Annotated in this window: 100 protein-coding genes, 10 tRNA genes and 1 other RNA gene; 51 read left to right on the top strand and 60 right to left on the bottom strand. The window is 41.4% G+C overall.

From position 1 onward, the window contains the following. Nucleotides 1-74 precede the first annotated feature (74 nt). Genes HC725_RS04340 through HC725_RS04325 form a run of 4 tightly spaced genes read left to right on the top strand, consistent with a single transcriptional unit; the run spans nt 75 to nt 1,182 of the window. Nucleotides 75-317 carry a hypothetical protein gene (locus tag HC725_RS04340; RefSeq protein ID WP_190330534.1) on the top strand — a complete coding sequence of 81 codons (243 nt, stop codon included), beginning with the start codon at nt 75-77 and terminating at the stop codon, nt 315-317. Then, nucleotides 314-766, top strand: coding sequence for a regulatory protein GemA (locus HC725_RS04335; protein ID WP_190330533.1), 453 nt, complete (start codon nt 314-316; stop codon nt 764-766). The genes HC725_RS04340 and HC725_RS04335 overlap by 4 nt, the downstream gene beginning before the upstream one ends. Beyond that, nucleotides 756-1,031 (top strand): hypothetical protein, encoded by a 276-nt coding sequence (locus HC725_RS04330; protein ID WP_190330532.1) that lies wholly within the window; start codon nt 756-758, stop codon nt 1,029-1,031. Before HC725_RS04335 ends, HC725_RS04330 begins: the two co-directional genes overlap by 11 nt. Beyond that, nucleotides 994-1,182 (top strand): hypothetical protein, encoded by a 189-nt coding sequence (locus HC725_RS04325; protein ID WP_190330531.1) that lies wholly within the window; start codon nt 994-996, stop codon nt 1,180-1,182. Before HC725_RS04330 ends, HC725_RS04325 begins: the two co-directional genes overlap by 38 nt. Here the strand turns inward: HC725_RS04325 and lysC are convergent. The 10 genes from lysC to HC725_RS04275 are packed head-to-tail and all read right to left on the bottom strand — an operon-like array spanning nt 1,179 to nt 6,703. Further along, a complete protein-coding gene (lysC, locus tag HC725_RS04320; protein WP_190330530.1) occupies nt 1,179-1,499 on the bottom strand; it encodes an Rz1-like lysis system protein LysC in 321 nt (106 codons plus the stop codon). The genes HC725_RS04325 and lysC overlap by 4 nt on opposite strands. Then, the gene (locus HC725_RS04315; RefSeq protein WP_190330529.1) at nt 1,441-1,803 is read right to left on the bottom strand and encodes a hypothetical protein; all 363 of its coding nucleotides are present in this window, start codon (nt 1,801-1,803) and stop codon (nt 1,441-1,443) included. Before HC725_RS04315 ends, lysC begins: the two co-directional genes overlap by 59 nt. A gap of 1 nt (nt 1,804) precedes the next feature. Further along, entirely contained in the window at nt 1,805-2,344 is a 540-nt protein-coding gene (locus HC725_RS04310) for a lysozyme (RefSeq protein ID WP_190330528.1), read from the bottom strand. Beyond that, nucleotides 2,341-2,604: a hypothetical protein gene (locus HC725_RS04305; protein WP_190330527.1), complete on the bottom strand. Its 264-nt coding sequence runs from the start codon at nt 2,602-2,604 to the stop codon at nt 2,341-2,343. Before HC725_RS04305 ends, HC725_RS04310 begins: the two co-directional genes overlap by 4 nt. Nucleotides 2,605-2,639: 35 nt before the next feature. Next, nucleotides 2,640-3,803, bottom strand: coding sequence for a baseplate J/gp47 family protein (locus HC725_RS04300; RefSeq protein WP_190330526.1), 1,164 nt, complete (start codon nt 3,801-3,803; stop codon nt 2,640-2,642). Between the two features lie 24 nt (nt 3,804-3,827). Next, on the bottom strand, nt 3,828-4,856 hold the full coding sequence (locus tag HC725_RS04295; protein WP_190330525.1) for a phage late control D family protein: 1,029 nt from the start codon (nt 4,854-4,856) through the stop codon (nt 3,828-3,830). Continuing rightward, entirely contained in the window at nt 4,847-5,077 is a 231-nt protein-coding gene (locus HC725_RS04290; protein WP_190330524.1) for a tail protein X, read from the bottom strand. Before HC725_RS04290 ends, HC725_RS04295 begins: the two co-directional genes overlap by 10 nt. Further along, complete coding sequence (locus tag HC725_RS04285) at nt 5,077-5,472, bottom strand: phage tail protein (protein ID WP_190330523.1); 396 nt, start codon at nt 5,470-5,472, stop codon at nt 5,077-5,079. The genes HC725_RS04290 and HC725_RS04285 overlap by 1 nt, the downstream gene beginning before the upstream one ends. Beyond that, a complete protein-coding gene (locus tag HC725_RS04280; RefSeq protein WP_190330522.1) occupies nt 5,473-6,057 on the bottom strand; it encodes a hypothetical protein in 585 nt (194 codons plus the stop codon). It abuts the gene before it with no gap. 7 nt (nt 6,058-6,064) lie between these two features. Continuing rightward, on the bottom strand, nt 6,065-6,703 hold the full coding sequence (locus tag HC725_RS04275; protein WP_190330521.1) for a hypothetical protein: 639 nt from the start codon (nt 6,701-6,703) through the stop codon (nt 6,065-6,067). 171 nt (nt 6,704-6,874) lie between these two features. Between HC725_RS04275 and HC725_RS04270 the strand changes: the two genes are divergently transcribed. From HC725_RS04270 to HC725_RS04210, 13 genes are all read left to right on the top strand, one after another. Continuing rightward, nucleotides 6,875-7,426 carry a phage protein Gp27 family protein gene (locus HC725_RS04270; protein WP_190330520.1) on the top strand — a complete coding sequence of 184 codons (552 nt, stop codon included), beginning with the start codon at nt 6,875-6,877 and terminating at the stop codon, nt 7,424-7,426. Next, on the top strand, nt 7,426-9,096 hold the full coding sequence (gene terL / locus HC725_RS04265; protein WP_190330519.1) for a phage terminase large subunit: 1,671 nt from the start codon (nt 7,426-7,428) through the stop codon (nt 9,094-9,096). Before HC725_RS04270 ends, terL begins: the two co-directional genes overlap by 1 nt. 18 nt (nt 9,097-9,114) lie before the next feature. Beyond that, complete coding sequence (locus HC725_RS04260) at nt 9,115-9,825, top strand: phage baseplate assembly protein V (protein ID WP_190330518.1); 711 nt, start codon at nt 9,115-9,117, stop codon at nt 9,823-9,825. A gap of 122 nt (nt 9,826-9,947) precedes the next feature. Next, nucleotides 9,948-10,289, top strand: coding sequence for a GPW/gp25 family protein (locus tag HC725_RS04255; protein ID WP_190330517.1), 342 nt, complete (start codon nt 9,948-9,950; stop codon nt 10,287-10,289). 125 nt (nt 10,290-10,414) lie between these two features. Then, nucleotides 10,415-12,208: an Ig-like domain-containing protein gene (locus HC725_RS04250; protein ID WP_190330516.1), complete on the top strand. Its 1,794-nt coding sequence runs from the start codon at nt 10,415-10,417 to the stop codon at nt 12,206-12,208. Nucleotides 12,209-12,217: 9 nt separating this feature from the next. After that, nucleotides 12,218-12,730 carry a phage major tail tube protein gene (locus HC725_RS04245; protein WP_190330515.1) on the top strand — a complete coding sequence of 171 codons (513 nt, stop codon included), beginning with the start codon at nt 12,218-12,220 and terminating at the stop codon, nt 12,728-12,730. An 8-nt stretch (nt 12,731-12,738) separates the two neighbouring features. Continuing rightward, nucleotides 12,739-13,692, top strand: a complete 954-nt coding sequence (locus HC725_RS04240) for a hypothetical protein (protein WP_190330514.1) — start codon at nt 12,739-12,741, stop codon at nt 13,690-13,692. Next, nucleotides 13,692-14,090 (top strand): hypothetical protein, encoded by a 399-nt coding sequence (locus HC725_RS04235; RefSeq protein ID WP_190330513.1) that lies wholly within the window; start codon nt 13,692-13,694, stop codon nt 14,088-14,090. Before HC725_RS04240 ends, HC725_RS04235 begins: the two co-directional genes overlap by 1 nt. After that, nucleotides 14,087-14,686, top strand: a complete 600-nt coding sequence (locus tag HC725_RS04230; RefSeq protein ID WP_190330512.1) for a hypothetical protein — start codon at nt 14,087-14,089, stop codon at nt 14,684-14,686. The genes HC725_RS04235 and HC725_RS04230 overlap by 4 nt, the downstream gene beginning before the upstream one ends. 90 nt (nt 14,687-14,776) lie before the next feature. Next, entirely contained in the window at nt 14,777-15,781 is a 1,005-nt protein-coding gene (locus HC725_RS04225; protein ID WP_190330511.1) for a major capsid protein, read from the top strand. An 8-nt stretch (nt 15,782-15,789) separates the two neighbouring features. After that, entirely contained in the window at nt 15,790-16,221 is a 432-nt protein-coding gene (locus HC725_RS04220) for a hypothetical protein (RefSeq protein ID WP_190330510.1), read from the top strand. Then, entirely contained in the window at nt 16,160-17,269 is a 1,110-nt protein-coding gene (locus tag HC725_RS04215; protein WP_342365919.1) for a phage portal protein family protein, read from the top strand. The genes HC725_RS04220 and HC725_RS04215 overlap by 62 nt, the downstream gene beginning before the upstream one ends. Next, nucleotides 17,257-18,600, top strand: coding sequence for a phage head morphogenesis protein (locus HC725_RS04210; RefSeq protein ID WP_190330509.1), 1,344 nt, complete (start codon nt 17,257-17,259; stop codon nt 18,598-18,600). The genes HC725_RS04215 and HC725_RS04210 overlap by 13 nt, the downstream gene beginning before the upstream one ends. Before the next feature lie 69 nt (nt 18,601-18,669). On the opposite strand, the gene HC725_RS04205 is transcribed toward HC725_RS04210, so the two are convergent. From HC725_RS04205 to HC725_RS04195, 3 genes are all read right to left on the bottom strand, one after another. Further along, nucleotides 18,670-18,819: a hypothetical protein gene (locus HC725_RS04205; protein WP_190330508.1), complete on the bottom strand. Its 150-nt coding sequence runs from the start codon at nt 18,817-18,819 to the stop codon at nt 18,670-18,672. A 157-nt stretch (nt 18,820-18,976) separates the two neighbouring features. Next, nucleotides 18,977-19,495: an ImmA/IrrE family metallo-endopeptidase gene (locus tag HC725_RS04200; protein ID WP_190330507.1), complete on the bottom strand. Its 519-nt coding sequence runs from the start codon at nt 19,493-19,495 to the stop codon at nt 18,977-18,979. A gap of 2 nt (nt 19,496-19,497) precedes the next feature. Beyond that, entirely contained in the window at nt 19,498-19,851 is a 354-nt protein-coding gene (locus HC725_RS04195; RefSeq protein WP_190330506.1) for a helix-turn-helix domain-containing protein, read from the bottom strand. A gap of 192 nt (nt 19,852-20,043) precedes the next feature. Between HC725_RS04195 and HC725_RS04190 the strand changes: the two genes are divergently transcribed. Then, nucleotides 20,044-20,250 carry a hypothetical protein gene (locus tag HC725_RS04190; protein ID WP_190330505.1) on the top strand — a complete coding sequence of 69 codons (207 nt, stop codon included), beginning with the start codon at nt 20,044-20,046 and terminating at the stop codon, nt 20,248-20,250. Nucleotides 20,251-20,426: 176 nt separating this feature from the next. After that, a complete protein-coding gene (locus HC725_RS04185) occupies nt 20,427-21,482 on the top strand; it encodes a DNA-methyltransferase (protein ID WP_190330504.1) in 1,056 nt (351 codons plus the stop codon). A 79-nt stretch (nt 21,483-21,561) separates the two neighbouring features. Here the strand turns inward: HC725_RS04185 and HC725_RS04180 are convergent, their stop codons facing one another. From HC725_RS04180 to HC725_RS04170, 3 genes are all read right to left on the bottom strand, one after another. Then, a complete protein-coding gene (locus HC725_RS04180; RefSeq protein ID WP_190330503.1) occupies nt 21,562-21,795 on the bottom strand; it encodes a DinI-like family protein in 234 nt (77 codons plus the stop codon). A 72-nt stretch (nt 21,796-21,867) separates the two neighbouring features. Next, complete coding sequence (locus HC725_RS04175; RefSeq protein ID WP_194687859.1) at nt 21,868-24,108, bottom strand: phage tail tape measure protein; 2,241 nt, start codon at nt 24,106-24,108, stop codon at nt 21,868-21,870. Nucleotides 24,109-24,246: 138 nt separating this feature from the next. Beyond that, entirely contained in the window at nt 24,247-24,675 is a 429-nt protein-coding gene (locus HC725_RS04170) for a hypothetical protein (protein WP_190330502.1), read from the bottom strand. Between the two features lie 126 nt (nt 24,676-24,801). Here HC725_RS04170 and HC725_RS04165 point away from each other — a divergent pair, with 126 nt between their 5' ends. The 3 genes from HC725_RS04165 to HC725_RS04155 are packed head-to-tail and all read left to right on the top strand — an operon-like array spanning nt 24,802 to nt 27,356. Then, nucleotides 24,802-25,344 (top strand): phage tail protein I, encoded by a 543-nt coding sequence (locus HC725_RS04165; protein ID WP_238928419.1) that lies wholly within the window; start codon nt 24,802-24,804, stop codon nt 25,342-25,344. Between the two features lie 6 nt (nt 25,345-25,350). Continuing rightward, a complete protein-coding gene (locus tag HC725_RS04160) occupies nt 25,351-26,478 on the top strand; it encodes a phage tail protein (protein WP_190330501.1) in 1,128 nt (375 codons plus the stop codon). Continuing rightward, complete coding sequence (locus tag HC725_RS04155) at nt 26,478-27,356, top strand: hypothetical protein (RefSeq protein ID WP_190330500.1); 879 nt, start codon at nt 26,478-26,480, stop codon at nt 27,354-27,356. Before HC725_RS04160 ends, HC725_RS04155 begins: the two co-directional genes overlap by 1 nt. A 372-nt stretch (nt 27,357-27,728) precedes the next feature. On the opposite strand, the gene HC725_RS04150 is transcribed toward HC725_RS04155, so the two are convergent. The 4 genes from HC725_RS04150 to pepA all read right to left on the bottom strand — a co-directional run bounded on the left by HC725_RS04150 (nt 27,729) and on the right by pepA (nt 33,513). Further along, complete coding sequence (locus HC725_RS04150; protein WP_190330499.1) at nt 27,729-28,184, bottom strand: DUF2061 domain-containing protein; 456 nt, start codon at nt 28,182-28,184, stop codon at nt 27,729-27,731. 243 nt (nt 28,185-28,427) lie between these two features. Beyond that, entirely contained in the window at nt 28,428-31,304 is a 2,877-nt protein-coding gene (locus HC725_RS04145) for a valine--tRNA ligase (RefSeq protein ID WP_190330498.1), read from the bottom strand. Between the two features lie 123 nt (nt 31,305-31,427). Beyond that, a complete protein-coding gene (locus HC725_RS04140; RefSeq protein ID WP_190330497.1) occupies nt 31,428-31,877 on the bottom strand; it encodes a DNA polymerase III subunit chi in 450 nt (149 codons plus the stop codon). A gap of 118 nt (nt 31,878-31,995) precedes the next feature. Then, on the bottom strand, nt 31,996-33,513 hold the full coding sequence (pepA, locus tag HC725_RS04135; protein ID WP_190330496.1) for a leucyl aminopeptidase: 1,518 nt from the start codon (nt 33,511-33,513) through the stop codon (nt 31,996-31,998). Nucleotides 33,514-33,762: 249 nt separating this feature from the next. Here pepA and lptF point away from each other — a divergent pair, with 249 nt between their 5' ends. Continuing rightward, entirely contained in the window at nt 33,763-34,863 is a 1,101-nt protein-coding gene (gene lptF, locus HC725_RS04130) for an LPS export ABC transporter permease LptF (protein ID WP_190330495.1), read from the top strand. A 2-nt stretch (nt 34,864-34,865) separates the two neighbouring features. Continuing rightward, a complete protein-coding gene (gene lptG / locus HC725_RS04125; protein ID WP_190330494.1) occupies nt 34,866-35,939 on the top strand; it encodes an LPS export ABC transporter permease LptG in 1,074 nt (357 codons plus the stop codon). 87 nt (nt 35,940-36,026) lie between these two features. Here lptG and HC725_RS04120 read toward each other — a convergent pair whose 3' ends face one another. Continuing rightward, entirely contained in the window at nt 36,027-36,500 is a 474-nt protein-coding gene (locus HC725_RS04120) for an RDD family protein (RefSeq protein ID WP_190330493.1), read from the bottom strand. A gap of 204 nt (nt 36,501-36,704) precedes the next feature. Between HC725_RS04120 and HC725_RS04115 the strand changes: the two genes are divergently transcribed. From HC725_RS04115 to HC725_RS04100, 4 genes are all read left to right on the top strand, one after another. After that, nucleotides 36,705-36,789, top strand: a tRNA-Leu gene (locus tag HC725_RS04115). Nucleotides 36,790-37,285: 496 nt separating this feature from the next. Then, on the top strand, nt 37,286-38,245 hold the full coding sequence (locus HC725_RS04110) for a glycosyltransferase family 2 protein (RefSeq protein WP_190330492.1): 960 nt from the start codon (nt 37,286-37,288) through the stop codon (nt 38,243-38,245). Further along, a complete protein-coding gene (locus HC725_RS04105; protein ID WP_190330491.1) occupies nt 38,214-40,004 on the top strand; it encodes a GtrA family protein in 1,791 nt (596 codons plus the stop codon). Before HC725_RS04110 ends, HC725_RS04105 begins: the two co-directional genes overlap by 32 nt. A 165-nt stretch (nt 40,005-40,169) precedes the next feature. Continuing rightward, the gene (locus tag HC725_RS04100) at nt 40,170-41,597 is read left to right on the top strand and encodes an NAD-dependent succinate-semialdehyde dehydrogenase (RefSeq protein ID WP_190330490.1); all 1,428 of its coding nucleotides are present in this window, start codon (nt 40,170-40,172) and stop codon (nt 41,595-41,597) included. A gap of 45 nt (nt 41,598-41,642) precedes the next feature. Here the strand turns inward: HC725_RS04100 and HC725_RS04095 are convergent. From HC725_RS04095 to mutY, 13 genes are all read right to left on the bottom strand, one after another. Next, nucleotides 41,643-41,718 (bottom strand) — tRNA-Asn (locus tag HC725_RS04095). Nucleotides 41,719-41,762: 44 nt separating this feature from the next. After that, nucleotides 41,763-41,838 (bottom strand) — tRNA-Thr (locus HC725_RS04090). 37 nt (nt 41,839-41,875) lie between these two features. Continuing rightward, nucleotides 41,876-41,951 (bottom strand) — tRNA-Asn (locus tag HC725_RS04085). Between the two features lie 42 nt (nt 41,952-41,993). Beyond that, nucleotides 41,994-42,069: transfer RNA gene (locus tag HC725_RS04080), tRNA-Thr, on the bottom strand. 62 nt (nt 42,070-42,131) lie between these two features. Next, nucleotides 42,132-42,207: transfer RNA gene (locus HC725_RS04075), tRNA-Phe, on the bottom strand. 253 nt (nt 42,208-42,460) lie between these two features. Next, entirely contained in the window at nt 42,461-44,059 is a 1,599-nt protein-coding gene (locus tag HC725_RS04070; RefSeq protein WP_190330489.1) for a lytic polysaccharide monooxygenase, read from the bottom strand. A gap of 289 nt (nt 44,060-44,348) precedes the next feature. Continuing rightward, nucleotides 44,349-44,424, bottom strand: a tRNA-Asn gene (locus tag HC725_RS04065). Nucleotides 44,425-44,478: 54 nt separating this feature from the next. After that, nucleotides 44,479-44,554, bottom strand: a tRNA-Phe gene (locus HC725_RS04060). Nucleotides 44,555-44,560: 6 nt separating this feature from the next. Beyond that, nucleotides 44,561-44,636, bottom strand: a tRNA-Thr gene (locus HC725_RS04055). A 66-nt stretch (nt 44,637-44,702) separates the two neighbouring features. After that, a tRNA-Phe gene (locus HC725_RS04050) sits at nt 44,703-44,778 on the bottom strand. Nucleotides 44,779-44,894: 116 nt separating this feature from the next. Then, a complete protein-coding gene (gene mltC / locus HC725_RS04045) occupies nt 44,895-46,031 on the bottom strand; it encodes a membrane-bound lytic murein transglycosylase MltC (protein WP_194687858.1) in 1,137 nt (378 codons plus the stop codon). A 98-nt stretch (nt 46,032-46,129) separates the two neighbouring features. Beyond that, nucleotides 46,130-46,402 carry an oxidative damage protection protein gene (locus HC725_RS04040; protein WP_190330488.1) on the bottom strand — a complete coding sequence of 91 codons (273 nt, stop codon included), beginning with the start codon at nt 46,400-46,402 and terminating at the stop codon, nt 46,130-46,132. Beyond that, complete coding sequence (gene mutY / locus HC725_RS04035) at nt 46,399-47,520, bottom strand: A/G-specific adenine glycosylase (RefSeq protein WP_190330487.1); 1,122 nt, start codon at nt 47,518-47,520, stop codon at nt 46,399-46,401. Before mutY ends, HC725_RS04040 begins: the two co-directional genes overlap by 4 nt. A 322-nt stretch (nt 47,521-47,842) precedes the next feature. Between mutY and trmB the strand changes: the two genes are divergently transcribed. From trmB to secF, 5 genes are all read left to right on the top strand, one after another. Then, nucleotides 47,843-48,562: a tRNA (guanosine(46)-N7)-methyltransferase TrmB gene (gene trmB, locus HC725_RS04030; RefSeq protein ID WP_190330486.1), complete on the top strand. Its 720-nt coding sequence runs from the start codon at nt 47,843-47,845 to the stop codon at nt 48,560-48,562. 115 nt (nt 48,563-48,677) lie between these two features. Next, nucleotides 48,678-49,601, top strand: a complete 924-nt coding sequence (gene glsB / locus HC725_RS04025) for a glutaminase B (RefSeq protein ID WP_190330485.1) — start codon at nt 48,678-48,680, stop codon at nt 49,599-49,601. Nucleotides 49,602-49,735: 134 nt separating this feature from the next. Continuing rightward, entirely contained in the window at nt 49,736-50,263 is a 528-nt protein-coding gene (locus HC725_RS04020) for a hypothetical protein (protein WP_190330484.1), read from the top strand. Nucleotides 50,264-50,473: 210 nt separating this feature from the next. Next, nucleotides 50,474-52,351 (top strand): protein translocase subunit SecD, encoded by a 1,878-nt coding sequence (gene secD, locus HC725_RS04015; protein WP_190330483.1) that lies wholly within the window; start codon nt 50,474-50,476, stop codon nt 52,349-52,351. A gap of 2 nt (nt 52,352-52,353) precedes the next feature. After that, on the top strand, nt 52,354-53,280 hold the full coding sequence (secF, locus tag HC725_RS04010) for a protein translocase subunit SecF (RefSeq protein ID WP_203219062.1): 927 nt from the start codon (nt 52,354-52,356) through the stop codon (nt 53,278-53,280). A gap of 128 nt (nt 53,281-53,408) precedes the next feature. Here secF and hemW read toward each other — a convergent pair whose 3' ends face one another. The 7 genes from hemW to HC725_RS03975 all read right to left on the bottom strand — a co-directional run bounded on the left by hemW (nt 53,409) and on the right by HC725_RS03975 (nt 58,380). Beyond that, nucleotides 53,409-54,653, bottom strand: a complete 1,245-nt coding sequence (gene hemW, locus HC725_RS04005) for a radical SAM family heme chaperone HemW (protein ID WP_190330482.1) — start codon at nt 54,651-54,653, stop codon at nt 53,409-53,411. An 11-nt stretch (nt 54,654-54,664) separates the two neighbouring features. Continuing rightward, the gene (locus HC725_RS04000) at nt 54,665-55,273 is read right to left on the bottom strand and encodes an XTP/dITP diphosphatase (protein ID WP_190330481.1); all 609 of its coding nucleotides are present in this window, start codon (nt 55,271-55,273) and stop codon (nt 54,665-54,667) included. A gap of 17 nt (nt 55,274-55,290) precedes the next feature. Next, nucleotides 55,291-55,725 carry a DUF4426 domain-containing protein gene (locus HC725_RS03995; RefSeq protein WP_190330480.1) on the bottom strand — a complete coding sequence of 145 codons (435 nt, stop codon included), beginning with the start codon at nt 55,723-55,725 and terminating at the stop codon, nt 55,291-55,293. Nucleotides 55,726-55,771: 46 nt separating this feature from the next. After that, entirely contained in the window at nt 55,772-56,083 is a 312-nt protein-coding gene (yggU, locus tag HC725_RS03990; RefSeq protein WP_190330479.1) for a DUF167 family protein YggU, read from the bottom strand. A 19-nt stretch (nt 56,084-56,102) separates the two neighbouring features. After that, nucleotides 56,103-56,657: a YggT family protein gene (locus HC725_RS03985; protein ID WP_190330478.1), complete on the bottom strand. Its 555-nt coding sequence runs from the start codon at nt 56,655-56,657 to the stop codon at nt 56,103-56,105. A 65-nt stretch (nt 56,658-56,722) separates the two neighbouring features. Next, a complete protein-coding gene (proC, locus tag HC725_RS03980; RefSeq protein WP_190330477.1) occupies nt 56,723-57,541 on the bottom strand; it encodes a pyrroline-5-carboxylate reductase in 819 nt (272 codons plus the stop codon). Nucleotides 57,542-57,654: 113 nt separating this feature from the next. Beyond that, nucleotides 57,655-58,380 carry a YggS family pyridoxal phosphate-dependent enzyme gene (locus HC725_RS03975; protein WP_190330476.1) on the bottom strand — a complete coding sequence of 242 codons (726 nt, stop codon included), beginning with the start codon at nt 58,378-58,380 and terminating at the stop codon, nt 57,655-57,657. A gap of 26 nt (nt 58,381-58,406) precedes the next feature. Between HC725_RS03975 and HC725_RS03970 the strand changes: the two genes are divergently transcribed. Together HC725_RS03970 and HC725_RS03965 are read left to right on the top strand one after the other, a co-directional pair. Further along, nucleotides 58,407-59,444: a type IV pilus twitching motility protein PilT gene (locus HC725_RS03970; RefSeq protein ID WP_190330475.1), complete on the top strand. Its 1,038-nt coding sequence runs from the start codon at nt 58,407-58,409 to the stop codon at nt 59,442-59,444. 85 nt (nt 59,445-59,529) lie between these two features. After that, nucleotides 59,530-60,639: a PilT/PilU family type 4a pilus ATPase gene (locus HC725_RS03965; RefSeq protein WP_190330474.1), complete on the top strand. Its 1,110-nt coding sequence runs from the start codon at nt 59,530-59,532 to the stop codon at nt 60,637-60,639. A 50-nt stretch (nt 60,640-60,689) separates the two neighbouring features. On the opposite strand, the gene ruvX is transcribed toward HC725_RS03965, so the two are convergent. The 6 genes from ruvX to metK all read right to left on the bottom strand — a co-directional run bounded on the left by ruvX (nt 60,690) and on the right by metK (nt 65,458). Next, nucleotides 60,690-61,112, bottom strand: a complete 423-nt coding sequence (gene ruvX / locus HC725_RS03960) for a Holliday junction resolvase RuvX (protein WP_190330473.1) — start codon at nt 61,110-61,112, stop codon at nt 60,690-60,692. Between the two features lie 48 nt (nt 61,113-61,160). After that, nucleotides 61,161-61,724, bottom strand: a complete 564-nt coding sequence (locus tag HC725_RS03955) for a YqgE/AlgH family protein (protein ID WP_190330472.1) — start codon at nt 61,722-61,724, stop codon at nt 61,161-61,163. Between the two features lie 170 nt (nt 61,725-61,894). Continuing rightward, nucleotides 61,895-62,842 (bottom strand): glutathione synthase, encoded by a 948-nt coding sequence (gshB, locus tag HC725_RS03950; RefSeq protein ID WP_190330471.1) that lies wholly within the window; start codon nt 62,840-62,842, stop codon nt 61,895-61,897. A 39-nt stretch (nt 62,843-62,881) separates the two neighbouring features. Beyond that, entirely contained in the window at nt 62,882-63,613 is a 732-nt protein-coding gene (gene rsmE, locus HC725_RS03945) for a 16S rRNA (uracil(1498)-N(3))-methyltransferase (RefSeq protein ID WP_190330470.1), read from the bottom strand. An 83-nt stretch (nt 63,614-63,696) separates the two neighbouring features. Continuing rightward, nucleotides 63,697-64,212, bottom strand: coding sequence for a SprT family zinc-dependent metalloprotease (locus HC725_RS03940; protein ID WP_190330469.1), 516 nt, complete (start codon nt 64,210-64,212; stop codon nt 63,697-63,699). A gap of 94 nt (nt 64,213-64,306) precedes the next feature. Next, the gene (metK, locus tag HC725_RS03935) at nt 64,307-65,458 is read right to left on the bottom strand and encodes a methionine adenosyltransferase (RefSeq protein WP_190330468.1); all 1,152 of its coding nucleotides are present in this window, start codon (nt 65,456-65,458) and stop codon (nt 64,307-64,309) included. Nucleotides 65,459-65,978: 520 nt separating this feature from the next. Here metK and tkt point away from each other — a divergent pair. From tkt to ggt, 4 genes are all read left to right on the top strand, one after another. Beyond that, a complete protein-coding gene (gene tkt, locus HC725_RS03930) occupies nt 65,979-67,973 on the top strand; it encodes a transketolase (protein ID WP_190330467.1) in 1,995 nt (664 codons plus the stop codon). 226 nt (nt 67,974-68,199) lie between these two features. Next, nucleotides 68,200-69,066, top strand: coding sequence for a Cof-type HAD-IIB family hydrolase (locus HC725_RS03925; RefSeq protein WP_190330466.1), 867 nt, complete (start codon nt 68,200-68,202; stop codon nt 69,064-69,066). A gap of 1 nt (nt 69,067) precedes the next feature. Continuing rightward, on the top strand, nt 69,068-69,925 hold the full coding sequence (araC, locus tag HC725_RS03920; RefSeq protein ID WP_190330465.1) for an arabinose operon transcriptional regulator AraC: 858 nt from the start codon (nt 69,068-69,070) through the stop codon (nt 69,923-69,925). A gap of 324 nt (nt 69,926-70,249) precedes the next feature. Then, entirely contained in the window at nt 70,250-71,986 is a 1,737-nt protein-coding gene (gene ggt / locus HC725_RS03915) for a gamma-glutamyltransferase (RefSeq protein ID WP_190330464.1), read from the top strand. Between the two features lie 72 nt (nt 71,987-72,058). Here ggt and HC725_RS03910 read toward each other — a convergent pair whose 3' ends face one another. From HC725_RS03910 to HC725_RS03880, 7 genes are all read right to left on the bottom strand, one after another. Then, nucleotides 72,059-72,595 carry a sugar O-acetyltransferase gene (locus HC725_RS03910; RefSeq protein WP_190330551.1) on the bottom strand — a complete coding sequence of 179 codons (537 nt, stop codon included), beginning with the start codon at nt 72,593-72,595 and terminating at the stop codon, nt 72,059-72,061. A gap of 44 nt (nt 72,596-72,639) precedes the next feature. After that, nucleotides 72,640-73,731: a galactose-1-epimerase gene (galM, locus tag HC725_RS03905; protein ID WP_190330463.1), complete on the bottom strand. Its 1,092-nt coding sequence runs from the start codon at nt 73,729-73,731 to the stop codon at nt 72,640-72,642. A 96-nt stretch (nt 73,732-73,827) separates the two neighbouring features. Beyond that, the gene (locus HC725_RS03900) at nt 73,828-74,766 is read right to left on the bottom strand and encodes a glycoside hydrolase family 43 protein (protein WP_190330462.1); all 939 of its coding nucleotides are present in this window, start codon (nt 74,764-74,766) and stop codon (nt 73,828-73,830) included. A 9-nt stretch (nt 74,767-74,775) separates the two neighbouring features. Next, nucleotides 74,776-76,161 (bottom strand): MFS transporter, encoded by a 1,386-nt coding sequence (locus HC725_RS03895; protein WP_190330461.1) that lies wholly within the window; start codon nt 76,159-76,161, stop codon nt 74,776-74,778. Nucleotides 76,162-76,407: 246 nt separating this feature from the next. Beyond that, nucleotides 76,408-77,391, bottom strand: coding sequence for an L-arabinose ABC transporter permease AraH (araH, locus tag HC725_RS03890; protein ID WP_190330460.1), 984 nt, complete (start codon nt 77,389-77,391; stop codon nt 76,408-76,410). A gap of 4 nt (nt 77,392-77,395) precedes the next feature. Then, a complete protein-coding gene (gene araG / locus HC725_RS03885) occupies nt 77,396-78,922 on the bottom strand; it encodes an L-arabinose ABC transporter ATP-binding protein AraG (RefSeq protein ID WP_190330550.1) in 1,527 nt (508 codons plus the stop codon). Nucleotides 78,923-79,022: 100 nt separating this feature from the next. Further along, nucleotides 79,023-80,027, bottom strand: coding sequence for an arabinose ABC transporter substrate-binding protein (locus HC725_RS03880; protein WP_190330459.1), 1,005 nt, complete (start codon nt 80,025-80,027; stop codon nt 79,023-79,025). A gap of 436 nt (nt 80,028-80,463) precedes the next feature. Between HC725_RS03880 and HC725_RS03875 the strand changes: the two genes are divergently transcribed. The 9 genes from HC725_RS03875 (at nt 80,464) to HC725_RS03835 (ending at nt 91,582) form a co-directional block, all read left to right on the top strand. Then, entirely contained in the window at nt 80,464-82,143 is a 1,680-nt protein-coding gene (locus HC725_RS03875; protein WP_190330458.1) for a ribulokinase, read from the top strand. A gap of 2 nt (nt 82,144-82,145) precedes the next feature. After that, nucleotides 82,146-82,853 carry an L-ribulose-5-phosphate 4-epimerase gene (locus HC725_RS03870; protein WP_190330457.1) on the top strand — a complete coding sequence of 236 codons (708 nt, stop codon included), beginning with the start codon at nt 82,146-82,148 and terminating at the stop codon, nt 82,851-82,853. A gap of 59 nt (nt 82,854-82,912) precedes the next feature. Then, complete coding sequence (gene araA, locus HC725_RS03865; RefSeq protein ID WP_190330456.1) at nt 82,913-84,415, top strand: L-arabinose isomerase; 1,503 nt, start codon at nt 82,913-82,915, stop codon at nt 84,413-84,415. A gap of 162 nt (nt 84,416-84,577) precedes the next feature. Further along, complete coding sequence (gene tal / locus HC725_RS03860; RefSeq protein ID WP_190330549.1) at nt 84,578-85,528, top strand: transaldolase; 951 nt, start codon at nt 84,578-84,580, stop codon at nt 85,526-85,528. 187 nt (nt 85,529-85,715) lie between these two features. Beyond that, a complete protein-coding gene (gene epd, locus HC725_RS03855; RefSeq protein WP_190330455.1) occupies nt 85,716-86,771 on the top strand; it encodes an erythrose-4-phosphate dehydrogenase in 1,056 nt (351 codons plus the stop codon). A 250-nt stretch (nt 86,772-87,021) separates the two neighbouring features. Next, the gene (locus HC725_RS03850; RefSeq protein ID WP_190330454.1) at nt 87,022-88,185 is read left to right on the top strand and encodes a phosphoglycerate kinase; all 1,164 of its coding nucleotides are present in this window, start codon (nt 87,022-87,024) and stop codon (nt 88,183-88,185) included. 230 nt (nt 88,186-88,415) lie between these two features. Continuing rightward, nucleotides 88,416-89,492 carry a class II fructose-bisphosphate aldolase gene (gene fbaA / locus HC725_RS03845; RefSeq protein WP_190330453.1) on the top strand — a complete coding sequence of 359 codons (1,077 nt, stop codon included), beginning with the start codon at nt 88,416-88,418 and terminating at the stop codon, nt 89,490-89,492. A 399-nt stretch (nt 89,493-89,891) separates the two neighbouring features. Further along, the gene (gene mscS, locus HC725_RS03840) at nt 89,892-90,764 is read left to right on the top strand and encodes a small-conductance mechanosensitive channel MscS (RefSeq protein ID WP_190330452.1); all 873 of its coding nucleotides are present in this window, start codon (nt 89,892-89,894) and stop codon (nt 90,762-90,764) included. 119 nt (nt 90,765-90,883) lie between these two features. After that, on the top strand, nt 90,884-91,582 hold the full coding sequence (locus HC725_RS03835; protein ID WP_238928417.1) for an SIMPL domain-containing protein: 699 nt from the start codon (nt 90,884-90,886) through the stop codon (nt 91,580-91,582). A gap of 100 nt (nt 91,583-91,682) precedes the next feature. Here the strand turns inward: HC725_RS03835 and serA are convergent, their stop codons facing one another. From serA to HC725_RS03810, 5 genes are all read right to left on the bottom strand, one after another. Next, nucleotides 91,683-92,912, bottom strand: a complete 1,230-nt coding sequence (serA, locus tag HC725_RS03830; protein WP_190330451.1) for a phosphoglycerate dehydrogenase — start codon at nt 92,910-92,912, stop codon at nt 91,683-91,685. Nucleotides 92,913-93,152: 240 nt separating this feature from the next. Continuing rightward, nucleotides 93,153-93,809 (bottom strand): ribose-5-phosphate isomerase RpiA, encoded by a 657-nt coding sequence (gene rpiA / locus HC725_RS03825; protein ID WP_190330450.1) that lies wholly within the window; start codon nt 93,807-93,809, stop codon nt 93,153-93,155. Between the two features lie 89 nt (nt 93,810-93,898). Beyond that, the gene (locus tag HC725_RS03820) at nt 93,899-94,510 is read right to left on the bottom strand and encodes a 5-formyltetrahydrofolate cyclo-ligase (protein WP_190330449.1); all 612 of its coding nucleotides are present in this window, start codon (nt 94,508-94,510) and stop codon (nt 93,899-93,901) included. Nucleotides 94,511-94,529: 19 nt separating this feature from the next. Next, nucleotides 94,530-94,715, bottom strand: a non-coding RNA gene (gene ssrS, locus HC725_RS03815) — 6S RNA. Nucleotides 94,716-94,776: 61 nt separating this feature from the next. Then, nucleotides 94,777-95,070, bottom strand: coding sequence for a cell division protein ZapA (locus HC725_RS03810; protein WP_342365918.1), 294 nt, complete (start codon nt 95,068-95,070; stop codon nt 94,777-94,779). Between the two features lie 273 nt (nt 95,071-95,343). On the opposite strand from HC725_RS03810, the gene HC725_RS03805 reads away from it, so the two are divergent. From HC725_RS03805 to HC725_RS03795, 3 genes are read left to right on the top strand one after another with little or no spacing between them, the layout of a single operon-like run. Then, nucleotides 95,344-95,922: a UPF0149 family protein gene (locus tag HC725_RS03805; protein WP_190330448.1), complete on the top strand. Its 579-nt coding sequence runs from the start codon at nt 95,344-95,346 to the stop codon at nt 95,920-95,922. A gap of 52 nt (nt 95,923-95,974) precedes the next feature. Continuing rightward, the gene (gene ubiH / locus HC725_RS03800) at nt 95,975-97,180 is read left to right on the top strand and encodes a 2-octaprenyl-6-methoxyphenyl hydroxylase (protein ID WP_190330447.1); all 1,206 of its coding nucleotides are present in this window, start codon (nt 95,975-95,977) and stop codon (nt 97,178-97,180) included. Between the two features lies 1 nt (nt 97,181). Beyond that, nucleotides 97,182-98,384: an FAD-dependent 2-octaprenylphenol hydroxylase gene (locus HC725_RS03795; protein WP_190330446.1), complete on the top strand. Its 1,203-nt coding sequence runs from the start codon at nt 97,182-97,184 to the stop codon at nt 98,382-98,384. Nucleotides 98,385-98,462: 78 nt separating this feature from the next. On the opposite strand, the gene HC725_RS03790 is transcribed toward HC725_RS03795, so the two are convergent. After that, nucleotides 98,463-98,669 carry a DUF1107 domain-containing protein gene (locus HC725_RS03790; protein WP_190330445.1) on the bottom strand — a complete coding sequence of 69 codons (207 nt, stop codon included), beginning with the start codon at nt 98,667-98,669 and terminating at the stop codon, nt 98,463-98,465. Between the last annotated feature and the right edge of the window lie 165 nt (nt 98,670-98,834).

Genomic DNA, 98,834 nt, shown 5'->3' with positions numbered 1-98,834 from the left:
TTGGTTAACATAATCACCATCCAGTTTTGTTAAAACTGAATGATACCAAGTGGATCAATTTTCAATTGGTGTTAGTGGATCATTTTTGCACTGGTGGTGACACGTTAGGCCGTGTTGAGCGTAAGTTCATTCTCGATGCCGACACCGACGAGCTGTTTGATGAACTGCGTGAGTCATCAGGCTTTAGCCCAAAAGAAAAATCAGACTTTTTAGCGGCATTGATCTTACGTGTCGCGAATAAAAATTGGTTAGGTAAACCGTTTGTTTTGCCATTAGAAGACGTGTTGAAAAAAGGTGTAGAGGGAGGCTTGATATGAAGATTAATCGTAGAAGCTATTACGGCCTAATTCATAAAGGCGTTAAGGCGCTATTAGTTGATCGCATGGGCCACTTTGATGATGACGAGTATCGTAATTACCTTGGCATTACGACAGGAAAAACAAGCTGCAAAGACCTAAGTGATGATGAGTTACGTAGCCTTGTTCGTGAGTTAAAAGCGCAAGATTATCTGCAAGATTCCCCTGCATTCAAAAAACGACTTGGGGGCAGTTCGTCACGTCAGCCCTCTAATTTACAGTGGGCCAAGTTAGCGGCAATGGCAAAAGAGATGGGCTGGTCTGGTCTTGATGATGCCGCACTTGATGCCTTTGTGAAAAGAACGGTAAAGGTTGAACGCGCTCGCTGGTTAACTCGCGATAACATTCGCCAGGTAATTGTTGGGCTTGAGCGTTGGCTCGTTCACAAGGAGCATCATCATGGGGCGTAGATTCCGATTTAAGGCTCAGCCTCGTTATGAGGTGATAAGCCCAAAATCACAAGAAGAATTAGAAGCATTGTTACTTGAGATGTACCCAGATAACCGCATCCCTGCAAGCGAGTTTCAAGCGGCATTAAACCCTATTAATAAGGCGATCATAAAAAGTGATTTGGGTATTCGAAATTGGTATACGCCGAAAGAGTTAGCGGAATACCTATGGAAGAGGAGTAATTATTATGCAATCGAAAACGATCCGTATGCTTCCTGCTTATGAAGTTTTTAATAGTTGCCCACGCACTCAAAATAACTACGTGCGTGATGGGCACTTCTTTGCTTCAAAGTTACAAACCTGGTTTGTCTTTGTAAGAGACAAAGGAGAAGCCGCCAACGGGAAAGTTGAAGAACAACTTGATATGTTTGGTTAATCATTATTATTTGGAAGAGGCGTTTGTGAGGCTTTATCTAGAGCCGAACAAGCGCCGTTTTTATTGGCGTAGCCATAAAACTCACGATTCTTTTCAATCTTACAGGCGCATAAACGAAAAGCATTAAGCCACACTTCATCTCGAATAGCGGCTTCGCCATAGGTTTTCGGAGGTGTATTAAATGGTGGTTCGCACTCGGTTAAATAGGCAGAGTTTGGCACCTTCACTATCTCGCGGTATTGGTATTCCGTTACGGGTTTAATAGCCTGACACCCAGCCAGTAGGGTAATCAATAGGCTCATGATTACAAGGCGCATGGGCTAATTCCTTTTTAAGTTGAATAATTCGACGTTCTAGCGCTAATCGGGCTTGTCGCTCTTGGCTAATCATTTCATCTTGAGCTAATTGCGCTTGCTGCTTGTCTTGCTTGAGTGACTCTATTTGCGAAGCAAGGTGATCGTTGTTCTTCTGTTGCGCCTCTAGCGTTTGAGTTAACTCTTGATTGCTTTGTTTTAGTTCAATGCTGTAGTTAAACAATCGATAGTTAACAAACAAACTCAATAATAGCGTGATGCCCACAAACCACTTAAAGCTTGATCTCAATGAGGTCAGTAACTCCATATTAACCCCAGCCATTTAGGCAAATATTTCTCTCTTTATCACGACGTTTGGGGATACCCCCGCAGTTGCTGCCTTCAAGTCGGCAGTCTTTGCCATTAACATATACCCATCTTGGATACTGTAAACATGCACCGTGGTGGTCGCCCTGGTTAAACTTCTTGAGTAATGTCGAGCTAACAAAATTATCTGCACCAAGATTAAACACAAAGCTCACCATCATGTCGTATTCCGCTTGAGTGGCCGTCTGAGTGATGTGCTTCTTCACAACCGATTCTGCTTGACCAACATCTTTCACAAAGTAATGAGCTATCTCTTCATTGGTGGCAGTATCACCTTGCTGAATCCCTGTTGTGTGACCCAAGCCTACCGTCCATACGTGCGCGCTACATTGGTATGCTTTTGAGCGACAGCCTTCTTCATTAGCAATATGACGTAGCCCGTTCTCACTCACATGTAACTCATCATCAATATTAAATACAATGGCAAGAATGGCGGTAATGGAGCACACCGCAGCCTGTGTGACTTTCGTTTTTAGACTCATGAGGAGGTTTCCTCCACATTCATCATCGATTCATCGCCACTTTGTAGGCGAGCCAGTTTAGCCTTGTTGAGTTGTGTGGCCACAGCGTAGTGACGAATGGCCATCACACCCGACACAATACCAATACTAATCGCGATAAGCTGCGCGACATCGTTAACACCAAAGCTCACAATGGTTGCCGCCACTGACGTGCCGACTTTTTTTAATCCGGTCATATCAAGCAATGAGATCACCATGGCTTCAAACTCCACTTTATTCATTCGTTACTTCTCTTTTTTTATTAAATTTCTATACGTTAAAAACTGGTTGCGCTGCTTTCGTTTAGCACTTCAAAGGTAAAGCTATCGAGCGTAACTAAAGGACGCTGACGCTTTGAAACCGCTTTGCTATCGACAATCGGGGTTCCTGTACCGTCAACGACAGTGCCTTTTGCGAGGTACACGCCTTCAATGCTTTGCGCTAACGCTTCCAGTGCACCAGGAACAATGTCTCGGCCATGCTGTGTTTTCCAAGCATCAATTGCGCTTTGAATGCGTGTTTTTGCGGTACTTTGAATGGACTCGGCCAATGAGGCGTAGTCATTAAATATTTGCAGGTGAAAACTTGCTGTGGCCGTAATGTCTTCGGCATCAATTATGCGCACTAAATCGCCCATAGGTACGCGTTTATCACCCGAGCATTCAGCCAGTATTTGGTTTTTAATCGCTTGGTTTGGCAGTGACCCATCTTTTAATATCGCGCTGATCTCAATTTCATTCGGTGCTGGGTTTAATACCGCCACATCTTTAATGGATGAGTTACTTGAAAGCGCAAAGTATTCATAAGCCTCATAAGGGCCAGCAACACTAAACTTAGAGGGTGAAATATAGATCCGGTAAGCATAGGCATCATCACTTTCAATCTCAGCGCCACCTTGACTAGTTTCAATGTTTACTACACTTTCAAGGTTATCGAGTGGCTCAATGACTTGATTGATTTGCCCTGGTAAAAAGCCATTACCACTAAGCCCAGCATCAACACATTCCACATCAAGTTCAATCGAAAGCGTGGCGGCATTGACCACGGTATCTTCTAATGTTTGAAAAATAGTTTTGTTATCAACGGCGATAACCTGATAACCACTAGGTACCACAAGACCTGTATGAGCTGAAAAATCAAACTTCATTACCGTACGAGCTTTTGATGCAGGTAGACGCTCGGTTTCCGTCAGTAAGCCGAGGTTGTCTAATCGCTCGTTTTCAGCAAAGGACAGCAGGTTTTGTTTACTTTCATAGTTAATGAGTGCTTCTAGTTCAGAGGTTTCATAAGCGGTTTGCTCTAGATGAAACGTCTCTGGATCATTAATGCCTGGATAATGTCCTGTGCCTTTTTGATAACGTTCTTTTAAACTGGCAAGCTTAGCGTCGTAATCGACATCAATCAGCTTAGGCTCTGGAATGTTTGGAAATCGTGTACTCATATTCTTTCTCTTATGCTCTTAGCTTTACGCCTTAGATAATTGGGCGCTGGCATTCCATTGGTTGCCGTTGATAGACGTAGTGATTGCGGTGGGTTTCCACTTCTTATGTAAATTTCCAAGTCCTGAAAACTCAATCATATCGGCGGTGGTGATCACCGTTCCAACCAATCCCACTCGTCCTTTTGCACCTTGCTTACCATCGCTGCCGTTATTGAGGTACGACTCTGCATAGGCTCTGGCATCACTCATTGAATTAACATTGTCGAGGTTACGCAGCGTTTTAACCCGTGAACCCGTTGCACTTGCATCTCCAGCTCGGTAGCTAAACACCTTGTCATTGGTTGGGTCGTATCCTTCTACTTCTACCGCTGCAAACTTGGTTCGACCGCTATCCGGTAATTGAAGCGATGTCACGACACTCCGATTGGTGGTATCAAGCTTGATGATGTTTTGCTTAAAATTCCCCATCAGGAGCTTTTTGCCTTTTATTGCGATAGGTACGCTGGTTTGTTCAGACACCCGAGCTAAAAAAGCCGGTACTGATTCGTCTCTTTGTTCTATGCGTTTAAATTGAAATTCAGGCGTACCTTCGGCTTGCATAAAGGTTAAACCTGCATCTTTTGCCCATTGCTCACCCATATTAGAAAGCGAGATGTTTTCACGAACGACCGATTGCTCATTATCAATCTTGCCTCGCGCCTCGACTGGCGGCTTAGCATTGGCACCAATGATCACATCGTCAGGTGAGAGTTTGAACGTCACCTCATCAATGGCAAACTCACCCCACATCCATTCATGTCGTTGGTTATTACTATCAAACCAACCAATACCAGCTTTTAAGGTGTCACCTTTGTTTGGATACCAGCTATTGAAAAAGCGACGGTCTTTGTTAAATAACGTCAACGAAATGGTATCGGTGCCTGTCTGCTTGCTCTCCATAATGTCGGTGTAAGACAAGCTTTTAACGTATGGGCTTAATTCCGCGGTCACGTCTTTACCTGACCAATGTAAAATCGCAAATGGCTTAACGATTCCTTGCTGAGTTAAGCCCATGGCGGAGCATCCACACTGACCGTGTTACTTACCGTTACGGCAGGAATTATCACAGTTTCACCACCTTGAAATTCAAAGCGGTTCATTTGGCGAGTCAGCTCTCTGTTCGCCTCAAACAATGCATCGACTAACGCTTGGCTATTTGCCTGATAAGCTCTATAACAAAGCTGTTCCCAACGTTCACCTTGGCGAGCAATCAGCGTGTTGGTTTTCGTGCTCATTAGCGAACCTCAACCAAATCAACTTGGTAATCGACGCCAATCACCAGCCCTGAAGGCAATGTTTGAATATTGGTTCTGTTTAATTTGCGAATGCCAAAATGGCCATGAACGGTTGAACCAATTACTAAAGCTCGCGGCAATCCATTCTCTGCCATTTGTTCGAGATCTTTAATGGTCTTGGTAATGTCCACAAAACGGTTGTTAAAGGTCATTTCAAGCGAGGCGGTATGTTCGTCTTCCCCCATGTTTTGGTGCATAGGGTAACCATTGATCACATCTTGCTTTTGTAATTTAAAGCTGCGGCTATCACTGACTTTGTTAGGGGTAAATCGACCTTTGAATACTAGGTCGCCAAATCCACCCCATTGGCTGTAGTTCACATTTTCTTCTGCCATTTAGTTGTCCCCACTAATAATGCTGCTTTCACCAGAGAGCTGATTAACTGAAGTGATCTCGGTGACTTTCGGATTGATGAAGTGTTTATGTACCGTCATAGCCAATGTGACTTGCCAGTCTTCACGCCAAGTAAATAACTCGTCTTGATGTTCAAAGTTGTCATTGTCTTTCGGTGCACTCCAACCAGAGCCTTGTTTGGTGGCATTAAATAGCTCAGCATCACCCACAACCTCTAAACGTTGGTCTAAGTTTCCAAAACCTATTGGCAAGCGTTCCCCTATATCAGAGAAGATAAGCAGCTCATTGGTTAAGTATTCGGTCAGTAAAATATTGAGTTGTATTTGTTGGTTAGCTAAAAAACAGCTGGTATTACCGCCACTGACGCGTGCTGAAATCACTACGTCAATTAACATTTCATAAGGGGTGTACGAGCCTTGAGATTGCGTAGATAAGCGATTGAGCGCGCGCAAACCATTAAATATCACGCGCATTTCTTTACGGGCAATCGCATTCGATGGCTCAATAACAACCTGTGTCGCAAAGTGCTTCTCTAATTCAGCTTTAATGGCATTAATAACTTTCATGCATTCCTCATTTAATCGCGGCTTTTAATTGTTCTTCAGCCAGTTGCGATTGCTCTCTTTGTTGTTCGTCACTCATGTACATGAATTCACGCTTTGGCACTTTGATTTGCTTGGCGCGGATATACAGCACATAAAACACACCTTTTTGCTGCGCCTTATTGCTCTTGTTCGCACTGGTTTTTATACGCTGGCCAAAGGCTTTTGCTCCAACTGGCGCTCGTCCCATGATTGATTTAGGACGATAAAAGATCTTCCAACCTTGACGTTCCAATTCGGTTAAAACTTTACGAACCCCAAACACTTCCGTACGTCGTTTCACTTGCTTGTTGATTGGTATGGCAAGCTTTTGTGCTTTCTTCGCTTTGACGATGCCACCATCGTTAATCAGTGGTGCATGCACTTTATTGGTGCCAATACGGTATTCGTGTGCATCAGCTTGATAAGTCAGTGATGCATAGGTTTCACCTGTATCAAACAGTGGCTTAGCTCCTGCGTTCTTGGTGTTTTTAGTCAGCGTTGAATTGGGCTTGAAATTGCCATGTTTCATATTGTCGCGCACACACTGCAAGCCAAAAGGAGCCAAGGTTTCAGGCAAACCATCAATGGCTTTACTGGTATTGTGTAGCGCATCTAGAAAACCTTTCATCGTGCTTATTCCTCGCTCACCACTGCAAATAACCCTGCAAATCTAGAAACCATTATGTCTTTTTATTTAGTGGCAATTTGCCGAATGGAAATTAAAAAGTGACGTGCAATTAAGCTGTTAGTCATCAAAAAAGTATGACTAACCGATATGCATTAAAAGAAAGGATGGAACATGGCACCACGCTCAAAGGTGGAATTACTCGGCCTACTCGATAGAGTCATTGAAATGTACAGCGTCGATAAAATGACGCTGACCGATATCGAACAAGTATTAAAAGATGATGGTTATGATGTCTCTCGCTCTGCGGTACACCGTGTTATTCGTAGTAACCAAGAACTCATTGAAGAGCAACGCTTAGCCCAAGAACAAGCAGAGCTTTTTATTAGTGAGTTTCGAGATAGCCCGAATACCGATATTTCAGAGCTTAACTTGCAAATTATGCAGCGTTATATGTTCAAGGTATTGCGTGAGGTGGACTTTGGCCCTGAAGCGTTTAAAGATCCGACGAAACTTGCCAACTTAGTCGCTCGCTTATCAGATGCACAGGTAAACCTTGACCGTTTGAAAGTGGAGTTTCGTAAAGGTGTGGATGCAGCAAAAGCGGAATTTGAACGCCAGCTAACCGAAATTTTAAAAGCGGAACATCCCGAACTCTTACTCAACTTAGTTGAAATCATTCAAAAACTACGCATCGAGCAGAAGCCTAAACGAGGTCGCCACTAATGAGCGGATTGTTTACAGGTTTGTCTGATGCGGACTTGGAGAACATTCGCGACAGTGCGCATCTGGCGAAAGAAGACAAGCGGCTGAATACACAAACCGAAGCCCAACAAGCACGAAAGCTCGCCCAGCAAAACCGAGAAGAAAAAGCACGTCAGAAGCGACGCACCAAAGCTAAGCATGACTTTGCTTACTTTTGTAAAATCTACATGTCAGATGCGTTCACTCTTGCATTCAGTGAGTATCAACTTGCGCTAACGCGTCTTGCCGCTAATCGACATTTAAATCCACGTGACGAGGCTTTATTCAAAGAGCTGATAGACCCTCGTGATCATGGTTTTATTAAACAGCCCTTAGCGCTTGAAAACGGGAAGCCTGGTGAGTATGAAGGCATACTCGATATCGAGCCTCGTGACCACGGTAAAACCACGCGTAATACTCAGGCTATGCCACTTTGGCTCGCGCTCAATCATCCAGGTTCCTTCATTGTTATCTGTGGCGCGTCGGCTGATAGCGCAAAAGAAATGATGGATGCAATTAAAGACGATTTAGAAGATAACGAACTCATTTTAAATGACTATGGCGAGCAACGTGGCAATACCTGGACAAAGCGAAAAATCAAACTCGCTAATGGTTCATCTATTGTGGCGGTTGGTCGTGGTCAGCGTTTGCGTGGTATTAAAAACAAGTACCAACGGCCAACTCATATTATTTGTGATGACTTGCTGGATGATAAAGAAGTTGAGTCTCCAACGCTAAGACGCCAAGCGGAACGTTGGTTTAAGCGTGTGATCATGAACTTAGGTAAAGGCGCATTAACCATCATCGCCAATACCATTATGCATCCCGATGATTTGCCATCGCGATTACTTAAACAGATTGAAGAAGGCACGCTGCCCAATTGGCTTGGCCTTCGCTTTAGTGCCATTACTCCAAGTGGCCGTTCTCTCTTCCCGTCGCGCTGGAGCTTGCAAGAATTAGAAAACAAACGAATTGCATCCGGTAGCGCGTGGTGGACAGAATGGATGAACCGTCCAATAGCCGATGAAGATGCGGACTTTAAAGAGGATTGGTTTGTTTACTTTAAGCCTTATGAACTGGATTTACGCGACTGCACCATCGGTATGGCGATTGACCCTGCGACGGGTTTAAAGAAAGGTGACTGGTCTTTTATTGCCGTTGTGGCAAGACATCGTATTACCATGGTGGATCATGTTTTATTCGCCAAAGGCTGGAAAGAGTCCGATCTTCAATTTGCTCAGCGTATTGTTGATGTTTACCTGCAACATAAACCTAAGTTTGTGATGTTTGAAACCGTAGCATTCCAGAAAATCTATAAGAAAGAAGTCATGCGTTATGCCAAACGTAAAGGTGTGCGATTGCCTGTTCGAGAGTTCAAAGGTGGCAATAAACAAGTACGTATCAAGTCACTCTCTTCTCAAGTTGAAAACGGTTTGATCCAGTTTTTAGAAACACAAACCTTATTACGCCAGCAGTTCTTGGAGTTTCCTCGTGGGCATGATGATGGGCCTGATGCGGTTGAAATGGCGATCAGTGGTTTTGAATCTAGCTTTGTTGGAGGCGCAGTTCCTCAAGTAATGAATAAAGCTCGAACGGCGGCGACCATGCTATCGCGTTTTGGCGGCGGCGCGATGGGACGAATGCGGAGATAGCTTTGTGGGAATAGCTTTATGATGAAACCAGTATCAGCGCTTAAAGCGAAATTAGGTGATGTGTTATCAATGCTACGTCGTTTGGTATGCATTGCCATTGTGAGCGAAGTGGATACCAAACTTCGACGAGTCAAAGTCACGTTCCCTGGTGAGCGTTACCCTGAATCTGATTGGCTGTCCGTTGTTGGGCTTCGCAGTAAAGGCGTCAGTATTTCATGTAATCTTGAAATTGGTGAACAAGTGCTTTGCTTGTTTATTCCATCAGGTTCAATGATTCGAGGCTTTGTGCTAGGAAGTTTGGCAAATAACAACGATAAGCCGTATGTGAGCAATGCCGACAAATTTGGTATCGAATTTAAAGACGGCACATTACTTGAGTATGACCAAGGCAGTGGCACGGGTGTATTAAAAATAAAAGGTGGCGAGCCTGCCATCACGATTAATGAATCTGGTGTGACGATTGATTGCCCCAAGTATACGGTCAATGCTCCAACCATATTACTCAACGGTCAAACTCATATCACCAAAGCATTAACAGGAGATATGACGGCAACCTTCACTGGTTTAGTTGGCGCAGCTGGCTATGGCAGTACCACAGGTGGCGCTGCGGTGATGAATAGCGGCGCTAAAATGAAAGGTTCTGTAACAATCAATGGCGTTGAAGTCACTGTAATGACACATACGCACACGGATGCGGAAGGACGACCAACATCGACAGCTAAAAAATAGGAACCTTATAACCATCTGTATGGCGTTTTAAGGCGGTTATTTTTCTTATTGGTCTCTTTGGTTGTAAAAATTTATTCAAACTCATTCAAACAGGGTTTCAAGCGATTTCAAACAGGTTAAACATGAACTATTCACTTAAACTCAATGGCGAAGGTCGAAACGAAGATTTACTGTCGGATATTCGGCAAGCCTTATACATGATCATTTACACCGGAAAGACCGAACGTATCTATATGCCAGATTACGCAGCAGATGCGCTCGCGTATTTGGATAAACCTCAATGGGAAGTTCAACGATTGAAAGTCTCGATAGCTGAGTCGATTGCCAAGTATGAACCTCGTGTGCGGTTAGATGAAGTCGTGGTCTCTCAATCTGAGGATTTACAACAAGGTATTATTCGGATTAAATTAACCGCCAAAGTGCTCGCCACTGGCGATAGTCAAGTCTTCGACTTCACCAATTAATCACCTCCTCGTGCTAATTTTTCTCTTCTAAATCCTGCCGTATGGAATTTATATTTTTCTGACGCGTAATACTGGCTCTACTGATTATTCAGTTACTTTAACTAACAACCGTAGAGACAGTATCCATGGCCGAACTTTTACACGGTATCCGAACCATTGAATCACTGACAGGGCCGATTTCTGTAATCGAAGTTGCCTCCAGTGTGATTGGTGTGTTTGGTACTTCCGAGCTTGCCGAGCCGATGCAGCTTTATCATACAAACAATTATGATGATGCGAAGAAGGTATTCGGCCAAGGCTCGTTATTAAATGCAATTCGCCGCGTACATAACTATGTGCCAAGCAATTCCATTATTTCTATTCCATTAGGTAAAGACAGTGACTTCCCTGAAGTGCCAGAGCCTATTACCTCTGGTGTAACCTTTAGTTCATCGAGTGCATCTCTTTTTATTGATGACGGCGCGACGCTGCCCATTACTATCCGTAATCCGCATGCGTATCCGGTTGTTTATAGCTCTGATAATGAAGAGATTGCCACTGTTGATGCCGACACAGGCGTGGTGACTCCGGTTGCCGAAGGTGTTGCGAACATCACCGCTACCGTGACGTTCAATGATGGTGAAGCGGACGTCGATGAAGCGCATGTCTATTCCATTACTGTAGCTCAAACCAATCCTGATGCAGGCAAGATTGTTAGCCCAGCGCAGCTAGGTGATTCAATCGCAACGGCATTTCTTGGCGCAAATTCTCAACCTAATGGCTTGTCAAATCCCTACGAGCAAACCGCGGTTTGGTCTATTGACGATGAAGCGATTGCTTTGGTTGATTCCGCTGATGGCACGGTTTCGCCGCTATCAGAAGGTCAAGCCTTGGTAACGGTGACACTATCACCGCGTTCTGATTACCGCTACACCGATAATGATGGTAACGAAGTCGTGATTGGTGATGTGGCTGGTGCCACCTTAACTTATGTTTTAACGGTTTCGAAAGTATCCGATGCGCTATTAGCGGCCTTTATGCAAGCACTGCCACTGTTACGTAAAGCAAAACAAAAGTTTGGTTTTTCTTCAAAAATCAACATGGCACCAGGCATCTTACATAAAGATGGTGCAATGGGGTTGGCGGTATCCGCCATTAGTACCATTCGCGGTATTTGGGTAGGCGATATGCCAGAGACGGTATCCACTCCTGAAGAAGCTTATGCCTGGAAACAAAAATACACCTCTCAACGCTCGTATGTGGGCTGGCCACGTCCAAAAATCTTGGATGAATCTGGCGCGACGGTTGTTGATTGGTATGCACCGAGCTTGTGTGGCCTGATTGCTCAAGTAGACCGCAATCAAACCGGGCAAACCATTGTCCCTGAAACAGGTTACTGGTGTTCACCATCCAACTACGTAATGGCTGATGTATTAGGCCCATCGATTGAACTGGATTACATCCCAAGTGACCCATCGTGTGATGTGAATTACCTCAACGTTAACGGCATCACCACGCTAATGAATCATGGTGGTTGGAAGAACTTTGGTAACTATTCCACAGCGTTCCCAGGTAAAAGCGATTACCTGTCGTTCCTATCGGTACGTCGTACTTGCGACATCATCGAAGAGAGTATTGAAGATGTGACGCGTCAGTTCTTGGACTTTCCGATGTTTACCAGCCCAACGGATATCGCTAACACCACCTGTGGCCGAGTGAAAGATACGGTCAATGACTATCTGCGCTCCAAAGAAGGCACCGCATTGGTGTACAGCAGCGTGTCGATTGATGCAGGTGATAACCCGTTAACTAACTTAATGCAAGGCAAAATCAAGTATCACTACCAAATGACGCCACCAGTTCCAATGCAAAGCGTGGAATACGAAGCGGAAATTTATGTAGAAGGTCTAGAGAACGCCTTTAACAAACTGATCGCATAAGGATAAATCATGGCAGAGAAAAGTGTTGTTTGGCGTGATCAGATGACGTTCATCAATGAAACCCAATACGTGGGCCGAGTCAAAAGCGCTGAATGTGATGTACAGCGCAAGATGGCGACCGTCGGTGGCTTAGGTGGTCTTGGTGATGTGGAAGTTCCTACCGGGAAATATGAAGCGCCAACGGCAACGGTTGAGTTTCAATCCGTCGCGCTCGCCGATGTCGCGCAACTGACCAATAACGATGGTTGGATAAAGCTTCGCATGACAGGTCAAGTGCGTGTGCTCGATTCCGATACGGGTACACGTATTGTCGATGCCGCGGTTACGCGTATTCATGGTTACGTTAAGAATCCACCTGTCCCTGGCTTTAACGATGAAGGCTCACCTTATACCGCCAATATTGCGGTGCACTTTATCGAAATCAGTAACTCAACGGGACGTGTGTTTATGTTGGATATGCAGACAGGTGCTAAATATCCAGCAGATGATCCTGGTCAATATGGCTTCACGGTCACTATTTAGGAGGCGTGATGCGAGTACGTAAATTAGAAATTGTAGCGTCTGGTATTCAAAAGAATGGCAAGGCCGTAACTAAGGAGATGCTCGAATCAGTCGTTCGTAACTATAAAGCTGATTCTAGGCCTCCGGTTACACCTGGTCATCCAACCAAAGGCAGCGACCAAATTGCTGCCCTTGGCCGAGTATCCAATCTACGCACTGAGCAAGCGACGGATAAAACCATTCTTGTTGGCGAAGTAGTTTACACGCCAGAGATGGAGAAGCGCGAAGACTCTGGTGAGTTTGAAGGTTTTAGCGCAGGCATTCACCCTGTGATAGGACAAGACGGTGAATGGCATATGCATCACTTAGCGTTTCTAGGTCAGCTGCCACCAGCGGCTGATATTAAAACTCGTGATGTAGTGAATTTAAGCGATAGCGACTTTAGTGATGACGTTATCTATTTATCGGCAAGCGTGGGTAATCAAGCTGGCCAATCAAAACAAACTGAAGAAACAGGACTTCCTATGGATGAAGAAAAACTAAAAGGCTTGCTCAAGGGCGTATTGAAAGAAGAGCTGGCAGAAATGGGCATTAAGCCTAATACGCCAGCCAATAAAGATGGCGAACCTGATGCCGATAAAGGCAAACCTTCCGGTGAAGGCAAGCCGGATTCAGAAGTCACCGCACTAAAAGAATCAATGGCAGGGGATCGTAAAGAGTCTCTAACCGAGCTTGCCGATTCGCGTGAAATGAGTGATGACCTACGCACCAGCATTAAAGCCATGATTGATGATGCATCAGTAATTGAACTATGTGCGACAGGTGAAACGAGTCATTTTAAGAAACTCAAAAATATGATTTCGGCTCTGCCTGAGAAGAAAGCCGCTGCGCCACAGTCACCATCATTTAATGCGTTGACCCAAGCGCTAGAGCTGTCTAATGACGGTCAGCAAAAAGATACGTTTAATCCGGAGGGTTGGTAATGGATTTTTCAAACAAGCAAACCTTAAAAGGTGCACCTGCGATTGTGGGTAGTCATGCCAGTGGTAATGTTATTCAACAAGTATTAGTCGGTAATGGCGTAACGGGTTTATTGCCTGGGCATGTGGTTTTAATTACCGATGGCTCAATTGCAAAACGTTGGTCACGTGAAAGCCTAATTAATGGTGCGGTCGATGGGGATAACAAACTTATCTATGAACAATCCACTCTAGGCATTGTGACCGCAAAGCAGTTTGATGGCGATAACTCTGCCTCGGTTCTACGTGCTGGTAGTTACATTCGTGACCGTGTTGTGCTCGCTGATGATTCAGTCATCGCCACCTCGGATGAATTCAAGTTGTCATTGTGTCAACTTTACGCTGAAGGAGCTTGGGTATGAGTCCATTAGAGCAGCAAAAAAGTAAGCAAGATGGGGTGTTCGCCAAAGCCTTGCGCGCCGCATCAACGGCTTTTGTGCAAATGGGTGGTCATCCTCGCATACTCCTACATCATTCACGTCGCAACGAGCTAATTGATAATGCAATAAAAGCCCTGCAAACGGTGAAACGTGAAGGCGATGCTTATCACCAGTTAGGTCAATCAGCTCCAATTGTGACTGATACTGAGCTTGCTGATGATCAAGATTCTCCACTGGAGCATGTTGGTTTTGTAAAAGTAGATGATACGCCAATGTTAGCAAGTGTTTTGTCTGAAGACAGCAATGATGAAACCTTCTCTCTGGCCATTAATAACCCGTATGGCCAAGTGGTGAAATTCACCTCAAGCAATGAAGCCATTGCCACAGTGGATGAAAAGACCGGAGCAATTACACCTATCGGTAATGGTGAAGTCAGCATCAAGGTTGCCTTTAACAAGAAAGGTGAATACCCACGTATAGAAGATAGCTTTGATCTTGTGATTGATGATGCAAACCCTAGTGGCGAAGCTGAAAATGAGCTTCAAAACGATGACACATCAAACGAGCAACAAGCTTAGTTTTAACCCTAATTTTATTTAATCCTACATCGCCTCTTGATTGCTGTTATTAGATACAAGGCACAAGAGGCGCTCAATGAGAGAGACAACATGGATATTATTGACGTATTACGTAGCCTAGTAGCCCCTCAAGAGTGGTCTGAGCTGCTCAATAACTACAAAAAGCGTAAGCCTGTGCCAATGCGCATTCGCAACAAGGTGTTTGGCCAAGCGGTATTTTACCCAAGTGTGCGCATTCCTTGGAGCGTGTTAAAAGAAACACTATCCAACATTCCTGTGGTTCGTCGTGGTACTCGCGCGTATCAATTGGGTGGTGACGATCTAGAAACGCAATCTATCGAGCCACAAGGTTTTTCAACGGTATCGCATGTTTCTGCGGCCGAGCTGAATAACTTGAAGGCGTTAGGTCTAACCAACATCAAAAAGTATTTTGAGATGCTGCAAAGTGGTGTGATGCGTAAGATTGAGTTTTCAACCGAAGCGTTATGTGCTCAATCACTAACGGGTAAAATTTCATACCCAATGAAAACCTCTGATGGTGCAACTGAGTTATTCGAAGTTGATTTTGGTGAGCCGCTTCGCTACAGCTTTGCGGAGTCATTGAATGCGGCAGGCGCAACAATCGAAACGGTTTATAGCGCATTGCAAGACATGGATGAAAAAATTCAATCCAAAGGTTATGGCATGAACCTAGAAGTATTGTGTGGCAAGACTTTATTTGCTCGCATCCTTACTTTAGCCGGTCAAAACAAATCGAATGTATTGGATGTAAAAGTCAGTAAAGGTCAAGTCAACGTTGGTGGCTACATTGTTAACCTTGAAAACGGCTCTTACCAAACCATGGTCGGTGGTATGAAAACCGTCGTAAAAACGGTGCCAGATGATCAAATGGTGATGATTGATTTAGATGCAGGTCATACACCTTATTTTGCCGCACTGGATGATTTGGATGCTGGTCTTCAAGCTCTGCCATTCTTTGCTAAGGTAATTAAAACGGATGACCCAAGTGGTGCAGATGTGTACACCATGTCTAAACCGCTTCCAGCTGTTGTTGTGGATGCAATCTGTTGGACTGATGGCGCATTGGCTGCGTAAGGAAACCTATGGCTATCACACTTACCCAACTAAGAGCGATGGTCACACCTGAGGGAGTCTCTGACTCCCTTGATGATCAAATCTACCTCTCTCTTACTTATAACGATACCAAGAACGCTCAGACGGCTTGCCAATCTGCTGCGCGTTGGTGTTACGCCTATTTAGGGCAAAAGAATGCACTGAACCGCTCATTTAATGATGACGATAATGCCGTTCTGACAGAAGCCATGACTCAAATGGCTATTTATGAATTAGGCGAAATCAGTGAATTTGATTTTGACGAACGTAAAGACGATGCCATCGCTCTACTCAATGCCTTGCTTGGCCTGAACAATAACAGCGATACAGGCGCAACTTATACAGGAGCTGCGATTGCCCGTGATCAAGAATCTCACATTATCAAACCTTATCGCTCGGCTTCCAACCGACGTTATTACTAATTGTTATCCTCTGCCTTATGAGCTAGGAAATGCTCGTCACCAAAGCAGCAATTATTACTATGGTGCTATTCGCGCGATGTTACTCGATGAAGAAGTGGCCTCGGATGTAGAAATGCGTCACGCCACGGCAATGACGGTTCCTTATATGATTGAAGGCTCATCTCAAGATGTGGCATTTTTCCAAGAAGTGACCGCTGATTTAGATCTAGAAGCTCTAATGGAACAAATGCTCGCCGCAACTGAATTTGGTTTTATGCCCGTTGAGTTAATGTGGGAACAACAAGGAGAGCTGCTTTGTGTGGTGAACTCTGAGCAAAAACGACCTGAAAACTTCCGCATTATGACGGATGGTTCTCTGGTGTATAGCGCCGTGGATTACACCAACAAAACACCTGTCACTGGTAAAGTGATCCCTGTGCTTCGTAAACCCTCAAGCGAACGTCCATACGGTGAAACTATTTTAGAATCCGTATGGCCAATCTGGCAAAGCAAATGGATTAGCTGGGCCAACATTGAGCGCCTTGGTGAAAAGTATGCCATTCCGACCGCAATAGCCTTAGCTAAAGATGCAAATGGTGATGAAGATTTGCAAAAAATCGCGGATTCACTTGCCCCTGTGATGAACGGGGATGCAGTGGCATTAAGTGGTGTGGAAGAAATTGTTACGTTATCAGCTTCAGGTAAAGTCGATGAACTGCTACGTACCATCGAATACATTGATAACAAAATTGCTAAATCTATTACAGGGCAAACGCTAACCAATGGCAATCAAAAATACGGCTCTCGTTCACTTGGTGAAGTACACGAGCGTGCTGGAATGCGAGTCTCTAAACAAGATGCCCGTATGGTATATAAAGCGTTAAACCAAACCTTATGCAAGTGGGTATTTATTGCTAATGGCCGTGAAGGTAATATCAAAGTTCGTGTTGATGAAGAGGCTTATAAAGCTATGCTTGATTCAGCATTAACTACTGATTCTGCAGCGCAAACGCCTCAATCGGCATTAGAGTTTTCAGATGTACCAGGGAAGCATTTATGCCTACTTTAGACACGCTTGCTAGCCAAGAGAAATCCAACCTTGAAAAATTACAGCGCCTTGAAGATGAGGCGCTTTCTTTAACTATCAAGACACTTTCAAACGAGATTGAAACGGCATTTAATGAGAATGTAAATCCTGATGATATCGACCTCACTAAAGCCACGCAGAGCTACACGGATATCTATACTGCTTCAATGATGGTGAGTTGGTTACTTGGCCAAGCTCATGTCGTGAAGTCAGTTGATGAAAACATTAAGCAAGAGACCGAACTAAGCTCACTGATTCCACCTACACCAGTTTATCTCGCCGTTGACGATGTGCCGTTTCAAGAAGCCATTGATGCACTAAAAACCACTGTACCAACCGACAGCATTGAATTCCAACAAATGGAAGCTGCCATGAAGCTACGTGCTTTCACTGTGGCCAATGTATCGAGCGTGGATGCGATTAACCGTGTTAAAAAACAATATGAAGCAGCGCTTAAAAACGGTGCAACACGTTCGGAAACGCTGGGTAATATGCAGCAAATATTGGATCAAGAAGGCCTATCGAAAGCCAATCCGTATTATCTTGAGCTGCATTATCGTAACAACATGATGACGGCTTATAACGCTGGCCGTTGGACGCAAATTGCTAACAATGATTTGGTGTCATACCTGGTCTATTCGTCAGTGTTGGATTCAGGCACCACAGAGTTGTGTCACAAACTAGACAATACGGTCAAACCAAAAGACGACCCTTTCTGGGAAAGCTTTTACCCACCGAATCATCACAAATGTCGTGCGACCGTATCGGTTTTATCAAGTGCGCAATATGACAAACTGCCAGCGTCGGCCAAACAAGCTTCAAACCAAATCAATGCCAAGGAACTGGACAGTGATGCGACCACAGGTAAAGAACATCAGTTTACCAGTTCGCCAATTGTCTCGATGAAAACCATTCCAGCATCAATGATGGAACGTGCCAATGAGTACGGTCTAACGCAATCTATTCTCGATTATTCCAAAGCGCAAAGCAGTAAGGTACTCGATGAGCAAATCAAAACGGCATCTAAGCAGACGTTGTCCGCAAGCGTGGTGAATAAGGCAATTAAACAAACCTCAGCCCTTGAGCCATTTCAAGAGATGATCAACTCTCAGCTGATGTCATCACCAGATGAAGTATTGCTTGCCTTTGATGAACTGAAAGAGGGTGATTTTCTGCCAAGCTTGATGTTTGTGTTGGAGCTGGATGAGTCACTACGAGCGGTCGCGTATCTGAGTGCTTATGATGAAAGTGCAGTTTATAAATTGGTGGGGATGAATTCAGCGCTTGGAATAACCAAAACAACATTAAAATAATATCCATTTAATGACTGTTTTTGCTAATTATAGATAAATTTGGGGCCTGAATGGCCCCAACTTTTTACTTTAACACCTAACAAGAAATGCCCAAGATTCATACCCATACTCATGAGCATCTAACATTTTTTGTGAATTTCCTCGAACTTTTCGATAGCGGCAAAAAATCCAACGAAAACCTTTAGGTGCTTGTTTATTAGTGATTTTCTTCAAAGTCATGCATATTCACCTCCTTACCAAGAGAGAATTTGAACCTTGCGTCAAATGAATGTAGGTGCTAATCTACATTTGCTTATACAAAAAACGCTAGGTGATAGAGCCTCTTGGTTTCTCTATCTAGTTAATACTGCTCTTTATTTTGGCGAATAAAGAGCAGTTATTTTTTCAATTTTGATAACCTCACCTCCGCTGCATGTCGTGTTACTCCAAATTTTTCTATTAATAGATCCACTGTTATATTTTCATCGATTAGTCGCGAATCCATTAAAAATTCTGATGCGAATGTATCTGCTTGCCACTCACTATCTTCATAAATTTTATGGCTACCTCTTGCGAAGCTAGGCTTGGCATTTTTATGAAGCATCAAATGACCTAATTCATGCGCTAGCGTAAAGATACTATGCCCACACCCAACACAAGCTGCTTCATATACTGAGTTTTTAACTTGAATATGATTTTTATCAGGAAAAGCTCTGGCTTCTTCATCTCCAAGCTCATGATCTTCTAATATTTCAAGAGTAAGCGTACCTATTTCTTGAAGCGCTTCTAGTAAGTGACAAATTTTAACTTTTGGCTTAGAAAGGTAAAAAGTATCGCGAGCAAATTGTGCTTCTTCTTGAATTTTCTTTGCGCTCATTGGTTTGACTTTATGGCCTAATTTTCGCTTAAACGTCATTATTAGTCTCCCAGCATTTTCATAACTTGCTCACGATCCGAGTCAGATAGAGATTCATAACGTCTTGCAAATGACATAACCATTTCTCGTTCATTATTTGATTTCCCAACCAAATCAATTTTTACTGACGGTTGAGAAAGAACAACGGATTCTTCCAACTGATTAACTTGTTTTTGTGTCAAATTAAAAGAAGAACAGATTTTTGAAACAATTGCGTCCGAGATGGATTTTTTACCCAACTCAACCGAAGAAAGATAAGCTGAACTGACGCCTAATGCTGTTGCCATATCTTTTAACAAGATTTCTTGTTCAATTCTTATCTTTCTTAAATATTTTCCAAAAGCTGTCGCTTTCATAACTTACCCACCATACTATTGTCTAAAGTAAACAATTGTGGCCTTTCACCCCACTACCAGAGCACACGATAAACCAGTTTTTGGTTAATTTCAAGCATCTTTATTAGGTTAACTGAATTTACAAAAAGAACTAGCTATTCCCAACACACCATAATAGTGTCAGGTTACTTCGAAATAATATGGAATTTCAGCATGTTACCGATTAAACCTGACGCAAAACCACTGATTGAATTAATTGTACAGCAATCTCGCCTCGTTCCTGAATTAGACCCTGTGAAGCTTTCTGTAATCATGCCTGAGTACAGCGCTTGCCACATTGAACTCGTATTAGAACAAATCAGCATGCTGCCTATGTCTGATATTTACCAAATGATGAAAAATCACAAAAATACTGGTTAGATATACAGCTTTAGTGTTATGCTTTCTTTGTGTTTTGATGCCTTGAGTACCTGAGACCCAAATGCCAATTAATAAAGCATTTGGAGAGGAAGCAGCAAAACCCCGCCAGCTACTATTCCCCCTGTAGCTGGCGGTTTTTCGCTTGTATTCAAGGCTCTTTTAATGAGGAGATAAGAATGCACGAACACACCTTATTTGATGGTCGTATGACGTTGGCCAACGCAGATTGCTTAACCTACCTGAAGAAAGTCCCTGATAACTCTGTTGATCTGATTTTAACTGATCCACCTTACTTCCAAGTAAAGCGTAATGCTTGGGATAACCAATGGCCTGATGTTACTTCGTTTCTTGCTTGGCTTGATGAAGTTTTGATTGAATTTTGGCGCGTTTTAAAGCCGTCTGGTGGTCTTTATCTATTCTGTGGTTCCAAACTTGCCAGTGATACAGAAATCCTGATACGCAATCGCTTTGAAGTATTTAACCATATTATTTGGGCTAAACCATCAGGCCCATGGAAGCGCATGCATAAACCCGATCTAAGAATGTTTTTCCCTGCCACTGAGCGGATCATTTTTGCAGGGCATTACAACGCAGAAGGTTATGCCAAAGGCTGCTCTGGTTACGCAACGCAATGTGCCAATTTAAAGAAACAGGTCTTTAAGCCATTAATGGACTATTTCATCAATGCTCGTAAACAGCTTGGTGTGAGTGCTGCTGATATCAACAAAGCGACAGGAACGCAAATGTGTTCGCATTGGTTTAGTGAAAGCCAATGGAAGTTGCCCAACGAGAAACAATACCTACAACTGCAAGCTTTATTTAAAGCAAAAGCTGGTGAACTATCACGTAGTCATTCCGAGTTGGCCAATCAATACTCTGAACTGCAAACGCAGTACCAAGTTCTGGTTCGTGACTTTGATGAACTTAAAGCCGAGTATGAACATTTACGCAGACCGTTTAGCGTAACGAGTGATGTGCCTTACACTGATGTTTGGAGTTTTGCACCTGTTCAGTATTATCCTGGCAAGCATCCATGTGAGAAACCTCAAGCTTTGTTAGAGCACATTATCACAGCAAGTAGCCGTGAAAATGATGTGGTACTCGATGCCTTTATGGGGAGCGGTTCAACAGGCCGAGCTTGTCTTGGTTTGAATCGACGTTTTATCGGCATTGAAATGGAAGAAGAAACTTACCAAACCACGCTGGATAACCTGAAAGAAATTAAATGTTAGTCCGTAACGTTTAATTGATAAAAGAAAAGGCGCATTAGTTTGCGCCTCAATCTAAATCGAAAAAACGGAAGTGAGTAAACTAGTTATGCAACCATTCATCCGCTTCATCAAACATGGCTTCAAGAAGCTCATTAATTTTTGCTTTGGCATTTTTGTCTTTGCCTGAAATATCAAGATGATTATTTTCTCCTTTACGAACACGAATTCTAGCATCTGGGTAGAATGGTAAAATTCGTTTATTCATTTCAGGCTCGATGCGAGAAAACATATCCTTTTCTAGTCGGCTTTTATCTACAATCAAATCAACACGCATGGTTTACTCCTTCAAAGCTAGTTTCTTACAAATAATACTGTTTATTTATACAGTATTATTTTATGGGTAATTTTAACTTTGATCAAGTGCGTCCATGTCTTTCCATAGATCATCCATCACATCATGCAAAGCTTGTCTGAGCTGTGGAGTTAAATCTCGTAAGCTCGCCACTAATGATTGAGATAATGCTTCTGGGTCGCTCGATACTGCATCAATTTGAATGGACGGTGTAAAGCTCAAATCAATCGTAACTTGAGGAGGTGCGATCAATGTCTGCTGAGCAGGCGCACTTTGTATTGCTTGCTCTGTTTGTGTGACGGCTTGAGTATTAACCGGATCTTCATTACCGTTAAAAATGTCATATAACCAACTTGCGATATCTTCTCCAACCATTGACCCACCAACGGAACCTGCAATGGCTCCAGGAGCAGCTCCGACACCGCCAGCTAAGGTACCTAAAGCGCCACCGCCTAAACCCCCAAGCCACGAGCCAGCGGTTGCACCAATGTCTTTCCACATTTGAGCATCGTCACCTTCAGCGGCGCTCATGGCAATAGAACCTGCATTAAGCGCCGTTCCTATTAATGGCGCTCGTTTAAGTAATCCTTTACCTCCTCGTAATAAAGCACCGCCAGCTTTAGGTAAAAAGCTTGCTTCTTTGGCGATGTTGGCTACAGGCTCTGCCGCTGATTTGGTAAATAAGCCACCAAACATACTAGATGGTTTAACCGCCTTAGGGCTGGTGGAGGTTCCAAGCACTTTATTTAAAACCTTTCCACCTAGTTTAGTGCCTATTTTAGTTGCGAACTTGCCAGCAAATCCGGCGGTAAGAACCGATGCGAATAAAGCCCCGTAACCCACACCAGCGTTTTCATTCATGCTGCTGGTGGCACTGCCTGTGAGACTTGAAATTACATCACCAAGACCATCCATGGAATCAATTAAATCGCTACTACGGTTTGTTAGTGAATCAATACCCGTACTCCAAGCGTTCATTGATTTATCTAAAGCTGTAGAAATGCTATCACTCGCTTCTTCTAGCGATTGTGCACCGCCAAATGAAGCTTCAGGATTGGTTAACCCATCGACAACGCCTTTAACACCTTTTGTACCAACGTCTTCCGATAAGATGGTGCCGCCAATGGATTCTAATAATGGTTTTATTGCTCCAGCATCCGATGTGTTACTCGCGCTATTAACCAACGCTAAAAGTGCAGCATAGTTATTACCTGGCGCAACCCCTGATTTCACATCATCACGAACGCGATAAGCTGCGGTTTTAATACGGTCTCTAAGGTCTGCATTTTGAATCGCATCAACAGTACCTGCTTTATCACCTGTGCCGACTAATTTAGCGAATTCACCTGAGTCGCTAAATCTGGCCATAAAGGATTCTTTAAGGGAGTCACCAACTTTATCGGTATTCCATACGCCAGCTTTTCGGGCTTGGATGATGGACGCAGCAAATTGGTCAAAAGAAATCTTATCGCCTAGTAATGGTGAGTATTCCGCAAAGGTATCGAGTAAGTCACCGTTTGTATCCCCAATTGTTGAGCTGGTGGCGTAAAGCTTATCAGCCGCTTCTTGGATGCTAATACCAAACCCCTTGGATATATTCGCCAAAGCACGTACCGTTTCAGGGGATGAATAATCAGGGAAGATTTTTTGAAGTTGGATGGTCGCCTTGGTTAAGTCCATCGTATCCTGGTCGCTCAAGTTCTGTTGCTTGGCCATGGCTTGCGCGGCAAAGATACTTTCTTGTTCTGCACCATACTTACGAATGAGATCGCTTCGGAACTGTCGCTGAGTAACAGACTGAACATCTTCTAACGAGTAGCTACTGCGTGCTGCGAGTAGTCGTTCATTGCGAGCCTTATCATTTCCAGCCCAAGCTAAGCCTGCGGATGCAGTTGCCGCACCAGCGAACGCTCCAATCTTTTCGATATGCTTAAGCGCTCCGCCTTGCTTTTTTAATTCAGCATTTGTTTTTTGAACTTGCTGTTGGAGCTTCTTTTCTTCGGTTGCTATGTTATTGATATCGAAACCAGATTGCTTCAAGGTTCGGCCAAGTCGCTCTAGCTCATTTTGCTGTGTGTTAATAGCCTTAGCATTTTTCTTTTCTTGTTGACCCAATTCCGTTAATGCTTTTTCAGCCTTCTTATACGAATCAACATCCGCAACGGTTTTTTGTAAGTCTTTAAATTCTCGCTCTAATTTACTCGATTCTTTTTCTATCTTTTTTGATTGCTGCGTAAAGGCATCTTGTATACCAACAATCAGTTCCAATGAATAATTACTATTGCTTGATGGCATTATTATATACCTCTATGAAATAGGTGTATTGGGACCAATCAGCCATCATCAATTCACCAACCGAAACAATGCCTACTTTCTTGTGAGTCAGTAGGCCAAAAGAGCGATCAAAAACCTTAGATTTAATTCGAGCGAGATTTAGCTCTTTCCCATGAGATGGGCCAGATTAATCAGCTCCTCATATGGGGTATTAATGATCATATCGACAGGCACAATAACTTCGCCTTTCATGGACAAATGAGTCAGGCTTTCACGTTCATCTCGTTGTTCATCATCAAGCTCACCAAACACTAAGATGCTTGAACCAATATGAGCGGTAATTGCGTCATTGAACTCAAAGCCATATTGCTCTTTTGAAAAGCGTACTGCTTCAATGCGATCTTTTACTAAGGCTTTGCGTACACGTTTAGCACAATTGAGCTTCATGCCACCGTGCTGAATAGGTGTGTTTATCGGGCAAATACCAAACTCCATGATCGACTTGGCAATTTCTTCAAGCGTGTACAGCTTTTGCTCTTCTTTCAATGGCGTTTCAACATGGTTTTCAGGGGACTTAGTTTTACTCATAACTCAATTCTCATTTGATGATTTGGGAGCCTGTATTGTGTCTTTTATTGAGCTTGAATCTGCCGAATGGAAATTATGTTTTAGGGTTTGATTAATATGATGACTCTGGATAATTGAGAATTGACTATGCTGCCTAAGATTTTGAAAAGCGACATTCGTATGAAGACCTTGAGTGATTTAACCACCGAGGAAATGAATGCGTTGCGTTCTGAAATTAAAGGCTTACAAGTGCTCGATATTGATAATGTGCATGAGTCTTTTCTCCCGTGGCTTGCGTGGTGGTTCCGTGTGGATACTTGGGATGACGCCTGGACGACGGAGCGTAAACGTGAAGTCGTGAAAAATGGTCTAGTGCTATACAAGTACAAAGGCACCATTTGGGCTGTAGAGCGAGCGTTAAGTCTAACGGGTTTTGATCCAAAACTAACCGTATGGCATCAGATGCAACCACAAGGTGAGAAAGGCACATTCTTAGTTGAAGCTACTCAAGAGAACGGTGGATTAACTCAGAAAGATTACGAGAACGTTGTGACGTTAGTTGAGAGTAATAAGCAAGGCTCTCAGACATGGCGAATGGTAGTTCGTAATCCTGTGAGTCATGGCGGCATTTATGCTGGTGTCACCGTTCGTAGTCGTAAGCGTATTACTGTAACATTGATGAATGGATAAATAATAATGGCAGATGAACCGTTAAAAACCGCTGTATTAACTGATATAGGTATCACAAAGCTCGATGATGCATATCAAGCTGGTACAAAAATCACTATCGCTGAAATGGCATTAGGTGATGCTAACTTCGAATATGTAACACCAGACCCTGCATTTACTCAATTAGTGAATGAGTTTGGCCGACAACCAATAAACGAAGGCAACACCAGTGACACCTGGATTAACGCCATTGTCTATGTAGACAGCATGCAGTTTGCTGGAAAGTCTATTTTAGAATTTGGTCTGTATGACAATGAAGGTGATTTGATCGTATATAGCTCATACACCCCAAGTGTGATTCCTGACGTAGGTCAAGATTACATTCAACTTGAAATTGAATGCTCAGTAGACTTGTACAACGCTTCAGTCGTTACAATTGATGTCACACCAATCTATCCCCAAGCCACCGAACTAGAGCGTGGTATTGCTAAAATAATCACAGAAGAACAAGTCGATGCAGGTATTGATGATAGCGCATTCCTTACGATTAAAAAGTTCACTAGAGCATTAAGCGCTAGTTATGTGATTAATACCTTAGTTGAAAAATTATGGCTTGGCATTGCAAAACGCATTTGTCCTGTTGGCGTTCCTCTCCCTTGGGGTTCAGATATTGCCCCAGATGGATTTGCCATTCATAAAGGGCAAGCTTTTGATATTCTCGCAAACCCAGAGCTCGCCAAACTGTACCCAGACGGCATCATTCCTGATATGCGCGGTTTAGGTATCATCGGTAAAGAAGATGGTGAGTTGATTTTGGCATATGAAGAAGGTCAAGTTAAAGAACACGGTCACCCAAATTCAACCGTCAGCTCTACTAATTTAGGGACTAAGACGACATCAACGCAAAGTTTAAAAGCTAATATTGAATTGTCTAGAGCTTACGATAGTGGCTATGCAGATCAGTTGGACTACATTGGCAGAGGTCAAAATCTTGGTCGGTATTGGAAAAGCCCAACTAGCAAAATATCGATCCCCAACCACGCACATACAGTTGCTATTGGATCACATGCACACAGTGTTGCTATTGCCTTATTTGGCGCACTTAAAAACACCATCAACCACCGTAAATTTAACTGGATAGTGAGGCTTGCCTAATGAATAGCATTCAACCGAAATCAATCACACTAAGTGTCTCAAAGATTCACCCTGAAGGATGGTGGCTAGGCAATACGCAAGAACATGTCGCCAAAGGCACTGCATTAGGCGCCGATTACACCGAGAATGTTTATACACCGAGTGCTGACGGCATGATCGGTAAATATGATTGGGAAACGAATAGCTGGGAAGAAATCAAGAACAAAGCTTTGGATGAGTTTTGGACTCCGAACGGTCAAGCTTGTGTTATAGGCACACCTGATGGCGATTATCCCGAATGGGCAGTATTAGAAGCACCGCCCGAATATGATACTGAAATTCAAACCGTACTTTATCAAGATGAAAAATGGCTTATTTATGACATAGAAATTGGTAAATCTTATTGGGACAGTGAAGGTAATGAGTTAATCATTTCAGATTACAACTTTACATTGCCCGAGAATCATACTTTCACTAAACCGCCAACGGATAAACAAGGTTTTGTGATCAGACTGGTTGATAACGAATGGCAGTATATTGCCGACTATCGTGAACAAGTTATTTATGATTGCACCGATGCAACACATTCTGAGTTGATGCAAGAACTGGGTGATATACCTGACGACTACACCCTTAAGGAGCCCTCAACTCAATATGACGAATGGAAAAATGAGGAATGGATAACAAACCAAGATAATAAATACATTGGTGATTTTAATCAGGTCGATGAAACAAGACGACAGCTTTATGCAAGGATATGTGATCCACTAATATCTGAGGCCAACATTAAGCGTCTGCAAGGATGGGAAGACGAAGCGACAGATATGGAAAACCAAGCTCTTGCAGCTCGAATAGAGATACAAAATTCAAACCCCTGGCCTGAACCCGTCGTCAAATAAAACCCAAAAGCCGTTTAGTGATTAACACATTAAGCGGCTTTTTGTTAGTCCGTAACATTAACTTTCAAGCCATAATATGATGAATTTCGTCCCATAAAATCCCACATAATTCCGGTTAATTTCACCTTGAAAGCGTTTTAACTTAAAAATCTACCGTGTTTTAAGTGTCGTTTCGCGCTGTCAATTATGCTCAATTAATATTAATCATAAAGGTCAATACTGGAAGTAAGAGTAAGTAAAACTTAAGATTAGCTGAAATGCATTAAGGTTTTATATGTTGATGGGGTTAAACATAAACATGCCCAATAGTGAAGGGGCTGAGCATGTTTTGTGGCCTGGAGATAGAATAGGTAAGAGTTAATATTAAAGCGCTTAAGCAGAGATCGTACTTTTCTTTAATTGAGGCTCTGATAACTCTTGGCTATGTTGTTGTAAGTCATGATGGTGACATTGCAAAGTAAACTGGATATTTTGTTTACGTTGCCAAAAACGTTCATGGAAATAAAATACGACGGTATTTACGCTTGGCTCTATAGTTGCCATTAAACCACCAATGAAGGCATCACCGGTTAATAAGTAAGTGACTAAGAATGCGACACTGAAGTGCAATACTGCGAAGCTCATGGTCTTCTTTGAAGGAGCTTGTAATGCAATTTTTAATAATTTATTTCGTTGCCATACTTTGTCATGAAAATAGAAAGCAACGGTATTTACCATTGGCTCGATCATGGCAATTAAGCTACCTAAAATAATATCTCCAGTGAGCAAGTAAGCTAAAGTAAACGCAACGCTGAAGTGTAGAACTGCAAAGGTAAGTGTTTTTTTCATGATCTTTCTCCGAGTCATTTCTAAGCTGATGAAAATACTATAATCTAAATGATAACTATTATCAAATGGGTTTATCTATTTTATTGATAGCTCTTAGCTTTTAAAAACTCACCGGATAACGCTTATCTCTTTGCCTTAAAGCGGAGGTTCTGAAAATAAAAAAGGTCAACCTAATGGCTGACCTTGTTTATTTTTGCGGTTTATCAAGAAACGATAAACACGATTTTATCTGTAAGCAAGTTATTATAATGCAGCAATAGTGGCTTTTTGTTCTTCTAGTTTCACCAAGGTCTCTTGGTAACCTTCAAGTTTACCTCGTTCTGCTACGACAACGGCTTCTGGCGCTTTAGCTACAAAACCTTGGTTATTGAGTTTACCTTCAATACGTTTGATTTCGCCTTGAATTCGAACCGATTCTTTATCTAAACGAGCCAGTTCTGCATCTTTGTCTATCAAGCCTGCCATTGGGATCATTAGCGTTGATTTGCCTACTAATACGGTTGCACAAGCTGGGATATCTTTGCCATCGATCTGAGTTTCGCCTTCTGCAAGTACTTTGATTTCTTCTAACTTCGCCAGAGAAGTCAGTACCTTTAAGTTGGCTTGCAGACGAGCTGTATCAGTTGTATTTGCTTTTAGCATGACAGATAAAGGCACACTTGGCGCGATATCGTACTCAGCACGCAGGTTACGAATACAAGTGATGAATTGTTTCACCCATTCGATATCGGCAACAGCGGCTTCATCTAGGTTATCCGCATTAAACTGAGGCAATGCCTGTGTCATAATGGTGTCACCTTCAACGCCTTTAACCAGTGATTTCACACTCTGCCAGATTGATTCGGTAATGAATGGTAATACTGGATGCGCAAGACGTAGCGTTTTTTCAAGGACAGTGATCAAAGTGCGACGGGTGGCGCGTTGTTGATCTTCAGTACCTTTCCATAGAATTGGTTTCGTTAGTTCTAAATACCAGTCACAGAATTGGTTCCAGATAAATTCATACAGCGTGTTAGCCGCCATGTCTAAACGGAAGTTTTCGATATGAGTGTTGAAGTCTTTTGCCGCGAGTTCGAACTGAGATTCAATCCAACGATCGGCAAGAGAATAAGATAACTCGCTCCCTTCTGCAAAACCGCAATCTTGATCTTCTGTATTCATTAATACGTAACGGCTAGCATTCCATAACTTGTTACAGAAGTTACGGTAACCTTCTAGGCGTTTCATATCCCAGTTGATGTCACGTCCTGTTGAAGCCATGGCTGCAAGCGTGAAGCGTAATGCATCGGTGCCGTAAGGTTCAATACCACCCTCAAATGTCTTACGAGTGGCTTTTTCAATTTTAGCTGCCAGCTTTGGCTGCATCATGTTGCCACAACGTTTTTCAACTAGTTCTTCAAGGCCAATACCGTCAATCATATCGATTGGGTCAAGTACGTTGCCTTTCGATTTCGACATCTTATCGCCGTTTTCATCACGGATAAGTCCCGTCATATAAACCGTTTTAAATGGAACTTGTGGTTTGCCATCTTCATCTTTCACAAAATGCATGGTCATCATGATCATACGCGCAACCCAGAAGAAGATAATGTCAAAACCAGACACTAAGACATCAGTTGGGTGGAAAGTGGAAAGATCTTGTGTTTTTTCAGGCCAGCCCATGGTGCCAAAGCTCCATAATGCCGATGAGAACCACGTATCAAGCACGTCATCATCTTGGCGCAGTACCACAACTGGAGCTAAGTTATTTTGTGCACGAACTTCTTCTTCATCACGGCCAACATAGACGTTGCCATCGTTGTCATACCAAGCTGGAATGCGATGACCCCACCAAAGTTGGCGTGAGATACACCAATCTTGCACATCACGCATCCATGCAAAGTACATGTTTTCATATTGTTTTGGTACGAATTGGATTTCACCATCTTCAACGGCTTTTACCGCAGGCGCTGCTAAAGGAGCAGTACGGACGTACCATTGGTCAGTTAGCATTGGTTCGATAACTACACCACCACGATCCCCGTAAGGCACGGTTAAATCATGATCTTTTACTTCTTCTAATAAACCTAACGCATCCAGTTCAGCTACTACGGCTTTACGTGCAGCAAAACGCTCCATACCTTGGAATTGTGCAGGAATTTCGGTGCTATAAGCATCAGATGCTTCACCTGTAGTGGTGAACACTTCTGCGCTATCACGGATATCAGCATTGAGCGTTAGGATGTTGATCATCGGCAGTTGATGACGTTTACCGACTTCGTAATCGTTAAAGTCATGAGCTGGTGTGATTTTCACGCAACCTGTACCTTTTTCCATATCGGCGTGTTCATCGGCCACAATAGGAATTAAACGATTAACTAATGGCAGTAAGATTTCTTTGCCTATCAAATCTTTGTAACGAGGATCTTCTGGGTTTACCGCTACGCCAGTATCACCAAGTACGGTTTCTGGGCGGGTAGTGGCGACCACAATGTAATCTTTACCATCAGCAGTTTTTACGCCATTCGCTAATGGATAGCGGAAGTGCCACATGAAGCCTTTTTTGTCTTTGTTCTCAACTTCAAGATCTGAAATCGCGGTATGCAACTTTGGATCCCAGTTTACTAGGCGTTTGCCACGGTAAATAAGGTCGTCTTGATATAAGCGAACAAATACTTCTCTGGTGGCGTTAGATAAACCGTCATCCATGGTAAAGCGTTCACGATCCCAGTCAACCGATGCGCCAAGGCGGCGAAGTTGGCGAGTAATATTGCCACCCGATTCGGCTTTCCATTCCCAAATTTTGTCGATGAAAGCTTCACGGCCATAATCGTGTTTGGTTTTATTTTCTTCGGCGGCAATTTTTCGTTCAACTACCATTTGGGTAGCGATACCTGCGTGGTCGGTACCAACTTGCCAAAGGGTATTTTTGCCTTTCATTCGCTCACAACGGATCAAAGTATCCATAATGGTATCTTGGAAAGCATGACCCATGTGTAGGCTACCAGTGACGTTTGGTGGTGGGATCACAATGCTATAAGCTTCTTTTGATGTGTCACCATGAGGCTTAAAGTAACCAGCTTCTTCCCAACGCTGATATAGCGCTTGTTCAATTGATGTTGGGTTATATGTCTTTTCCATAGTCTTCTTTTATCGATACTGTGAGCGTGAAAAATAAGGGTAATATCAACGTAAAACGTTATAGCGAAAACAACATAAAGAGGCTGTTTCTTATAAAAACATTGTTGGTTTAGCAATAAATTCTTATTCGTTACTGATATTAATCGTCTGCATTTCAAAGCCAGCTTGCCGATAGATTTTATACCTTTCTCGGGCGTGTTGCTTTGCTTTTTCTTCGCAAGGCACGAAGTCTACCACTTGTGTAAAGCTCTGGGCAAAAGTTGTCGCATCATTACTCAAATTGATGACTAGCTGCCGGTTGCGGTTAAACTTGCTATTTGGGTAACCAATCTCAATCGGAGTGCCAAAATTAGGCCCTTCACCTACTAAGTTATGTGCTTGATAATTTTCAGTTTGTTGTCTCCAGAAGTGTTCATCTATTATTTCCGCTTGCGTTTTATCTTGGGCATTAATATAAACTTTTGCACCTTGCTGGGCAAAATGGCGTGCCAAAAAAATCACATAATCAATATGGCCGATTTCTGACGTTTGGGGTGAGTCTGGTGAAATTAGATAAAATGTGGCGATACTCATATATCAAAGCTCATTAATCAAAATTAAAAATGCGCCAAAGATAAAACACAAAAAAGGGCACAACGGCCCTTTTGATATATAGGTTTTATCTCACGACTTCAATTACTATGGATATATATTATTCTTCTAATAAAACTTGGCCAGTAGAGGCTTTGTTTAATAAGAATTGAACTAATAAAGAAACCGGACGACCCGTAGAGCCTTTTTGTGCACCTGATTTCCATGCTGTGCCAGCAATATCAAGGTGTGCCCAGTTATACTTTTTAGTAAAGCGAGACAAGAAACAACCCGCAGTAATCGTGCCACCAGGGCGACCACCAATATTGGCCATATCGGCAAATGGGCTATTTAATTGTTCTTGATACTCATCTGCCATCGGCATACGCCATGCGCGATCGCCTGCTTGTTCCGATGCATTAATCAGCTCATGCGCAAGTGGATTATGGTTAGCCACTAAACCACTAATATGGTGCCCAAGTGCAATCACACATGCGCCTGTTAATGTAGCTACATCGACTACGCAATCTGGGTCAAAACGCTCAACATAAGTTAATGCATCACATAATACTAATCGACCTTCTGCGTCAGTATTAAGGACTTCCACAGTTTGACCTGACATGGTGGTTAGAATATCGCCAGGACGATACGCATTACTTCCTGGCATATTCTCACAACCCGCTAACACACCAACAACATTTATCGGTAAATTTAGCTTTGCCAATGCTTTCATAGTGCCAAAAACAGAGGCTGCGCCACACATGTCGTATTTCATTTCATCCATCGCTTCGCCTGGTTTTAATGAAATACCACCTGAATCAAACGTTAAGCCCTTACCGATTAAAACGATAGGTTTAGCTTCAGAATCAGGATTGCCTTTGTAGCTCATGATTGACATCATGGACTCGTTACGAGAACCACGGCCAACGGCAAGATAAGAGTGCATTCCAAGCTTGTCCATTTCCTCTTCACCAATAATTTTAGTGGTGATGGTTTCAAAGTCATCGGCAAGGCGACGAGCTTGGGAAGCTAAATAAGCTGGATTGGCAACGTTAGGCGGCATATTGCCAAGATCTTTTGATGACTTAACACCTGATGCAATCGCTAAACCGTGAGAAATTGCTTTTTCGCCAAGGTTTAATTCACGGCGAGTTGGCACATTAAAGACTAGCTTGCGTAAAGGTCGGCGAGTTTCTGGTTTATTACTCTTGAATTGATCAAAGGTATATAAGCTATCTTTTGTTGATTCAACTGCTTGGCGAACTTTCCAATAGGTATCACGACCTTTGACATGTAACTCAGTTAAAAAGCATACCGCTTCCATTGAACCTGTGTCGTTCAAGGTGCCAATGGTTTTTTGGATTATATCTTTGTATTGACGTTCACCGAGTTCGCGCTCTTTACCACAACCAACAAGTAAAACACGCTCAGATAAAATGCCGGGTACTTGATGCAACAATAACATTTGGCCTGGCTTACCTTCGAGGTCACCTCTGCGTAATAATGAACTAATATAGCCGTCGCTGATTTTATCAAGTTGTTCTGCGACAGGAGAAAGGCGACGTGGCTCAAAAACACCGACAACGATACATGCGCTGCGTTGTTTTTCTGGACTGCCACTTTTTACACTGAACTCCATGCGTACTCCTACATCCTAAAGACAAATAGAGCCAAATGATGGATAATGCTGTTTTAGATACTTTTTTTTGATAAAAGTGTTCTAGAATGAAGCAAACCATCTTTGGCTTAAAAAAATAGAAAATCTTACGTTTCAATAAAAGTAAGATTATTAACAAATAATATAGTTAAAAATGATTAAAAATAATAGACTCATCGGAAAACTATAGTGATTCCGTCAAAAAAACAAGTTTTGTATAGGTGATACTGCGTGATTATTGTTAGATATTTGATCCGCGAGACACTCAAAAGCCAGCTAGCCGTTTTCTTTGTGCTTTTTCTCGTATTTTTCAGCCAAAAATTCATAAGTGTGCTTGCTGAAGCCTCTGATGGCGATATTCCTGCCAGCATGATTTTACAAGTCGTTGCTTTAAATATGCCCACAATGGGCCTGTTAATGCTCCCTTTGAGTATCTATGTCGGGATACTTTTGACCTTCGGCCGTCTTTATGCTGAAAGTGAAATAACTGTGATGAATGCTACGGGGATAGGAAATAAATTTCTTATCCATGCGGCGTTGTATCTAGCATTAATTACAGGGGCAATTGGCTTGGTCAACTCTTTGTGGTTATCACCTTGGAGCCAAGAAAAAGTCACTCAATTGATGGAGCAATTGTCTACTAGCAGCAGCATTGATTTATTGAAAAAAGGTCAATTTCAGCGAGCGCCTAATGGTGAAGCTGTTGTATTTGTTGATGATATTAAAGATAAAAAACTCACCAATGTTTTTGTCGCACAAGCTGTAACCAAAGATTCTACTCGCCCAAGTGTTATGTTTGCTAACTCTGGTGTTGCCGAAGAGTTTGCCGATGGAAGGCAAATGCTTACACTTAAAGACGGTGTTCGTTACGAAGGAATTCCAGGTTCGCTAGACTATATGAATACCAGTTATGATGAATATTCAGGTCTAATCGGTCAACGTGAAGCTAAAATTAAAAAGCGAAAATGGGAAGCTCTTCCACTACCAGATCTGCTTAATAATTCAGATTTAGAAGCGAAAGCCGAGTTGCAATGGCGGATCACTTTAATCGTATGTATTCCATTATTAACTTTGGTGGTCGTACCGTTATCATCTGTCAATCCACGTCAGGGGCGTTTTGCAAAGCTAGGGCCTGCTGTTTTATTATATTTAGCGTATTTCTTATCGATCAGTGCAATGAAGTCAGCGATTGAAGATGGCTCTGTACCCGCATGGCTAGGAATGTGGGCAATCAATGCTGGATTGCTGCTTGTAGGTATCATTCTTAATAGTTTAGATAGTGTCTTTGTCCGCAAGATTAAAGACCGAATCAAAAAGAATAAGGGAAGTTAAGCGTGTTTAAAATTCTCGATTGGTATATAGGTAGAACCATTATCGCGACCTCTTCTTTGTGTTTAGCGACCCTAGTTGGCTTGTCTGCCATTATTAAATATGTAGAACAACTACGTAAAGTTGGCAAAGGCACTTACGATTTAATGGAAGCGCTGTACTTTGTTTTGCTTAGTATTCCTCGTGATATCGAAGTGTTTTTTCCTATGGCTGCTTTGCTAGGATCTTTGATTGGCTTGGGTATGCTGGCGGCAAGCTCCGAACTTGTGGTTATGCAAGCTTCAGGATTTTCGAAGTTAGATATTGGTCTTTCAGTGTTAAAAACAGCGGTGCCTTTGATGATCATGATTATGATTTTAGGTCAGTGGGGCTCACCGCAAGCACAGAAATTAGCTCGTGACTCACGCGCACTTTCGATAGCTGGTGGCAGTATTACCTCTGTCAGAGATGGGGTGTGGGCTAAAGATGGAGATAACTTCATTTATATAGCACGAGTGAATGGCGAGGATGAATTGCGTGGCGTAAGTATTTGGCAATTTGATCAAGATAAAAACCTCAAAAATATTCTAGTGTCTGATACTGTGAATTATGAGCAAGGTCATCGTTGGGTGATGAAAAACGTTCAAATAACCAAGATGGAAAATGATGTACAACTGTCTAAAAGTACACTTCCTACCTATGAGTGGGGTACGACATTAACTCCTGACAAATTAGCAGTAGTAACGGTAAAACCTGAAGAGCTACCTTTAAGTGGCTTATACAGTTACGTTAAATACTTAAAAGATTCCAAGCAAGATGCATCGCGCTATGACCTTGCATTTTGGCGTAAAGTTTTTCAGCCTCTTTCTATTGCTGTGATGATGTTACTTGCATTGTCATTTGTCTTTGGCCCGTTGCGCTCGGTGACGATGGGGGCGAGAACGTTATCTGGTATTGTCGCTGGCTTTACTTTCTATATATCCAGTGAAGTCTTTGGTCCTATGAGTTTGGTATACGGGATCCCTCCAGTGATTGGAGCGCTAACACCAAGTGTTTTATTCTTAATAGTCGCGGTTATGTTGATGCGGCGTAAGCTATAGCAACGTTAGATATAATAAAAAGGATGCCTCAATTTGGGCATCCTTTTTTATATCATTCTCATTGTGAATTAATCTTTCAAAAAGTACCTAACGAATTTGAGATGAATACACTACCTGACATTGAGCACAGATATCTTGCAGCGATTTTTTGCTCGGTAACACAATTGAGAGCAAGTTTCCCAAGCCTAGAAATGATGTACAAAAACGAATCAAAGACTGCTTGAAACTGATAGTGCTTCCATCCTTATTCATAATTGTTATTTTCCATGCCCGCATACCAAGTGTTTGTCCTCTTTGCCAAAAGAAACTAAAGAAGCCAAACCAGACTAACACAATATAAGTGTGGAAAACCCAACGCCAAATTGGGTGATGGGAAAGCAGATCGCTAGCATCGATATAGTGACCATAATCCATAATACCAAGGTAAACTAAAGCTTCCATGGTCGCGATAATAATACCTACCGCTATCATTTCAATGGCGATAATAATTAAAGTATCGTAAAGCAAAGCGCCAAGGCGGCGAAAGAATCCTGCGGATTTCTGGTTGGGTAGGGAAGTCATAGCACTCTTATTATTATTTAATTTATCAGCAGGATAGCCACTTGGAAGACAACTGAAAAGTACTAAAGCCGATAAAGTCGTGATTTATGATGAAAATATCAGCGATTAAATCAATTTCAAGATTAAATACTTGCACGATGTATTCGCATAAGTATAATTCTTCCCACTCCTTAGCAGCAATCTAACGTGTTATAGAGTAAAAATGGCGGTATGGTGAAATTGGTATACACGACGGATTCAAAATCCGTTGCCTTCGGGCGTGGCGGTTCAAGTCCGCCTACCGCTACCAAATTGTTAAAAAAGCCTCGACAGTGTCGGGGCTTTTTTATATCTATGATTATCACCCCTACTTTTAACCTTTCCTAAAACTCACAAAAGACGACTTAACCTGCTCACTGGATAAAAAATTTTATAGCTCAAGAGCATTGATAAAATTATCGCTGGTGACTTTGGTGCGGATTGTTACGTTTTTTCTGCCAGGACTAAACATTTTGTTCCCTCATTCCATATTTTAGTGCAAATTATATTTGTAACTAAAGTTGTCTGGTAACTATCCCATCTTGAACATTTGTTTTGAGAGAATACCCACCATTGATGTTTTATCTTTAGGTGCTTTTGATTAAATTGACTAAGAATTAGCATTATTAATACGTTGTGAGTAAGTTTTATGTTTTTACTTGTCAGTTTCCTCACATAGACCTGTTAGCTTCAATCATTATGAATGTATAAAATACAGGCATAGTGCCGCTGATATAGCCTAAAATGGATAAAAGTAAGGAGAATATATGAAAACAGTGTCTATTGTGATCCCTTGTTTTAATGAAAGCGAGGTTATTGATTTCACTGTTGAGGAATTACTTTCTGTGACGGGGGGGATTTCTAATTATAAATTTGAGCTTATCTTCGTTAATGATGGTAGTTCAGATGATACAGAATCAAAACTTTTGGCTTATAGCAAGCAGCATGAAAATATTCGAACGATTTCATTCTCACGTAATTTTGGCCATCAGCAAGCGGTAAGTGCAGGATTAGATGTGAGCACAGGTGATGCTGTTGTTTTAATTGATGCAGATCTGCAAGATCCTCCTAAAGTTATCTCTGACATGATTGTGAAGTGGGAAGAAGGTTTTGATGTCGTTTACGGCACTCGGGCTAGCCGAGAAGGTGAGTCTTGGTTTAAACGTATTACGGCAAAAAGTTTTTATCGCTTATTAAGTTACCTATCTGAAGTTGAAATTCCACTTGATACTGGTGACTTTCGTTTGATGGACCGCCAGGTGGTGGATCACTTAATCGCCATGCCTGAAAAGTCTCGTTTTATTCGAGGTATGGTGAGTTGGATCGGTTTTAATCAAACCGCAATTACTTATGAACGTTCTGCTCGTTTTGCAGGAGAATCAAAGTATCCATTAACTAAGATGATTAAGTTTGGTTTAGATGGAATCTTATCTTTTTCTGTTAAGCCATTGAAGCTGTCTATCATGATGGGCTTTATTTGCTCTGGTATTTCGATGCTAATGCTACTGTATTTTGTCTATGTTCGAATTATGACTGACCATTGGGTGTCTGGTTGGACGTCATTGTTTGTCGCCATTTTATTTATGGGCGGTGTACAGCTGATTTCTATCGGCATCGTTGGTGAGTATGTCGCTCGTATTTATAAAGAATCGAAAAATCGTCCTTTGTACATTCTTAAAGAAAGAAGAAATATAAATGCTGAAGAAGCCCGCTCAATTACTGACTAATCTTGTGTATGCAGATTTCCAACAAAAAATCCGCTTTGCCATGGTTGGAGTATTGAATACGGTTACTGCATATTTAGCTTTTATTGCTCTTTATCAGATTTCTGATCGTTATTTACTCTCTTCGGTCTTGTCGTATTTTGTTGGAATGCTAGTTAGTTATGCGCTTAATCGGACCTTTGTTTTTAACAGCGGTAAAAAAGGTGGGCAATTTCTTCCTTTTTGTGTGGTGAATTTAACTTCGCTAGCGTGCTCAACGGGCGCATTATATTTTCTAGTGCATTACGGCAACCTGCATGTATATTTTGCTCAGGCATTGGCGGTATGCGTCTCGATGGGGATTAATTATCTGGGTTACAAAAAAGTGTTCACAGATGGAGTTTCAATGAATAGATTGATTCAAGGCTTATATAATGATGATGGACGTATTGATCCATTATTAGTGATTCAATGGTTTGTACTGGCTGTGTTTGCAATTGTAACCGCGCTGAATCTACACCTGGCGATGTCTGCTAATGTCGCTCATGATGCGTTACCTTATATGGATGGCTACGCTAATAAATTTACTACCGAAGGGCGCTGGATTAACTTTGCACTATATTATCCATTACATGGTTTGTCTGCGGTTATTGCGGCGAGCCTTGCTAATATTTGTATTTTTATCTTTGCTTACAAAGTCGTAATGGGGATCAAAAAAGAGTATTGGTTGGCGATAGCAGTCGCTTTATTAATTGTGAATATCCCAACCTTTACCATGTTACTTAAATGGCCAATGACTCTAGTTCCAGGTTGTTTTATGTTGGCACTTTTTGCTTGCTGTAAAGATAAGCTTAATACTTCAGCAATGTTAATCGTGGCGGGTATTTTGTTATTCGCGACTTACCCAGCCTTTTATTTTTTGATGCCGCTGCTTTACCTTTCGACTTTAAAACAAGCCAGCTATGGAGAGATATTTAAGTTTCTATGCTTTTGGATACTTGGGTATGTCCTTGGTTATGCTGTAGCAAATAGTTTGGTCTATTTATACACATCGATGTTTACTGATCATGCAACCTTCATTCATTTTGTCAGTTGGAGACAGCAAACTCCCACCAATAGTTTGTCGTCGCTAATTGGTAATATCTCCAAAAGTGCTACTAACTTTGATCGACTCTTTAATTATATTGGTCAGCTCAGTCTTTGGCTTTACGTGCCGATAACTTTAACGGCATTGTGGGCATTAGTGAAGCACTTCAAATACACCATAATTATTATTCTTGTGGTTATTTCATTATATGCCAGCGTAGTGCCGCTAGGGGTGAAAGTGCCATTACGCTCTGGAGTAACATTCCCTATTGGTATGGCAATGTTGCTGCTGATTATTCCCAATAAACGGTGGCGTTTATTAACGCTTTTAGCGTTGTTTATCCCATTTGCATATCAGACACATGATTATAATTATACTTATGCTAATACAAGAAATGTTATGGCTGAGATATTAGAGCGAAATGATACTCACAACTATCTTCAACAACCGCAATTATTTGATAAGGTCATCGTGAGTGTTGATAGGGTGAAAATGAGCCACTATATGTTTGAAAAAACACACTCAGGATCCTTTAAAACGCTATCTAATTTAAGTTCTCATTATATTAAGCCATACCTTTATCAATATGGTTGGAAAAAAGTAAATATCGATGTACTTGACGTTAAACGTTCTGAAATCAAAGTAGAAACGACAATTAAGAAAGACGGGAGAGTCTTGTTCGTTTCAATTGATTGACCTGATATTGACCCACTAGATCGAAGTAATGAAGATTATTTTTCTACTGTAAAATGAGCTCTAGCCATCATGGCTAGGGCTTTTTTCTATCTAAGCGCTTGAGTTTGTGACACTCTTATCCGAAGCTTTAATAAACGACTATTTGCTTTGGAAGTAAGGAACAGTATGAATCAATTAAAAAATAAGACACTTCTGACATCGGCGATAACTGAAGGTAAAGGTCTTTCGGTATTTAATCCATTTGATGACAGCTTGTTAGCCACGGTAAAAACAACGACCCAAGCTCAAGTAGAAGATCAGATCCTTGAACTTGAAACTGGTCAGATAGAGTGGCAAAAACGCCCAGCAGATGAGCGTAGTAAATTATTAAAGAAATGGTACCAACTCATTATTGATAATGAAGATGACCTCGCACGCATTATTACCTTAGAAGGTGGTAAGCCATTGAAGGAATCACTAGGTGAAGTTCGCTATGGCGCTTCTTTTATTGAGTGGTTCGCTGAAGAAGGGAAGCGGGCATATGGTTCAACGATTCCTTCTGCATCAAATGATAAAACCCTCCTAACGGTCAAACAAGCGATTGGTGTGACTGCTGCCATTACGCCGTGGAACTTTCCTCTAGCCATGATCACTCGTAAAGCTGCTCCAGCATTAGCCGCCGGTTGTAGCTTTATTTGTAAGCCTTCTGAGTCAACACCATTAACTGCGATTGCTGTCACCGAGCTGGCTTATCAGGCTGGAATCCCCAAGAATGTATTACGCATGGTTCTGGGGGATTCCCATGATATTGGCGAAGCATTTACTTATCACTCTTCAGTCAGGAAGTTCTCATTTACCGGTTCGACTTTAGTTGGGCGTAAATTACTGATGCAATGTGCCTCGACCATAAAGCGAACATCAATGGAACTTGGAGGCAATGCTCCATTTATCGTTTTCGATGATGCTGATCTTGATAGTGCGGTACAAGGTGCTATCGCCAGTAAATTTAGGAATGCAGGGCAAACTTGCGTGTGTTCGAATCGATTTTATGTGCAAGACGGTATTTATGATGCCTTTGTTGAAAAGTTAGTCAAAGCGGTAGATAAGTTAACAGTCGGTAATGGCTTGGATGAAGGGACTGATATCGGCCCACTAATTTCTAAGCAAGCGAAGCAGAGAGTGGCTGATCTTATCACTGAGGCCAAAGGTCGAGGAGCAAGGCAAATCAATCGTGAGGTCTTGTTAGAGGGGCAATTTATCGCACCGACAGTACTAGTGGATGTTGAACATGATCGTCCTTTAGTTCAAGGTGAAATTTTTGGCCCTGTTCTACCTATCATTCGCTTTAGCCATGAAGAAGAAATGATCAAAATGGCGAATGATACTATTTATGGTTTGGCCGCTTACTTTTACAGCCAAGATATGAACCGTATATGGCGAGTCGCACATAACCTAGAATACGGCATGGTCGGAGTCAATGAGGGGATTATTTCAACCGAAGTGGCTCCATTTGGCGGTGTAAAGCAATCCGGTAATGGCCGTGAAGGTGCTAAAGAAGGTTTGGAAGAGTACCTAGAGACGAAGTATGTCTGTATTGGTGGTTTGACTAAATAATCGGAAACAAAAAAGCCTCATCAAATGATGAGGCTTTCTCGAAAGTGGCTCCCCTTGCAAGACTTGAACTTGCGACATACGGATTAACAGTCCGCCGTTCTACCAACTGAACTAAAGGGGAATTATCTATTTTTAATTCTTCTCATTATTAATAAAAGAGAGAAATGGTGCCGACTACCGGAATCGAACTGGTGACCTACTGATTACAAGTCAGTTGCTCTACCTACTGAGCTAAGTCGGCTTTTTGAGTGCTTGAATTAAATCAAGCATTCTAAAAGTGGCTCCCCTTGCAAGACTTGAACTTGCGACATACGGATTAACAGTCCGCCGTTCTACCAACTGAACTAAAGGGGAATTATTCGTTTTGTTTATTTTAAATAAAACAAACTAGAAGAATGGTGCCGACTACCGGAGTCGAACTGGTGACCTACTGATTACAAGTCAGTTGCTCTACCTACTGAGCTAAGTCGGCACGAAATTTTCTTCTTTAATAACATTGATGTCTATTTGTCATGGACACCAACTATAAAACAGTGGTGCCCGGAGGCGGAATCGAACCACCGACACGAGGATTTTCAATCCTCTGCTCTACCGACTGAGCTATCCGGGCGACGGGGGGTATTAAACGGTTTTTCGGAGTTAAGGTCAACAGTAAAATTTAAAAAAATATTCGTTTGCCGATTTTATAATCGCTATTGTGTATTTATTCGCATCTTTGTCGAAAAAATCACAATATCATTATCATGGATGAAGAAATCTAGTCTTTGTTTGATATTAAAATCCCTCAGCTCTGGTATTTCCAAAACTGAAGGACCGCCTTATTTTTACTGCAATAAATTTCATTGAGCCAGATTAATGTTCAATTACTTTTGTACCCAGGCGCCGCCTAGATCGGGTTGTTCACCTTTGGTCCACCACTGGGCTTGATAGGATATTTCTTGGTAAGAAACGATATCTCCAGATTCGTAAATTAAGCTTGCTAACCATTCTGTTTCACCTTTCACAGTTTGAGCTTCCCAAACTGAGGATGTTTTCGGTGAGTCTCCTTTAGTCCACCATTTAGCGGTATAAGTTAGGCCTTCAAAGAGCACTGTATCACCAGTGTTGTAGGCGGTATCCATATCCCACGTTGTTTCAGAACCTGTCTCTCCACCATTACTTTGTGGTGTAGTAATCGTGATATTTATTGTCACCTTACTGGTTGAAGTTGGATCGCCGACGGAAACCGTGATGGTGTCGTTGCTATCAGTTGTAGTTTCCGGAGCTTGATAATTAACAACGATACTATTTCCACTTTGACTAAGGATGGTTCCTCTATCGATATTAAAGAGTAACGGATCATTATCTAGATCCGTTGCTGAGATCGAAAAAGTCAGGCTTTGACCTGATTCGATATTTAACTGTGTCGGGGCATCAATTACGGGGGCGTTATTGCCTGTTTTTATTTCAAGTCGTTGAGTATATTCAGGTTCAAGTAAATAAACTAAGTTGCTATATAAATCATTCGATTGATATTCAATAGTTTCGTTTGCATTATTTTTTAAGCCGATTTTAATTATTTGAGGATATTTTTGATTTATCAGAGTGGCAAGGTCTTGTCCCCAGACGTGTTCATCTTCATTTGTGATAGGGAACTTTTCGAAAACGGTTTCATTACCATTGTTATCGAAAATACGGAACCAGATGGTATCTCCAACATTGGCATCAAGGGTTGAAGATATGTAGCTACCAGAACTAACCCACTTATCGAGAGGGCTATTAGTACCACCACCATTCGTATTTTCGCTAAAAGTAATATCACTACAGTTGTAGAAACCTTCACCGGCAGGATCTTGACGTTGCCAACGAGTATAAATCACTGCATTGCCTACGCGATCAGTTGGTAATGTAACTTCCATTTGGTAATACTTTACGCCTCCTAAAGTGGCTGTTTGCAAGTTGCCAAAGTCGGCAATAAGGTCTAAATCACTCCACGAAAGCGGCATTGTGGCTGAGTCGTAACTTGGCTTGCTTAGATAGACCTTCCAGAAGCTTGGGTTATGAGGTGTATTAGCACGATATTGAAGGGTTATTTTCCCATTATTACTTAAATCAATTGTTGTTTTTTGCCAGTCAGCAGAAGGTAAATCAATCCCATGTTTTGCTTTATCGCCAGCAGAGCAAAGGTGACCATCAGTAATAGTGGCTTCAACGGCAGCTTGGTTGTTGTAATTGGAAACTAAGGTGGAAAATTCAGGTTTTTGTACAAACGGAGTCCAACTTGATTCAATGAATGCAGCGCGGCAAGCTACGTTAGGAATAGTGCTGCCATCGGTTGAATCCCAATAACCGCCATCTATATCACAAATCTGTTGTCTAGCTGGTGGGTAGTCCATGTAACCATGAGCTTGTACTGTTATGGGTAACGCAGAAAAACCAATAAGGCCTAGTAGGGCGCTTATTGCTAAGTTGTTAGATTTCATTTTTATCTCCATATGACATCATCGGATTAGTTGGTTTGAGCACGATCAGTTTGGATGGGAATGAAGATAAAGCTGAATACAGTTTTATCGGTTTTAAATGGAGTTCGAATTAATTGATTAAATGTTGCACGAGGACTTAATCTTTTGAGAGTCTGACTGGAAGTCGGAAGGCTTTAACAGAAAAATAACACAAAGCTATTGCTGGTATTGTTGTCGATAGGGATTTGTTTAATTGCATGAAATTTAGATACAAAAAAAGCCTCATCAAATGACGAGGCTTTTTCGAAAGTGGCTCCCCTTGCAAGACTTGAACTTGCGACATACGGATTAACAGTCCGCCGTTCTACCAACTGAACTAAAGGGGAATTACTCTTTTACAATGGCAATTAAAACTAAATTTTAACGCACCATTCAAAATATGGTGCCTCGAGGCGGAATCGAACCACCGACACGAGGATTTTCAATCCTCTGCTCTACCGACTGAGCTATCGAGGCAAAAGATGGTGCCGACTACCGGAGTCGAACTGGTGACCTACTGATTACAAGTCAGTTGCTCTACCTACTGAGCTAAGTCGGCACACTATATCTTTTACTTTTTACTACTGTTGATATTTAAAACTACGACACCAACAATTTTAAATTGTGGTGCCCGGAGGCGGAATCGAACCACCGACACGAGGATTTTCAATCCTCTGCTCTACCGACTGAGCTATCCGGGCAACGGAGCGCTATTAAACGGATTTTCGCCTCTATCGTCAATAGGTTTTTATTAAAAATGTGAAAAAAGCATTCGTTTGCTGACTATTTAAGCATTAAAGGTGGTTTTATGTACATTTCACTTCATTGCATGGAAGTCTTTTTTATATCGAGTCACTTTCTCTAGATAATGACGAGCTTCCGCATTTCGATGTTTTTTGGTTAAGGCCCAATAAACTTGGCTTGGTTGATTGCGGTTAATATTGTTAACTGCGGTGGTTTTTCCTCCACCAAAGGTATTGAATACACCACCCGCACCCCCGTTATAGGCTGAAATCATACTGTATTGCAAAGAAGTGGGACTGTTAATACCTTTTAAGTAGCGAGTTTTGAGTAGATGAAAATAAGCAGTACCGGTATCAATATTATTAACTGGGTTATATAAATACTCAGGACTTGGCATGCCTGATTTACCTTTCACGATATTAAATACATCATGGCCTGCTGTTTTAGGGACTATCTGCATTAAGCCGTAAGCATTTGCCCAACTAACTGCGTAAGGGTTGAAGTTACTTTCTGTTTTTATAATGGCGTAAATTAAATCTTCGGGAATGTCATATTTTTTAGATGCGTTACGTACGATACTTGCGTATTGATAACTGCGCAGTTTTGAGTGGTTTTGCACCATGGGAATAGTGACATAGTAAGAGGTTTTAAAATCAACTTGTCGCTTCTGTAGCTTGTTTTTGATCAGGTAATCTGCAAATTGACTTGCCCGCCAGGACCATTCTATCGATTTACCATTTTGATCGAGAACTTGGCCTGCTAGGAATGGTTTACCGCCTAAAGCGATTTCTTTGGATGAAAATAGATCAACATTGCCAGGTTTATCGGGTGTTAACAAGGTAGTGACAATGGCGTGACGGAGATGATCTGTAGGATCAGTTGAGGCGATTGTTTCGATGGTGACGGTACCATTATCAAAATCGATATCAGATCGGTTTAAGTAATCATCGGTATATTTAACATAAGTTTTTGCACCAGCCATTTTTATATCATTTTTTCCCCAGCGTCTTGCGACATCGCCAGAGAATTGATTCATCAAATTATCTAAAGCGTCGGTATCTTTTTGAAACTGGCCGGGAAGGGGGGCTAAATTCTTAGCGTAACGATTAGACGGGGTATAGTTGACATCATACACGCCCTCTACAAACTCACGACTGCAACCCGATAAACTCAGGAAGACTAAGATGAATAACGACTTTTTTATATTCATTGTTTTTAATTTTATGGTGAGTTGTAGGAATGTGATGTCGAATGAAAAAGAGGCAAAATACTTGCCTCTTCATTTCTTATAGTTCAATGCTTTTTCAGCTATTCGCTCGGTGGCGTGTAGCCTTCGATGATGACATCTTTACCTTCGAACAAGAAATTAACCATTTCTGTTTCTAGTAATTTACGATGTTCAGCATCCATCATATTGAGTTTTTTCTCATTAATTAACATGGTTTGTTTATGCTGCCATTGGCCCCATGCTTCTTTACTGATGTTGTCAAAAATACGTTTGCCTAGATCGCCTGGATACAGTTGAAAATCCAGACCATCGGCGTCTTTTTTTAAGAAAGTACAAAATACAGTGCGGCTCATAATGAGTCCTCTTTGGATAAATAGTGGTTATGCTCGCTGGCGGAGATATCAACCTTACATTCGAAAGAAAGAAGGTGCAGTAACTGCTTCACAGGTGCAGCTAAACCGATCTCTTGGGTGGGAGCATCATTTTGTTGGGATAAGTTATACCAAAGACCTTGCTTATCTTCCATCACCAAACTGGGTTCTCGGGTTAAATTCACCAATATAGGCGTTATATCCAAGTGATAATGGCTAAAAGTATGACGAAATGCCGTTAATACTTGTTTATTTTTTATCATCGAGTCGGTTATAGAGCGATGACCTAATTGATGCTCAATCTCGTCTGTTTCGTGTTGAGGGAAACAATATAAACCACCCCAGATCCCAGATTGTGGTCGTTGTTCTAACCAAACTTGATTATCGTGATGCAGCATTACAAACCAGGTTTCTTTTACTGGCTTTTCTTTCTTTGGCTTTTTACCCGGAAAATCCAGTTGTCGGTTTTGTTTTTTCGCTAGGCATAAATGTTCTATGGGGCATAAGTCACATTTGGGTTTAGAGCGAGTACACACTATTGCGCCCATATCCATCATTGCTTGATTGTACTTATCCACTTCTAATTTCGGTGTGTTCTGCTCCGCTATTTCCCATAATTGATTTTCAACGATTTTCTGTCCGGGCCAACCTTCGATTGCAAAGCAACGCGCTAATGTGCGTTTTACATTCCCATCTAAAATGGCATGAGATTGTTTATAGACAGAAGACAAAATCGCGGCGGCGGTTGAACGGCCGATCCCCGGAAGTGTATTCATTTGTTCAATATTGAGAGGGAACTCACCTTGGTGTTGCTGAACGACAATTTGAGCCGCTTTGTGAAGATTACGAGCTCTTGCATAATAACCAAGGCCAGTCCAAAGATGCAGCACTTCATCTTGATGGGCATTAGCAAGATCTTTTACCGTTGGGAAGCGTTCGAGAAAGCGAGAGAAATAAGGAATAACAGTCGTGACTTGGGTTTGCTGAAGCATGATTTCAGATAGCCATACTTTATAAGCCGTTTTGTCTATTTGCCAAGGGAGTGTTTTACGACCATAGTTTTCGTACCATTGCAGAATGGCTTGGGAAAATGTGCTCACGATAATATCTTTTGTTATTTTAATTAGTGGTGAGATTGCACCATACACGAGTGCCTATGTAAACAGTCTATCCCTTTCATACTTGAAGATGCCGTTTTGTTAATTGCTATCACTTACTCATCATCTCACTGTTACTTCAATTATTTAGTGCATAGGTTTGATGCCAGTGTAAATAAATTCACCAATTAAGCTGAGAAAAGCTTGCACCTTGGGCGTATCTTTGGATAATTCCCACATATATCTTCATACTTGAATCTGCAACTCCAATTATTTTGAAGGTAATTTATATTTTCCTTTTTTATTTAAACCCTCAGGCGAAATCATGACAGAAGTAACCAAACCCCAATTAACTGAAGATGGCAAAATTGTAAGACGAATTCGCAGTTTTGTTCGCCGTGAAGGGCGCTTAACTAAAGGGCAAGAAAACGCGATTCATGATTGTTGGCCAACGATGGGTATCGATTTCGTTGAGCAGCGTCTTGAGTGGAGTGAAGTGTTTGGTAACAATAATCCTATCGTGTTAGAAATTGGTTTTGGTATGGGAGCATCTTTAGTTGAAATGGCAAAAAATGCGCCAGAGAAAAACTTTTTAGGAATTGAAGTGCATAGTCCTGGTGTTGGCGCATGTTTAGCGTCCGCGCAAGAAGCTGGGGTGACTAATTTACGTGTTATGTGTCATGATGCTGTTGAAGTTTTCGAGCATATGATCCCAGATAATAGCTTGATCACCTTGCAGTTATATTTCCCTGATCCTTGGCATAAAAAACGTCACCACAAACGCCGTATTGTTCAATTGAGTTTTGCAGAGATGATCCGCAATAAGTTGATTTTGAATGAAGGTGTTTTCCATATGGCTACTGACTGGGAAAACTACGCAGAGCATATGGTTGAAGTTATGAACCAAGCGCCTGGGTTTGAAAATATTGCAACCGATGGTGATTTTATTCCTCGTCCTGATGAGCGTCCATTAACTAAGTTTGAAGCGCGTGGCCATCGTCTGGGTCATGGTGTGTGGGATATAAAATACCGCCGCACAATTTAAGTTTTTATTCTGAATTCCATCGCTAAATTTCATTTATCAAAATTAAAGTCAGCAAATTGTGCTGGCTTTTTTATTCTCAGTATCTATTGGTTTAGTCTGAACGAAAGGAGTTGATATGCCACAAGCAACACAAGAGTTATTGTCACATATCCTATATCAAGTTCGACCTTTAATTGGCAAAGGAAAAGTGGCCGATTACATCCCTGCATTGGCTTGTATTTCTAATGATAAGCTAGGTATTGCGATTTATACCAATGATGGTGAAGTGATTAAAGCGGGCGATGCAGATGAAGCTTTCTCTATTCAATCTATTTCAAAAGCATTAAGCCTAACGTTAGCTATGCAGCTTTACCAGCCAGAAGAAATATGGTCGAGAGTGGGTAAAGAGCCTTCAGGGCAAGCGTTTAACTCAATGATCCAGCTGGAAGTTGAGCAGGGAATTCCACGAAATCCGTTTATTAATGCAGGTGCAATTGTAGTAGCGGATATGCTACAAAGTCGTTTGGCTGCACCTCGTCAACGCTTATTGGATTTCACACGCAAATTATCGGGCGACACCCATATTGTGTATGACAAAGTGGTTGCGGCTTCAGAGATGCAGCACAGTGATCGTAATGCGGCTATTGCGTATTTGATGCGTTCATTTGGTAATTTTGATAATGAAGTGATCCCTGTTTTAAATAACTATTTCCACGCTTGTGCACTTAAAATGAGTTGTGTTGATTTAGCCAAAACCTTTAGTTATTTGGCCAACAAAGGGCAATCGGTTCATACTGGAAAGCAAATTATTCAACCAAATCAAACGAAACGTCTTAACGCTTTATTAGCCACTTGTGGTTTGTATGATGGCGCCGGAGAGTTTGCCTTTAGAGTCGGTATGCCAGGGAAATCGGGCGTAGGTGGTGGCATTGTTGCCGTTATTCCTGGGGAAATGAGTATTGCAGTATGGTCGCCAGAATTGGATAAATCGGGCAACTCACTGGCGGGAACAGCGGTGTTAGAAATGCTCTCGACTGAATTAGGTCGCTCGATATTCTAGAACCATCAACGGATATTAATAATTATTAGGGAGGATTTTATTTTTTGATATTTCTCGTTATCCTTAGTAACAGTATTGATATTTTATCCATTCGACTTCATTATATATGTGTATTTATTTTTTAAGAGAACTATGTGTTTTATCTTCGACTTTTCTTACTCTGCTTTTGTTTTATTGGCGCTGTACACGCTAAGGCAGAGCATACGTCTGATTTAAGGTTAACTCCTCCATTGGTGAGTTCCACTTCAGTTGTAAATCACATCATATCGAAGAATGATACTGAATTATCAACGCTATCCGTATTGAACAAATGCGCATCGAACAATGTATTAAGTTGTTCATCAAATAGTACATCGAAATATACCAGTCCAATACCAAAGCTGACGTCATCAATTGATTTAAGCCATGATATTTACATCAATGGTTTTACATTACGCTTTGCTCATATCAATGTGAGTGATGATGAACTCACGCCTGAATATGTGAAAATATTTGAGTTTCCAATTCTGCCTCATCTCGAGACAACTCAGTACTTTACCGAAGTATTGAGTCCCCAGTTAAACTGGATGATGCAAACGAATACTCAAGCATCACGGCTTTCTTCATGGAAAGACAGCAATTTACAATATATCCCTCAACAATATCCCTCTTCATTAGCCTAATTTTCTCTGAGTCGTGTCATTACATATCGTGCTCAGATGTTTAGGTTATCGTTATGGTTATCCTGCTATTACGATCACCTAAATTCAGGCATTTCATTTCTGATCGTTTAAATCGATATTTCGCTTAAAGATCAAAATGAAATTGTTATTTATACACAAATTTCTTATCACTAATTGGCATGAGATTTGTTGATATATTTAGGTTATACAATGAATTTAAAACCTACTCGGGCGGCTTCTAAGAAAGCGCTCAACCAATATTCTTATTGGCAATATGCCGTACTTATCGTCACGCTTATTGTTTTGTTATTCAGTGCGCTGCCTTCTTGGTTTGGTGAATCACCTGCCTTACAGATTAACCAAGGCAGTCAATCTCAGCTGGATAATCATATCCAAATTCCGCTTTCGCCTTTGGCACTACAAAATGTATTAACGAAGAAAGGGGTAGAGTTAAAGCAGATCAAGCAAGATCAAAACTCAACGTGGGTGGTGCTTGAAGATGCGAATCAAATGTCACTTGCCAAGAAAGTGTTGACTGATCTCCTTAGCCCACAAAAGACTATAAATAGTAAATCCTCGGATACTCAAGTGACTTTAGCTTCGGTTGCCAACGCACCACAATGGCTAACGCAACTGGGTTTTAACCCAATATCTCTTGGATTGGATTTACGAGGAGGGGTGCAATTTCTTCTTGATGTTGATATGAACTCTGTTTATCAAGGACAAACAGATCAGCTGAAAAAAGACATCACCAGTTGGTTGCGTGATCAACAATGGCGTAGAGCTCAATTCTCCGATCTGTCGCAAGATGGCTTTACTGTTAGGTTGTCTAATGCGCAGCAACTCTCATCGCTGCGTGACTTCATTCATGCTCAATATCCTAATTGGCGAGTATCGGTTGACGATAATCATCTAACGTTAGCTCGCCAAGAAAAGGAGAGCGTGGAGTTACAAAATTTAACCGTACAACAAAATTTACAGATTATGCGTAGCCGTATTGAAGAGTTGGGGATCACTGAAGCCTCGGTACAGCGACAAGGCGATCACCGTATTCGAATTGAACTGCCCGGAGTACAAGATCCTGCACAAGCGAAAAACGTGATTGGTGCGACTGCGAGTTTGGCCTTTTATCAAGTGTTAGAAAATTCAGCATTAGAAGGGAAAATGTTACCCGATAAAAACGGTCAATTGGTGCATGTTGCGGAGTCTCCTGTTCTCACTGGGGAGCACATTGTCGATGCTAGAGCCAATGTTGGTGAAATGGGAATGCCCGAGGTCAACATCAGTTTAGACAGCAAAGGCGGAAAAATGATGGCGGATTTTTCTGGCCGTCACGTGGGTAAACCAATGGCGACTGCTTACAGTGAATATTCGCGAAATGATCGTGGTGAGGTGGTGCAAACCAATCAGATCATTAGTGTCGCGACTATTCAATCAAGTTTAGGCTCGAAGTTTCGGATTACTGGCGCCGGTTCAATGCAAGATGCACAAAGTTTGGCTTTATTGCTACGTGCAGGTTCATTGACTGCGCCCGTCACTATCGTCGAGGAGCGAACGATTGGTCCCACCCTAGGGGCTGAAAATATTGAGAATGGTTTCTCCGCTTTGGCATTAGGTTTAGGAATGACATTAACCTTTATGGCGTTGTGGTATCGACGCTTAGGCTGGGTGGCAAATGCCGCGTTACTGGCCAACATGGTGATGTTGTTCGGTTTGCTAGCTTTGATCCCAGGCGCAGTATTAACCTTGCCGGGGATTGCAGGATTAGTGTTAACGGTGGGGATGGCAGTGGATACCAACGTGCTTGTTTTTGAACGGATCCGCGATAAATTGAAAGAAGGTTATAGCTTAGCAAGAGCCATTAATAGTGGTTTTAGCAGCGCTACGAGCACTATTTTTGATGCTAATTTTACCACCATGATCACTGCAATTGTGTTGTATTGCATTGGTAATGGGCCCATTCAAGGCTTTGCATTAACGTTAGGTTTAGGTTTATTGACCAGTATGTTCACTGGCATTTTTGCATCTCGAGCCATTATTAATTGGTTTTGGGGTCAAGATACTCGCCGTAATGTGAAGAGGATTTAGTCATGAGTAAATTAATGAATATGGGTAACGCTAGTCAATGGCGTTATGGTACTAGCGCCATTTCTATTTTATTAATGTGTGTTTCTTTGTTCTTTATAACCACCAAAGGATTTAATTGGGGGTTAGATTTTACCGGTGGGGTGGTGAGTGAGATCCAAGTGAACTCTAAAGTTACTCTCAGCGAGCTTAATCCATTGCTCGAATCAGGTTTAGGCGAAAAGGTAAGTATTGTAGCCAGTGAAGCACCGGGACGTTGGATCATCCGCTATAGCGTGCCTGATGATTTAAGTCGTGATTCAGTATCAAGCAGTGGCTCAGTATCGATTCAATCATTGCTCTCGCCACTTTCAGGAGGAGTGAAAGTCCTGAATACCAGTATTGTTGGGCCACAAGTTGGGGAGGATTTAGCCAATCAAGGTGGCTTAGCATTATTAGTCAGCTTGCTTTGTATCATGGGGTATTTAAGCATTCGGTTTGAGTGGCGATTAGCTTTAGGCTCGTTACTTGCTTTGCTGCATGACATTGTCTTTGTGCTTGGATTTTTTGCGTTAAGCCAAATGGAATTTAACCTAACCGTATTAGCGGCTATTTTGGCTATTTTAGGTTACTCGCTTAATGACTCGATTATTATTGCCGATCGAATCCGGGATCTGTTGCGTTTAAAGCCCAAAGAAAGAACGGCTGATATTAATAACCAAGCGATAGCGGCAACCTTTACGCGCACTATGATCACATCAGGAACGACATTATTAACGGTCTCTGCATTGTGGTTATTGGGTGGGGCATCGTTGCAAGGTTTCTCTATTGCGATGTTTATTGGGATTATTGTTGGGACTTGGTCATCGATTGCGGTCGGAACGTCGTTGCCAGAAGTGTTAGGATTAAAGCCTGAGCATTATCAAGTGAAGAGCTTACCGGAGTCACCGTAGTTGATAGAGGCTCTAAATAGATCATAAAGGCTCTAAAGAGATACGGAAAGACAACGAATATAAATACAGAGGATATACAGAATCGGCGCCCAAAGTAGGCGCCGATTTTGTATTGAATACGCTATTTGTTATTCATCATCAGACATAAATCCAGCAATCAAATCATTAAAGAAGAGCTTTCCTTTCTTAGTGATTTGCCAATGATCCTGACCATCGTTTATATAGCCTTGTTGGATCGCCCAATCAATTTCCGATTCAATAGTCGATAAGGGCAAACCTGTTCGTTCTACAAATTCATATTTAGGACAGTTTTCAATTAAACGAAAACGATTCATGAAATACTCGAACGGGCGATCTGATATTTCCACCAAGCTTTCACTGTCACGATAAGGCTTCACTAAGTTTTGATAGGCCGATAAATAGCCTTTCGGGTGCTTGATTTTAGTGGTTCGAATGATGCGACCATCAGCAAAGCTAATCTTGCCATGTGCGCCGCAACCGATACCAAGATAATCACCAAAGTGCCAATAATTTAAGTTATGGCGGCATTGGTATCCCAGTTTGCTGTAGCCGGATATTTCATATTGCACATAACCTGCATCGGTTAGACGCTGGTGGCCTTGCTCAAAAATATCCCATAAATCATCATCATCTGGCAGTATTGGCGGCTTTGAATAAAATAATGTATTGGGCTCAATGGTCAGTTGATACCAAGATAAATGATAAGGATCAAGCTCAATCGCTTTATCTAAATCTAACAATGCTTGAGCTTGAGTTTGATTTGGCAAACCATGCATTAAATCGAGGTTAAAACTATTGAGGCCAATCTGATGCGCTAAATGGGCTGCATTAATTGCTTCTTGCTTACCATGAATTCGCCCCAGAGCTTGCAGCTTTTCATCTTCAAAGCTTTGCACACCAATTGAAATACGATTGACACCTTGACGCTGAAACTCGGCGAAACGCTCAGCTTCAATCGTTCCGGGATTGGCTTCCATGGTTATTTCAATATCATTTTCAAAAGCGATTTGAGCCTCAATACCTTTTAATAATCGCCCAATGCCTTGCGGTGAAATGAGACTAGGCGTTCCGCCACCAATAAATATCGAATGCAAAAGACGAGGCGCTTGAGATGCTTTTGATTGCTGAGATTCTTCTGAGCTTTGAGATACTTTGGAGCTTTGAGATGTTTTGGAGCTTTGGCATAATTGATAGTGTTCAATATCGAGCTTTAAATCTTCTAGTAAGGCATCAATGTACTGACTTTCTGGGATCTCACCTTTTTGAGCGTGAGAGTTAAAGTCGCAGTACGGGCATTTTTGTACACACCAAGGGATATGGACATATAAGCTCAATGGAGGAAGCGAGATCACGTATTGGAGCCTTATTGGATGAAGTTAGGCGCTTCGGTTAGCGCGGTAAATAATTTTTTCAGGGCTTTACCACGATGAGATAATTGCTTTTTCCGTACTGGTTCAAGTTGCGCCGATGAGCAATTATCTTCTGGTACCCAAAAAATTGGATCGTAGCCAAAACCATTTTCGCCCATCGCTTCTGTCAGAATTTCACCTTCCCACTCACCATGACAAACTAATGGCGTTGGATCGTTTTCATGTCTCATTAGAACTAACACACAATGAAAACGAGCGCTGCGCTGCTTAGCTGGCACATCTTTCATGGCGGCTAATAGTTTGTCTAGATTTTGCTTATCACTGGCATCCTCACCTGCATAACGAGCGGAATAGATACCCGGTGCACCTTTTAGATAATCCACTTCTAAGCCAGAATCATCAGCAATCGCTGGTAATCCGGTTGCTTTCGCTGCATGACGAGCCTTAATGATGGCATTTTCGATAAAGGTGGCACCGGTTTCTTCAGCTTCGATAAGGTTGAATTCACTTTGAGCGTGGATCTCAAAACCAAAATCCGCCAATAAACTGGCCATTTCTTTTACTTTGCCTTGATTGCCAGTGGCGAGAACAAGCTTCTTCATCTTATATCCTAAATTGGTTATTTATTTTCAACATAAAACTTTTGAGTAAACGTTATTGGTCCACTGCCGGTCATGCCAGCATCAACATTGATATTAAAGGTTAGGTTTTCTTCATCTGAAATCGAAAATTGTGCTAAATAATAAATCGATTTACCTTCTTTTATTTGTTTGAATTCAAGCGTTTTGATTTGCCCAATTAAGTTTTTGGCTGTACCCGTAATGGTGGCATTTACGGCTGGTTTACCCAGTTTGGAATTATCCAGCACACTGATATTTAAAATAGCAGAATGGCCATTACGCTTTAGTTGATATTGGGTTGCAACTTCAGCGGTGATCAACGTTGAATTGAAGGCTGAGTAATGAATTTCACTATTTTTAATATTCTTAAATTGTTCAGCATAGCTCGGAAGAGAGATAAGGCTAATTAGTGCGGTTAAGAGCCATTTTTTCATTTCATACTTCCTTAGAAACCGAAGACAAAGAATAGTTAGGTGTGCTTTATTTATGGCGATAGTCTGACTGCAGTAAGTCTTCAATAGATGCAGGAATAAGACTTGGTGATATTACACGAATTTGTTTATGTCGCCCTAATTCACCTTTTTCAATCTTTATTGATCCTTTCGCCACTTTAAATTGTTTCGCAAGATATTTGGTTAAATAGGCATTTGCTTTGCCATCAACTGGCGGGGCAGTGATGGCGATTTTCAGTTCGTCGCCATGTAAACCTACAATTTGATCTCGGCTTGCTTTTGGTTGGATATAGACGTGCAGAACGATGTCTTGTTCCACACGCTGGACTGCATCCGCCATTATTATAATTCAGCTAGGATTACAGTTGATACCAAATAGGGCCAATCAAATCGCCCATTAGATAATTAGCAAATTGCAGAATTAAGAACAGCACAAGAACACTGAGATCAAAACCACCCATTGGCGGAAGAATACGGCGAATAGGCGCAAGTAGTGGTTCAGTTAATTGTGTCATCACATATTCAACTGGACTACGGCCTTGGCTTACCCAACTTAAAATAGCGCGCAGTAATAAAATCCAGAATAGTAGACCGCCAATAGCTTTAACTAAAGATAATCCTCCCCAAACGAGAAAGCCCATATCGAAGACGAACTGACCATTCGAAATGAAAATTAAGGTTACAAATTTTAAAACACTAAGCGCGTAGGCAAAAATAACCGTGGCAAGATCCACATTCCCAATCGAAGGAATAATTCTACGTAGAGGTGCCACGATAGGCTGAGTCAGTTTTACAATCGATTGTGAGAATGGATTATAAAAATCAGCGCGGGCAAGTTGTAGCCAAACTCGTAAAATGACCACCATGATATAAAGGTCAAAAACAGTAGAGACTAAAAAATTAAGAGAATTCATTTATGTAAAACCTTGGTTAATATGATAATTTTATTGGAAAGCTAAATGTTTACGGTTGTTTTTATTTACAGTTGTTTTTCCATCTCTTCAGCGCGTTTAACCGCCGCTTGCATCGCTTTCGAAACAATGGCTGATAAATGACAGTCATTAAACGTTCGTATCGCTTCAGCTGTCGTACCACCTTTCGATGTTACTTGTTCACGTAATGTTGATAATTCTAATTCAGGGCTTGCAACCACCATTTCTGCTGCGCCTAATGCCGCTTGTTGTACTAGAAGGCGTGCGGTATCTTGGTCAAAACCTTGGGCGATAGCTTCTTGCTGCATCGCTTCCATAAATAAGAAGAAATACGCTGGAGCACTGCCCGCAGCTGCAATGATATTGTTGATTCCTGATTCTTGAGCAACCCAACAAATCTCTCCTACCGCAGACATTAAATCACCTGCAAAGTGTTTATCAGCGCCAGAAACTTGCGGCGTAGCATAAAGCCCACTCATGCCTTTGCCAACTAAAGATGGTGTATTTGGCATCACGCGAACCAGATTCACCTCTTGGCCGAGCATTTCAGTTAATCGTTTAGCGGAAATACCCGCCGCAATAGAAATGATCAGCTTATTGCTCAAATCGATGGTTTTAAATGCTTCACAGACATCAGACATCATTTGAGGTTTAACCGCTAAAATAACCACATCAGCATCTTGTACAGCATTGGCGTTATCGGTCGTAGTATGGATACCATAGCAGTCCGTTAAATCTTTTAGTTTGCCTTCATCGCGACCGGTAGCGGCAATGTTTTTGGCTTTGTAACCGCTTGATAGCATACCTGCGAAGATAGAACGAGCCATGTTGCCCGAACCAATAAAGCTAATTTTGCGCTGTTCCATGTGACATCACCTTAATTTGATAATAATGACGCTTAATCCATTACGGTCATTATGCCTGATAAATTCAATTATGACGCTTCAGATGCAGCATCGTTCGGATTTTAAAGGAATACTTATTTAGATTGAGAGTAATCTCTTGCTCCAAAAATAGCGGTACCAATTCGAACCATTGTGCTGCCTGCTTCAATCGCGGCTTGCATGTCGCCACTCATTCCCATCGATAAGGTATCGACTTGAGGATAAAGAGTTTTAAGTTTTTGATGCAATTGCTCTAATTGTTGAAAAGCAGCCAGTTGTGATTGATGATCTGGCACGTTTTCAGGAATCGACATCAATCCTCTTAATGTGAGGTTAGGTAAAGTATTTATCAACTGCGCGAGTGCAAAAACATCGGTATGATCAATACCTGATTTCGATTCTTCACCACTGGTATTGACTTGAATAAGCACCTGTAACGGGTTTGTATTGGTTTTTTCAATATGTTCGGCTCGTTGGTCATTAAGTCGCTGGGCTATTTTTTCGCGATCAACGGAGTGTACCCAATCGAAATTTTCTGCGATGAGTCGAGTTTTGTTGGATTGAATTGGACCAATGAAGTGCCATTCAAGCTCGCTCTGGTTATAGTGTTGGTCAAAGTAATGGATTTTATCCACGCCTTCTTGTACGTAGTTTTCTCCAAATTGACGTTGACCAGCGGCAATCGCTTGTTCTAATGCTTCAATTGGTTTGGTTTTACTCACCGCTAAGAGCTGTACTGATTGCGATGGGCGTGAGAATTTTTCTTCCGCAGCCCGTATTTGGCAGTGAATGTGTTCTATATTTTTTTGAATAGTAGACATAATTTTGGTTTCAGTAAGGAATAGTAATGAATATCGCTGAGTTATTGGATTTTAGTGTAAAGCATAATGCATCAGATCTACATCTTTCTGCTGGTGTCCCCCCAATGTTACGTATTGATGGCGATGTCAGAAAGCTAGAAATGGAGGCATTTTCTCATTCAGAAGTTCATGCCTTAATCTTTGATATTATGAATGATGCTCAACGCAGTGAATATGAAGAAAAATTCGAAATTGATTTTTCTTTTGAACTGCCTAATGTTGGGCGCTTTCGTGTCAATGCTTTCAATCAATCCCGTGGTTGCGCAGCGGTGTTTCGTACTATTCCAATGACTATTCCATCATTAGAGGATATTTCTGCCCCTGATATCTTAGAAAAAATTGCTAATTATGAAAAAGGTTTGGTGCTAGTAACAGGACCAACAGGTTCAGGGAAATCTACAACGTTGGCTGCTATGGTTGATTATATTAATCGTAATCAGAAAAAACATATTCTGACGATTGAAGATCCGATTGAATTTACTCATGCCAATAATAAATGTTTGGTCAACCAGCGCGAAGTACATCGTGATACGAAAAGCTTTAATTCTGCGTTACGTTCTGCATTACGAGAAGACCCTGATGTAATTTTAGTGGGTGAATCACGAGACCAAGAAACGATTAGTCTTGCGCTTACTGCTGCGGAAACTGGCCATTTGGTATTTGCTACTTTGCATACTAGTTCTGCTGCCAAAACCATCGATAGAATCATTGATGTGTTTCCCGGCGCTGATAAAAATATGGTGCGTTCTATGCTATCTGAATCCATACGTGCTGTTGTGGCTCAAAAACTCCTTAAACGTAATGGTGGGGGGCGTGTGGCCTGTCATGAAGTCATGATCGCAACACCTGCTATTCGTAACTTAATCCGTGAAGATAAAGTGGCGCAGATGATGTCGATGATTCAAACAGGCTCAGCAACAGGAATGCAAACCATGGAGCAAGCCGCCAGAAAATTAATCGCACAAGGTATCGTCGATACGGAAGAAGCGAAGCAAAAAATTGAAGGTATGGATTCGCTTTATTAACCGACTTGATGTTTAACAAAGTAAATTTAGCAAACAAAATAGATCTAACAGACATAAAGTGGACACGCCAACCAAGGATGAATAAATGCAATTGGATCAAATTTTAGAGGCCATGGTGACATCGAAAGCATCGGATATTTATTTAACCGTTGGCGCACCTTGTTTATTTCGTATTGATGGTGAGTTAAAAGCCCATGGCGATCAATTAGATAAAAGCGCTATTGAAGCGCTATTGTTTGACATGATGGATGAAGAAAGGCAACAAAGCTTCCAACACGAACATGAATCAAATTTTGCGATTATGCGAAGCAGTGGACGATTTCGTGTCAGTGCTTTTTTTCAGCGTGAATTACCGGGCGCGGTGATCCGCCGAATTGAAACCAATATTCCAAGTATGGAAGATTTGCATCTACCTGAAGTGCTGAAAAGTTTATGCACTTCAAAACGTGGGTTGGTGTTGGTGGTTGGAGCCACTGGATCGGGTAAATCCACCTCAATGGCGGCAATGACGGGGTATCGAAACTCAAATCAAACAGGCCATATTTTAACCGTCGAAGATCCGATTGAATTCGTACATGAACATAAAAAGTGTATTGTCACTCAACGAGAAGTTGGCCTTGATACTGATAGTTACGAAATTGCTTTAAAAAATTCATTACGCCAAGCGCAAGATATGATTTTAATCGGTGAGATCCGCAGCCGTGAAACCATGGAATATGCGATGACGTTTGCTGAAACAGGCCACCTTTGTATGGCAACATTGCATGCTAATAATGCTAATCAAGCATTAGAGCGTATTTTACATCTAGTGCCGAAAGATCAAAAAGAGCAGTTCTTGTTTGATTTATCTCTGAATCTTAAAGGGGTTGTCGCGCAACAATTGATCCGAGATAAAAATGGCGAAGGGCGACATGGAGTGTTTGAGGTCTTACTTAACACCCCGCGTATTTCAGATTTGATCCGTCGTGGCGATTTACATGAATTAAAAACGGCAATGACCCTCTCAACTGAATCAGGTATGCAAACCTTTGATCAAGCATTATTTAAATTGTTGCAAGAAGATAAAATCAGCCTTGATGACGCCATGCACAGTGCCGACTCGGCTAACGATCTGCGTATGATGCTTAAAACTTTAGTTGATGCTCCAGTGACGGAGAGTGAGAAGTTAAAAGGGATTAAGATTGATATGAGGTAACATAAAAGGCAGGGGCTGTGATTTTAGTCCCTGCTATTCAATTTATTGGATTAATACTGTGCTTCGAACCAACTTTCTAAAATGACTACCGCAGACTGGCAATCCACATTACCTTTAGTCAGAGCTTTATATCCTCCCATTTGAAAGAGCTCAGCTCGTGCTTCTTGAGTAGATAAACGCTCATCATGCATCTCAACTGCAACGCCAAAACGACCAAATAAACGGTTACCGAATTTTTTAGCGCGAGTGGTGATGGTGGTGAGATCTTTACCTTCCATATCCGTTGGTAGGCCGACCACAATTAAGTTTGGTTGCCATTCTTTAATTTGCTTTTCAATTTCATCCCATTTAGGAATACCATCTACAGCCTTGAATGCTTTCAAAGGTGAAGCTGTACCTGTGATGGTTTGCCCTATGGCACTACCAATGCTTTTAGTGCCGTAGTCAAATGCCATAATGGTTTGGTTAGTCATGGGTTTCTCGTTATAAGTAGCGAATATGATGGATGTTTATTATTGGGATCATGCGTGGCCAGAATCAATTGAAAGCTGAGCGGTATCAATACCCAATGATTGAACGGCTTTTTTCCAACGTAAAGCAGGTGGAGTATCAAAGATTATACTGGGATCGGCTGGGGTGGTTAACCAAACATTATCCAGTAATTCTTGCTCTAATTGACCAGCGCTCCAACCTGAATAACCTAATGTCACTAAGTATTGTTTAGGTTCAGCTTCGGTGCCAAGTACTGTTAAGATATCTTTCGATGTCGTCACGGCTAAATGCTGATTAATCTCAATGCTGGATTGATAGTCATCTTTTAATTGATGCAGAATAAAGCCACAGTCGGTTGCGACAGGACCACCATTTAACACCGGATTTTGTAGGCTTTTGGTGCAAATTTGTGGATGAACAGGCTGAACATCAATTTGCTGCAACATGTTGCCAATGTTAATGCCGATTGGAGCATTAATCACTAACCCCATTGCGCCATCATCATTATGCTCACACAGGTAAATTACGGTTCGAGTGAAATTTTGATCTTTCATGCTTGGCATGGCGATCAGAAAATGATCGGTTAAATTCATATTCTCTCCGTGTCAGTTTTATGACCTGCCTACTATTTTTTAGTAAGCAGAATCATTAGCCGTTGGTGATTGTTACTTACCTTGCTTGATCGCTATTGGCTTTATATCAGTCTGTTAATAATTACTGATTATGAACAGACTACTTTTATTAATAACTATATTGATAATAATTATTTTTCATTGACTCGTTGTTCAATGGCATCCATTAACTTACCGGTAATTGAAATATCAAATGCAGCTTCAATTTCTTTAATGCAAGTCGGGCTAGTGACGTTAATTTCAGTGAGTTTATCGCCAATAACATCAAGGCCAACAAATATCAGCCCTTTTTCTTTTAGCGTTGGGGCGACAGCCAGAGCTATTTTAAGATCAGTTTCACTCAATGGACGAGCTTCACCACGACCGCCAGCAGCTAAGTTGCCACGAGTTTCGCCTTTAGCTGGAATGCGAGCTAAGCAATAAGGCATCGGTTCGCCATCTACGACTAAAATACGTTTATCGCCATTGCTGATATCAGGCACGAAGGTTTGCGCCATTGCGTAGTTCTGACCGTGATTAGTCAAGGTTTCAATGATCACAGAAACGTTTGGATCATCTTGTTTTACACGGAAAATAGAAGCGCCACCCATGCCATCAAGCGGCTTTAAAATTACATCACCATGTTTTTCTTTGAATGCTTTAATTTTTTCAGCTTTACGCGTAACAATAGTCGTTGGGGTTAATTCTGGGAACCAAGCAGTAAACAGTTTCTCATTACAATCACGCAGGCTTTGCGGTTTATTGACGATTAACGTGCCTTTTTCTTCTGCGCGTTCAAGAATGTAAGTTGCATAGATAAACTCAGTGTCGAAAGGAGGATCTTTGCGCATGAGTACTGCATCAAGTTCCGACAATTCAATCGTTTGTTCTGAGTTGAATTCATACCATTTAGCAGGATCTTCGATAAGAGTGACGGTTTTTGTGTCTGCAATCGCGACACCTTGCTCTAAATGCAGATCCGCCATTTCCATGTAATGGATTTCCCAACCGCGACGCTGTGCTTCTAACATCATGGCAAAACTTGAATCTTTCTTGATATTAATGGATGAGATTGGGTCCATTACGATGCCGATTTTCATGTGTTTCTCCTGCTTATATTAAATAGCCGCTGGCTAGATTTAGCCCAGATCGCCAAAACGAACTTGTAGTGCGGTGATGGCGGAAAGGCCTGCGGTTTCGGTTCGCAGAACGCGCGGTCCTAATAAGGTTTCTTCAAATTTATACTGTTCGGTCATTTGAATTTCTTCATCAGACAAACCACCTTCAGGGCCAATTAATAAACGAACTTTATTAACCGGTTCAGGCAAGGTGTTGATTGAGTATTTTGCTCTTGGATGTAAATTGAGTTTGAGGCCATCATAGTCCTCCGCGCACCATTGTTCTAGTTGCATTAATGGGCGAATTTGCGGAACGATATTACGACCACATTGCTCACAAGCGGCAATCGCTATTTTTTGCCACTGTTGTAATTTTTTATCAAAACGTTCGCTATTTAGCTTTACGCCACAGCGTACTGAGATTAACGGCGTAATGGTATTTACCCCAAGCTCTACCGCTTTTTGAATGGTGAATTCCATTTTGTCACCACGAGAGATGACTTGCCCAAGATGCAGATCTAAAGGAGATTCAACAGATCTTTCAATACGTTTATGTAATTCAACCGTGACATTTTTCTTAGAAACCGATGCGATAGTGGCGGGAAATTCTGCGCCACTGCCATCAAATAGCAAAACCTCTTGGCCTGTCGTCATACGAAGAACACGTCCAATATGGCCAGATGCATCGTCAGAAAGGGGGAGTTCACCAAGCCCAATAATGGTTTCAGGGTGGTAAATTCTAGGGATTCTCATGGTGTAACCTGTGATCGGATGGATAGTCTATTCATAACATGGATGTTGTTGTTCAAAAAAACAAGGGCTGAAGAGGCATTTAATCAGTCGTTCGATGTATTAATGACAGGCTGTAATTGTGCTTTACAGCGGGTGCAATGATATTGAGTTTGCTGTCTTATTATCTTGTTATGACGGCGAATACTTATCGTATGGTTTTGGCACTGGCAACGATATTCAAACGTCAGACCTTGAACGGAACTGACATCAAACTGATGACGAGTTTCGGGGTTGAGTTTGAACACTTTGATCATGACTGCTTGCCATTCTTTTCCATGAGGGCGAACTCGACCAAATTGATGATAGGTAATTAAATGTGCAATTTCGTGAGGGATCACCTGTTGCAGAAACTCGGTTTGATTTTCTAATAATAAGGTTGGGTTCAGTCTGATCTCCCAACTTTGCAAATAAGCTTTGCCTGCGACTTTACCGCGTACATTAAAATGAACATTTGGCATAGCAAACTGACAATCAAGAGCTTGTTGTGCTTTCTCTATACAGCCTTCAACGGTTCTATGCACCTGTTGCAGTAAATGTGCAGGGATATGACCATTTGGCATGTTAGACCTATCATTTTAAATTGTGTTCTAACAAAAAGTCCTCACCAGAATAGCAAGGACTTAATTACATTACGTTTTTATCTATTAAGAGATTTTACAGGCTTGCGAATGCGCGTAGTGCTTCTGCTTTGTCTGTTGCTTCCCAAGGGAATTCTTCACGACCAAAGTGGCCATAAGCTGCTGTTTTCTTATAGATAGGTTGTAGCAAGTTTAACATTTCTTGTAGGCCATATGGGCGTAGGTCGAAATGTTGACGTACTGCTTCAACAATGATTTCTGATGGTACTTTTTCAGTTCCAAAAGTTTCAACCATGATAGAGGTTGGTTCTGCCACACCGATAGCATAAGACAGTTGAATTTCACAACGATCAGCAAGACCTGCAGCAACGATATTTTTTGCAACATAACGTGCAGCATACGCCGCAGAGCGATCAACTTTTGATGGATCTTTACCAGAGAACGCACCGCCACCGTGACGAGCTGCGCCGCCGTAAGTATCGACGATAATTTTACGACCCGTTAAACCACAGTCACCCATTGGTCCACCGATAACAAAGCGGCCGGTTGGATTAATAAAGTACTTGGTGTCTTTACTTAACCATTCTGCAGGAAGAACAGGCTTGATGATTTCTTCCATTACCGCTTCACGTAGATCGGCGGTTGAAATTGAATCGCTGTGCTGAGTTGAAAGAACGACAGCATCAATGCCGACAATCTTGCCTTGGTCGTATTGGAAAGTTACTTGAGATTTTGCATCTGGGCGCAAGAAATCAAGTTTGCCACTTTTACGCACTTCTGCTTGTTTTTTCACAAGTAGGTGAGAGTAAGTAATTGGCGCAGGCATTAGAACTGGCGTTTCGTTACACGCATAACCAAACATGATGCCTTGGTCACCAGCGCCTTGATCTTTTGGATCAGCTTTATCAACACCTTGGTTGATGTCTGGAGATTGCTTGCCAATGGTGTTTAATACGGCGCAAGAGTTAGCATCAAACCCCATATCTGAATGGACATAACCGATTTCACGAACGGTTTCACGAGTGATTTCTTCGATATCAACCCATGCAGAAGTGGTTACTTCACCGCCAACCATTACCATGCCGGTTTTAACGTAAGTCTCACACGCCACACGTGCTTTTGGATCTTGTTCTAAAATCGCATCCAAAACCGCATCTGAAATTTGATCGGCAATTTTGTCTGGATGACCTTCAGAGACGGATTCTGAAGTAAATAAATGCTTAGCCATGTGTGAATGCTCCACTGTGAATCACGCTAGTTCATCGTTTGATGATAAAAGTGATTGAGTTAGAAAAGACGCGTCCATGGTGGGCATTAACTTACGACAGAGGTTAATGACAAGGGCTCGCGTCTTCTTAAATAAACGTTAAAATTGTAGGTGTTTCTACATCTAGACGTCTATTCTAGTTTTGATTGTCCGAATTACAAGCCTTTTTTAATAAAATATCGATAGGTACTTACTTCTGACCTCATATTTGAATAAGCAAAAATGAACATAAATATGGCTATATTCTCTATTGACGCATTCGATTGCGTTCTCGCTCTGAAAGGCTTATGTATCCAATTATGTGATTAATATAAGAAAGCGAAGAAAAGAGTATAAAAATAACAAATATACGACGGTTAATATTTGCAGTAACACGGGTGCTTTGCGACAATACCGACCAGCATTCTGAGTGGGGTGAATATTTACCTCACTTTGCCAACCTAAAAACCTTTAATTCGCTTATGCAAACCCAGGAGCAGACATGACGTCTCGTAAAGATCTAGCAAATGCAATCCGCGCTTTAAGCATGGACGGTGTTCAACAGGCTAATTCAGGTCACCCAGGCGCCCCAATGGGGATGGCCGATATCGCTGAAGTTCTTTGGCGTTCACATTTAAACCATAACCCACAAAACCCTGAGTGGGCTGATCGTGACCGTTTCATTCTTTCGAATGGCCACGGTTCAATGCTAATTTACTCTTTACTTCATCTTTCAGGTTATGAACTACCAATTTCAGAACTGAAAAACTTCCGTCAACTGCATTCAAAAACGCCTGGTCATCCAGAGTACGGTTATGCACCTGGCGTTGAAACAACAACGGGTCCTTTAGGTCAAGGTATCACTAACGCTGTTGGTATGGCGTTGGCTGAAAAATCGCTTGCAGCGCAGTTCAATAAAGAAGGTCACGACATCGTTGATCACTTCACATACACCTTCCTTGGCGACGGTTGTATGATGGAAGGCATCTCACACGAAGCATGTTCTCTTGCTGGCGTTCTAGGTTTAGGTAAGTTGGTTGCATTTTGGGATGACAACGGTATTTCTATCGATGGTCATGTTGAAGGTTGGTTTGCAGATGATACTCCTAAGCGTTTTGAAGCTTATGGCTGGCATGTTATTCCTAGCGTTGATGGTCACGATTCAGATGCGATTGAAGCGGCAATTCAAGCAGCAAAAGCGGATCCTCGTCCAACACTAATTTGTACTAAAACCGTCATTGGTTTTGGTTCTCCAAATAAAGCAGGCACACACGATTGTCACGGCGCACCACTTGGCGCTGATGAAATTGTTGCGACTAAAGCACAGCTTGGTTGGGCACACGGTCCTTTCGAAATCCCTTCTGACATTTATGCTCAGTGGGATGCAAAAGAAGCAGGCGCAGCAAAAGAAGCAGCATGGAATGAGAAGTTTGCAGCATACGCAACAGCTTACCCAGAACTTGCCGCTGAATTTAAACGTCGTACCGCGGGTGATTTACCAAGTGATTGGGAAGCAAAAGCAAATGCAATCATTGCCGATCTTCAAGCAAACCCAGCTAACATTGCTTCACGTAAAGCATCACAAAACGCACTAGAAGCGTTTGGTCAAATGCTACCTGAATTCATGGGCGGCTCAGCTGACCTTGCGCCTTCTAACTTGACTATGTGGTCTGGTTCTAAAGCGCTAACAGCTGATGATGCTTCTGGCAACTACATTCACTACGGTGTGCGTGAGTTTGCAATGACAGCTATCATTAATGGTATCGCTCTACATGGCGGTTTCATTCCTTACGGCGCGACCTTCCTAATGTTTATGGAATACGCTCGTAACGCAATGCGTATGGCTGCGTTGATGAAAATTCAAAACATCCAAGTGTATACGCATGATTCAATTGGTCTTGGTGAAGATGGTCCAACTCACCAACCGGTTGAGCAAATTGCCTCTCTACGCATGACACCAAATATGAGCACATGGCGTCCATGTGACCAAGTTGAATCAGCAGTGGCTTGGAAACTAGCGATTGAACGTAAAGATGCGCCATCTGCGCTTATCTTCTCGCGTCAAAATCTAGCACAACAAGAACGTACCGCTGAGCAAGTTGCGAACATTGCAAAAGGTGCTTATATCCTGAAAGATTGCGCTGGTAAGCCTGAACTTATCTTAATTGCAACGGGTTCTGAAGTTGAGCTAGTAGTAGAAGCTGCAGCAAAACTGACGGCTGAAGGGACGAAAGTACGTGTGGTTTCTATGCCATCGACTGATGCCTTTGATAAGCAAGATGCGGCATACCGCGAAGCAGTATTACCATCTGATGTAACAGCACGTATTGCTGTTGAAGCAGGTATTGCTGATTACTGGTTCAAATATGTTGGCCTAGACGGTCGCATCATCGGGATGACGACATTTGGCGAATCTGCACCAGCAGGAGAGCTATTTAAAATGTTTGGCTTTACCGTTGAAAACGTACTTGAGACAGCGAAAGAATTAATCGCTTAATTGTTGATGTAATTTAATCGCATAGATAAAGCCAGTGTCTTCGGATGCTGGCTTTTTTGTGCCTGTCGATATAAAGATAAATAGGAAAACGCACACTCGAAAATATATAGCGATATCATCCATTTTATTTGATGGCGAGATCAAATTTCACGCTGCTATAAGGTGTTTTTTAGTGCGTTAACTTATATATTTAGTGACGAAAAAATCCATATAAAGGAATACGGAAATGCGCTACCAATTGCTTGCTTTGGATCTCGATGGCACCACGCTACAAGATGATCATCAACTAAACCCAACTATTAAATCAGTGATCGATAAAATTAAATCTCACTATTCGGTCATGATTGTCACAGGCCGCCATCATACTGCCGCTAAACCTTATTACGATGAGCTGGGTTTAGACACTCCAGTTTTATGTTGTAACGGCACCTATCTTTATGATTATAAGAATGAGAAAGTGCTGTTTCATAATGGGATCCCAAAAGTAAAGGCGCAAACATTTCTCGCATTAGCACATCAATATCAACTAAAAATGGTGATATATACTAAAGAGGCGATGACTTATTCGTTAGCCGATCCGATTGAGTATATGCAACCGTTAGAGGTTTGGGCTAAGACTTACCCTAAAGATCGGCAACCGAATATCTATCAAGTAGAAGCTTTTGAACCATTGGTAGGACAAAGTGATTATATTTGGAAATTTGTCGTGCAAGGTGAGCAGGATAAGTTAAAGGCGTTTCTATCGTTGCCTTTTATTGTTGATAATTTTGATGGTGCTTGGTCAGCAGAAAACCGAATTGATCTGGCGGCGAAAGGAAATACCAAAGGTAATGCATTAGCAAACTATGCTGAATCTATAGGTATTTCAGCCGAGCATATTATTGCCGCGGGTGATAATTTCAACGATGTATCGATGTTGTCATTTTCAGGCATTGGGATCGCGATGCAACATGCCCATGATGATGTAAAAGCGTGGGCTAATGTTATAACGAAAACCGATAATCAAGGTGATGATTTAGCAAAGTTAATCGCGCACTATTTTCCTATTGATGGTCTAGTCGTTGATGGCTTTGCAAAAGAAAGGAATCAATAAAATGCCGGATAAAGACGAATTAAAACAAAGTGATCCTCTTAAGCCTGGTTATGATTTCAATGCTCATTTAGTGGCAGGGCTTACTCCTATTGCCTCTGGTGAAGAGCTTGATTTTATCATTGATCGCCCAGCCGGAATGAAAGGCTATATTCTGAACTTAACAATAAAAGGAGCAGGTACTGTTTTACATGGTGAAGAGAGTTTTGATGTGGAAGAAGGGGATCTAGTTTTATTTCCATCTGGCGTTCCACATTATTATCATCGTAAGGAAGGATGTGAAGAGTGGCATCATCGTTGGATTTACTTTCGTCCACGTGCTTATTGGAACAACCGCTTAAAATGGCAAGAATGTATTCATGGTGTGTTTTATACCAAAGGTATTCATATTGAAGATCAAGCGGCTATCGATACTTTGTTTCAGCAAATTGAAGCGCTGAGTAAAAGTGATGATATGTATACTGATGAACTTACGCTGAACTTGCTTGAGCAGATTTTAATTCGCTGCAAAATGAACCAACCTTGCTTAATTAAAAAGCGTGTTGATCCACGAGTGACCGAAGTCTTAAATTATATGTCGAGCCACTTGAATGAAGAATTTTCGAATGAACAATTAGCTGAATTGATTTGTTTATCTCCCTCGCGTTTGGGGCATCTATTCCGAGATGAAGTAGGCATGACCATTACCCAATGGCGAGATGATCAACGCATCAGCCGAGCTAAGCAATTGCTAGTTACTTCAAACTACTCGATTAATCAGATATCGCGTTTAATTGGTTATTCCGACCCATTGTATTTCTCACGTGTATTTAAAAACAAAGCAGGTTTAAGCCCGAAACTTTATCGTGAAAAAGTCATGTAATATCACCGTCTTCGGCGACCATGCTGTTTTCAACAATCGATAACCAACAACCAAAAGTTAAGCAGAAAGGTCGCCGCGAACATTTTGTTATTTCTTGTTTATGCTCAGCCTACCTAAATCACGATTTATCTACCATACTGAAAAATTAATTTGGCGAAAGCTAATTAACACTGAGCAAGCACAAGTTCGGCCATCACATTTTATCTTTACCTTTGATTGGCTAGGTTGCTTATTTTGTATTGCTCATTTGGCTTTAGTTGCGTGATCCCTAATCATTCTTCTAAAGCCTATTTTAGCTTTTAGCACTTCAATTAGAGGTAGCACATGACAAAACGTACGCTGTTTAAATCCAATGTTTTACTTTCTATCACCTGTTTTCTCACCCCTTTTTATGTCGCTGCACAAACCCCAGCCATTTATTCGAGTGACAGTATTTATCATCCTGTTTGGGCTGAACACGGTATGGTCGCCAGCCAAGAAGAACTGGCGTCTAAAATTGGCGTAAAGATTCTTAAATCTGGTGGTAATGCGGTTGATGCTGGTGTAGCTGTTGGTTTTGCTTTAGCGGTTACTTTACCTCGTGCGGGTAATATTGGTGGTGGCGGTTTTATGATGATTTATGATGCCAAAAAGAAGCGTACCTTTGCTTTAGATTATCGTGAAATGGCGCCATCCAAAGCCTACAAAGATATGTATTTAGATAAAGACGGAAATGCAGTTGAAGAACTTTCTCGTTTTCATGGACTTGCGGTCGGAGTTCCGGGTACCGTTGCAGGTTTCATTACAGCGTTAAAAAATTATGGGTCTATGGATCTTAAAACCGTGATGGCACCGGCTATTGAAATGGCAGAAAAAGGCATCATCGTCACGCCGGATCTTTATACCTCTTTGCTAAGCGCGAAAGACCGTTTGCAAAAATGGGATAGCAGTAAACCTATTTTCTTTAAAGATGGCGGTAAAACGGATTACCAAATCGGTGATATTTTTATCCAAAAAGATCTAGCTAACTCACTTAAACTAATTGCAGAAAAAGGCATGGATGGTTTTTATAAAGGCCCAACCGCAAAAGCCATTGCTGATTCAGTGACCGCTGCTGGTGGTTTAATGACTATCGAGGATCTTGCCAGTTATAAAGCAATAGTACGTGAACCTGTGATGGGGAATTATCGCGGTTACAGCATTGCCTCCATGCCACCGCCGTCGTCAGGTGGCATTCATATCATCGAAATCCTCAATATTTTAGAAAACTACCGCATTGGAGAAATGGGACATAACACGGCTGAAACCATTCATGTAATGGCCGAAGCGATGAAACTGGCTTATGCCGATCGCGCTGAATATCTAGGCGATCCGGACTTTGTTAACGTTCCAATGAAAGGCTTAACGAGTAAAGATTACGCCCACTCACTTTATGAACAAATTTCTCAGGATAAAGCGCGCCCAGCCAGTGAAATCAAACATGGCCAACCGATGCCGTATGAAAGCGATCAAACCACTCACTTTTCTGTGATGGACAAAATGGGTAACGTTATTTCAAACACCTACACTCTGAACTTTTCTTACGGAACTGGGATGGTCGCTAACGGCACAGGTATTTTACTTAATAATGAAATGGATGATTTTTCAGCCAAACCCGGTGTACCCAATGGTTATGGTTTAATCGGCGGTGATGCGAATGCGGTTGAAGGCAGAAAACGCCCACTATCTTCCATGAGCCCAACCTTAGTCTTTAAAAATGGTAAGCCAATTATGGCAACGGGAAGCCCAGGAGGAAGCCGCATTATCACTACCACGCTTCAAATCATTATGAATGTGATTGACTACAAAATGAATATTGCTGAAGCTACTAATGCGGTTCGTATACACCACCAATGGCTACCGGATGAACTGCGTATTGAGAAAGGCTTAAACCAAGACACCATCAAACTATTAAAAGCTAAAGGACAAAATGTAGTAGAAAAAGAAGCCATGGGCAGCACACAATCGATTATGCATACCGAGCAAGGCTTCTTTGGGGCATCTGACCCGAGAACACCAAGTGCGTTAACGGTTGGATATTAGTTCAAGCATCATAGCAAAGCGGTCAGCGTAATATTGGCTGACCGTTGTTATATTTTAATGTGTTTAAACGGATTACTCGACTGGTTTAATTGGCCTGCAAGGGTTACCAACTGCAACCATTCTTGCAGGGATATCTTTTGTTACCACGCTACCAGCACCAATGACTGCGCCATCGCCAATCGTGACACCGGGTAAGATCACACATCCACCACCAATCCATACATGGTTGCCAATGGTGATAGATTCGGCAAAGCCAATGTGTAAATCTCGACTTGCCGCATCTAACGGATGATGAGCCGTATAGATTTGTACATTTGGGCCAATAAAAACATGGTCACCAATACTGACAGGCGCACAATCTAGCAATACAAAATTGAAGTTGATAAATACATGGCTTCCCAGTTTTGTGTTAATACCATAATCAATGCTCATTGATTTTTCGAAATGCACATTTTCGCCAACTTGAGAGAAAATACTGTCTAATACTTGGCGTTGTTCTTTGCGATCTCGTCTCGGGATTTGGTTGTATTGAGCAACTTTATCCCGAGTTTGATCGCGGATTTCAATAAGATCTGGATCATTTATGTTATAGCGTAAACCTGCACGCATATCTTTTAATGCTTGAGATGATTCAAATATGCTCATAAGCCGACCTAAAAACTAAATTGATAACTGGTTTGGTATTGATAGAACGATTTTTGGGCAATAAAAGCTTTGTTACCTTCTGGCCAGTTTTGGTTAGGCGCATCGGGTAAGAATTGGGTTTCTAATGCTACACCTTGATAATCGTTATAAGTGCCATTTCGTGATGGTGTGCCCGCTAAAAAATTCCCGCTGTAAAATTGAATGGCAGGTTTGTCTGTGAGCACGGACATAGTGACTTTTTTATCGCTCGAGGTCAGTTCGGCCACGGGAGTGATCCCATCGCAATCTTGTAGATCGAAAGTAAAGGCGTGGTCATAGCCTTTTGCGATTTTCTGGTCGCTATCTTCCAGTAAACGAGCGCCAATTGGCTCGGCTTGATTAAAGTCGAAACTGGTGTTTGTGACAGGTGTTAACTTACCTGTTGGGATTAAGTTTTCATCTGTTGCCGCGTAATAAGGTGATTTTAACCAAAGCGTATGATCTAAAACTGTCTGGTTCGATTCCGCGCCATCTAAATTAAAGTAAGCATGGTTGGTTAGGTTTATTGGGCAGTCTTGATCACACAATGCGGAATATTCAATACACACTTGATTGCATTCAGTGAGGGTGTAAACCACTTCAACAGAAAGGTTACCAGGAAATCCTTGGTCGCCATCTTCAGAGTGTAGGCACAATACCACGTGATTATTATTGTATTCTTTTACTGTCCATCGACGCTTATCAAAACCATCAATGCCGCCGTGTAAGGTATTTTCACCATCATTAATCGTGAGTTGATAATGCTGCTGATTGATAGCAAATTGCCCGCGGTTAATGCGATTAGCAAAGCGGCCAACAATCGCACCAAGAAAGGCATTATGAGAGGCATAGTCTTCAATTTTAGTCATGCCCAATAAAACTTCACGGGGCTGATTGTCGAGTGGAAGAATGCAGCTAACCCAAGTTGCGCCGATGTCCATAATTGAAACCGACATATTGTTTGAATTGATGAGGGTAAAAACCTGAGCAGGCAGACCATCGAAAGCTAATCCAGATTGAATCGATTGTTCAAGCTCTTGAGCTGAGAACGTCTTTTGATTTGAATGTTCTTTAGTCGACATAGGCAATACTTCGTCAGTGTTAAAAAAGAAAAAGGACACTAGCTGAATCTTATTTCACGCTAGTGCCAAAGGAGTATGAAATAACCTGAACTCAGGTTAAATAGCGTCACCAAATACAGGGAATCCATTTTGCCATTCAAGACGTTTGATTCGTGTATGGCGGTTTGGATCCCACAATGGGTCACCTTCAATTTCGGTGTAGTCGCGCGCGTGATACACCAATAGGTCATGACCTTGCTCATCAACCGTAAAGCTGTTGTGGCCTGGGCCGTAAATTTTACGTTCAAAGTTGGTTTTAAATACAGGGGCATCTGCTTTATGCCAGCTGCTAGGATCTAATACATCGCTGTTGTCATCGGCGTACAATAAACCCATACAGTAATTCTCATCAGTGGCACTGGCAGAATAAGTCATCCAGTACTTACCGTGACGATGAAGAATGGATGGCCCTTCGTTAACCCAAAAGCCAATCTGTTCCCAATCAAACTCAGGTTTGGTGAGCAATACTGGCGGTGTTGCGAGCGTCGTTGGGGTCTTAAGTTGGGCGATGTACAGATTAGAATTGCCTTGAATTTGATTAGATTTTTGCGCCCATACATAATACTGCTTACCTTGATGGGCAAACGTGGTGGCATCTAAGCAAAAGGTATCCATGCCAGTTTCAACTTGACCTTCAAATACCCATTCATCGGTGGTTGGATTGGCATTTTTATTACTGATGGCATACATGCGGTGCTGAAATAGCCCATCCACAATTTCTCGTGATGGCGCTGCTGCAAAATACACATACCAAGCCCCTTGCACAAAATGCAGCTCTGGCGCCCAAATGAGATCACTGTAAGCACCAATGTCGGGCTTATACCATGCGTTAATCAATTCGCTGGTGGTATTTAGGCCGTTAATCGTTTTGGCTCGACGGATCTCAATACGGTCATATTCTGGCACCGAGGCGGTGAAATAATAGTAACCGTCGGTGTGCTTATAAATATGAGGATCAGCTCGTTGTTCGATAATTGGATTGGTTAATTCGTTCATCTTCTTACCTTAAGCTTTAACAGGTTTTTGGGCTTTTACATCACTCAAGTTTTGTTCTTTATCCAAAATTTTAGTGGCAGTCATCGCGTGGTAGTACTTGTCGGTCACTTTGTATTTAAACATTAGAGCGCCCATTAAGAAGTGGAAGAACCCTGGGATCACAGTCAGCATGAGAGCAATACCAGTTAAAGTGAAATCCGATTGTGCTTGGTTAGGAACATAATTAAAGAAAGTTAGTAACCAACCCACGATAGCACCCGCAATTCCCATACCTAATTTTTGGCTAAACGAAATGCCACCAAAAGCTAAACCTGAAACACGTTTCCCCGTTTTATATGCGCCGTAATCCACTGCTTCTGCAATCGCAGACCAAAAGACAGGAGCGTGCAAGTCCACTACGAAAGACAGTAAAAAATACAGGATGAACGCGAGAGCAAAGTCGCTTGGTCCTACGAATACATAAAGCGCAACGCTGATAATAGCAACGGCAATCTGGCTGTAACGGAACAATTTGATTTTACAATATGTTTTGGTGATCCAAGTGGACGCCACCATAGCTAAAATTGCTGCGGCAACTCCGGTAGCTAAAAATGCTGAGATAGTACCCGCATCACCACCTAGGTAATATTTAGCATAGTAAGCGGCTACAGAGCCACGTACTACATAGCCGATGGTTCCGGTTACACACACACCACAAAGTACTAACCATTGGTCATTCTTCATTAAGATTTTAACTTGTTCTTTAAATGGCTTTTGATCAACAACGTGCTCGATTCTTTCCTTGGTAGTCGCAAAACAAAATAGGAATAGTAGAGTTCCCATCAAGCCCATTAATCCCATCGAATATTGATAGCCAAGCTGGATATTGTCTTGTCCCCACTGTGCTGATAATTGAGGTACAATGATGGTAACTAAGAAAGCAGCAATTTTTGCAAAGAATAAGCGATAACCATTAGCGGATAAGCGCTCTTTAGGATCATCTGTTAATACGCTGATTAAGGAAATATAAGGAATCGTGACTGCAGTAAACATTAGAGTAACGAAAATGTAGGTTGCGTAGGCATAAACCAATTTGGTGTTGTAATCGCCATCGGGTGTGCTGAAAGCTAAGTAAACCGAAATACCAAACGGAATCGCAAGGAATAATAAATATTGGCGATAGCGTCCCCAGCGAGAAGTGAATTTGTCGGTAATCATACCCATTAATGGATCGGTTACAGCATCAATTAAACGTACAACAATAAACAGCATGGCAAGATCGGAAGCTTTAATACCAAAGATATCGGTATAGAAGAAAGTAATGATGAGCATCATAGAAGAGATGACAACATTGACCGCCATGTCACCAGCGCCAAAACCTATTTTCTCTAAAACGGGGAGTTTGTATTTATACATTATATTTACGTCCTTTTTATTCGTTATGCCAAAATATTAACCCGCTTAAATTTATCGTACTGTTAATAATCCCATGAAATTTAATAAATAGCAGAAATATACATGTATTCAGCTAATTTTTTATATTGGAATATTTATATTTTATTATGTGGACGATATTTCTTGACGAGATAAAATGTTTTATAACGTCTTATTATTAAAAAACCTGCAATAGGTGCAGGTTTTTTATGGGTATTTGTAAGCGTATTATTTTTGTTGTTTATAGCGGTCAAATATAACTGCGGCCAATAAAATACTTCCTCGTACTACATATTGGGCAAAAGGGGAGATATTTAATAAGTTCATGGCATTTTCGACCGTGCCAAGGATCAATACCCCTGCTACTACATAAGATATCTTACCAATTCCGCCTTTAAGCGATACGCCACCTAACACACAGGCGGAAATAACCGTTAACTCAAAACCAACAGAGGTCATTGGCTGACCACTGGTCATGCGGGCTGCTAATATTACACCAGCCAATGCACTAATTAACCCTGATACGGTGAAGATAATCAGCTTAGTGCGAGTCACATTTACCCCAGCTAAACGTGCGGCTTCTTCATTACCGCCAATGGCTAAAGTGTTGCGTCCATATACGGTTTTATTTAGTAGAAAACTAAACACACCGAAAGTCACAATGGTGAGCCAAACTGGAACGGGTAACCCTAAGAATGAGGCATTACCAAGGCTAAAGAAGCTTTCTTCAGTAATACCGACTGCTTTACCGTCGGAAATGATGTAACCCAAACCACGAGCAATTTGCATAGTGGCAAGTGTGGTGATCAGTGCGTTGACTTTGAGTTTAGCAATGATAAAACCATTGAATAAACCAAATGCCACGCCAGAAAGTAAACCGATGCCAATTCCTAGTACGACACTTTCTGTGCTGTTTATAGCAACCGCAGTAACCACACCAGAACAAGCGACGATGGAGGCAACCGATAAATCTAGATCGCCACAGGCTAAACAAAACAGCATGGCGCAAGCGATCATGCCGCTCATTGATATTGCTAAACCTAGGCCGCGCATATTAATCATGGAGGCAAAGTTAGGTACAAATACTGCACATAATAAAAAGAGTGCGGCGAATACGGTTAACATACCAAAGCGATCCCAGAATTGTTCGATTTTAAAACGGGACTTTTTCGGTGTGGATTTTGATATTGAGGTGGTGTTTATTGTCGTCATAGCATCATTCCTCGACTGCAAGTTCGGCGGTTTTCTTGCCTAACATAGCTAAATTTAAAGCGGACTCTTCACTGAAATGATTACGTTCAAGTTCGCCGCTAAGTTGTCCATCTTTCATTACGATGATTCGATCGGATACACCGAGTACTTCGGGAAGATCACTTGAAATCATTAAAATAGTTACGCCGGATTCGGCCAGTTTGAAAATTAAATCGTAAATTTCAGACTTTGCACCAACATCAATACCACGTGTTGGCTCATCTAAAATCAAGACTTTCATGTGAGTCGATAACCAACGGCCTAAGATTATTTTTTGTTGGTTACCACCTGATAAATTACCAATTTTTTGTTCTAAGTTAGGTGTTTTTACCTTCAGGTTTCTCACTTTTTCATCGGCATTAGCGTGTTCCCATTGCTCGTTAATTAAGCTGCCAAATTGCAAGTTGTTACGACGAGCTGTCACGTTCATATTCTCTTTAACGGACAATATCGGTAAAATCCCACTGAGCTTTCTATCTTCTGGGCAATAGGTTATTCCTACTTTGATGGCATCGATTGGAGAATTGACCGTTACTGGGAAAGTATCAATCTCAATCTCTCCTTTCTCTCTTGGCTCTGCGCCAAAAAGTAGCCGAGTGAGTTCGGTTCGACCGGATCCCACCAAACCAAATAAACCAAGAATTTCGCCTTGTTTAATTGAGAATGACGCTGGTTGAGATAACCCAGGGCCTAATAAATTCTTAACGGTTAATCCGTCAATGCCGTGATCTCTTGAGCGATAATTGTAAATATTTTTTAATTCACGCCCGACCATTAATTTTACCAGCCGGTCATTCGTTAATTTGGATAAGTCGTAGAAGGTTTCCACGTGTGTACCATCTTTAAAAATCGTTAGGGCATCGGAAATTCTAAAAATTTCTTCCATACGATGGGAAACATAAAATATTACCTTTCCTTGATCGCGTAATTCTTCAATAACCTTGAATAGGTTGGATATCTCGCGTTGAGATAAGCTACTGGTGGGCTCATCAAAGGCAATGATTTTGGCATCTCTACTCAGTGCTTTGGCTATTTCCACCATTTGCCATTGACCAATGGATAAGGTTTTCACTTGTTTCGCTGGATCGATATTTTCTCCTAATCGATCAAGCTGTTCTTTTGCCATGCTGTTAAGTAGTGGGTAATTGACTCGACCACGCGTAGTCGGTAATTGTCCTAGGAAAATATTCTCGGCTACGCTGAGCTCTGGAATAAGGTTTAGCTCTTGATAAATAATAGCGATGCCGTGATTTAGCGAATCGGTTTCATGCTTAAATTTCATCGATTCGCCATTAATTATTAACTGGCCTTTGGTTGGCTGATTAATGCCGCTAAGTATTTTTAATAGTGTCGATTTACCGGCGCCATTTTCTCCCATTAAAGCATGAACGCTGCCCTCATTAACGGCAAAGCTCATTCCATCAAGTGCTTTTACACCTGGAAAATATTGGCAAATATCTTTAAATTCGACGTAAGGTTTTTTGATTATCATCATGACCTCTCAAATCAAGGATTAGCTACGTTCGCACTGCTACTTTTGCATTGTTTTCGTAACTAAGCCTTGTATGACTGCTGGGTATCAATCTTTTGGGTTATAGACCTTTTTTAGCGAGTTCTGCTTTGTAGTTATCACGCGTGATTAAGACGACATCGGTAACTTCAACGAATTTTTGAGGTTCAGTGCCATTTTTCACCCAGTTGTACAGCATTTCCGTTGATTTAAAGCCATGAACATCTGGGCTAGGAAGAAGTGATCCATAGAAGCCGGTTGGTTTACTTTTGGCTAATTCATTCACAGCATCCACACCGTTAATACCAATGCCAATAATATTATCGGCATTAAAACCTTGGCCTTCTGTTGCGCGCACGCCACCTAATACTGTGTTGTCGTTCATGCCGACAACCAGCCATTGTTTGATATCTGGGTATTGAACTAATAATGAGTTTGCGGCATCAAGTGCGCCCGGAATATCGTTTGATTTAGTTGGTACTGTGTAGATTTGTTTGGCAGGGAAGCCTTCAGTGGTTAATTGATCCATTGCACAATGAACACGGCGACGTGCTGTATCAAGTTCATCAGCCGTAATCGCCATCACGCCAGTTGTCGCAACATCCCAATTACGCTTTTTCATTTCTTTGTACAGTTCAGAACCTTGACGTTGACCAATTTGAGTAGCAGCCATCATGACTAGCGGCACTTCTGTCATTGGTTTGCCTTTAGCATTTAAAAATTGGTCATCAACAGTAATGACTTTTAAACCATAACTTTTTGCTTTTGCCATAATCGCAGAGCCGAGTTTTGGATCGGGTGTGCAAATAACAAAACCTTTTGCGCCACTGGCGGCTAATGTATCAATGGCATTTAGCGTTTTTTCACCATCTGGTACGGCCATTTTTATTAGCTCAAAATCATATTGCTTAGCCGCTTTATCAGCAAAAGCCCATTCGGTTTGAAACCAAGGTTCTTCAGGTTGTTTAACCAAATAACCAAGCTTTAAAGTATCGTCATCGCTGCCCCATAAAGAAGCACTTGCTTGGGCACTTAATAATGTTAAGCCAGTTAACACGCACGCGGATATTAATTTTTTTAGTTTCATTGTATTCCCCATCCATAGTGGTTTATTTTTATTGATATAACGGATAGGAGAATAGGCAGTTATTTGTTTTTGTTAAGTGAACTAAGTCACACAGGAAAATTGCAGCAAATATATCCATGCATATAGCAAAATATTACTTTTAGCTATTTTTATATAAATTAAATTATTAATTAAACTGTATTTAAAGTTATTAATTATCTAATTTTCGTTTTTATTATATTGGTGTGATGGTGATCTCGTTTATAGATTGTAGCGATATTATCCATGTAATTAGCGAATGATTTAATGTTTGGTTTTTATATAAATATGATCATGACATCAAAAAAAGATTCATAGCGAAATAGTCTATGTTTTTAGCTTGTTGTTTCATGGCGAAGTAGAAACTCTTGTTATTAAATAATGATTAGAGATTATTTCATCATATTGGCGGTAAATAATGAATAAAAATACATTCACCATTGGATTAGATTTTGGCTCTGATTCTGTTCGAGCATTATTAGTGAGTACAACCACGGGTGAAGAAGTGGCGTGTGGTGTTCAATATTATCCTCGTTGGATGGAAGGGCAATATTGCCAACCGGCACAATCTCAATTCCGGCATCATCCGCAAGATTATATCGATGCAATGACTTTGGCTGTTCAAGATATGCTCAAAACCGTATCTGCTGAAGTGACTCAAAATATCATCGGTATTGGGGTCGATAGCACAGGTTCAACGCCTGCGCCAATTGATAAAGAGGGAAACGTTTTAGCCTTATTGCCTGAGTTTGAAAATAACCCTAATGCGATGTTTATTTTGTGGAAAGACCATACTTCGATTCAAAAAGCAGAATTGATTAATAAGCTGGCACATGGTGGTGATTTCCCTAATTACACGCGTTACGTTGGCGGAATTTATTCTTCCGAATGGTTTTGGGCAAAAGCGGCGTGGGTGAGTGAGCAAGATGATGCCGTAGCGCAAGCTGCTTATAGTTGGGTTGAGTTATGCGATTGGGTCCCTGCATTAATCTCTGGCAATCAAGCTCCTGATAAATTACGCCGAGGAATTTGCGCCGCCGGACATAAAGCCTTATGGCATGACGATTGGGATGGCTTACCGGATCAAGATTTCTTATCGGCTATTTCGCCGACATTGGATGGTATTCGTAGCCGTATGTTTGATGCCGTTTATACGTCCGATCAACAAGCGGGTTTGTTGTCTGGTGAGTGGGCTGAGCGCTTCGGTTTACCTCAAGGGATTGCCGTTGCGATTGGTGAATTTGATTGCCATATGGGCGCTGTGGGCGCAGGGGCAGGCGAGCACGATCTTGTAAAAGTTATCGGTACATCAACGTGCGATATCTTAATGGTGAAACCCGATAAAATTGGCAACAAAACGATTGAAGGTATTTGCGGACAAGTTAAAGGAAGTGCTTTACCCAATTTAATCGCGTTAGAAGCAGGGCAGTCTGCTTTTGGTGATATCTACGCGTGGTACAAGCGTTTGTTAATGTGGCCAATTCAACAATGGATTAAAACGCACCCTGAAGATCAACATTTGTTAGATAACATCGACGATATTCTTATTCCAATGCTGGCCGATTCTGCCAGTGAGCAACCTCAAGGCGATCACTCTCCACTTAGCATGGATTGGCATAATGGTCGTCGAACGCCAATGGCTAATCAACGCTTAAAAGGTGTGGTCAGTGGTTTGAATCTTGGCAGCACTGCACCAGATGTTTTCTATAGCTTGGTTGAATCCACCGCACACGGCGCAAAAGCGATCATGGATTGCATGGTCAACCAAGGTGTTGATGTGAACCGCGTGTTGGCGATTGGTGGGATCGCACAAAAATCTTCATTAGTGATGCAAACCTGCGCCGATGTGATGGGGCGAGAAATTGCGGTGGTCGAATCCGATCAATGCTGCGCTTTGGGTGCGGCTATCTTTGCCGCTGTTGCCGCTGATGCTCACCCAAGTGTGGCCCAAGCTCAAAAAGTGATGGCCAGTCCGATTCGCAATACCTATCAACCCGTAGCTAATTCGAGCGCATTTTACCAGCAGCGTAATCAAGCTTATCAAGCATTGGGTAAACATGTTGAAGCATTCACTGATTCTCAATCTAAAGGAGAGTAACCATGTTACCTACAGATCTTTTATTACCAGAATTGAGACAGCAAGTTTGGCAAGCCAATATGGACTTGCAAACACATAAACTAGTGACATTTACATGGGGAAATGTATCAGGTATTGACCGCGATCAAGGCTTGGTGGTGATCAAACCAAGCGGTGTCGCTTATGAAGATCTTTCACCAGAAAATATGGTGATTGTTGATATTAATGGAAATATCGTTGAAGGCGACTTAAAACCGTCATCCGACACTGCAACACATTTGGCGTTATATCGTGAATTCTTAGATATGGGCGGCATTGTTCATACACATTCATCCTATGCGACTTCTTGGGCACAAGCGGGCGCGGCGATCCCAGCTTTTGGCACCACACATGCTGATTATTTTTACGGACATATCCCTTGTGCTCGCGCGTTAACTGATTCCGAAATTCAACATGAATATGAGCTTAATACTGGCAAGGTGATCATTGAAACCATTGGTGAGCAAAACCCTATGGCGATCCCCGGAATTCTTGTGCGCGAACATGCTCCGTTCACTTGGGGGAAAGATGCTCACGATGCAGTACATAACGCGGTGGTGGTGGAAGAAGTAGCCAAAATGGCCTTTAGAACCATTAGCATTAATCCAAGTACGCTGCCTATTCCACAAACACTTTTGGATAAGCATTACCTTCGTAAACACGGCAAAAATGCGTATTACGGACAAAAATAAAAACGATCTTAATGGTTACAAAACTATTAAATTTATAAGAATTGATAAGAGGCAACAATATGACAACTTCAACGCAAAAATCATTATGGTTCGTCACTGGATCTCAAGCTTTATATGGACCAAAAGTATTAGAGCAAGTCGCGGATAACAGCCAAACCATGGTTTCAGGTTTAAACGAAGCCAGTGCAATTTCGACGCCGATTGAATACAAAGGTACGGTTAAGTCACCAGAAGAAATTCTCGACATTTGCCTACAAGCGAATAACGATAAGAATTGCCTTGGCCTTGTGCTTTGGATGCATACATTTTCACCTGCCAAAATGTGGATCGCGGGTTTAAGCAAGCTGAGCAAACCATTTGTTCATCTTCATACTCAATTTAATGAAGCCCTGCCGTGGGAAACTATCGATATGGCTTTCATGAACTTAAATCAAAGTGCGCATGGCGACCGTGAGTTTGGCTTTATTGGTACGCGTCTTGGTTTGGATCGTCGTGTGATTGTCGGCCATTGGCAATCAGCATCTGTCCATAAACAATTAGATAATTGGTCTCGCGCCGCTAAAGGTTGGCAAGAAAGTCAAACGCTGCGTGTGGCTCGTTTTGGCGATAACATGCGTCAAGTTGCCGTTACCGAAGGCAATAAAATCACAGCGCAAATTGAATTAGGTTTTGAAGTGCACGCGTATGGTTTGGGTGAATTATCAAAAGTAATTGAAACGGTCGATGAAGAGCAAGTAGACAAACTACTGGCGGAATATAATCAAAGCTATCAAATTGATGCCGCGATTTATGATGATCCTGCTTTGCTAGAAATACTTAAAAATGAAGCTCGTCTTGAATTGGGTATGGAAAAATTTCTGCAACAACGCGGTTGTATGGCGTTCACTAATACCTTTGAAAACTTAGTCGGATTAACTAATTTACCGGGCTTGGCGACTCAACGCCTAATGGAAAAAGGCTACGGTTACGGCGGTGAAGGGGATTGGAAAACATCAGCGATGACTCGCATTGTAAAAGTGATGGGTGAAGGTTTAGCGGGCGGTACATCATTTATGGAAGACTACACGTATAACTTAACGGGTAGCGGCCAAGTACTTGGTGCTCATATGTTAGAAATATGCCCGAGTATTGCTGCTGATAAACCATCGATCCAAATTCATCGTCATACGATTGGACAAACTAACGATGTGGCACGTGCTATTTTCAGTGCGAAAGCTGGCCCTGCATTAGTCTTAACCTTGCTTGACCTTGGTAATCGTTACCGCATGTTGGTGAACACTATTGATACTGTAACGCCGCCATCTAGCTTACCGAATCTTCCGGTTGCACATGCACTTTGGGAGCCAAAACCAAACCTTGAAATATCGGCGGCGGCTTGGATCCATGCTGGCGGCGCTCATCACAGTGTCTACACTCAATGTGTAACTTTGGATATGTTGGAAGACTTTGCCGAGTTCGCTGGGATTGAATTAGTGGTGATTGATGAAGATACTAATATCCGAGATTTTAAAACCAACTTAAAACATAACAGTTTATTTTATCGTTTGAGTCGTGGCATCTAAATCTATACAGCCAAAATCATATACTCAAACAAAAGAGCTATATGTTTATCTATTAACGGTCAGCCTTGCTGCCTCCCCTTAAGGCAGGGCTGATCGACTTCTTTTTTCATATTTGTCTATCAATTGGATGCTTAAATCTGATTAGGATTCGTGCAGGGAATAATAATGAATCAACTCCAACAATTACGTAGCTTCACGACTGTTGTTGCCGATACTGGTGACATTCAAGCTATTCAAAAATATCAACCACAAGATGCAACGACCAACCCTTCTTTAATATTGAAAGCAGCACAATTAAGTGATTACGCTTCTTTAATGGAACAGGCCATCGAGTATGCGAAGACGCAGAGTAAGAATAAAGAGCAACAGGTTAGTGCGGCGTGCGACATGCTGGCAGTTTCTATTGGCCAAGAGATCTTAAAAGTTGTCCCTGGCCGGATCTCAACTGAAGTAGATGCGCGTCTTTCTTATGACTGTGAAGGCAGTATTAGAAAGGCTCGCCAGCTGATTAAAATGTATAACGATGCGGGTATTAGTAACGATCGAATTTTGATTAAACTGGCTTCAACGTGGCAAGGTATTCGCGCAGCAGAACAACTTGAACAAGAAGGGATTAACTGTAATTTAACCTTGTTATTTTCTTTTGCTCAAGCAAGAGCCTGCGCAGAGGCTAGTGTATATCTTATCTCACCTTTTGTTGGTCGAATAATGGATTGGTATAAAGCCAAAGAAGGACGTGATTTTGCGGCTAATGAAGATCCTGGCGTATTATCGGTCAGCCAAATTTATGATTATTACAAATCTCACGATTACCACACGGTTGTGATGGGAGCGAGTTTTCGTAATATAGGTGAAATCTTAGAATTAGCAGGTTGCGATCGCTTAACCATCAGCCCTGATTTATTACAAAAACTGGAAGATTCTCAAGGTGAGATCGTCGCTAAATTACAAGCTAATCAAACTGGTAAAACTCGACCAGAAAAAATGACAGAGGCTGAATTTTTATGGCAACATCATCAAGATCCAATGGCTGTTGAGAAATTAGCAGAGGGCATTCGGAATTTTGCCATTGACCAAGGTAAACTTGAGGCAATGATAGAAGCGAAATTGTAATTTGTAATAGAACAAACCACAGAAGATAAAGGAGAGTTGATGCTGAATTGGCTCTCCTTTCTTCATTTTGTATTTATAGTTAATGATATCAGATATAAAACAGTGAGTTTGATCACTCTATAGATGCGCTTTAGTTAGGGATAAGGTAAAATCACCGCCTCTTTAAAGTAGATGCGATGGAATGAGTATGCTGAGAATTGCCATTAATGGATTTGGACGAATTGGACGAAGTGTTTTACGTGCTTTATATGAAAGTGGTAAAAGCCAAGAAATCCAAATTGTTGCGATTAATGAACTCTCTGAACCAGAAGGCATGGCACATCTGCTGCAATACGATTCAAGTCATGGTCGTTTTTTGAAAAAAGTTTCTCACGATCAAGAACATATCTTTATACATCATCCTGTATCATCATCGGATACGCCTTCTTTTGACTCTATTCGTCTCTTACATCTTGAAGATGCTAAGTTATTGCCGTGGAAAGATCTAAATGTTGATATCGTTTTAGATTGTACGGGGAAATTTGGCACACAAGCCGATGGTCAATTGCATATTCAAGCTGGTGCTAAGAAAGTGTTATTTTCTCATCCTGGTGGTAACGATGTAGATAATACTATTATTTATGGCGTGAACCATGAAAGCTTATTGGCTGAACATAATGTGGTATCTAATGGTTCTTGTACTACGAACTGCATTATTCCAGTGATTAAAGCTCTTGATGATGCCTTTGGCATTGAGTCTGGCACCATTACTACCATTCACTCATCTATGAATGATCAACAAGTTATTGATGCATATCACCCAGATTTGCGTCGTTCGCGTGCTGCAAGTCAATCTATTATTCCGGTTGATACAAAATTGCATTTAGGTATTGCCAGAATTTATCCAAAATTTGTTGATAAATTTGAGGCAATTTCGGTACGAGTTCCTACAATTAATGTCTCAGCGATGGATTTAAGTGTCACAGTTCACAAAAACGTGAAAGTTGATGACGTAAATCAATCTATTGTAGAAGCGTCTCGTTGTACATTGGATGGCATATTGGACTACACCGAAGCGCCTTTAGTATCGATTGATTTTAATCACGATCCGCATAGTGCCATTGTAGATGGTTCTCAAACTCGAGTGAGTAATCATCGATTGGTAAAAATGTTAGTTTGGTGTGATAACGAATGGGGCTTTGCTAATCGAATGCTTGATACTAGCTTAGTGATGGGGAAATTTTGCCAAGGTAGCACTCAATAAATGAGAATTAACTTTGCGCTGTTATTTTAGTCTATTTATTATTTTTACCCTTGAAATAATAAAAGTTAAACCCCAGTATAGATGTAGATTTAAAGCGATTCCCCTTAAATGAAGGGAATGAAGAAATATCAATTGCCGCCGTTGAGTTGTTCCGGCCGTAAACTGCATATCATAAAGTTTGGTTAAATGGCCGAGCCTTTAAAATTTAACGATTTATAATTTAAACTTCACTAACATTGAGAGGACAAACATGTCTGTAATCAAGATGACTGACCTGGATCTTGCAGGTAAACGTGTATTTATTCGTGCTGACTTAAACGTGCCAGTAAAAGACGGTAAAGTAACTTCTGATGCTCGTATTCTTGCATCACTACCAACGATTAAAACTTGCTTGGAAGCCGGCGCTAAAGTGATGGTTACCTCTCACCTTGGCCGTCCTACTGAAGGCGAATACAACGAAGAATTCTCTCTAGAGCCTGTTGTTAATTACTTAAACGATGCACTAGATTGCGATGTTAAATTAGCAAAAGATTACCTAAACGGTTTAGAGCTTAATGCCGGTGAATTAGTGGTTCTTGAAAACGTTCGCTTTAATAAAGGCGAGAAGAAAAACGAAGAAGAATTATCTAAAAAATACGCAGCATTATGTGACATCTTTGTTATGGATGCATTTGGTACGGCTCACCGTGCTCAAGCATCAACTCACGGTGTTGGCATGAACGCGCCAATCGCATGTGCTGGCCCACTTCTTGCTGCAGAGCTTGAAGCACTAGGCAAAGCAATGGATAACCCAGCACGCCCACTTGTGGCTATCGTTGGTGGTTCTAAAGTTTCAACTAAGCTGACCGTTTTAGAATCTCTTTCTAAAATTGCTGACCAGTTAGTGGTTGGTGGTGGTATCGCGAATACTTTCATTGCAGCAGAAGGTCATAATGTTGGTAAATCTCTATACGAAGCTGATTTAGTCGAAACTGCTAAGAAATTAATGAAAGATTGTGCAATTCCAGTCGCGACTGACGTTGCTTGTGCTAAAGCATTTGATGAAAATGCAGAAGCTGTAATCAAAAACGTTACTGATGTTCAAGATGACGACATGATATTCGATCTTGGTCCTGACTCAACAAAAGTGCTAGCAGATATCATCATGGGCGCAAAAACTATTCTTTGGAATGGTCCAGTTGGCGTATTTGAATTCAAAAACTTTGAAGCGGGTACAGCGGGTATTTCTAAAGCAATCGCTGAATCTGCAGGCTTCTCTGTAGCTGGTGGCGGTGACACATTAGCGGCTATCGATAAGTTCGGTATCAAAGCGGATGTATCTTACATCTCAACTGGCGGTGGTGCTTTCCTTGAGTTTGTTGAAGGTAAAGTGTTACCAGCAGTAGCAATGCTTGAAGAGCGTGCTAAAGCGTAATATTTTAAGAAAAGGCGAGAGGTAAACTTTCGCCTTTTTTACGTTTGTTGTTTTTATTCTGTCGTATTGATCACGCTATGTGAATCCAAGCTTTTTATTGCTATAATGCGCCACGTTAATCAAGCAAACGTTTACTAAATAACTATTTCATTCTTAATTGAGTGAAAAAATTTAAACAGCTGTAATTTAAACGGCTGTAATTTGAACGACAGCAAAATAGGACTAAACCCATGTCTAAGATCTTCGATTTTGTAAAACCTGGTGTTATCTCTGGTGATGACGTACAGAAAGTTTTCGCTATTGCGAAAGAAAACAAGTTTGCGCTTCCTGCGGTAAACGTTGTAAATACTGATTCTGTAAATGCAGTATTAGAAGCTGCAGCGAAAGTTAAAGCTCCTGTCATCGTTCAGTTCTCTAACGGCGGTGCTGGTTTCTTCCTTGGTAAAGGCGTTAAACTTGAAGGTCAAGGTGCTCAAATTCTTGGTGCTGTAGCTGGTGCAAAATATGTACACGCTATCGCTGAAACTTACGGCGTTCCAGTTATTCTTCATACTGACCACGCTGCTAAGAAATTGCTTCCTTGGATCGACGGACTATTAGACGCGGGTGAAGAATACTTCGCACAAACTGGTAAGCCATTATTCTCTTCACACATGCTAGATCTTTCAGAAGAATCTCTAGAAGAGAACGTTGAAACTTGTGCTAAGTACCTTGAGCGCATGGCTAAAATGAACATGACTATCGAAATCGAACTAGGTTGTACTGGTGGCGAAGAAGATGGCGTTGATAACTCTGGTATGGATGAGTCTGAGCTTTACACTTCACCTGAAGATGTTGCTTACGCTTACGAAAAACTAATCGCTATCAGCCCACGTTTCACGATTGCGGCGTCTTTCGGTAACGTACATGGTGTTTATCAAGCGGGTAACGTTGTTCTTACTCCAACTATCCTACGTGATTCTCAAGCGTATGTTTCAGAGAAATTTGGTCTACCAACTAACTCTCTAAACTTCGTATTCCACGGCGGTTCTGGTTCTTCTGAAGCAGAAATCCAAGAGTCTATCGGTTACGGTGTTATCAAAATGAACATCGATACAGATACACAGTGGGCTAACTGGGATGGCGTTCGTGCATACGAAGCTGAAAACCGTGATTTCCTACAAGGTCAAATCGGTAACCCAACTGGCGAATCTGCTCCAAACAAAAAATACTACGATCCACGCGTATGGTTACGTGCAGGTCAAGCGTCTATGGTTGCTCGTCTTGAGAAAGCATTCTCAGATCTTAACGCGAAAGACGTACTATAATTTGTCATAAGTGATGAGTTAGTAAATCAAAAAATCCCGCCTAGTGCGGGATTTTTTATATTTAAGTGAAGCTTGTTTCTTAGGGGATAAAAATATTACGTTAGCTTTTGTCTAAATGTTGATTTTTTGTTGAGAGCTAATTATTCAGATAATCAATATGTTGAGGTGATATTTTTTGTGATTACCTCTCAATTGTTGCAAATTATTGAAAAAATCATAAAACACATAACAAATGGTTTCCTGAATATTAAACTCGATATACTATAGATTTAGTTCTACGCTATAAGCTTTAATTCAATATGCGAAAGAGCAGATTACTTTGAAATTTGTAGCGTTAATTTATGCATACAAGTTCATTTATACGTTTAATAGTTTTGAATTGCGAATAAGGAAGTAACAATGGAAGAAGATAAGGTAACTGAAGTGGCGTCAGCTATAGCCCCTAAATTAACCGATTGGCTAACAAATAATTCTGATTTGTTGGTTCAATATGGTGTCAATATTATTTCAGCAATCGTCATTATTTTTATTGGTAATATTATCGTTAAGAAGATTGCTAGTAGCGTTTCTAAAGTGCTAGAAAAGAAAAAAATGGACCCAGCGGTTGTACATTTTGTAGGTTCACTTGTCCGCTATGTACTGTTCGTGATTGTTTTGATTTCAGCTTTAGGTCGTGTCGGTGTTCAAACCGCTTCTGTTGTTGCTGTTATCGGTGCGGCAGGTTTGGCAATTGGTTTAGCGCTACAAGGTTCACTTGCTAACTTTGCTGCGGGCGTATTGATTGTCGCTTTTCGTCCGTTTAAAGCAGGTGATTATGTCGAGATTTCTGGTGTGGCTGGTAGTGTTGAGTCAATTCAAATTTTCCAAACTGTCCTTACAACTCCAGATAATAAGATGATAGTTGTACCTAATGGTGGCGTGATTGGTGGTCCGATTGTGAACTACTCTCGCCATGCAACTCGTCGTATTGATTATGTGATTGGTGTTTCTTATGCTGCGGATCTTAAGCATACAAAAGAGGTTATTAATCGCGTACTTGCTGCTGAAGAGCGTTTGCTGAAAACTCCAGCTCCAACGGTTGGCGTACAAGCATTAGCCGATTCTTCTGTTAACTTTGTTGTTCGCCCTTGGGTTAAAACTGCAGATTATTGGGCTGTTTATTTTGATTTATTACAAGCAATTAAAGAAGAGCTTGATAAAGAAGGCATTGAAATTCCATTCCCACAAATGGATGTGCATGTGAATAATAAGAAAGCTGAAAGTCTTTACTAATCTGTAAAGAATTGAAAAGGGCGCTGAGTGCGCCTTTTTTTATTGCTATTATTAGCTCAATGATATGATAGGAAATGAGTTTTATCATATATGGTTTGCCATTATAAAGTGAGGTTTTAATGAAATCTAATCTAAGTAAAGCTGTACTGGTGATGACATGTGTATTCTCTTCCGTAGTTTTAGCTGAGACAGAATCGCCAGCAACGTTATCAACCACTGGATTTGGGCAAGTAGTTGCTCAGCCTGATATGGCTGAATTTACCGTGGCGATTCAAGCAGAGCAGAGCCAAGCTAAAGCGGCTAAGCAAGCGGTAGATAAGGTGGTTACTCAGCTTCTTACCTCTCTTGAAGGGCAAGGGATAAAAAGGGCTGATATTGTTAGTGGTAACCTACAAGTACTTCCTCAGTATCAATATACAAAAGATAAAAAACGAGAGTTAACGGGTTATCAAGCCATTAGGCATATTACGGTGTTTATCTATCAATTGGATAAACTGAATCAATATCTGGATATAGCTTTAAAATCGGGTATTAATCAAGTAGATAGAATTGAATTGAAAACTCAAAATGAAGCCAAGTATAAACAACAAGCAAGACAAGCTGCGATTAAAGATGCGAGACAAAAAGCGCAAGACTTAGCAAAAGGGTTTGAGACTGAACTAGTCGGTATTCAGTCGATTCATTACCGTGGGGACTCTGCTATTCCTGTGATGGCGAAATCTATGATGATGGAAAGCCGAGTGGCTGATCAAGGTTATCAAGATCAAAGTATTGACATCAGAGATCAAGTCGATGTTGTGTATATAATTAAGCAATAAAAGTAGCCTAAAATAATGAGCGATTTTCATTGATAAAACGAGTTAATTAAAAAAACAGCGACTTAATAGTCGCTGTTTTTATAAATAACGTAAAGCTATATTAATGAAGTATACGAGCACGAATTGTACCAGGTACTGCTTTCACTTTTTCTAATGCTTCTTCTGAACGCTCGGCTTCAACATCAATAACCACATAACCCATTTCTGCGTTGGTTTGTAAGTATTGGCCAGCAATATTAATGCCTGCTTCGGCGAAGATGGTATTTATTTGAGTCAAAATACCAGGTCGGTTTTCGTGAATATGTAATAAACGAGAGGCACCAACATGTTCCGGCAGTGATACTTCTGGGAAGTTAACACAAGATAGCGTAGAACCATTGTCTGAGTATTTAGCTAATTTTCCTGCAACTTCAATTCCGATATTCTCTTGAGCTTCGTGCGTAGAGCCACCAATATGAGGTGTTAAGATCACGTTATCGAATTTCATTAATGGGGATTCAAATGGATCATTATTGGTTTTTGGCTCTGTTGGAAATACATCCACAGCTGCTCCACTTAAATGACCAGATTCTAAAGCGTCGCATAACGCTGGAATATCGACAACAGTACCACGAGCGGCGTTGATGAAAATTGCTCCCGGTTTCATTTGAGCGAATTCATTCGCGCCCATCATATCTTTAGTACTGGCCGTTTCTGGTACATGCAGAGAAATAACATCACATTTATTGAGTAATTCACTCATGGTTGGTACTTGAGTTGCATTACCTAAAGAAAGCTTGTTCTCAATGTCATAATAGTAAACACGCATACCAAGGTTTTCAGCAAGAATACTTAACTGAGTACCAATGTGACCATAACCTATAATACCTAGACGTTTTCCACGAGCTTCATAAGAGGCGTCGGCGCTTTTTTTCCAAATACCACGGTGAGCAAGTGCATTCTTTTCAGGAATACCGCGAAGAAGGAGTAATAGCTGTCCTAATACTAGTTCAGCAACACTGCGCGTGTTTGAGAATGGTGCGTTAAATACTGGAATACCACGCTTTGCTGCGGCATTTAAATTGACTTGGTTCGTACCAATACAGAAACAACCGACAGCAACTAATTTATCTGCAGCATCAAATACTTCTTGAGTGAGATTTGAGCGAGAACGGATACCAATGAAATGAGCGTCTTTAACCGCTTTTAATAGTTCATCTTCCGGTAGAGAGCCTTTGTGGTATTCAATATTAGTGTAACCTGCGGCTTGAAGTACTTCGACTGATGATGGGTGTAAACCTTCCAGTAAAAGAATTTTAATTTTGTCTTTATCGAGAGATATTTTGCTCATTTAACGTCGTCCTTAATAATCAATGAAGAGGGGGCGCACTTCTTAACTTCAAGCATATTTTTATTTCAAGCATAAACTTTTGAAGAATGAAGGTTTTTTGTGATCCATGTGCGTCTGTACTGAATAAAGTATCAAAAAAATGTGAACTTGGGTAAGAATATTAGCGAATAAAGTATAAAAAAACGACATCATGGGATGTCGTTAAAAATTTAGGGGCTAAAAGTGTTTCATTCTCTTAGCTTAGTCTTCTATTTTTGCGCCTTCTGCTGTGCCGGTTATGACAACATCAGCTCCACGGTGAGCAAAAAGCCCAACCGTTACTACGCCTGCTAATCCGTTGATAGCAGTTTCTAAACCTTTAGGATCGACAATAGATAGGTTGTGCACATCAAGAATGATATTACCGTTATCAGTCACAACACCTTGACGATACTCTGGTGTGCCACCGAGTTTGACCAACTCACGAGCAACGTAAGAACGCGCCATTGGAATGACTTCAACCGGTAGTGGAAATTTACCAAGTACATCTACAGCTTTAGTACCATCTACAATGCAAACGAAGGTTTTAGACATGGCTGCAACGATCTTTTCACGAGTAAGCGCTGCGCCACCACCTTTGATCATTGCACGTTGTGCGTTGATCTCATCGGCGCCATCAACATAAACGTCTAGGCCATCCACTTCATTTGAGTCAAATACATGAATACCCAATTCTTTTAGTCTTTCGGTAGAAGCAACTGAACTTGAGACTGCGCCTTCAATTTGACCTTTCATTGTCGCAAGTGCATCAATGAAATGGTTTACGGTAGAACCGGTGCCAACACCAACAATGCTATCTGGTTTAACGTAATTTAATGCGGCCCAACCGGCGGCTTTTTTCATTTCATCTTGGGTCATCCGAAGCTCCTAGCTATGAATAGCGACAATTTATTAAATAGGGAGGGCTATATACTCAAGTAGGAGGGTATATAAACGTTTGCGCAAGATTATAACGATTTAAGATTATTTTCCCAGTGCCAAATTTGTTTTGGGGTCACAATTATCGATAGAGGGATATCCCAGTGTTGAGTCGGAAGAGTATCGACTTTCTGACAGTTATGAGCTAATCCTATCGCTTGTGCACCTTCTCCGGTCTCGAAACTCTTTTCTAAGGTGCGATCATAGTACCCACCGCCCATTCCTAGTCTTTGTCCTGATTCATCAAAGGCGACCAGAGGTGTGAAAATAATATCAATATTAGATAATGGACAGATTTGAGTTTTATCGAGTATGGGTTCGAGGATGCCATATTGATTTATAAGCATCGGCGTTGTTGGTAAGTAGTTAAGGAAAAGTAAGTGCCCAGACGAGAAAGGATGAATAACAGGCAGTAAAACTTGTTTGTTTTGTTGCCATAGCCATTTGATACTTGGTGTGGTGTCAACTTCGCCATCTATGGATAAATACAAGGCTATAGACTTAGCTCGAATAATGTGCGGAAGCTTTTTAATTTGGTTAAGAAGGTCTAATCCAGCTTGAGTTTGATCTTGGGGAGAGAGTGCTTGTCGCCGTTTACGTATTAGCGTTCGGATTCTATCGCGAGAGAGAGAGTCGTTCATAGCAGACCTCTAATAAAGAGAATACCCCAATGTGCCGTTGAGAATTGATGGACCTATGAACCAGCGAGTTCAAGGCGGATCCGTAATGTGAACCGTAGGCTTCTCGATACGAGTCGAGCCTGCGCAATAGTTCTCAAATACCAATCCTGGTTTGTTGCTTATCGGCTCAGGGACTTAAATCCTCTGACAAACACACCAGGGTATATTTTGTTGCATTTAATCTTAAAGTCATCTTGCTTTAAGATTATGCGAATTTTATCAACTGATTATTTAGTGATTGGTTGTTGCTTACTTGGTAATGCTAGATCTAAGCTTTTAGTTAAACTCTCTAAGCGTTCAATCAATTGAGTATTACGTTGTGCTTCTTTTTGTAGATCTTTCACTTCGTAACATGCATTGAGAGCGGCAATAATCAGTAGCTGTTCAATGTTGTTCACCTTAGTACGTTCAGTCATCTTGTTCAAGCGCTGATTCAACTCATCAGCAGCGGCTTGTAAAGCTTCTTCTTGTCCTGAAGGGCAGTTGACACGAGTGAGTTTTCCTAATATTTCGACTTCCACTATAGTGTACTCTTTATTGCTGGTGACAAAACAATCAAGCGAGTTATGGCGCTGCTGTACTTGATCTCATTGAAAGGCAAACTATAGGCTAAATCCTTGCTGTTATTCAAGCGTTTCAGCATATCAGATGATTATTTTGCTGTTTGCTGACTAATTCGATTATAAAGTAACTGAATTAAAGACGGATTATGATTTTCGGTCACAGAGGAGAATTGGTATACTTACTTCAATTATTCTTAAGATAACTATTTTTATATTCAAGCGAGATATTTCATGAGCCAAATTACTCTTCCAGAATACACTCAAGTTCAAACTGAGCTCACATCCGCATCTTTGTCGGTTACGCCTGCTGAATTACAAGGTCTCATTGCAGGTATGTTATGTGGTGGTTTGCCACTAGATAACCAAAATTGGAAAACAATGCTGCATGATTATACCAATGATGGTTTAGCTTGGCCGACAAAAGCGACACAAATTGCCGAGTTGGTTTACGCGGTTTCTGTCACAGAATTGACGGGTACGGATCTAGAATTAAACTTGTTACTTCCAAATGACGATGACTTATTAGCTTATGCTGATGCAACTTCTGACTGGGTGAATCACTTTATTTCGGGGTTGGGGTTATCTGGTGCGAGTTTGACTAAATTATCAAGTGAAACTAAAGAAGCATTAGCGGATCTTGAGGAAATATCAAAGTTGGGTATTGATGAAGAGGATGATTTACAAGAACAAGCCATTTTACTGGAACAGGTTCTTGAGCACGTCAAAGTTTGTGTTCTCACTATTCATGCTGATTTAGGTGCAAAACCTAAGATGGATAATGAAGCTTTGGGTAATAAAACTCTGCATTAATCGTATCCAAATAGCTATAGTCTTAATATAGCCACAGTCTGAAGGTAGGTCTATGAAGCAATATGATATCGCGATTATTGGCGCCGGTATGGCTGGAGCAACATTAGCTTTAGCTTTACATCGTTTATGTCATGGCAAACTTAAGATTGCAGTCGTTGAAGCGCAGGCTATTGATCTTAAAAATCAACTTCATCCAGGGTTTGATTCTCGCTCTATTGCCTTGTCCTTTGGTACAGTTAAAATTTTACAGACCTTGGATTTATGGAATGAATTTGCATCCATCGCGACGCCAATAACGGATATTCAAGTTTCTGACCAAGGCCATTTAGGTTTGGCTGAGATCCATGCTGAGACACAAGGTATTAATGCACTAGGGTACGTAGTTGAACTTGAATCAGTTGGACATATTTATCAAACTATTTTAAATGATGTGGCGATGGAAACGGCAGCGATTGATTATATTTGTCCAGCTCAAGTGAAGGGCATTGAAAGATCATTAGAAAACGTTGCCATTGAACTTAATAATGGCGAGAGGCTACAAGTTAACTTGATGGTGGCTGCTGATGGTGCTCTGTCTCAAAGCTGTCAATTACTTGGTATCGAGCTTAAAGAAATTGATTTTGAACAGAGCGCTGTGATCGCAAATGTTTCGACCCAAATTTCGTCTGAAGGGATGGCTTTTGAGCGATTTACTTCATCTGGGCCATTAGCTTTTTTACCAATGTCTGATAACCGAAGTTCGGTGGTGTGGTGTTTACCTCCAGAACAAGCGCAATATGTTTTATCTTTAAATGATGAAGCTTTTTCTCAAGAGTTGCAAAAGCAATTTGGCTGGCGCTTAGGCGCAATAACCAAAGTAGGGCGACGTGCGAGTTACCCTTTATTTTTGCGCTATCGCGATTCTGTTATTTCTCATCGTTTTGCTGTGGTTGGTAATGCAGCACAAACGTTACATCCGATTGCTGGGCAAGGATTTAATTTAGGTATTCGTGATGTTATGAGTCTGGCTGAAAAGGTGGCTTACGCACATCATGAAGGAAACGATATTGGTTCCTATTCTGTACTTTCTAAATATCGTCGATGTCGAGAATCAGATCGTAATCAAACTATGTCGCTGACATCGAGTCTGGTGAATATTTTTTCTAATGATTGGCTAGGTTTGAGAGTTGGTCGTAATCTCGCTTTAGTTGCATTAGGTAATCTGTCTTTTATTAAACAACCCATTATTAAACGAACGATGGGATTGGTGGAGCGATAACATGCAAAGCTTTGATATTACTATTGTTGGCGGCGGAATGGTGGGTCTTGCGTTAGCGGCCTCTTTTGCTGACAGCAACTTACGAATTGCGGTTATTGAAGGCACTGAACCTAATAAAGAGCTTGATAATGCACCAGATACTCGAGTGTCTGCATTAAGCCGCGCAAGTGAATTATTTTTAAAAAACTTACACGCTTGGAGTGGCATTGAGTCTCGCCGAGTAGCACCATACATGGCAATGGAAGTGTGGGAGAAAGACAGTTTTGCTCGTCTGGAATTTCATGCCGATGATTTATCCCAATCGAATATTGGCCATATTGTTGAAAACAGAGTGATTCAATTAGCATTATTAGAACGTGTGAAAACATTATCGAATGTAACGCTGTTTATGCCAAATCGCTGTTCAAATATGGTGGTTGGTGAGAGTGAAGCTTGGATCACTTTAGATTCGGGAGACTCGTTAACCTCTAAATTAGTCATTGGAGCGGACGGTGCGAATTCTTGGGTGAGAAAACAGCAAGATATTCCTTTAACGCATTGGGATTATGGACACAGCGCCATTGTCGCTAATATTCGTACGACAGAGCCGCATCAAGGTGTTGCTCGCCAAGTGTTTACTCCTCAGGGGCCAATTGCTTTATTGCCTTTATCGGATCTGCATTTATGTTCATTAGTTTGGTCAACCGATCCAAATAGAGCTGACGCTTTAGTTGAGCGCTCGGAAGCTGCTTTCAATCAAGCTTTAACTACTGAATTCGATATGCGGTTAGGGTTGTGCAAAGTGGAGGGGGCACGTAACGCTTTTCCTCTTAAAATGCGTTATGCCCGTAATTTTGCGCAAAACCGTGTAGCGTTAGTCGGTGATGCAGCCCACACCATTCATCCTCTTGCTGGGCAAGGCGTTAATTTGGGCTTTCTTGATGCTGCAAGTCTTGCGGAAGAAGTCTTATTGTTATGGCAACAAGGTGAAGATATTGGGCTGTATCGTAACTTACGTAATTATGAACGCTGGCGTAAAGCGGAAGCGGCAAAAATGATCGCGGCAATGCAAGGCTTCAAAGATTTATTTGCAGGTGGAAATCCGGCCAAAAAATTGGTTCGAGGGCTAGGTATGCAATTTATTGGTCATATGCCGGGCATGAAAGAAGAGATGATGAAGCGAGCATTGGGGATTACCGGTGATCTACCTAATCTAGTCAAATAATTAAAAGTCATACGAGAAAAGGCAGAAATACCGTGCTGAGTATTTCTGCCTTTTTTCATTCCGTAAATCAAATTAGAATTAAAATGCAAGGTTACGAATTTTATTCACTTCTTGGTTTATTTCTCTAACGGTTTGGTAATGCTTAGTTTCAGCATGATTAGGTATTATTAACTTGGCATTATCGAATTCAAACTTTCCGACGCCATCAATATAGATACGACCTTTAAATAGGCGACTAATGTGTTTAGCGATTTGTCCAGGTGTGTAACGTTTGAAAAGTCTCATACTAACATCCTTATAGTAATTGGCGATGATTATACAGGATGTTCTATTGTAATATCGTTTAAATATGAAATTTTATGTGATTAAATGGTGTTTTTTCATGCTTTAATTTTTATTTGGTGCTTGATCTTTAACCATGATTTCATTGTGTGAATAAGATGTGCGGAT

The organism is Vibrio sp. S17_S38 (assembly GCF_014694375.1).
GTDB lineage: Bacteria > Pseudomonadota > Gammaproteobacteria > Enterobacterales > Vibrionaceae > Vibrio.
The sequence above is the reverse complement of the archived record's forward strand: the minus strand, read 5'-3'. Positions and strand labels throughout refer to the sequence as shown.

Bases quoted from the DNA above. Each gene is read 5' to 3' on its own strand.
- HC725_RS03925 (WP_190330466.1), top strand. From the start codon at position 68,200: ATGCGCTACCAATTGCTTGCTTTGGATCTCGATGGCACCACGCTACAA.
- HC725_RS04195 (WP_190330506.1), bottom strand. From the start codon at position 19,851: ATGAAAGCGACAGCTTTTGGAAAATATTTAAGAAAGATAAGAATTGAA.
- HC725_RS04165 (WP_238928419.1), top strand. From the start codon at position 24,802: ATGCTGCCTAAGATTTTGAAAAGCGACATTCGTATGAAGACCTTGAGT.
- HC725_RS03820 (WP_190330449.1), bottom strand. From the start codon at position 94,510: ATGAACGACTCTCTCTCTCGCGATAGAATCCGAACGCTAATACGTAAA.
- HC725_RS04270 (WP_190330520.1), top strand. From the start codon at position 6,875: ATGGCACCACGCTCAAAGGTGGAATTACTCGGCCTACTCGATAGAGTC.
- HC725_RS04180 (WP_190330503.1), bottom strand. From the start codon at position 21,795: ATGCGTGTTGATTTGATTGTAGATAAAAGCCGACTAGAAAAGGATATG.
- HC725_RS04280 (WP_190330522.1), bottom strand. From the start codon at position 6,057: ATGAAAGTTATTAATGCCATTAAAGCTGAATTAGAGAAGCACTTTGCG.
- epd (WP_190330455.1), top strand. From the start codon at position 85,716: ATGCTGAGAATTGCCATTAATGGATTTGGACGAATTGGACGAAGTGTT.
- trmB (WP_190330486.1), top strand. From the start codon at position 47,843: ATGACAGAAGTAACCAAACCCCAATTAACTGAAGATGGCAAAATTGTA.
- pepA (WP_190330496.1), bottom strand. From the start codon at position 33,513: ATGGAGTTCAGTGTAAAAAGTGGCAGTCCAGAAAAACAACGCAGCGCA.
- HC725_RS04000 (WP_190330481.1), bottom strand. From the start codon at position 55,273: ATGAAGAAGCTTGTTCTCGCCACTGGCAATCAAGGCAAAGTAAAAGAA.
- HC725_RS04235 (WP_190330513.1), top strand. From the start codon at position 13,692: ATGGATTTTTCAAACAAGCAAACCTTAAAAGGTGCACCTGCGATTGTG.
- rsmE (WP_190330470.1), bottom strand. From the start codon at position 63,613: ATGAGAATCCCTAGAATTTACCACCCTGAAACCATTATTGGGCTTGGT.
- HC725_RS04335 (WP_190330533.1), top strand. From the start codon at position 314: ATGAAGATTAATCGTAGAAGCTATTACGGCCTAATTCATAAAGGCGTT.
- tkt (WP_190330467.1), top strand. From the start codon at position 65,979: ATGACGTCTCGTAAAGATCTAGCAAATGCAATCCGCGCTTTAAGCATG.
- HC725_RS04250 (WP_190330516.1), top strand. From the start codon at position 10,415: ATGGCCGAACTTTTACACGGTATCCGAACCATTGAATCACTGACAGGG.
- HC725_RS03900 (WP_190330462.1), bottom strand. From the start codon at position 74,766: ATGAACGAATTAACCAATCCAATTATCGAACAACGAGCTGATCCTCAT.
- HC725_RS04200 (WP_190330507.1), bottom strand. From the start codon at position 19,495: ATGACGTTTAAGCGAAAATTAGGCCATAAAGTCAAACCAATGAGCGCA.
- HC725_RS04140 (WP_190330497.1), bottom strand. From the start codon at position 31,877: ATGAGTATCGCCACATTTTATCTAATTTCACCAGACTCACCCCAAACG.
- HC725_RS04295 (WP_190330525.1), bottom strand. From the start codon at position 4,856: ATGGGCTTAACTCAGCAAGGAATCGTTAAGCCATTTGCGATTTTACAT.
- HC725_RS03965 (WP_190330474.1), top strand. From the start codon at position 59,530: ATGCAATTGGATCAAATTTTAGAGGCCATGGTGACATCGAAAGCATCG.
- HC725_RS04105 (WP_190330491.1), top strand. From the start codon at position 38,214: ATGCTGAAGAAGCCCGCTCAATTACTGACTAATCTTGTGTATGCAGAT.
- HC725_RS04145 (WP_190330498.1), bottom strand. From the start codon at position 31,304: ATGGAAAAGACATATAACCCAACATCAATTGAACAAGCGCTATATCAG.
- HC725_RS03835 (WP_238928417.1), top strand. From the start codon at position 90,884: ATGAAATCTAATCTAAGTAAAGCTGTACTGGTGATGACATGTGTATTC.
- HC725_RS04070 (WP_190330489.1), bottom strand. From the start codon at position 44,059: ATGAAATCTAACAACTTAGCAATAAGCGCCCTACTAGGCCTTATTGGT.
- HC725_RS03875 (WP_190330458.1), top strand. From the start codon at position 80,464: ATGAATAAAAATACATTCACCATTGGATTAGATTTTGGCTCTGATTCT.
- glsB (WP_190330485.1), top strand. From the start codon at position 48,678: ATGCCACAAGCAACACAAGAGTTATTGTCACATATCCTATATCAAGTT.
- secF (WP_203219062.1), top strand. From the start codon at position 52,354: ATGAGTAAATTAATGAATATGGGTAACGCTAGTCAATGGCGTTATGGT.
- serA (WP_190330451.1), bottom strand. From the start codon at position 92,912: ATGAGCAAAATATCTCTCGATAAAGACAAAATTAAAATTCTTTTACTG.
- HC725_RS04305 (WP_190330527.1), bottom strand. From the start codon at position 2,604: ATGAATAAAGTGGAGTTTGAAGCCATGGTGATCTCATTGCTTGATATG.
- HC725_RS04160 (WP_190330501.1), top strand. From the start codon at position 25,351: ATGGCAGATGAACCGTTAAAAACCGCTGTATTAACTGATATAGGTATC.
- gshB (WP_190330471.1), bottom strand. From the start codon at position 62,842: ATGAAAATCGGCATCGTAATGGACCCAATCTCATCCATTAATATCAAG.
- HC725_RS04205 (WP_190330508.1), bottom strand. From the start codon at position 18,819: ATGACTTTGAAGAAAATCACTAATAAACAAGCACCTAAAGGTTTTCGT.
- HC725_RS04040 (WP_190330488.1), bottom strand. From the start codon at position 46,402: ATGAGCCGCACTGTATTTTGTACTTTCTTAAAAAAAGACGCCGATGGT.
- mltC (WP_194687858.1), bottom strand. From the start codon at position 46,031: ATGAATATAAAAAAGTCGTTATTCATCTTAGTCTTCCTGAGTTTATCG.
- HC725_RS04120 (WP_190330493.1), bottom strand. From the start codon at position 36,500: ATGACTTCCCTACCCAACCAGAAATCCGCAGGATTCTTTCGCCGCCTT.
- HC725_RS03895 (WP_190330461.1), bottom strand. From the start codon at position 76,161: ATGTATAAATACAAACTCCCCGTTTTAGAGAAAATAGGTTTTGGCGCT.
- HC725_RS04255 (WP_190330517.1), top strand. From the start codon at position 9,948: ATGAACTATTCACTTAAACTCAATGGCGAAGGTCGAAACGAAGATTTA.
- fbaA (WP_190330453.1), top strand. From the start codon at position 88,416: ATGTCTAAGATCTTCGATTTTGTAAAACCTGGTGTTATCTCTGGTGAT.
- lysC (WP_190330530.1), bottom strand. From the start codon at position 1,499: ATGCGCCTTGTAATCATGAGCCTATTGATTACCCTACTGGCTGGGTGT.
- HC725_RS04330 (WP_190330532.1), top strand. From the start codon at position 756: ATGGGGCGTAGATTCCGATTTAAGGCTCAGCCTCGTTATGAGGTGATA.
- HC725_RS04225 (WP_190330511.1), top strand. From the start codon at position 14,777: ATGGATATTATTGACGTATTACGTAGCCTAGTAGCCCCTCAAGAGTGG.
- araG (WP_190330550.1), bottom strand. From the start codon at position 78,922: ATGATAATCAAAAAACCTTACGTCGAATTTAAAGATATTTGCCAATAT.
- HC725_RS04175 (WP_194687859.1), bottom strand. From the start codon at position 24,108: ATGCCATCAAGCAATAGTAATTATTCATTGGAACTGATTGTTGGTATA.
- HC725_RS03790 (WP_190330445.1), bottom strand. From the start codon at position 98,669: ATGAGACTTTTCAAACGTTACACACCTGGACAAATCGCTAAACACATT.
- HC725_RS04315 (WP_190330529.1), bottom strand. From the start codon at position 1,803: ATGGAGTTACTGACCTCATTGAGATCAAGCTTTAAGTGGTTTGTGGGC.
- HC725_RS04190 (WP_190330505.1), top strand. From the start codon at position 20,044: ATGTTACCGATTAAACCTGACGCAAAACCACTGATTGAATTAATTGTA.
- HC725_RS04150 (WP_190330499.1), bottom strand. From the start codon at position 28,184: ATGAAAAAAACACTTACCTTTGCAGTTCTACACTTCAGCGTTGCGTTT.
- HC725_RS04100 (WP_190330490.1), top strand. From the start codon at position 40,170: ATGAATCAATTAAAAAATAAGACACTTCTGACATCGGCGATAACTGAA.
- HC725_RS03995 (WP_190330480.1), bottom strand. From the start codon at position 55,725: ATGAAAAAATGGCTCTTAACCGCACTAATTAGCCTTATCTCTCTTCCG.
- HC725_RS04290 (WP_190330524.1), bottom strand. From the start codon at position 5,077: ATGAGCACGAAAACCAACACGCTGATTGCTCGCCAAGGTGAACGTTGG.
- HC725_RS03955 (WP_190330472.1), bottom strand. From the start codon at position 61,724: ATGAATTTAACCGATCATTTTCTGATCGCCATGCCAAGCATGAAAGAT.
- HC725_RS04185 (WP_190330504.1), top strand. From the start codon at position 20,427: ATGCACGAACACACCTTATTTGATGGTCGTATGACGTTGGCCAACGCA.
- HC725_RS03940 (WP_190330469.1), bottom strand. From the start codon at position 64,212: ATGCCAAATGGTCATATCCCTGCACATTTACTGCAACAGGTGCATAGA.
- HC725_RS04210 (WP_190330509.1), top strand. From the start codon at position 17,257: ATGCCTACTTTAGACACGCTTGCTAGCCAAGAGAAATCCAACCTTGAA.
- HC725_RS03795 (WP_190330446.1), top strand. From the start codon at position 97,182: ATGCAAAGCTTTGATATTACTATTGTTGGCGGCGGAATGGTGGGTCTT.
- HC725_RS04285 (WP_190330523.1), bottom strand. From the start codon at position 5,472: ATGGCAGAAGAAAATGTGAACTACAGCCAATGGGGTGGATTTGGCGAC.
- HC725_RS03970 (WP_190330475.1), top strand. From the start codon at position 58,407: ATGAATATCGCTGAGTTATTGGATTTTAGTGTAAAGCATAATGCATCA.
- HC725_RS04240 (WP_190330514.1), top strand. From the start codon at position 12,739: ATGCGAGTACGTAAATTAGAAATTGTAGCGTCTGGTATTCAAAAGAAT.
- araH (WP_190330460.1), bottom strand. From the start codon at position 77,391: ATGACGACAATAAACACCACCTCAATATCAAAATCCACACCGAAAAAG.
- araC (WP_190330465.1), top strand. From the start codon at position 69,068: ATGCCGGATAAAGACGAATTAAAACAAAGTGATCCTCTTAAGCCTGGT.
- galM (WP_190330463.1), bottom strand. From the start codon at position 73,731: ATGTCGACTAAAGAACATTCAAATCAAAAGACGTTCTCAGCTCAAGAG.
- HC725_RS04325 (WP_190330531.1), top strand. From the start codon at position 994: ATGCAATCGAAAACGATCCGTATGCTTCCTGCTTATGAAGTTTTTAAT.
- HC725_RS03870 (WP_190330457.1), top strand. From the start codon at position 82,146: ATGTTACCTACAGATCTTTTATTACCAGAATTGAGACAGCAAGTTTGG.
- secD (WP_190330483.1), top strand. From the start codon at position 50,474: ATGAATTTAAAACCTACTCGGGCGGCTTCTAAGAAAGCGCTCAACCAA.
- HC725_RS04110 (WP_190330492.1), top strand. From the start codon at position 37,286: ATGAAAACAGTGTCTATTGTGATCCCTTGTTTTAATGAAAGCGAGGTT.
- HC725_RS04300 (WP_190330526.1), bottom strand. From the start codon at position 3,803: ATGAGTACACGATTTCCAAACATTCCAGAGCCTAAGCTGATTGATGTC.
- rpiA (WP_190330450.1), bottom strand. From the start codon at position 93,809: ATGACCCAAGATGAAATGAAAAAAGCCGCCGGTTGGGCCGCATTAAAT.
- terL (WP_190330519.1), top strand. From the start codon at position 7,426: ATGAGCGGATTGTTTACAGGTTTGTCTGATGCGGACTTGGAGAACATT.
- HC725_RS04310 (WP_190330528.1), bottom strand. From the start codon at position 2,344: ATGAGTCTAAAAACGAAAGTCACACAGGCTGCGGTGTGCTCCATTACC.
- HC725_RS04155 (WP_190330500.1), top strand. From the start codon at position 26,478: ATGAATAGCATTCAACCGAAATCAATCACACTAAGTGTCTCAAAGATT.
- HC725_RS03985 (WP_190330478.1), bottom strand. From the start codon at position 56,657: ATGAATTCTCTTAATTTTTTAGTCTCTACTGTTTTTGACCTTTATATC.
- HC725_RS03975 (WP_190330476.1), bottom strand. From the start codon at position 58,380: ATGTCTACTATTCAAAAAAATATAGAACACATTCACTGCCAAATACGG.
- HC725_RS03910 (WP_190330551.1), bottom strand. From the start codon at position 72,595: ATGCGTGCAGGTTTACGCTATAACATAAATGATCCAGATCTTATTGAA.
- proC (WP_190330477.1), bottom strand. From the start codon at position 57,541: ATGGAACAGCGCAAAATTAGCTTTATTGGTTCGGGCAACATGGCTCGT.
- HC725_RS04245 (WP_190330515.1), top strand. From the start codon at position 12,218: ATGGCAGAGAAAAGTGTTGTTTGGCGTGATCAGATGACGTTCATCAAT.
- HC725_RS04230 (WP_190330512.1), top strand. From the start codon at position 14,087: ATGAGTCCATTAGAGCAGCAAAAAAGTAAGCAAGATGGGGTGTTCGCC.
- HC725_RS04220 (WP_190330510.1), top strand. From the start codon at position 15,790: ATGGCTATCACACTTACCCAACTAAGAGCGATGGTCACACCTGAGGGA.
- metK (WP_190330468.1), bottom strand. From the start codon at position 65,458: ATGGCTAAGCATTTATTTACTTCAGAATCCGTCTCTGAAGGTCATCCA.
- HC725_RS03805 (WP_190330448.1), top strand. From the start codon at position 95,344: ATGAGCCAAATTACTCTTCCAGAATACACTCAAGTTCAAACTGAGCTC.
- HC725_RS04260 (WP_190330518.1), top strand. From the start codon at position 9,115: ATGATGAAACCAGTATCAGCGCTTAAAGCGAAATTAGGTGATGTGTTA.
- yggU (WP_190330479.1), bottom strand. From the start codon at position 56,083: ATGGCGGATGCAGTCCAGCGTGTGGAACAAGACATCGTTCTGCACGTC.
- HC725_RS03850 (WP_190330454.1), top strand. From the start codon at position 87,022: ATGTCTGTAATCAAGATGACTGACCTGGATCTTGCAGGTAAACGTGTA.
- mscS (WP_190330452.1), top strand. From the start codon at position 89,892: ATGGAAGAAGATAAGGTAACTGAAGTGGCGTCAGCTATAGCCCCTAAA.
- araA (WP_190330456.1), top strand. From the start codon at position 82,913: ATGACAACTTCAACGCAAAAATCATTATGGTTCGTCACTGGATCTCAA.
- ruvX (WP_190330473.1), bottom strand. From the start codon at position 61,112: ATGACTAACCAAACCATTATGGCATTTGACTACGGCACTAAAAGCATT.
- ubiH (WP_190330447.1), top strand. From the start codon at position 95,975: ATGAAGCAATATGATATCGCGATTATTGGCGCCGGTATGGCTGGAGCA.
- HC725_RS04275 (WP_190330521.1), bottom strand. From the start codon at position 6,703: ATGAAAGGTTTTCTAGATGCGCTACACAATACCAGTAAAGCCATTGAT.
- HC725_RS04170 (WP_190330502.1), bottom strand. From the start codon at position 24,675: ATGAGTAAAACTAAGTCCCCTGAAAACCATGTTGAAACGCCATTGAAA.
- ggt (WP_190330464.1), top strand. From the start codon at position 70,250: ATGACAAAACGTACGCTGTTTAAATCCAATGTTTTACTTTCTATCACC.
- HC725_RS03880 (WP_190330459.1), bottom strand. From the start codon at position 80,027: ATGAAACTAAAAAAATTAATATCCGCGTGCGTGTTAACTGGCTTAACA.